This window comes from Nocardia sp. CA-084685 (assembly GCF_050955785.1).
In the GTDB taxonomy this organism is placed as follows: domain Bacteria; phylum Actinomycetota; class Actinomycetes; order Mycobacteriales; family Mycobacteriaceae; genus Nocardia.
The window spans coordinates 1,208,189-1,321,087 of record NZ_CP192094.1 but is presented as its reverse complement, the minus strand read 5'-3'; the positions used below and the strand labels follow the sequence as shown (position 1 = coordinate 1,321,087).

The window sequence follows — 112,899 nt, the reverse complement described above, 5'->3', positions numbered from 1 at the left end:
GGTGATCGCGGCTGCTGCCGCCACCACGGTCCGGCTGCCGAATCGGTCGGCGAGCGGGCCCGCGATGCGCATGCCGACAATGCCCGCACCGGCCAGCATGAGGATGAACATGCCGAGCGTAGAATGCGCGATACCGGTGCGGTCGGTAATGGCCGGGATGTGCACCACCCACATGGCCAGTAGGAAACCGTTCAACGCGAACACCACGAATACCGCGGCGCGTGCTATCCGGGTCTGCGGATCGATCGTCGTGGTCGCCACCAATTCGACGGTACCGCGTCCGAGGCGATCGCGTGGCCGCGCGGGGAGCCGGTCCGGGACATCGTCGGCCGAGGGTCCGGCTCCGCGGATCTCGCCATTGAGATCGGCTTCCGCGCGGTGGTCCTGACTCTTACAACCACCTATTCGCTCGGGTTGTTCCAAATCCCGGTCGCCGCCGTCTCGTCGGCGTAATCCCGGAAGTCTTTGGGATCTCGGCCCAGAGCCCGCTGCACGCCGTCCGCGGTCTTGGAGTTCCTGCCGTCCAGTACCGTGCCGAACAGGTAGTCGAGCAGGCTGACCACATCGGCGGGAAGCTGGTACTCGGTCAGTGTCGCAACGAAATCCGTGCGGGAGATCGGAATGAACGCGACGTCGCGTCCGGTCGCCGAGGCGATCTCCGCGACGGCCTCGGCGAAGGTCAGCGACCTCGGCCCGGTCAGTTCGTAGAGCTCGCCGCTGTGCCCGTCCTCGGTCAACGCCGCCACCGCGACATCGGCGATATCGTCGGCGTGCACGAACGGTTCCGGCACATCGCCATTGGGCAGCGCCACCTCGCCCGCGAGCACATACTCCAGGAATGCGCCTTCACTGAAGTTCTGCGCGAAGAAGCTGCAGCGCACGATGGTCCAATCCAGGCCCGAGCCCTGCACGAGCTGCTCACACGCCACGGCCTCCGGTTCACCGCGACCGGACAGCAGCACGAGTTTGCGCACACCGTTGACCTTGGCCGCATTGGTGAACGCCCGGATGACCTCGGGCGCACCCGGCACCGCCAGATCCGGCTGGAAGGCGATGTACACCGCGTCCACGCCGAACAGCGCCGGTGTCCAGGTGCTGCGGTCGGCCCAGTCGAAGGGGAGCTCGGCCGCGCGGGAACCGATCCGAACCAGATGACCGGCCTGTCGGAGCCGGGTCGCAACGCGGCTGCCGGTCTTGCCCGTACCGCCGGTGACGAGGATAAGACGCTGGTGGGAGGTGCTGTTTGTCATGGTTCCAGTACATCGGCGCGGACTGCGACGAAACATAGTTCAGCGACTCGTGATCATGCGTCAGCGTCTACTGTTGGTGGGGTGGATGCGCTCGCCAGCCTGCTCGAAGGTCCACGCGCCCGAGGTGCGTTCGTCATGTGTTCCCTGCTCGATCCGCCGTGGTCGCTGCGCATTCAGGACCGGGCGCCGTTGACGGTGGTATCGATGATCCGCGGCACGGCCTGGATCATGACCGATGCGGCGGGCAGCAAGCCGCGGCAAGTGAACGCGGGCGATGTCGCGATCTTCCGCGGACCCGACCCGTATACGGTCGCCGACGATCCGGCCACCGCACCGCAGATCTTCATCGATCCGGGCAATGTCACCAAGACCGCTGATGGTGAAATCCTCTGTGAGACATTGAGTCTCGGCGTGCGTCAATGGGGTACCGATGCGAACGGCGCCACCCTGATGGTGACCGGAACCTATGAGTCCGCGGGTGCGGCGAGTCAGCGGTTGTTGCGTGCCCTGCCGCCCGTGATCATCTTGCAGCGTGGCGATTTCGACACCCGACTGCTCGACATCCTGGTCGACGAGGCCACCAAGGACGAGCCCGCCCAGAGCGTGGTCCTGGACCGGCTGCTCGATATGGTGCTGATCGCGGCCCTGCGCGCCTGGTTCGCCCGCAATGATGCGCCCGCCTGGTACCACGCCTACAGCGATCCGCTGGTCGGCAAGGCGCTGCGGCTGCTGCAGCACAATCCGGCGCACGGCTGGACGGTCGCCAGCCTGGCGGAGGCGGTCGGAGTTTCGCGGGCCGCGCTGGCCCGCCGGTTCACCGATCTGGTCGGTGAACCGCCGATGGCGTTCCTCACCGAATGGCGCCTGGCCCTGGCCGCCGATCTGCTGCAGGAATCCGATGCCACCATCGAATCCATTGCCCGCCAAGTCGGCTACGGCAGCGCGTTCGCACTGAGCGCGGCATTCAAACGCCACTTCGGCGTGAGTCCGCGCGACCACCGGCAGGGCAGCACCCCGACTGAGCTATCGTCGGCCGGGTGACGCAGCAGTATCCGGTCCTCTGGCCGATGCCGACCCGCTGGGCCGATAACGACCACTACGGCCACGTGAACAACGTGACGTACTACTCGTACTTCGACACCGCGGTCAATGCCTGGCTCATGCACGCCACCGGTACGGATATCCGCGACCTGCCCGCCCTCGGCGTGGTCGCCCAAACCTCCTGCCAGTACCACGGCTCCCTGAGCTTCCCCGACCAACTCCAGGTAGGCCTGCGCATTTCCCGCCTCGGCCGCTCCAGCATCACCTACGACCTGGCCATCTTCCGCGAATCCGGCGACGCCCTGGAACTGGCCGCCACCGGCACCTTCGTCCACGTCTACGTGGACAACGAAACCCGCAAACCGGTAGAGATCCCGGAAGTAATCCGCACCGCCGCCAGCGCTTTGGTCACTGACTGAACGTGGCGGATGTTCTCAACGCGGAAGATTTTGTGGAACAACTTTTTCCACTGCAAATCAGCTTGAATAGGGAAGCCCGCCTACGCCTCGCAGCTAGACGGGCTTTCCTGGTGGGGCGCAGCAACTCGAGCACACCCCATAGCTGATCTACGGGCGATCGAATTCGCCATCGTTCACACCAGCGGTAAAGGCATCCACACGCCGGGGCTGAAAACCAACGCCGGACCGGTGGGGCTGGCCGAAGCGGGTGATCCGAACGAGCTGGTCGGTGTGAGTTGTATAGCCCGTGGGGCCGACTCGGTATTTGCGCAGGCTGTTCTCAACAGGGGCGGGCGCTTGGAGGTGGTGATCCCATCTCGGAACTATCGCGAGCGGAAGGTGAAACCGGATCACGCAGCATTATTCGATGAGTTGCTGCGCCGCGCCGGTGCCGTGCGTGTGATGGACTTCGATGACGCCGGTGCCGACGCCTACGAAGCGGCGAACGAGGCTGTGCTCGGGTCGTGCGATCAGCTGATCGCGGTGTGGGATGGCCGGGATGGTGAACGAAGTGGAACCGGCAGCGTGGTCGCGTTGGCACAACAGCGCGGGGTACCTGTGGAAATTGTGTGGCCGGACGGATCCGCCAGGGACCACTGAGAAGCTGGGTCAGTACGTCGAGGTGATTGCACGATAGCTGCCCGCGCAAGAATCCACCCGGAACGGGAACCGTCGAACACCAAGGGCGCGAGCACGAACGCTCAGAATGCGAACTACAAGGCCGACACTCGAGCCAGGAGACACAAAAAGCCCTCGGCATGTGCCGAGGGCTTTCGTGCTTACGTACTTACAGTGCCTTGAGTTCTTCGGTGACCGCACCGACCGACTTCTTGGCGTCGCCGAAGAGCATGCTGGTGTGGTCGGCGTAGAACAGCGGGTTATCGATTCCGGCGAAACCACTGTTCATGGAACGCTTGAGCACGATCACGCTCTTGGCCTGGTCGACATTCAAGACAGGCATGCCGTAGATCGGGGACGAGGAGTCCTCACGCGCGGCGGGGTTGGTGACGTCGTTGGCGCCGATCACCAGAGCCACATCGGTGCGGGAGAATTCGCCGTTGATGTCGTCCATTTCCTTGAGCGCGTCATAGGACACTTCGGCTTCGGCGAGCAGCACGTTCATGTGGCCGGGCATACGACCGGCGACGGGGTGGATGGCGTATTTGACCTCGACACCCTTGGCCTCCAACAACGACGCCATTTCCTTGACCGCGTGCTGGGCCTGGGCCACGGCCATACCGTAGCCGGGGACCACGATGACCTGGTTGGCGTACGCCATCTGGATCGCGGCATCCGCGGCCGAGGTGGCCTTGGCCTGCTTCTGCTCACCACCCGAGGCGCCGGGAGCGGTTCCGCCGCCACCGAAGCCACCGGCGACGATGGCAGGGATGGACCGGTTCATGGCCTTGGCCATCAGGTTGGTCAGGATGGTTCCGGACGCGCCGACGATCATGCCCGCCACGATCATCGCGGTGTTGTTCAGCGCCAAACCCGCCGCGGCAGCCGAGAGACCGGTGAGCGCGTTCAACAACGAGATGACGACCGGCATGTCCGCGCCGCCGATGGGCAGCACCACCGCCAGCCCGAGGACACCGGCGAGCACGAGTACCGCGATCATCCAGTACTGTGGCACACCATCATTCGTGGCGCCGATACCGATCACCACGGCGGCGGCGATCGCACCCAACAGCAGCAACAGATTCAACGGCTGCTGCAACTTCCCCAGACCGATCGGACGCCCGGGCAGGATTTCCTGCAGCTTGCCGAAGGCGATCAGCGATCCCCAGAACGACACCGAACCGATGATCGCCGCGAACAGCGAGCCGATCACGATGTGCACGGTGGGTTCTTCATCGAAATGCGAAAAACCCTGGGAATTGATGAATTCCGACCACGCGATCAACGCGACCGTGCCACCACCGACACCATTGAACGCGGCCACCAGCTGGGGCATCGCGGTCATCTTCGTGAACTTGGCAGGCGGCACACCCAACACCACACCGACGACCAAACCGGCGACGATCAGGATCCAGTTCGAGGTGTGGCGGATCGAAATCATGGTCGCCACAACCGCGATCACCATGCCCGCCGCGGCGATCAGGTTTCCGCGCACCGCGGTCTTCGGGCCGGTCAACCCCATCAGACCGTAGATGAACATGCCGAAGGCGACGATGTAGAGCCCGTTGACCAGATAGGTCACATTGTCGAAGGTATGCATCACGCAGCTCCCTCTGACCGCTCCGCGGAGGCAGCCTTCACCGGTGCGGCCTTCTTACCCTTGAACATCCCCAGCATCCGGTCGGTGACAACGAAACCGCCGATGACGTTCAGCGTTCCGAACACGACCGCGACGAACAGAATGATCTGAGTCAGGATCGAAGGATCCTGCACGTTCCCGAGGGTGACCAGCGCACCCAGCACGACGATGCCGTGAATGGCGTTGGTACCCGACATCAACGGCGTGTGCAGAGTATTGGGAACCTTGGAGATGACGGCGAACCCGACGAACCCGGACAACACCAGGATCGCGATATTGGCTAGCAGTTCGGTGTACATCAGTTCTCCACCTTCGCCTCGGTCGTTTCCGCCGCCTCGGCCTCGGTCGCCTCGGCGGGCGCGTCCGGCTCACGAGTGACGCAGGAGTCCGCGAGCACCTGATCGGAGAAGTCGGGCGCGAGTTTCCCGTCGACCAACATCAACTCCAGCAGTGCCGCGATATTCTTCGAGTACAGCTCCGAGGCATGCTCGGGCATGGTCGCGGGCAGGTTCAACGGCGAGGCGATCGTCACCTGATGCTTGACCACAGTCTGCCCCGGCTCGGTCAGCTCGCAGTTGCCACCGGTCTCACCGGCCAGATCCACGATCACACTGCCGGGCTTCATACCCTCGACCGCCGCGGCGGTCACCAGGCGCGGCGCGGGACGACCCGGCACCAACGCGGTGGTGATCACCACGTCGAAGCCCTTGATCGCATCCTCCAACGCCTGCTGCTGCTTGGCTTTCTCCTCGTCGGTGAGTTCGCGGGCGTAACCACCCTCACCAGCGGCATCGATACCGAGATCGAGCCACTGCGCACCCACCGAACGCACCTGATCGGCGACTTCGGGACGCACGTCGTAGCCTGTGGTCCGTCCACCCAGACGCTTCGCCGTCGCCAAAGCCTGCAGACCCGCGACACCCACACCGAGCACCAGCACGGTCGCGGGCTTCACCGTGCCCGCGGCGGTGGTCAGCATCGGGAAGAACCGCGTCGACTCCGACGCGGCCAGCAGCACGGCCTTGTACCCCGAAACATTGGCCTGCGACGACAAGGCGTCCATCACCTGAGCTCGCGAAATACGCGGAATCGCCTCCACGGCGAAGGCCTGTACCCCGGCCGCCTTCAGCGCCGGAATCTGGTTCTCGGCATTGCGCGGGGCGAGAAAGCCGATCAGGGTCTGCCCGCTGGTCAGCTTGGCCACCTCGGCGTCACTGGGCGGCGCGACCTTCACGACCACATCGGCCGACCACGGATCACCGATGGTCGCGCCCGCGTCCACGTATGCCGCGTCCGGAATGAGCGCGCCGAGCCCGGCGCCCGCTTCGACCACCACCTCGACACCCTGCTTCAGCAGGCTCGGGATGATCTTGGGCACGAGTGCGACGCGTCGCTCGCCCGCGTTCGATTCGCGAACGACTCCGACACGCGCTCCGCGCGGCGACTGGTCGCCTACGCTCTGCGTTGTCTCCACTTGTCAGACTTCCTTCTCTGGCTCAGCTTCAAGCAACCGGTCACGGCCGGACGATGTTACTCGGGAGTAAGTTCGTCCAAATCCTCGCAACTGTACCCGGCTCGCTGATCTTTTCGAGCGACCCGGCACGCAATCGCTAGCGGCGAGCGTAGCTGAGATGGCAGTCACAAGTTGCGGCCGGATTCCGCCGTTATGTCGGATTCGCGACCACCACCAAGGTTCGAATCCTGGTCGGTGCGGCGCAATACCTTCCCATAGTGACGTGCGTCATGCCCGACTATGTTCCCGGTGAGTGGTAAGCCGTAGGGTCGGCGGTGTGAACGACTGTGTCTTCTGCCGCATCGCGGCGGGACAGGCCCCGGCGACCAAGGTCTACGAGGACGACACGCTGTGCGCGTTCCTGGACATTCGCCCGATCGCGCGCGGCCACACCTTGGTCATTCCGAAGCGACACGCATCCGAGTTGACGGATCTGGACGCCGACTCGGTCGCGCACCTCTTCCGCGCCGGACACCGGCTCGCGCTGGCGATCAGGCGCAGCGAACTGGCCGCCGACGGTGCGAATCTCGTCCTCAATGACGGCACCGCGGCCTTCCAGACCGTCCCGCACGTCCACCTGCACGTGGTGCCGCGTCGGCACGGCGACAAACTGAGTTTCGCCGCCGGACTGTTGCTGCGGCGCCCACACGATCCCGAATCGACCGCGGCCGCCATCCGCGCCGGAATATCAGCATTGGCCAACGACGACAAGACCAGCGCCGAGGAGCAGGAATGACCGACTCGACCCAGGACCGGACGGAGCTGACCGGCCTGCTGTCCGAGCAATGGGAGACGATCGCGACCCTGGTCGCCGATCTCGACGAAGAGCGTTGGCGCACACCGTCTCCACTGCCGGGCTGGTCGCTGTTCGATGTGGTCGCACACATCGTCGGCACCGAATCCTGGCTGCTCGGCGAACGCCCGCCCGCGCACGATCCGATCCGGCCCAAAACCGACGTGACCACACTGCCGCATGTGCGCAACGAATCCGGTGTGCTCAACGAGATCTGGGTCGACCGGCTGCGGCCGCTGTCGGGTAGGCGACTGCTCGAGCTGTACCGCGACGTCACCGACCGCAGGCGCGAGGCGCTCGCGTCTTTCGGTGATACGGAATGGCAGGCCGAGACCGTTTCACCGATCGGCAAGGTCAGCTACGGCCGGTTCATGCGAGTGCGGCTGTTCGACTGCTGGATGCACGAACTCGATATCGCCGATGGGCTCGGCATTTCCGTCGACGAGGGCGGGCCGCGCGCCGAGCGAGCCTTCGGCGAACTCACCGCCACCATCGGGCGGGCGGTGGCGAAAGGGGCACAGGCACCGGACGGATCGCGCATCACCTTCGAGCTGACCGGTCCGTTGCCGAAGACACTGCACGTCGCGGTGGACGGTCGCGCCAATATCGTCGAGGAATTGGACGCACCCGCCACCGTGGTCGTTCGAATGGGGTCCGGCCTGTTCGCCCGGCTGCGCGGCGGACGCACAACCGCGGATACGCACGAAGGCGAATACACCATCTCCGGCGATGCCGAACTCGGCAACCGACTGGTGCGCAGCCTGGCCTTCACCATCTGAGCCGCGATGCGACTTTTCCTGTCCAGCTACCGATTCGGCGCACACTACGACCGGCTCGCCGCGCTCGTCGGCGAGCCGGGCCGAGTCGCGGTGATTCCCAACGCATGTGATGCCTGGCCCGCGGCATGGGCGGGCGCGGTCACCAGCGATGTGACGCCGCTGCGCAAGCTCGGCTACTCCCCCGACGTCCTCGATCTGCGCGAATTCGTCGGTCGCGCAGCGGAATTGGAAGACGCACTGACCGAATACCCGCTTGTGTGGGTGCGCGGCGGCAATACCTTTGTCCTGCGCGCCCAATTCGCTCGCAGCGGAGCCGATTTCGTACTGCCGAAGCTGCTTGCCGCCGACGCACTCGTGTATGCCGGGTACAGCGCGGGGGCATGTCTGCTGACCCCGGATCTGCACGGCCTGGAATCCATGGATGACCCTGCCGAGGTCGGACCCGCATGCGGTATCGGACCACGGTGGGACGGACTGGGTTTGGTGGACCATCGCATCGTGCCGCATCTGGATTCCGCGACCGATCCGGATGGTGAATCCGCGCTACTCGCCGCTCGCTACAGGTCCGAGGGCGTCGCGCACTGGGCGCTCACCGACGACGATGTCGTCGTGGTCGACGGCGATGATATCGAGATCCTGCGATAGGCCGCGGAACACCACCCAGCGCATCGCGCTGTACATGTAGACCGCCTCGCACGCCCCCGCCAGCAGTCGCGACAGATGGTATTCCAAACCCAGTGCGGTCAGTCCGCTGCCGACGCCGAGTATGAAGCCGAGGTAGTTGATCACGACAACCACCACATACACCACCGCCTGCCTGCCGACCGGCGCGTGCGAGTGGAAGTTGAAGGTGCGATTGAGCACGAAACTGAGCCCGAACGCGCAGATATAGGCCACCGTCACCGACAGCCATACCGGCACTCGCAGCCAGCCGTGCAGCACCGTGAGCAGCCCCAGATCGACGCCGAAGGTGAAACCGTTGATCAGCGCGAAGCCGAGAAACGTCGGGGCGACAAGGCGATTCAGCCCGAGGGGCAACCGCGCGACGACGGCCTCGCACCAGCGGGAGAAGCCCGCCACCAGGGCCTCGGTGCTCGTCACGTCACCAGCATGCCAGCAGCAGGTGTCCACCAGGTGATCGTCCAGGAAACACGATCGGGTGGAAACCGATCCCGATCAGCCGATCCGGGTGAACTCTGAACGGCTGTCCAGGACCGACCAGGCGACGAGACAGCGACGGCGGGTGACGTCGTCGACTTCGTCGAGGAGGGCTTCGAGCAGGAGTCGCGGATCACGCTGCCACTGCTCGGACAGGGTGGCGATGGCGGTCTTGCCGAACATGCCGGAGCGATCCAGTGCCGTCACCCATTCGGCGATTTCGCCCGCGTGGATACGGCGCAAGGAATCCGGATCGATACCCCCGTCGACGAATTCGTAGGAGAACACGGCAGCGACCAAATCACGGTAATCCGACGACTCGACCTGCATGAGACCTCCTCGGCGCGCCTGCGCGCCTCTTGGAATCGGACGGCGCCCCGAATGGGCGCCTTGTCCGGAATTCTTATCGGCCGACGGGCCCGGCACCACTGGACCGACCCACATCCCGCCGGCCTCGGTGTTGTAGCAAACCCCCAGGGATAACCGGACGCGCGGCTGTTACAGTCGGGCACTCACCCTGGCTCGCACCCGCCGTATAGCGTGAGCTGTGTGGACCTGCATGACCTGATCTCCCGCCTGCCCGACGGCGCGGTACTCACCGATCCCGACCTTTTGGCGGCCTATCGGCAGGACTGGGCACGCGATCCGAACGCCGGCACACCGCTGGCCGTGGTCCGCGCCACCGGTACCGATGATGTCGCGGCGACGTTGCGGTGGGCGCACGAACACCGGGTCGCGGTGGTGCCGCGTGGGGCCGGATCCGGACTGTCCGGCGGGTCGACGGCCGTCGACGGCGGCATCGTGCTCAGCACCGAACGCATGCGCGCGATCACCGTCGACCCGATCACCCGCACCGCGGTTGTCCAGCCCGGCCTGCTCAATGCGGAGGTCAAACGCGCGGTCGCCGAGCACGGCCTGTGGTACCCCCCGGACCCGTCCTCCTTCGAAATATGCTCGATCGGCGGCAATGCGGCCACCAATGCGGGCGGCCTGTGCTGTGTGAAATACGGCGTGACCACCGACTACGTGCTCGGCATGGAAGTGGTGCTCGCCGACAGCACGGTGGTGCGGCTCGGCGGCCCACGGTTGAAGGATTCGGCGGGCCTGTCGCTGACCAAGATGTTCGTCGGCAGCGAGGGCACGCTCGGGGTGATCACCGAACTCACCCTGCGGCTGCTGCCCGCACAACCGCCGCAATCCACCGTGGTCGCGACCTTCCCGACGCTGACCGCCGCGACCGAGGCCATCCTCGGTATCACCGGCACCCTTCGGCCCGCCATGCTCGAGTTCATGGATGCCGTCGCGATCAATGCGGTCGAGGACGAGATGCGGATGGGTCTGGATCGCGAGGCCGCCGCGCTGCTGGTCGCTCGCTCGGACGCGCCGGGCGAATTCGCCAGGCACGAAGCCGAAGTCATGGTCGGCCTCTGCGAAAAGGCCGGTGCCACCGAGGTTTTCCATACCGAGGATCCGGAGGAAGGCGAAGCCTTCACCGCCGCACGGCGTTTCGCCATTCCGGCGGTAGAGAAGATCGGACCGCTGCTGCTCGAGGATGTCGGTGTTCCGCTGCCCCGCCTGGCCGATCTGGTCAACGGGATCGCCGCCATCGGGGCGCGCAACGAGGTGCTGGTTTCGGTGATCGCGCACGCCGGGGACGGCAATACCCATCCGCTCATCGTGCACGATCCGACCGATGCGGCAATGACCGAACGCGCGCACCGCGCCTTCGGCGAGATCATGGACCTGGCCATCCAGCTCGGCGGAACCATTACCGGGGAACATGGAGTCGGCCGGTTGAAGAAGGCGTGGCTACCCGATCAACTCGGTCCCGATGTGATGGCACTCACTCGCCGAATCAAGGATGCGCTCGACCCGCATGGCATTCTCAACCCAGGCGCGATTCTGTAAACGGAACATTCCCAGCCGCTGAGGAGTTTCACCCGATCATGACCACCAGGCTCGAACACAATATCGCCGATACTCGATTCGAGATCTATCTCGATGACACCCTCGCCGGATACGCCGACTACGCCGAACAAGACGATCCGAAAGTCCGCGACTTCCACCACACCATGACCTTCCCGGAGTTCCGCGGCCGCGGGGTGGCCGCCCAGGTGGTCGAATACGCGCTGCAGGATTCACGCGCCCATGGCTTCGCCATCATCCCGACCTGCTGGTACGTCGAGCAGTACATCGCGCAGCACCGCGAATACGCGGATCTGGTCGCTCAACGCAGGTAGTCCGCCAGGACCGTATCCGGACAGGGTGGATGCAGAACAGTCCCGAGCCGGTGCCAGTCGGACGAAGAGGCAGGACAGTACGCAAGGCCGGATCGACGCCTGGCTGGTCGCCCACGATAATGCGTTGCGCCAGGACGGCGGGCGTCGGTTCACCGAATTAGTGCCAAAGATAATGGGGGTACCGGGGCACAAAAAGACCGGGCGTTCACACCGCTCGGCGCAGCATAAACACCCGGTCGGTACGGGTTATCAGCCCCGCAGCAGCGCGCGCGACATGACGACGCGCTGGATCTGGTTGGTGCCCTCGTAGATCTGGGTGATCTTGGCATCACGCATCATTCGCTCCACCGGGAAGTCGGTGGTGTAGCCGGCGCCGCCGAAGAGCTGCACGGCGTTGGTGGTGACCTCCATGGCCACATCGGAGGCGAAGCACTTGGCGGCGGCGGAGATGAAGCCGAGGTTCTTCTCGCCGCGCTCGGCACGGGCCGCGGAGGTGTAGACCATGAGGCGGGCAGCCTCGATCTTCATCGCCATATCGGCGAGCATGAACTGGGTGTTCTGGAAGTCGGCGATCGCGGTGCGGAACTGCTTGCGGTCCTTGGTGTAGGCGATCGCGGCGTCCAGCGCACCCTGTGCGATGCCGACGGCCTGCGCGCCGATGGTCGGGCGGGTGTGGTCGAGGGTCTGCAGCGCGGTCTTGAAACCGGTGCCCGGCTCGCCGACGATGCGATCACCCGGCACCCGGCAGTTCTCGAAATACAGTTCCGCGGTGGGCGATCCCTTGATGCCGAGCTTGTGCTCGAGCGGGCCGACCACGAAGCCCTCGTCATCCTTGTGCACCAGGAAGGCGGAGATGCCGTTGGCGCCCTTCTCGGCATCGGTTACCGCCATGACGGTGTACCAGGAAGACTTGCCACCGTTGGTGATCCAGCACTTGGAGCCGTTGATGACCCAGTCGTCGCCGTCCCGCTTGGCGCGGGTACGCATGCTGGCGGCGTCGGAGCCCGCCTCACGCTCGGACAGCGCGTAGGAGGCCATCTCGCCATTGACGATATCCGGCAGCACCTTCTGCTTGAGCTCCTCGGAACCATTGAGGATCAGGCCCATGGTGCCGAGCTTGTTGACCGCCGGAATCAGCGAGGACGAACCGCAGACGCGGGCGACCTCTTCGATCACGATGCAGGTGGCGACCGAATCCGCGCCCTGGCCGCCGTAGGCCTCTGGCACGTGCACCGCGTTGAAGCCCGCGGCGTTCAGCGCGGTGAGCGCCTCCTCCGGGAAGCGGGAGTTGCCGTCGACGTCCTTGGCGAACGGAGCGATTTCCTTCTCCGCCAGCCCGCGGATGGCCGCACGCAGTTCGTCGTGGAAGTCCTCGAGCTGGAACAGATTGAAGTCCGGGTTCCCCGCCATGGGACACACTCCTGGGTTCGTCGGTCGTGATTATGCTGGATCGAGCTCCAACGGTCGGCACTCAGTGCCACACTCCGATCGAGTGTACGCTCAGGAATACTGGTTAAGTGCGGTTACATCATGGCACTGAGTGTCAGATACTGCATACTATGACTCCTGTCACAGGCTACCGAGCTGCCTGGTCACCAGATCCGCAACCTGCCGCGGCGGCATATCTCTCGGGAATACCGCGACCACCATCTCCGCCGAACCCGGACCGCGCCCGCGCGGAATCGCCGCCAACTCCTCGCGCAGATCCGCCGCGCCCGCGTCCGATTCACCGCGCACCATGCGGCGCAGCAGGTAGTTGTGGGTGGCCGTCACCGCGGCCGTGAACTGCACCCGCGCCAGATCCGGCTCCTCCGGCAGCCGCTCGCGCAGATAGTCGGTGAACAACCGCTCGTACCGGAAAACGGTCACGATCTCGCGCTCACGCAGTGCGGGCACCTTCCGAACCACCCGATACCGGCGCTCGGCGATTTCGCGCCACTGGGTGAACCGCTCGAATACCTGCACCACCGCGGCACATACCGCCTCCCACGGATCCGCCTGCGACGCCGCCAAGAACTGCGCCGCTTGCGCCAACTGCGACTCGTGATCGGCGAAGATCACATCCTCCTTCGACCGGAACTGCCGAAAGAACGTCCGCCGCGAAATCCCCGCCGCCTCCGCGATCTCATCCACGGTCGTCGCCTCATACCCCTGCTCGGCGAACAATCGCAGCGCCTGATCCACGACGGTCAGCCGAAACCTCGCCGCATCATCTCCACTACGCCCCCGAACGGTTTCCTCAATCGCCACCGCATCACCGTACTGAGCCCGGCCGATACGGGATCCGCATGGCTGGGGTTCGACGACCTGAACTCGACAGCCGACCATGGCATTTGCTCCGAGACGGGCAGATCGGTCGACCAAAGGAACGGCCGTGGCCGAGGTGCGCTGATCAGCCGAGCAGTTTGCTGCGGAGCGCGTCGTCTTTTTCCAAGACCATGGCTTCCAGGCTGGCCTGGAACCGCTCCATCCTGACGCGCAGGTCAGGGTCGGCGGTGGCGAGAATGCGTGCCGCGAGCAGGCCGGCATTGCGGGCCCCGCCGATGGAGACGGTGGCCACCGGGACGCCGGCGGGCATCTGGACGATGGACAGCAGGGAGTCCATGCCGTCGAGATATTTGAGCGGGACGGGAACGCCGATGACCGGGAGCGGGGTGGCGGAGGCGACCATGCCGGGCAGGTGGGCGGCACCGCCCGCGCCCGCGATGATGACCTTCAGACCACGATCCGCCGCCTCGCGGGCGTAGTCGAGCATGCGCCGCGGCGTGCGATGCGCCGAAACCACGCCGACCTCGAAGCGGATATCGAACTCCGCCAAGGCGATCGCGGCGGCCTCCATGGTCGGCCAGTCGGAGTCACTGCCCATGATCAGGCCAACTTGCGCGTTACTCACCGTGGGGATCCCATCCGTCGGTCCAAATCGCGTGCGACATCCAGTACGCCGCGCGCTCGGCCTGCTCGCGCACCACGGCGACATCGTCGCCGAGCACGTTGACATGCCCGATCTTGCGATCGGGGCGTTCGCCCTTGCCGTACAGGTGCACCTTGGCCTGCGGCAATCTGGCGAAAAGATGGTGCAGCCGCTCGTCCATCGACATGGTCGGCGCCTCGGGCGCGCCGAGAATATTCGCCATCACCGTGACCGGCGCCAGCGGACTGGTGTCGCCGAGCGGATAGTCGAGCACCGCGCGCAGATGCTGTTCGAACTGACCGGTGCGCGCGCCGTCCATGCCCCAGTGACCGGAGTTGTGCGGGCGCATGGCCAGTTCGTTGATCAGGATGGCGCCGTCGTTGGTTTCGAAGAGTTCGACGGCCATCGCACCGACCACACCGAGTTCCTTGGCGAGGTTCAGCGCCAGCGTCTCGGCCTGGGCGCCCAATTCGTCGCTCAGGTCCGGTGCGGGCGCGATCACCACGGCGCACTGGCCGTTGCGCTGCACCGTCTCTACTACCGGCCACGTCGCGGCCTGGCCGAACGGCGAACGCGCCACCATCGCCGACAGTTCACGCTTCAGATCCACCTTGGCCTCGGCGAGCAATTGCACACCGTGCTCGAGTTGGTCGGTCACGATGGCCTCGGCCTCGGCCGCCGACCCCGGCATCCAGACACCGCGCCCGTCATAACCGCCGCGCACCGCCTTCAGCACGATCCGCCAGTCGTGTTCGTCACCGAATCGCACCGCATCGGCCACCGAGGTGACGGGCACGAAGGCGGGCACCGGCAACCCGAGCTCGGACAGCTTGGTCCGCATGGCCAACTTGTCCTGCGCGAAAACCAGCGCGTGCGGCGGCGGCTGTACATTCACGCCCTCGGCGACCAGCGCCTCCAGATGTTCGGTCGGCACATGCTCGTGGTCGAAGGTGAGCGCGTGCGAGCCGACGGCGGCCTTACGCAATGCGGTCAGATCGGTGTGGCTGCCGAGTACGACCTCGGGACTCACCTGTGCGGCGGGGTCATCCGGATTCTCGGCCAGCACCCGCAGCCGCTGGCCGAGCGCGATCGCGGCTTGGTGCGTCATGCGTGCGAGCTGGCCACCACCGATCATGGTGACGGTGGGCATGGCGGCAGGATCGAATGAACGGCGGGTGCTCACGTCGTGCAATCTTGTCATGTCCGGGCGCCATGATCCCTACCGGTACACTCGGGCCTTGTGCCTTTCGTCGACGACGTGGTCAACGTCCTCCCCAAGCCCCTGCGGGAGATCGCCTACCGCCACCACGAACTGATCAAATTCGCCATCGTCGGCGCGACCACCTTCATCATCGACTCGGGCATCTTCTACGTGCTCAAGTGGACCGTGCTGGAGACCAAGCCGGTCACCGCGAAGATCATTTCCGGCGTGATCGCGGTCATCTGCTCCTACATCCTCAACCGCGAGTGGTCGTTCAAGAACCGCGGCGGGCGCGAGAAGCACCACGAGGCACTGCTGTTCTTCGGAGTCAGCGGCGTCGGCGTCGTGCTGAGCTTCATCCCGCTGTGGATCTCCAGCTACGTCTTCGACCTACGCCAGCCGAATGTGAGCTTCACCGTCGAGAACATCGCGGACTTCATCAGCGCGTTCATCATCGGCAACCTGCTGCAGATGGCGTTCCGCTTCTGGTCGATGCGCCGCTGGGTTTTCCCGGACGAAATCAGCGAACTCGTCGAGGAAATCGAGGAGATGCTCGAGGAAGAGCAGCTCGGCCACAGTTAGCGCGGTTCGGGGACCTGCGCGCCGTTGGACGTGCGTTGCGACGCACTCGATCCGAGGAACATCGCGAACAGCGCGGGACGGCGGCGCTGCAATTCCAGCCGTCCACCGTCGGCCTCGATGAGCGCACGGGCCAAGGCGAGTCCGACGCCGGTGGAACCACCTGCGGAAAAGCCGCGGTCGAAGATGTGCGGTGCGAGTTCGTCACGGACGCCGTCGCCCTCGTCGGCGACCTCGACCACCACCAGGGGTTCGCGATCGCTGACGGTGCGCACCGTGCGCACCGATACGGTGCAGGTGCCGCCGCCGTGCATCAGCGCATTGTCGACCAGCACCGCGAGGGCTTCGCGCAGCCGGGAACCGGTGATCGGGGCACGCAGCGATTCGTCGCCGATCAGCCGCAGGATCCGACCTGCCTCGGTGAACGGATGCGACCATTCCTCGACGACCCCGCGCAGCTCGTCCATTACTGGCACCGGATCGCGATCGGCGGCATCCTCGTCGCGGGAGGCCCGGACCAGATCATCGATCGCGTCGGTGAGTCGGTCGACCTGCGCCATCGCCTCCTCGGCCTCGTGCACCACGGCCGGATCGGAGTGCGCCGACAACTCGTCCAACCGCAATCGCACCGCGGTCAGGCGGCTGCGCAGTTGATGGGAAACGTCCGCGACCAGAGCGTGTTCGCGCTGCAGCCGCCCGGCGATCTCGACGGTCGCCGAATCGAGCACATCGGAAACCCGGTCCAGTTCGGAAATCCCATGCCGCCGCGGGTCCGGGCGAAAATCGCCCATGGCCAGTCGGGCGGCGCGGGCCGCCACATCACGCAGCGGATCGGCGACCCGGCGTGCGGTGATCATCGCCACCGACACCGCCGCGCCCAGTGAGGCGAGCACCGCGAAGGCCACCACCGCGACGGCCTGGATCTGGCGGGTATGCATCGGCCGCGACGGCACCTCCAGGCGCAAGGAACCCTCAGTGCCCATCGCCAGCGATTGCACCACCGGATCGTGCACCCGATCCGCGCCGATATCGAGCCGGGACGCATTGTCCTGCGGAGCCGGATAGATGATGGTCAGCTTGCCGTCCTTGGGGATCAGCGGCCGCACCGGACGGGTGTCGAGTTCGCCGAGCACCATCCCGTCGCCGTGCTCCTGGGCGATGATCTCCGTGGCGATGTGCTCGAGCCGATTCCCCAGATCGTTGCGGGTGATGTCCTCGACCCACAGCCATGCGGTGTAGATCAGCGGGACGCCGAGTACCACCGTGGTGATGGTCAGCACGGTGAGGATCGATCGCAGGATTCTGCGTCTCATATCAGTTGTGCCGCACCGTCAATCGGTGTTCAGCCGGAAGCCGACACCGCGCACGGTGACAATGCGGCGCTCGGCCATCGGGCCCTCGTCCCCGATCTTGCGGCGCAGCCAGGACATGTGCATATCCAGGGTCTTCGAACCGCGCAGCTCGGCATCGCCCCACACCTCGCGCAGGATCGTCTCGCGCGGCACCACCTGGCCCGCGCGATCGATCAGCACCTTGAGCAGCTCGTATTCCTTGTTGGCCAAACCCACTTCGACCCCGTTGACCAGCACCCGCCGCGCCGCGGGCTCCAGCCGGATGCCGCCGACCTCGACCGCCTCGTCCCCGATTCCGCTGCGCCGCAACAACGCTCGCACCCGGGCGAGCAACTCGGCCAACCGGAACGGTTTGCCGACATAGTCATCCGCGCCCGCGTCCAACCCGACGACGAAGTCCACCTCATCGGTGCGCGCGGTGAGCATCAGCACGGCCAGATCGGCGCCGCGGGCGCGCACCTGGCGACACACCTCTAGCCCGTCCATACCGGGCAGGCCGAGATCGAGGATGAGCAGATCGTGGTCACCCTCCAAAGCGCGTTGGAGCACCGCGGGCCCGAAGCGTTCCACGGTGACCGAATAGCCCTCCCGCCCGAGCGCGCGCGAGAGCGGTGCGGCGATGGCCTCATCGTCTTCGGCAAGCAGTACGGCGGTCATATGCGGTGGTCCCAGCGTGGATCGTCGGCTCTGGATTCCTCGAACACCTGCCGGTACAGCAGGGCGTGCACCTGCTGTACCTGCGGGATGTCGTCGTATTCGAGCGGTTCCTCGGAGGAGGATCCGATGATCAGGGTGCCGGTACCGAGCAACCGATCGAACAGGCCGTGCCGGAACTGCACACTGGAAATCCGGCTCATCGGGATATCGATGCCGGTGTGGGTGATCACGCCCTGCCGGATGAGCACCCTGCGGTCGGTCACGATGAAATGCGTCGTCTTCCAGCTGATAATCCGTGCGACACAACGCCATCCGATGATGCCGAGCCAGACGGCCAGCACCACGATCAGCAATACCGAACGGGTCGTGCCCTCGGTCCTGCGCCAGATCAGCCCCCCGGCGAATCCGGCCAGCGCGGTCGCGATGATCAGCGTCACGATCGGCCAGAACAGCATTTTCCAATGCGGATGACGATGGAGTATCAACTGCTCGTCCGGGGCGAGCACCTCCTCCGGATAACCCATGCCGGAACCCTACCGCGAGAACACGCCGGAAAGCGTGGACAGCGACGCGTGCCGTGCTGCACAATCGGCACCTTGCACCGTCGTGACCTCGAGATCCTCTCGAGCACCCTCGAGATTCCGCACAGCATCGCTGCATAGCCTCGATCCGACGGCAGCCGCACGACCCGGCTCTCGTTCGACCAGCTCTCGTTTTGTTCTGCTCAACGCTCTGCCTGCGAAAAGACAAGTCCGACTTGACAAGACGTCCAAAACGAACCGTGGAGGCGTGTATGACCAAGTATCTGACCCAGCTGCAGATCCTGACCGAACTCGAACCGGTGGCCGAACAGAATCTCGAGCGCCACCTATCGATGACCAAGGACTGGAACCCGCACGACTACGTCCCGTGGGATGAGGGTCGAAACTTCGCCGCGCTGGGTGGTCAGGACTGGGAGCCGGAACAGTCGAAGCTGAACGAGGTCGCCAAGGCGGCGATGATCACCAACCTGCTCACCGAGGACAATCTGCCCTCCTACCATCGACTGATCTCCGAGAACTTCTCCCAGGACGGTGCGTGGGGCACCTGGGTCGGGCGCTGGACGGCCGAGGAGAACCGACACGGCATCGTCCTGCGTGACTATCTCGTGGTGACCCGTGGCGTCGATCCGGTTGCGCTCGAACAGGCCCGGATGATCCATATGACCCGCGGCGTGCCCTCGCCCGAGGACTGGGGCGGGTTCCTGCCGAATGTCGCGTATGTGACCTTCCAGGAGCTGGCCACCCGGGTCAGCCACCGCAATACCGGCAAGGTCTGCAACGACCCCATCGCCGATCGCATGCTGCAGCGCGTCGCCGCCGACGAGAACCTGCACATGATTTTCTACCGCAACCTCTGCGGCGCGGGCCTGGATCTGGTACCCGACCAGGCCATAGCGGCGATTACCAAGATCCTCTCCGACTTCATCATGCCCGGCTACGGCATGCCCAATTTTCGGCGCAACGGCGCACTGATGGCCAAGCACGGCATCTACGATCTGCGCCAGCATTTCGAAGAGGTGGTGCAGCCCGTGCTGAAGAAGTGGAATGTCTTCGACCGCAACGACTTCGGACCACGCGGCGAACAGGCGCGCCAGCAGCTCGGCGAATACCTGGAGAAGCTGGAGAAGGACGTGCTCAAATTCGAGGAACAGCGCGACCGCCTGCTCGCCCGCGAGGCGGCGCGCGGCATCATGCAACCGGTCTGAGGGTCCGAATGTCGATGTCGCACAAAAGGTTGCGCTGAGTCCTCAGTAGTCGGCGCGCAGGTGGGTTACATCAGCGGCGGACACGACATGTCCACCGATGCGCAGCCGGCCCGCGGTATCGACATCGGTGGCGATGCCCTCGAGGGTCTGGCCGCCGGGTAGCTCGGCGCGCACAGGCGCGCCCAGGGTGGCGCAGCGGTCGCGGTAGACGTCGATCAGGTCGGCGGTGTCCCAACCGGCGTCGCGCCACGCGGTGAAGCGGCGCGCGAATTCGGTCAGCAGCGACCGCACGAGCTCGGTGCGGTCGGTGACCTTCGCACCCGCCAGCACGAGCGAAGTGGCATGCGGCACCGGCAATTCCGCATCGGTGAGACCGACGTTCAGGCCGACCCCGACGACAACGGCGGGCGCCCCACCACTGGAGGCGACTTCGGCCAGGATGCCCGCGACTTTGCGGCCATCGATCAGCACATCGTTGGGCCACTTCAGATTCGCGTCCACACCGGCGGTCCCGCGCAGTGCGTCCACCACGGCGACACCGGTGAGCAGCGGCAGCCAACCCATGGCGGCAGGCTCGATGCCGGGCAGCCGCACCAATACCGACATCGCTATCTGTGCGCGCGGCGGGCTGACCCAGCTCCGAGCGTGCCGACCGCGGCCCTGCTCTTGGGTTTCGGCGAGCAGTACCGCGCGATCGGCGTCGGGCTCCCCGGCTCGAGCGATCAGGTCCGCATTGGTGGACCCGGTCGACTCCACCACAGCGATGTGGGAGAAGAACGACAGTTCGGGCGACTCGGTGAGACTGCGCCGCAACTGCTCTGCATCCAACGGTGGCCTGTGCACACCGGCAGGCTATCCGACGAGGTCGTACTCGCGAATCGGTACCGCGACGGACACGCCGTCATCGGATGCCGCTTCGACCTCGCCCCACTCCTGCGGGTCCAGCACGGTCGGCTCGGTTTCCACCGTCTGCCAACTGGTCCACGAGGTCGCCGTGGCGTGCTCGGCGACTCTGCTGCTCCATTCCCACATGATTTGCTCCTCAGCTAGGTGTGCGTTGTCCTCCCATGCACCTCACTGCCCCCTTATCTCGAGCTGAAATGCGAACGTCCTCAGGGTATCTGGGCACCGCCGCGCCACTCCACCGATTTTCCGGTCCCAAGCACCGCATTCGGTTCGGCAATCAACCAGGAAGTTTGTCGCCATTCGCATGTTGGAACATGATCTAGCTGGGGTTTTCTACTGACCGGTAAGCGACACTCGGTTACCGAGAGGTACTGGCACTGGTTACACTCCGAAGCCATGACGAGTGTCCAGCACCAGCCCGCATCGGAATCGGCGGGCACCCCCGATATCCACACCACCGCTGGGAAGCTGGCTGATCTGCGGAATCGGCTGGAAGAGGCCAAGCATCCGATGGGTGAGGCCGCGGTCGACAAGGTGCACGCCAAGGGCAAGATGACCGCCCGCGAGCGCATCCTCGCACTGCTCGACGAGGGCTCCTTCGTGGAACTCGACGCGCTGGCCCGCCACCGTAGCGTGAACTTCGGCCTGGAGAACAACCGGCCGCTCGGCGACGGCGTGGTGACCGGCTACGGCACCATCGACGGCCGCGACGTCTGCATCTTCAGCCAGGACGTCACCGTCTTCGGCGGCAGCCTCGGCGAGGTCTACGGCGAGAAGATCGTCAAGGTGATGGATCTGGCGCTCAAGACCGGTCGGCCGCTGATCGGCATCAACGAGGGCGCGGGCGCGCGCATCCAGGAGGGCGTCGTCTCGCTCGGCCTCTACGGCGAGATCTTCCACCGCAATATCCAGGCCTCCGGTGTGATCCCGCAGATCTCGCTGATCATGGGTCCGGCCGCCGGTGGGCACGTCTACTCGCCCGCGCTGACCGACTTCGTCGTCATGGTCGACGGCAGCAGCCAGATGTTCGTCACCGGACCGGATGTCATCAAGACGGTCACCGGTGAGGACGTCACCATGGAGGACCTCGGCGGCGCGCACACCCACATGACCAAATCAGGTGTCGCGCACTACGTCGCCTCCGGCGAGCAGGACGCGCTGGACTACGTCAAGGATCTGCTGAGTTACCTGCCGAGCAACAACCGCGCCGAGGCCCCGCGCTTCCCGGCCACCGACCCGATCAACGGCGCCATCGAGGATTCACTCACCGACGAGGACCTCGAACTGGACACGATCATCCCGGATTCGCCGAACCAGCCCTATGACATGCACGAGGTCATCCGTCGGCTGCTCGATGACGACGAATTCCTCGAGGTGCAGGCCGAGCGCGCGATGAACATCATCGTCGGCTTCGGCCGGATCGACGGCCGCAGCGTCGGCATCGTCGCCAACCAGCCGACCCAGTTCGCGGGCTGCCTGGATATCGACGCCTCGGAGAAGGCCGCGCGCTTCGTGCGCACCTGCGATGCCTTCAATATCCCGATCATCACCCTGGTCGATGTTCCCGGCTTCCTGCCCGGCACCGGCCAGGAATACAACGGCATCATCCGGCGCGGCGCGAAGCTGCTCTACGCCTACGGTGAGGCGACTGTGGGCAAAATCACGATCATTACCCGCAAGGCCTACGGCGGCGCCTACGACGTCATGGGTTCCAAGCACATGGGCGCCGATGTGAACCTCGCGTGGCCGAGTGCCCAGATCGCGGTGATGGGTGCTTCCGGCGCCGTCGGCTTCGTCTACCGCAAACAGCTGCAAGAGGCCGCGAAGAGCGGAAATGATGTCGACGCGCTGCGCTTGGAGCTGCAGAACGAGTACGAGGACACCCTCGTGAACCCCTACGTGGCCGCCGAGCGCGGGTACGTCGACGCGGTCATTCCGCCCTCGCACACCCGCGGCCAGATCGTGTCGGCGCTGCGTCTGCTCGAGCGCAAGATGGTCTCGCTGCCGCCCAAGAAACACGGCAACATTCCACTGTGATCAAGCGATAACCTCCATGGACCGCGCACACTGGTTGCAGAGACGCAATGAGTCGATTCGAGGATGAGGGTCGCTTGGTCCATATGTCTTCGAGTCGGGCATAGGCTCGATCGCAAAAGAGAGAGGATCTGGCACCGTGACGACCGTGGCAGATGATGATGTGTTGACCGCCGTCGAACTGGATCTCACAGTCGACCCGATCGCGGATGCGGTCGAGGCGGACGCACCGACGGCAGCCCCGGCGCCCGCGTCGGCCGAGCAGCCGTTCATCCGAGTCATCAAGGGTGCGCCGTCCGACGAGGAACTGGCGGCGCTGGTATGCGTGCTGTCGGCGGCCGCGAACAGCGCCCCGAGTAGCGGACCGGTCGGTCCGGCCGACGCGTGGGGTCGCCCGACCCTGATGCACCGCGGCGCCTCGCCGTTCTCTCCATACGCTTTCCCGCACCTGTCACACCTGCGCGACTGATCGGATGACGAGACTGGTTCTCGCCTCCGCCTCGCCCGCCCGCCGCGCGGTATTGCGCTCGGCGGGCATCGAACCCGCCGTCCAGATCTCCGATGTCGACGAGGACGCCGTCGCCGCGGCACTGCCGCCCGGCACGGCGCCCGAGGTCGTCGTGGTCGAGCTCGCGCGGGCCAAGGCACGGTCGGTGGCCGCCACAATTCCGGATCTCGGCGCGGATTGCGTTGTGGTCGGCTGCGATTCGATGCTGCTCGTGGACGGCGAACTACAGGGCAAGCCGCATACGCCCGAGGTGGCGCGCGCCCGCTGGGCCGAAATGGCTGGGCGCAGTGCGGATCTCATTACCGGCCATTGCGTCTTGCGCATGCGAGACGGCGAAATCGTCGCCGAAGCCGTCGACTGCAGTCGCACCACGGTGCATTTCGCCAAGCCCGAGCGCGAGGAACTGGACGCCTATATCGCGACCGGCGAGCCGTTGCAGGTCGCGGGCGCGTTCACCCTCGATGGCATGGGCGGTTGGTTCGTCGATCGCATCGATGGCGATCCGTCCAGCGTTATCGGGATCGGTCTACCACTGCTGCGCCGACTGCTTGGCGACGTTGGGATCGGCATTGCGCAGCTGTGGCGCCACTCGCCCAGCTGAGGGCGGCGCGATCCGCGGCTCCACCCCGGCCTCCGCGCCGATCGGCACCGGTGTCGCCGCACGCTCCGGCTCCCGGCGGGCCGCCATCATCTCCAACCGGACCACGCAGAGTTCCGGCTCGACGAACGGTTGCAGCCGGACATTCACCTCACCGCGCACGCCGTTGCGATCGAGCACCTCTTTGATCAGGCCCAGGTGCACGCCGCACACCACCTCGGAGTGAGTGCGCGCGAGTTCGCGCAGTGGGCAGGCGGTGAGCCGGATCAGGACCTGCTCATCGGTTTCGGCGGCCGCGTCGCGCTCGGGTGCGAAACCGAGTTCGGACATCAGCGTCATCGTGACGTCCTTGGCGTCCTCCAGCGATTCGACGGCATGGTCGCCCGCGTCGAGTTTCGCACCCCAGGCGCGTCCGGCGGCGATGGCCGCCTCCGAGCGACGTCGCGGATCGGGACCGAGCTGGTCGGCTAGGACCTGGGCCAGTTCCTGATAGCCAACCGATCGCTGAACCGCGCTGTAGCCGATGCGCGGGCGCCCACGGCCGCGCGGCGGTTGTTGGAACTGGCGCACCAGCGATTCCCTGGTAAGCACATCCAGGTGGAACCGAACAGTGGTGACGTGCTGTCCGGTGATTCTGGCAAGTTCTTGGGCGTCGAGAGGTTCGCTGGCGCCACGTAGGATCGCGAGCAGTCGACGCCTCGGCCAAGAATCGGACATAGCTCACCCCTCCTCCCGGGAGACTTTATCGGATGAGGGTGCGATTTATTCGCCCATTCAGCCGATTTGTGATCTGAAACGAGTTTCACTAACGCCTCACACCTGACATCGGGGTGAGACCCGAGCCGCTATAACCACCCGTCTACCTCGCATGAAGGACCCAAACCGTGCCCGTTGCCCCGGATCCTCATCCTGCTTTCGGCTCGTACGCACATCCTCACCGACTAGTAACCACAGAGTGGCTATCGGCAAACATCGGCACGCCCGGGCTGAAGATCATCGAGTCCAACGAGGACATCCTGCTCTATGACATCGGTCACGTTCCCGGCGCCACCAAGGTCGATTGGCGGGGCGACCTCGATGATCCGGTTACGCGTGACTATATCGGCGGTGACCGGTTCACGGAGTTGATGCGGGCCAAGGGAATCGAGCGCGACGATACCGTGGTGATCTACGGGGATCGCGGCAACGCGCAGGCCGCGCACACATTCTGGGTCTTCACGCTGTTCGGACATCCGGATGTGCGACTACTCGACGGGGGACGGGATGCGTGGATCTCCGAGGTGCGCGACACCACCTTCGACCTGCCCTACCTGGTGCGCAGCGAATATCCGACGGTCCGGCGCGACGACGGTTCGGTGCGGGCGTTCCGCGAGGATGTGCTCGCCCATCTCGGTAAACCGCTGATCGATGTGCGCTCGCCCGAGGAGTACTCGGGTGAGCTGATCGGATCGCCGGGCAATCGCGATGGTGCGGCGTTGCGCGGCGGACATATCCCGACCGCGGTGAACATTCCGTGGACCGCGGCCTTCCACAGCGACGGCCGCTTCCGGTCCCGCGCCGAATTGGACGATATCTATGGTGCGCTGTCGGTCGCGGACGATCTGGTCGTCTACAGCCGCGTCGGGGAGCGGTCCAGCCACACCTGGTTCGTGCTGACCTATCTGCTCGGCTTCGAGAGCGTGCGCAATTACGACGGGTCCTGGACCGAATGGGGCAATTCGGTTCGCATGCCGATTGCCAAGGGGTATGAACCGGGTGACGCACCGATGGCCGGTACCCGCAAGGCGCGGACACGATAGCCGTGATCTGCGGCGCATCACAGCCGACACCCATTGTGATGTGCGACCTACTGCGGAGTAGGGCTATCCGAGTGCGGCGGTTGTTGGCAGACTGCCTACACTCCCCCGAGACGGAAGTATGTCGACCACGGGGCGACCAAGAAGATTGCTAACAGGAGGCTCAGTGCCCAGCCATGCCAGCGCGCGGATATCGAAGGTACTCGTAGCTAACCGAGGCGAGATCGCCGTTCGCGTGATCCGGGCGGCCAAGGATGCCGGTATCGGCAGTGTCGCGGTGTACGCGGAGCCGGATGCCGATGCCCCCTTCGTGAAACTCGCCGACGAGGCGTTCGCCCTCGGCGGGCAGACCTCGGCCGAGTCGTACCTCGTCTTCGACAAGATCCTCGACGCTGCGGCCAAGTCCGGCGCCGACGCCATCCACCCCGGCTACGGATTCCTCTCCGAGAATGCCGATTTCGCCCAGGCTGTCATCGACGCCGGGCTGATCTGGATCGGCCCCTCCCCGCAATCCATCCGAGACCTCGGTGACAAGGTCACCGCGCGTCACATCGCCGAGCGCGCGAAGGCGCCGATGGCGGCGGGCACCAAGGATCCGGTCAAGAACGCGGCCGAGGTGGTCGAGTTCGCCAAGGAGTACGGCGTGCCCGTCGCGATCAAGGCCGCCTTCGGTGGTGGCGGTCGCGGTATGAAGGTCGCGCACTCCATCGAGGAGATCCCGGAGCTGTTCGACTCCGCCGTGCGTGAGGCCACCGCCGCATTCGGTCGCGGGGAATGCTTCGTTGAGCAGTACCTGGACAAGGCCCGCCACGTCGAGGCGCAGGTCATCGCCGACAAGCACGGCAATGTCGTGGTCGCGGGCACCCGCGACTGCTCGCTGCAGCGCCGCTTCCAGAAGCTGGTCGAGGAGGCGCCCGCGCCGTTCCTGACCGATGATCAGCGCGCGCGTATCCACGCTTCGGCCAAGGCCATCTGCAAGGAGGCCGGTTACTACGGTGCGGGCACCGTGGAGTACCTGGTGCAGGGCGACACCGTGTCCTTCCTCGAGGTGAACACTCGCCTGCAGGTCGAGCACCCGGTCACCGAGGAGACCGCCGGAATCGACCTGGTGCGCCAGCAGTTCCGCATCGCCGAGGGCCACGAGCTGGCGATCAAAGAGGATCCGACGCCGCGCGGACACGCCTTCGAGTTCCGGATCAACGGTGAGGACGCCGGCCGCGGCTTCCTGCCAGCACCGGGTCCGGTTTCGGTGTACGAGGAGCCCAGTGGCCCCGGTGTGCGCGTCGATTCCGGTGTGGTGCAGGGCAGCGTGATCGGCGGTCAGTTCGATTCGATGCTGGCCAAGCTGATCGTCACCGGCGAGAACCGGACCCAGGCGCTGGAGCGGGCCCGGCGCGCGCTTGCCGAATTCCATGTCGAGGGGCTGGCGACGGTCATTCCGTTCCACCGCGCGATCGTCGAGGATCCGGCGTTCATCGGCGACGGCGAGAAGTTCGACGTCTACACAAAGTGGATCGAGACCGACTGGGTCAACAACATCGAGCCGTACACCCCGGCCGGTGCCGCCGCTGACGAGGACGAGGATCAGCCACGGCAGAAGGTCGTCGTCGAGGTCGGTGGGCGTCGAGTCGAGGTGTCGCTGCCGGGCAACTTCACCGTCGGCACCGGTGCCGCCGGTGCTGGCAGCAATGGCGCCGGGGTGATCCGCAAGAAGCCCAAGCCGCGCACGCGTGGCGGTGCCGGTGGCGGTGCGGCCTCCGGTGACGCGGTCACCGCACCGATGCAGGGCACCGTCGTCAAGGTCGCGGTCGAAGAGGGCCAGTCGGTCGAGGCGGGCGATCTGATCGTGGTGCTCGAGGCCATGAAGATGGAGAACCCGGTCAACGCGCACAAGGCCGGTGTGGTCACCGGACTGTCCGTGGAGGCGGGCGCGGCCATCACCCAGGGCACCGTGCTGGCAGAAATCAAGTAAGTAAACAGCTGGCGAAGACCATTTCGGAGCGGGCGCTGGACACCGACGTCCGCGCCCGCTCTGTCGTATCGTGGTCCGGTGACCAGCTCTGCCGTCGTGCCCACCGTCGCGGAGGTCATCCGCGGCCGCCGTGAATCAGCCAGCCGCGCCGACGGATATCGCCTCGCCCTGGTCATCGAGGGTGGCGGCAGTCGCGGTGTCTACTCCAGCGGGATGGTGCAGGCGCTAGAGGAACTCGGGCTCGCCTCGATCTTCGATGCCGTGTACGGCACGTCGGCAGGTGCGATCAACGGTGCGTGGTTCCTGTGCGGGCGGGCGCTGTCGGGCATGCGGTCCTGGACCGATCCGGTGATCATGCGACGCGCGGTCGATCCGGCCCGGCTGCTGCGTGGACGGCCAGCCTTCGATCTGGACTACCTGGTGAACCAGGTGTACGACGGCATCGAGCCGATGGATTTTCCGGCGATTCTGGCCAATACCACCACCTTTCATCCGATCGGTACCGATACCCGAACCGGGCGCGCGGTCGATCTGCGCCGCCACATCGTCGACAAGCCCACGCTGATGACCGCGCTGCGGGCCTCAGCGGGGCTGCCGATTCTCGCGGGTCCGCCGGTGCCCCTGGGCGGTGCCGAATATCTCGACGGCGGGTTATCCGAAACGGTGCCGATCCGCACCGCGGTGCGCGACGGTGCGACGCACGCCTTGGTGCTGCGAACCCGACGCACCGATGAAAAACGCCCGCCCGCGCCACGATTGCACCAGTTCGTCGGGGGCAGCTATCTGCGCGTCCGGGCACCAGGGGCGTACCGCGCCTGGCTGCAGCGGCCGCATCAGCAGGTCATCGAGGACCGCTTCCTGGCAGGCCTGGCAGGCGCGGCTCTGCAGATCCACCCACCCCTCGGCGCCCCGGATGTGGACAGCGCCGCGCGCGATACCGCGCTGCTCGCCGAGGCGTTGACGATCGGGCGGCAAGCCGTGCACGCGTCCTTGGCGGCTTCAGTTCAGCTCGACGGTGGCGCCGTTGGAGAGCATGAAGTCGTGTAGTTCGAGTCGACTCGGACTGGCCTCCCGCGTGACATCGAAGACCAGTTGGGTGGTGGCCGATTGGCCGGGCTGGAGTTCGAACGAATAGCCGTAGCGGCGCTGGGTGGTCTGCCACATGGTCGCGATCGCATTGTGGTCGACTTGGCGGCCCTGGGTGTCCACAAGACGTTGGCCGACGGGCAGGAACCACTTCGCCTCGTCGGAAATATTGCGGACCTCGACTGTGACCACGGAATAGGAACCGCTCGCATTCTGCAAGCCGATCCGCGGGACACCGGAATCCACCGAGGTGACCACGAATTCGAATTTGCCATCGCGCACCGGGCTGTTCAGCCCAGCAGATACCGGCGCTGGCGGCTCGGCCGATTGCGCGGTATCGCCATCGCGCACCGCGACCGACGGATCGGCCGTGCGCGTGCCGCCGCCACTGCCGGTATTGCCGAATGCGATCAGCGCTGCACAGCCCGCCGCCAGCATGAACGGGGTCAGGAATATGACGACGAGTGCGCCGATAAGCCTGGACAGGAAGGACTTACGGTGCCGACGTTGGACTCCGCGCGGGGGCGATGCGATCCATGGGCGGCGTTGTGAGACCGTCCAGCGGGGGGCGACCGGAGCCCGCCATGGTGCTCGCTTGCGTTGTGGCGCAACTCGTTTCACGGGGCGGACGAGCGATGCCTGCTGGACCGCAGGTCGATTCGGCGACCAGGGTGAATGCTGTTGCGGTGCGGCATATCCCGCTGGTGGTGGCGCTAATCGCGTTGCCACGAGTGTGGGTGTGGGGCCGGGCTCGGGTAGAACCTTGGTGGGATCGAGCGGCTTCGACGACTTGACCAGTGGCGCTGGCGATTCTCCCGAGGGGGGCTCTGACTGTATCGGCGTGCGTGGTTCTACTCGTGTTGGCGGCACATCCGCTACCAGCCGTCGCGGCGGCGGTAACGGCGCATGCGGCTCCTGTGCATCCGGGAGCAGCGGCTTCGACGAAGCCGACTGCGACATGTCGGAGTGCGGTACATCCTGGAGCGGCGGCTGAGCTGATGAAGTGGGCGACTTCGGGGTAGCGGGTGTGGGCGAGGGCGGCGATGATTGCGGTGCGGCGTGTGGGAGGCGCGCGAATGCGGTGGCCGCGTATGCGGCGGCGGCGAATTCGCGGGCGGTGGGGTAGCGCTGGGTCTGGTCTTTGGCCATGCCGCGTGCGATTACTGCGTCCAGTTCCTGTGGGACCGCGGGGTTCACGGTTGATACGCGTGGCGGGTCGGTCATCAGGTGGCCGTGCATCTGGCGGGCCGGGTCGGTGTCGCCGTAAGGGCGGCGACCGGTCAGGCATTCGTAGAGGACGCAGGCCAGGGAGTAGACGTCGGAGCGGGCGTCGACGGTGCCGTTGAAGCGTTCCGGCGCCATATAGGCCCAACTGCCGATGGCCATGCCGGTGGCAGTAACGGCCGTCTGGCCCAAGCTCTGTGCGATACCGAAATCGATGAGATATGCGTGCCCACCAGTGCCGACCAGGATGTTCGACGGTTTGACGTCACGGTGGATCAGCCCGGCTCGATGCGCCGCGTCCAGACCCGATGCTGCCTGCGTCACGAAGTCGACGGCCGCGGTGGGGGTCAAAGTACCGACTCTGGTCAGCATTTCGGCCAGGTCGATGCCATCGATGTAGTCCATATCGATGTACAGCCGGCCGTCGAGCTCCCCGAACCCGTGAATCGGCACGATGTGCGGATGGCGCAGACTCGAGCCGAGCCGAGCCTCCCGCTGGAACCGCTTTCGATAATCCAAATCGGCGGCCACATGCTCCGCCAACACCTTGAGCGCGACCGTGCGCCCGGTTTCACTGTCATGCGCCAGCCATACCGCCCCCATACCGCCCCGCCCGAGCAAACGGTCGAGCCGGTACTTCCCGAACTGTTCCCCCATGACTGACCTCCATCGCTGGGACGAGGCAGGTGGCCGCGCCATTGCGGAGTGGGGCGGCAACCCGATCGAAACCGCATCGCCCGAACCTATCCCGACCCTAGCCCCGCCACCCGCTATCGAACAGTGTGAGCTCCCCTACGTATTCCTACTCAACCTGTGGCATCCGACTGCTCCATATGCTGAGGCGACGCTCACTTGCCCGGCTTGGCGCGGCCGCCACCATGTCCGGGCTTGTCCTTGTTCGGCTTATCGTTGCCCGAGTCGCCGCTGGCGGAGTTGTTCACATGCGGGTTTCCATTGCCGACGACCGTAGGTTCGGACTGCTGCCCGTCGGGTATCCCGCCGAAGCGCTCTGTGGGAACCCAATTCGCGATACCGGCACCCACCGTTCGACATGCGAGCGGTGTGCCGTCCACAGCAGTGGCAATACCGTCGACATTCGGATTGCACAGCTGCCCAGCCCTCGGAATCACCACATTCGGCGACGCCTGCTGCGCCGATTCGGTCGGCGCGAGCGATCCGGGAAGAGTCGGCCTACTCCGGGCCGATGACGGTGCCGCAGAATTCGTTTCACCCCCCGGCCGCCCCAACCACAACCCCAACCCGATCACACCCACCAACGCCGCAATAGCAACAGCCGCATACCCCGCCCCCACTCCGCGCGCCCCCCACAACTCATCATCTCGCCCCGGCTCCCCCAGACCCCCGCCAACCCAGGTCGCCGCACTCGAAGTCCCGACCTCCCGCGTCCGCTCAGCCGCACCACCCTGCATCGACTGGCCCCCCTTCCGGCCGCCCCGCATCGAAGCACGCACAGCACCGCCATCACGCATTCCCCCATCAGCAGCCTCCCCGCCCCGCATCCCCCCGCCCACACCCCCGGCGACCCACGTCACCTCAGGCACGAACCCCGCACCTTGCTCCCCTGCACTCACTGCCCCACCGACCCGCGCCGACACGCGCGCGGCCCCTGCGTCCCCGATCCCGGCACATTGGACGCCACCGGCCAAGGTCTGTTCCGGCGCAAGCCGAGCCGCCCACGTATGCGTGCCTTCAGAGCCACCAGGCATCGCCTCACCCGCGTCCCCGAGATCCCGCCCGCGCTCACCTTGGTGCTCAGCGACCCACACCCGCTCGCCCCCAGACCCACTGACCCACATCGGCTCCCACGCAGCCGCGACACCCTCGGTCCCCGCTACTTCAGCCCCACTGGCCCCCATCGGCTCTGGCGCAGGTCGACTTCCCTGCATTTCCGCGCCCGTGGACGGGCCGCCCCACATCGTCGCACGCGCAGAACCCACATTTCGCCTCTGCTCACCAGCGGACTCCAAGGCCCACATCGGCGCAGCCGCAGACCCGGCCACCTGCATCCGCTCCGCTTCGTTGGCACGCATCTGCTCGCCCTCGACCCCAAACGTGCACATCGGCGCACCCGCAGAGTCGGCGACCTGCATCCGCTCCGCTGGGCTGGGTCGCGTCGGCCCGCCCGCGGAATCGGTGGCGAATCCTGCGGCACCTACACCGAGCGACTCTGCCGGGCGCGATGGCTCGAGTGCGCCATAGTTCGTCGGCTCGGTTGCTGCGGCGATCTCGACGGTCGAAGCCTCGCGGCCGGTGACTGCGGTATAGGCGGTGGCGGCGAATTCGCCTGCGCTGGAATAGCGTTGGTTGGGGTCCTTGGCCATGGCGCGGGTGATGACGGTGTCGAGGGATGCGGGGACGGCGGGGTTCAGGGTGGCGGCGCTCGGTGGGACGGTCAGTAGGTGGGCGCGCAGTTGCTGTGGCGAGTCGACATTGCCGAAAGGTCTTTGGCCGGTGAGGCATTCGTACAGGACACAGCCCAGCGAGTATTGGTCCGCGCGCGCGTCGGCGATGCCGTCGAAGCGTTCCGGCGCCATATACGCCAGGGTGCCGACCACATTGCCGTGGGCCGTGATCGCGGGTTGGTCGATGCGATGTGCGATGCCGAAGTCGATCAGATGGACGAACCCGGTCGGGCCCACCATGATGTTGGACGGTTTGACGTCACGGTGCACCAGGCCGACCCGGTGCATGGCATCGAGCGCCATCGCGGTCTGCGCGATGATCGCCACGGCACGTGCTGGATCCAGCGGCCCGGATTCCCGCAGCAAGGCGCTGACATCGGTGCCCTCGATGAACTCCATATCGATATAGAGGCGGCCGTCGAGTTCGCCGAAGTCGTGGATCGGAACGCGGTGCGGTCCGGGGGCCTGGGCCGCTAGCCGGGCCTCCCTGGTGAACCGCAGTCGGCAGGTCGGATCGGCGGCGTGCGAGCAGGCCAACACCTTCAGAGCGACGGTACGGTCGGCGACGGTGTCCCGCGCCAGCCAGACCTGCCCGGTCCCACCACTGCCGAGCAACCGATCGAGGCGGTAGTGGCCGAACCACGTTTTGCCCATGTCGAACCTCCTACTACCTTCCGTTCGTCTTTTAGCTACCCCAAATCCATACCGCCATCACAGAATCCGCGAATCAGATCCGGCCGCAGGGCGATCATGACGCAACTAGCCCGCTCAGCGTCGTGGAATTCGATCAGCTTGGGGCCGATGCGGCAGCACGAGAACATTCAGTGAAAGCCGCTAGCCTTGCTGCTATGAGTGACCTGCCCGAGATTCGCATCGGTACCGCGGAGCGTGAGCAAGCGATGCGGCGCCTGTCCGATCATTTCGCCGCCGGGCGGCTCAGCGTGGCGGAGTTCGATGAGCGCAGTGCCGTGGTCGCGGCCGCGGTAACCCGCGGCGACGTGGACAAAGTCTTCCTAGACCTGCCCGAACCGGCCCCGATCGCCGCAGTGCCCGCCAAGCGCGACTCCGGGTTCCTCGACGAGTGGCCGGAGCGGGTGATGGCGGTGATCCCGATCCTTGCCGTCATCCTCTTCTTCGTCACCGGCAGCTGGCTCTGGTTCCTGGCCATTCCGCTCTCGGGTGCACTGCTTTTCGGCGGTCGGCACGAGCACCAACGTCGCCATCCACGCGACCGTCGTCGCCGCAGGGAGCTCGAGGACTGATGGAACCCGTCGAAATCAATGCGGGCACCTGGTATCTGCGGGCGCTGCGCGCCGACGATCGCCTCGATGACCGCCCCGCCCTCGCCGCCGGCGGTATCACCGATCCGAACTACATCACCCGCCGCACCGAGCAGTGGGATGACGAATCCCACTTCTCCTGGGCCGTCTGCGAACCCACCACCGCTGAACTGGTCGCCGAGATCGTCGTGACGCCCGGCCCTGACAACACTGCCGAACTCACCGGCTGGGCTCGCCCCGGTTACGAGCCCGCCCTCGAAACCGGCACCACCGCGGTCCGTCGCTTCGTGGAAGGCGGTCTCGGGCTCCGACTCCCCTGAGCCGGAAGCCAACTCAGCGCATCACACCCGTGTGTCCTGTGCAGTAACGACCCGGCTGCGGCCAGATGGTGAGTCCATGCGCCCCACGCCCAACCGGTATCCGCGCCAACAGGTTCCAGTTCTCGATATCGATCGCGTACACCTCCCCGTGGTGTCGCCCCGATACCCAGAAAACCCGCCCGTCCGCGGACAGATTGCCCATGTCCGGACTGCCACCGCCCGGGATGAACCACTTGTGCACCAACTTGTTCGCGGCGAAATCCCAGACGGAGATGCTGCCCTCGTACCGGTTGGTGATGAGCATCTGTTTGGAGTCGCGGGTGACGTACAGACCGCGGCCGCTGATCGGACACCGCCGGACTCAACTCCCGGTTCGCGGCGTAGACGTCGGTCGGCGACAACGGCGGCGGCATACCGGGTAGCAGATTCTCCGGATGCGGCGGTGCCGCGCTGGTCGGGGCGGCGACGGTGGTGGGTGGCGCCGTCGTCACCCCCACCGATCCGGCCTCGCTCGGGGCGCACCCCGCGACCGTTACGAGAACGGTCAACGAGGCGAGCAAGGGTGCGCAGCTTCGTCGATTGCGCTGTCGGTTCACGCGCTGCACCGTGCCAGGAGGTGGTGAAGACGAGATGACATGTATGCGAAGCCTAGGCGCTGGCACCGAGATTCCACCGCAATCCCCACCCGGGCGTTACCGATTGCGCGAACCATCCGGAGATACCTACTCGGACAGCCGAATTTCCGATTGCGGGCGAATAACTATCCGGCGTCGCTGAGTACCCGTTCGAGTGCGTCGACCGCGGCATCGAGTTCCGCCTCGGTAACGGTGAGCGGCGGCCGGAACCGAATGCCGCGCTCACCGGTGCCGAGGATCAGCACATGCTCGCGTTCGCGCAGCGCGGTCAGCACCTCGTCCCGCAGTTCGGCCGAGGCCAGCGTGATGGCGCACATCAGCCCGCGGCCGCGGGGTTCGGTGATCCTCGGATGGTCTGCCGCGAGCTGCTCGAGTCGCCGCAGCAGATGCGCGCCGAGCGGCCGTGACCGCTCGATTAGGTCATCGCGCTCGAACACCTCGAGGACGCGCCGGGTCCGCACCATATCGGTGAGATTGCCGCCCCAGGTGGAATTGAGCCGAGAGCTGACCACGAAAACGTTATCGGGCACCTCGTCCACGCGCCCGCCCGCCATGATGCCGCAGACCTGGGTCTTCTTGCCGAACACGACGATATCGGGTTCGAGCCCGAGTTGTTGGTAGGCCCAAGTGGTTCCGGTCATGCCGACGCCGGTCTGTACCTCGTCGAGGATGAACAGTGCATCGTTGTCGTGACAGAGCCGCCGCACGGCCTGCAGGAATTCCGGGCGCATATGCCGGTCGCCGCCCTCGCCCTGGATCGGTTCGGCGATGAAACATGCTATGTCGTGCGGATTTTCGGCGAAGGCGCGCTGCGCCTGGTCGAGGGCGTGTGCTTCGGCGGCGGCGATGTCGACGCCGTTGGCCAGGAACGGCGCGTCGATGCGCGGCCAATCGAATTTGGGGAAGCGTGCTGTCTTCACCGGATCGGTGTTGGTCAGCGACATGGTATAGCCGGTGCGGCCGTGGAAGGCTCCGGTCAGGTGTAGCACCTTGGTGCCGAGTTCGGCTGCGCGCCCGTGGGATTCGTTATGTCTGCTCTTCCAGTCGAACGCGACCTTGAGCGCGTTCTCCACCGCGAGTCCGCCGCCGTCGATGAAAAACAGGTGCGGCAGGCGGGGATCGCCCAGCACCCGCACGAAAGTGTCGACGAAGCGGGCCATTTCGACGGTGTAGATATCGGAGTTGCTCGGCTTGTTGAGCGCAGCGACGCTCAGTTCCGCCCGGAAGTCCTCGTCCTCGGCCAGGGCGGGATGGTTCATGCCGAGGGCATTGGAGGCGAAGAAGCCGAACATATCGAGGTAGGTGCTGCCGTCGCGTTCATCGACGATCAGGCAGCCACGGGATTTCCGTAGATCCAGCACCAAGTCGAATCCGTCGGCGAGGATGTGCGCCGACAGGATCTCGTGTACCCGGGAGGCGGGGGTGACCGGTGCAGTGCCACTCCCCGCGCGGGTGCGCTCCAGTTCGATGGTCACATCAGTAGGGTACGAAAATCTTTACGAAAATTCTACGAAATAACGGACTAATTACGGCCGTAGGCTACCTGTCGTAGAATGTCTGCAAGATGATGGTGCTTCGGGTTCGCACGTTGGCGGTCGCCCTGATCTCCTGCAGCAACTGCTCGAGGTGCCGAGGAGAGGCCACCCGCACCAGCAACACGTAACTCTCGTCGCCGGCCACCGAGTGGCATGCCTCGATACCCGGGATATGTTGCAGCACGGCAGGCGCGTCATCGGGTTGCGAAGGGTCGAGAGGAGTGATGGCGACGAATGCCGACAACAGTTGCCCGAGCGCCTCGGGATCGACATGTGCGGTGTAGCCACGGATCACCCCGCGCGCCTCTAGTCTGCGGACCCGCGATTGCACAGCCGAGACCGATAAGCTCGCCTTTTCGGCCAGATTCGACAAGGTGGCGCGACCATCGGCCATCAGTTCACGAATCAGCAGGCGATCGATGTCATCGAGTACGGGTCTTGCCGGTGTATCCGCCATCAGCGAAGGCTAACTCAGCGGAGGCGACTCGTGGCGAAAACTTTTGCTCGTTAACTCACCGTACCCATCCGATATTGTTCCCCGACCCAAAGCTAAAGCGGAGCAACCGATGACAGACATGCTCGAAGATCATCTGACCAAAGACCTGGCTGCCCGGGCGGCGGGACTACTACACACACTCGGTGCGCAGACACCGGTCGCTGGCGAACTGTCAGCGCGGACGCCGATCACCGGTGGCACGCTGATGACGCTGCCCGCCGATTCCCTCGACGACGCGGATGCGGCAATCGGGAGGGCGGCGGCGGCCTTCCGCGGCTGGCGCACCGTTCCCGCGCCGGTGCGGGCGGGGGTGGTGCGGCGACTGGCCGAACTGCTCACCGTGCACAAGGTCGAACTCGGCGAACTGGTCACCCTCGAGGCAGGAAAGATCGGCGCCGAGGCCCTCGGCGAGGTACAGGAAATGATCGATATCTGCGAGTTCGCGATCGGGCTGTCGCGCCAGCTCTACGGCAAGACCATGCCCTCGGAGCGGCCAGGACATCGGCTGATGGAGACCTGGCATCCGCTCGGCGTGATCGGGGTGATCTCGGCGTTCAACTTCCCGGTCGCGGTGTGGGCGTGGAATACCGCGGTCGCGCTGGTCTGCGGTGACACAGTGGTGTGGAAGCCGTCGGAGACGACACCCCTGACGGCGCTGGCTTGCCATACGCTGCTGCGCCGCGCGGCGGCCGATGTCGGCGCGGATCCCGAAGTGCACCAGTTGATTCAAGGTGGTGCGGAGGTAGGGTCGCGGCTGGTCGACGACGAGCGGGTAGCCCTGGTGAGCGCGACCGGGTCGGTGCGGATGGGCCGGAAGGTAGCGCCGCGGGTGGCCGCCCGGTTCGGGCGTTGCTTGCTGGAGTTGGGTGGAAATAACGGCGCCATCGTCACGCCAACAGCGGATTTGGAGTTGGCGGCGCGCGGAATCGTCTTCGCGGCAGCGGGGACGGCCGGGCAGCGCTGTACCACCTTGCGTCGGTTGATCGTGCACGCCGATGTCGTCGGACCGCTGCTGGATCGCGTTGCCAGCGCCTATCGCCAACTGCGCGTCGGTAATCCGCTCGACGAGGGTGTGCTCGTCGGCCCGCTGATCAACGCCCACGCCTACGAAGGAATGCGTGCGGCGATCGATCGTGCGCTCGGCGATGGCGGCGAATTGATTTGCGGCGGTGAGCGAGTCGACGGGTTCGGGGACAACGCCTTCTATGTGCGTCCGGCGATCGTGCGCATGCCCGCCCAGACCGCCGTGGTCCGCGAGGAAACCTTCGCACCGATCCTCTACGTGCTGACCTACCATAACTTCGACGCCGCCATCGAACTTCACAACGGTGTGCCGCAAGGCCTTTCCTCTGCCGTCTTCACCGCCGACCAGCGCGAAGCCGAACGCTTCCTCGCCGCCGACGGCTCCGACTGCGGTATCGCCAATGTCAATATCGGCACCTCCGGTGCGGAAATCGGCGGCGCGTTCGGCGGCGAGAAGCACACCGGCGGCGGGCGGGAATCCGGGTCGGACTCGTGGAAGGCATACATGCGTCGGGCGACCAACACCGTGAACTACTCCGATCAGCTGCCACTGGCCCAAGGAATCCAATTCGGTTGAGCCCGTTCCCGTAGCGGGTTTCGGGGAGTGCCGGCCGGAATACCCGAGACATCGGTTCGCCCCCTTGTCAGCCCGGAACCGACTTCAGCGCCATGCGGCAATCACATTGCACTACAGCCATTTCGAGGATGTGGGTTACTGTCCTGCGGACCCGTGCGCTGGCGATCCAGCTGCTCGGGCGGTCATGTCGTACTCCGGAATCGAGGCAAGCGAATGAACCACAAGCTCTGGTTGCTCGGACGGTCTGTCACGGTCGGCGCTCACATTCTCGGTGAGAAGCTATTTCGGCCGAAAGCCCGTGACCTCGAGGACGTCCCGGTGTCCGGTGAGACGCTGACCCCGCAGTGGCTGACCGCCGTCCTGTGCCGCGATGTCCCCGACGCCGAGGTGCTGTCGTTCGAAACCTTGAACGGCAGCCGCGGAACATCCACTCGTGTCGCGATTCGCATCGAGTACAACGAGGCGGGCAAGCAGGCGAGCTTGCCGACGGATCTCTTCGCGAAGACCACGACGGCCTTCTCGCAACGCATCCTGCTCGGTGGTGGGCAGATGATCGACGGCGAAACCCGGTTCTTCCGGGATTTTCGCCCCCGGGCCGACATCGAGGCTCCCTTCGGCTACTGGGGCGCGGCCGATTCGGCGTCCTGGCGATCGATCGCCCTGATGGAAGACATCGTCTCGACCCGTGGTGCGCAGTTCATCGAGCCGACCGCCCCGATCGCCCGTGACCAGATCGAAGACCTGGTGCGCAATCTCGCCAGGCTCCACCGCACCTTCTGGAACCACCCGTCGATCACGGACCTCAAGACCACTACCGAGGCACTCCGGGCATACCTTGCCGCCATCGACATGAAAAAACGTTGCGAGGTCGGTCTGCGCCGGGCCGCGGAGGTGGTACCCGAGGTTCTGCACGGCCAGAGCGAACGACTGTGGGCCGGTGTCGAGCGGGCGATCGACAAGGCTACGAACGAGCTGCCCCAGACCTTGCTGCACGGTGACCCGCACATCGGACAGACATACCGAACCGACACGGGACGAATGGGATTCGTCGACTGGCAGGTCGTGATGCGAGGAGGCTGGGCGCACGACTTCGCCTATACCGTCAACTCGGGATGCGAGCCCGAGGACCGGCGTGCCTGGGACCGGGAACTGTTGGCAGCCTACCTGGACGAACTCGGAACCCTCGGCGGCCAGGCACCATCCTTCGATGACGCATGGCTGGCCTACCGGCAGCAGTCCATGTTCGCTTACGCGGCTTGGGCGTTCACCATCGGCAGGGCGGCCTATCAACCCCAGATGCAGCCTGTGGAGACCTGCTTGACGCTCTTGAAACGCATCACCACCGCCATCGACGATCACGATTCGCTGGACGTCCTCGGCGTCTGACACCAAGTTGCCTCCACCCGATCACGTGGCGTCGCGGCCGGGCGCAGGACCGGCCGCGTACCGTACCGAAACGCTCACTGCGGAGGCCATTTTCGTGCGCGTTGATGATTGCCGTCCACTGGCGCTATACCATCGACCGGCTCCACCGCAGACCCGGTAATTCGCCGCAGTGCGGCGTCTGGGCGCGGGAGCAGTAGTTCAGCAGTCAAGTAGTGCATACGAATCCGTTTGGAGTTTGCCCTTGAGTTCGCCGCAATCCCAGGCTCCGGCACAGTCGTGCCCAGTCGTCCATGGCTCGCCAACCGATTCCGACGGCTCGGGGGTGCCCATGTACTCCCCCGAGTTCGCGGCAGATCCACATCGCGCCTACCATGAAATGCGCAGGCGCTACGGGTCTTTGGTGCCGGTCGAGCTGGCACCTGGCGTACCGGCCACCTTGGTGATCGGCTACGGCACCGCGGTGCGGATCCTCAATGATCCCGAACACTTCCCTGCCGACCCACGGGCCTGGCAGCAGAACATTCCCGCGGACTGCCCGATTCTTCCGCTCCTGGAGTGGCGACCCATGGCCAGTCGCAGCACCGGGGCCGACTTCACCCGCTACCGAGGGGCGATCACCGCCAGCATCGACGAGATCGACCTGTACGCCCTGCACGCTGTCGTGGAGCGGCTCGCAATCCCGCTGATCAACTCCTTCTGCGAGGACGGGTCCGCCGACCTGATCCGCCAGTACGTGTTCCCGCTGGTGTTCGAAGTGGTGAACTACCTGCTCGGCTGCCCGTCCGAGATCGGTGGACAGGTCGCCGCCGGTACGGCCGCGCTGCTCGAGGGTGTCGACGCCGAGAAGGGCAATCAAATGCTCGGGGAGGCGCTGATGAGCCTCGTGGCACTCAAACGCGCCGAGCCCCAACGCGATATCACCTCGGTGCTGCTCCAGCACCCCGCCCAGCTGGACGACGTCGAGGCCTCGCACCACGTATCACAGGTCTACGGCACCGGGATCGAATTCGAGCTGAACCTGATCGCGAACACCTTGCTGCTGATCCTCACCGACGAGCGCTTCGGCGAAAGCTTTCTCGGCGGCAATCTGTCCTCCCGCGATGCCCTCGACGAGGTCTTGTTCAACGACCCGCCACTGGCGAACCTACTGATCACCTACCCCCGCCACCCGATCCTCATCGACGACGTGTGGCTGCCCGCACACCAGCCCGTCGTCATCAGCATGGCCGCCTGCAACAACGACCCCGCAATCCGCACCGGTGACCTGACCGGCAACCGCTCCCACCTTGCCTGGGGCCTTGGTCCACACGCCTGCCCGGCACGTCCGCTGGCCTACCTGATCGCGCAGGAGGCCATCGACCAACTTCTCGACGCACTGCCGGAGATCGAACTCGACCTGCCGAATCAGACACCCAACTGGCGACCGGGGCCCTTCCACAGGGCACTGACCGAATTGCCGGTCACCTTCCCACCCACCGCCCCACTGAAATACCTGGGACAGGCCCCTCGCTAGCATCCGCCAACGGCGGCGGGGCGCAATCCGAATTCAGTAGGGAGGTCTGCCAGACCGATGGAGCGTGACTATCAGACCTCCTGACACCGCGGCGCCGACTCTGTAAGTACCGCACCTGGGCTTCAGGTAGGTACCGCACCCGGGCTTTCGGGGTAAGTACCGCACCCGAGCTTTCAGCCGTACAAGAGATCCCGGCAGTCGGTAGCCCGCTGGTGGCGCGCCACGGCTCTTCGGCTGCCATGCAAGCGGTGCCGGCAGTCGGTAACACGCTGGTGGCGCGCCACGGCTCCTTCGTCGAGCGTGGGCGGGGTCACAGTTCGCCTCGCACACTGCATAGTTCATGCCCAGCGAGCGATGCGTAGATTGAGCAGTCTGCTCAATGCGTCGTGCATCGGTTGTGCGTTCAGCCCTTCAAGTAGAGGATGGCGGCAAGAAATGCTCAACGAAGCGAAGCGCCCGATCGGCGCGTCGCGGATGGGTGGACTACATGACCGAGCTCGCGGACCGCGAACTGATCCCAGCCCCCTATGACCTCGCCGACCGCTACCGCGTCGGCGCCGGCACCGTTGTCCTCACCGGCGTCCAGGCGATCGCTCGACAGTTGGTCGAGCAGCATGTTCGTGATCTGCGCGCCGGACGCCGGGTCGGCACCTTCGTCTCCGGATATCAGGGCAGCCCACTCGGCGGCGTCGACAAGATGCTCAGCGGAATGCCGAATGTTCTGGCCGAGCACGATATTTCGTTTGTCCCCGGTTTGAACGAAGAACTTGCGGCGACTTCGGTATGGGGCAGCCAGGCGGATCTGCCCGCGGGCGCGGCGACCCATGACGGCGTTGTCGGAGTCTGGTACGGCAAGGGCCCAGGTCTCGACCGCGCGACGGATGCGCTGCGGCACGCCAATATGTACGGCGCGAATGCCCGTGGCGGCGTGCTGTTGCTGGTCGGCGACGATCCGGCCGCCAAGTCTTCGACCGTGCCAGCGGTGAGTGAGCGGTCGTTGGCCGCGATGGGTATTCCGGTGCTGTTTCCGCGCAACGCCCGCGAGATCATCACCATGGGTCTGCACGGTGTCGCACTCTCGCGCGCATCGGGATGTCTGGTCGCTCTGAAAATCGTCGCCGATGTGGCTGACGGCGCATGGACAGTCGATGGCACGGTCGGCGATATCGACATCACGGTCCCCGAGATCGACTGGGAGGGAACGCCCTTCACCTATCTGCAACGACCCATGGCCGCGCCGACGGACAGTGTGCTCGCCGAGGCCGACCTGTACGGGCCGCGCTGGAAGATGGTGCAGGCCTATAGCGCACTCAATGAACTCGATGTCATCGAGGTGAATCCGGCGCGCGCCAGCGTCGGAATCGCCGCCACCGGAATCACATTCGACGCGATGCGCCAGGCACTGATCGATCTCGGCGTCGACGATGACGCACTGCATCGCGCCGGAGTCCGACTGCTGCGCATCGGCATGCCGTATCCCATTGCACCCGAACGAGTCCAGCAGTTCGCCGATGGCTTGGAGCGGATTGTGGTCGTCGAGGACAAGACCGCGTTCATAGAAACGCAGATCCGCGAAATCCTGTACGGCACCGCCGATGCGCCGGAGATCATCGGCAAGCGCGATACCGGGAACCGGCCGCTGTTCGCTCAGGACGGCGAACTCACCTCGGGTCGGATCGTGGCACCGCTGCGTCGCGCGCTGCAGGGACGGCTGGAGATGAAACGTCCCTTGCCGCAACCACTGTCGCTTTCGGTTCTGCCTGCGAAGCGGGCCGCGTACTTCTGCAGCGGCTGCCCGCACAACCGGTCCACCGCCGTGCCGGAAGGGTCGATTGCCGGTGGCGGCATCGGCTGCCACACCATGGTGACAATGTCCGGTCGCGACGACAGCAAGGTGACCGGGCTGACCCAGATGGGCGGTGAGGGAGCGCAGTGGATCGGACAGGCCCCGTTCACCTCGGTGCCGCATCTGTTCCAGAACATCGGTGATGGAACGTATTTCCACTCCGGACAACTCGCGGTGCAGGCATGTATCGCCGCGGGCGTGAACATCACCTACAAGCTGCTCTACAACGATGTCGTGGCGATGACCGGCGCGCAGGACGCCGAGGGCGCGCTCGCGGTGCCCATGCTGACCCACAAACTCACCACCGAGGGCGTGCGCCAGATCATCATCTGCGCAGATGAACCCAAGAAGTACCGCAAGCGCGACCTCGCCGCCGGAACCCTGCTCTGGCACCGGGATCGGCTCGACGAAGCCCAGCGCACCCTGCGCGAAATTCCCGGCGTGACCGTGCTCATCTACGACCAGCACTGCGCCGCCGACGCACGCCGCCAGCGCAAGCGCGGCACGCTGCCGGTTCGGCAGACCCGGGTAGTCATCAACGAGGCGGTCTGCGAGGGGTGCGGCGACTGCGGCGTCAAGAGCAACTGCCTTTCGGTGCAGCCGGTCGATACCGAATTCGGCCGCAAGACCCGTATCGATCAGACCTCCTGTAATACCGACTACAGCTGCATGGACGGCGATTGCCCCTCGTTCGTAACGGTCGAACTTCCCGCGAAAGCCGAGAAGCGCAAGACAACTCGACGCCCCGAGCCACCGGTATTGGCCGACCTGCCGAACGACGCACCGGCGACAACCCAGAATGTGTTCCTCGCCGGTATCGGCGGGACTGGAATCGTGACGGTCAACCAGGTGCTTGCGACCGCGGCGTTGCGCGCCGGGTACGAGGTGGCGAGTCTGGACCAGATCGGCCTGAGTCAGAAGGCCGGACCGGTCGTATCGCACCTGCGCTTCGTGAGTGGCGAATTGGAACCGGCGAACCGCCTGACCCCGGGTTCGGCCGACTGCATCGTCGCGTTCGACCTGCTCGCCGCTACCGATAACAAGAATCTGGTCTACGGGTCGAAGCAGTCCACCTTGTCCGTCGCCTCGACCAGCAAGACCCCGACCGGTGAAATGGTCTACGACAAGTCCGTCGCATATCCCACAGAGCGCGAACTGCTTTCCCGGCTCGAGCAGGTGTCGCGATCGGTGCGATCGTTCGACGCACTGGCCGCGGCCGAGGTGCTGTTCGGCAATACCGCGGCCGCCAACTTCCTGCTCGTCGGCGCCGCCTACCAGATCGGTGGACTGCGCATACCCGCGTCGGCGATCGAAGAGGCGATCGAGATCAACGGTGTTGCGGTGCAGGCCAATATCGCTGCCTTCCGTTGGGGGCGGGTGGCGATAGCGCGACCGGATGAATTCGCCGCCGGCACCACACGCAAGACGCACAAGCGCACCGAGATCGCCATTCCGGCAGATCTTTTCGACGGTGTCACCGCGACAGGTGAGACGAGGCGACTGCTCGAACTGCGTGCCGCCGAGCTGATCGGCTTCCAGGGCGTGCGGGCGGCCCGCGACTATGTCCATACCGTGCAACGCATTTGGGATGCCGAGCGAAACGTCACCGACCGCACCGAGTTCAGCGAGCAGGTGGCCCGTGGCCTCTACAAGTTCACCGCGTACAAGGACGAATACGAGGTCGCCCGCCGCCTGACCGACCCGGCCTTCCTCGACCAGGTCAGCGAGCAACTCCCCGACGGCGCCAACCTGACCTATCGCCTGCACCCGCCGATCCTGCGCGCCATGGGACGCAAGAAGAAGATCGGCCTCGGCCCCAGCAGTCACTTCGCCCTGCGTGTCCTCGCCAAGGGAAAGCGGCTGCGCGGCACCAAATTCGACCCCTTCGGCTACGCCCATGTCCGCCGCGTCGAACGAACGCTGCTCGCCCACTACACGGAAATGGTGACCACCCTGGCCGCTGACCTCGACCCAGCAGACTACGACCGCGCCGCCCGAGCCGCAGCACTCCCAGACATGGTCCGCGGTTACGAGGACGTCAAACTTGCCAACGTCGAGCTCTACCGAAACAGCCTGCACGACCTCGGCATCGAGCCCCCGCACCTCTAGCAGCCGCGGATCGGTGCACCCCGTCTCCGCACCCGACGCCCCGCATACTGGGGGCCTGGTTGCGAGACGGGGTGCTCGGCTCGAGTCGAAGGCACCCGCGACGTCCAGGTAGTGGCCCCGACGCACGCGGCACCATGCACGCCCGCTGTGCTCGCAGTCGGTGTACTCAGCAGCCAGCGCTGCGCGACGAGAAATCGGTTCAGGAATCCCCACCCCTCGATACTCGCCACTGATCCGGAGTTCGACCATCCCCGATTACCGAATTGGGGATAACTGCCAGGCTGTGGATAACTTCGGCTATTCGGTGATCGAACGGACCTGTTGTTCGTACTTCGCGCGGGTTTCGGTGTCGGCGGGGTGGAGGGCGCGGTTGCCGTCGAGTAGTCGGCGAACAAGGCGGACCGCGCGTTCGGGAGCGGCGGCAAGGGCTATGTCGACAGGGCCCAGGTAGTTCGGAACGGCTACTTCGGCCTTACGGGTTTCGCAGGTTTGCAGGATGGCGGCGGCCACGTCTTCGGGGTCCACGGTGGGCATGCCCTTGCCGAGGGCGAGGCCGGAGGAGAGACGGGTGCGAACTGCCGACGGCAGCACGCAGCTGACGCTGACGCCGTGCGGTGCGAACTCCAAACGCGTTGCGGCGGACAGCCCTACGGCGGCGAATTTGCTGGCGTTGTAGACGGCCAGACCCGCGACCGGTATCTTGCCCGCGAGCGAGGCGACATTGACGACGTGGCCGCGGCGGCGCTCGATCATGCCGGGCACCACGGCGCGCATGCCATGGATGAGACCCCAGACGTTGATATCTATGGTGGTGCGGCCGACCGCGTCGGGCTCGTCGAGGAACGCCCCCGCTGGCATGACACCCGCATTGTTGACCAGTACATCCACCGCACCGAAGTCCGCGACGAGTGTGTCCCACTGGTCGCGGATACGAACGTCGAGCTCATAGGCGCGCGCGCCGATCGCGGCAGCGGCGAATTCGGCTGCGACAGTGTCGACATCGGCGATGGCGATTTCAGCGCCCTTCGCCGCGAACAGTTGCGCGGTCGACTGTCCGATGCCACGGCCCGCACCGGTGATCAGTACCCGCGCGCCCTTCAGGTCGATACCCGGATAACCGTGACCGAGAATATTCATGCGAAAGCTCCTTGTTCCAGCGCCCGCCGAGTGCTGCGCAGACTGTGTTCGAAGGTTTCGAGGCGGCGACGGCCGTCCATGAAATTCGGGCCCATTACCGCGAGATCGGCTGCGGTGGCGCCGATCACGAGGACGCGCGTACCTGCCGCACGCAACACGGCGACCTCGGCCGCTAGCTGAGTACTCATGCGATTGCGCAGCTGCCGCTCCAGAAAATGACCGGGACCGGACGCCGGGACGTCTTCGACGGAGGCCATGGGCGCGAGCACCAGTACCTCGTCGAGTTGTTGTGCGGCAAGGAGATCCACCGATGCGGTCGATCCGGCACCACCGTCGATGAAGCGGCGTCCGGCAATAGAAACGGGCGGGAACCAGCCCGGGACCGCCCACGACGCACGCAGCGCCGCACCCAGGTGCGCCGCTGGCGCATCGGGCGAGCCGAACGGAACCCGCTCTCCCGTCGCGTAATCCATGCCGACCAGCCAGGTCGCGGGATGAGGTACCCAGGATCGGCCGGGATTCAGGCGATCGGCCAGATGCTGCAGCCGACTCGCATCCCCACCGCCGATCGGCAGCAGACCGCTGCCCGCGGTGAGCAACCGCTGTCCGGTCGCGGGCGCACGCAGACTCAATGCCAACTCACCCAGCCGCGGCCGGGGCAGCGGCGGGAACCGTCCGGGCTCGGCTCGCATATGCGCAGACAGAATCGGATTCGTCGAGGTACCGCGCTGCATCGCGACGAGTTCGTCCACGCCGATACCGCTGCCGAGCAGGGTTACCGTCTCGGCGCCCGCCGACGTACCGAGCAGCACATCGGCCTCGCGCGGATCCCAATCCAGCACCTCGCGGGTGGCGGCCAGCGCGGCGACGATCCAGGCGAACCCGAGCGTGCCACCGCAGCCCACGGCCAGGGCGCGCCGGTTTTTGTTACCCATGGTTCCAAACACTAGCAGGATTCAAATACCTACGGTATCTGAAATCCATCGGTACGTAGAATCGGCGGCATGGCACGTCTGACCCGGCCCGAAAGCCAGGCCCGCACCAGGGCCGATCTGATCGCGACCGCCCGCGATCTCTTCCTGGCCGAGGGCTATGCGAAAACCAGCCTGGAACGGGTAGCCGAGGAGGCGGGCTACTCGAAGGGCGCGGTTTACTCGAACTTCCGGACCAAGAAGGAGCTGTGTCTGGAGGTGCTTGGCCTGATCCACTCGACGAAGTTCGGCGAGGTCGCCGATCTGATCGCGGCGGGCGAGACGCTCGACGATCAGCTGGCGCGATTCCACGATTGGGCCGAACACACCATCGGCGATGTCGGCTGGACCATGCTCGAATTCGAATTCGCCACGGTCGCCCGCGACGATCCGGAACTGCAGGCGGCGCTGGTCTCGAGCCTCGCCATGATGCGCGGCGCCGTCGCGGCGCAGGTGCAGACGCTTTCGGACACAATCGGAATCCCACTGCCGATGCCCGCCGAGGATGCCGCGACCGCGATCCTGAGCATGGGTATCGGGCTCGGCATGCAGCGAGCCGTCGATCCGTCGATTCCGGTCCGGCTGATCACCGATGCGGTGCGGCTGCTCGTGACTATGGGCGAGGGGCCGCTGCGCGCGATGAGCCCGGATCTCACGCCATGAAGTGCAATGTCCATTCGCCGCGGTAGTGCAGCCGGGTGACGCTGCCCGGCGGAATGTCGATCCGCCAGAAGGATTTCGGCGGCGCGTCCAGGGTCACCAGCAGCGCCGCGCGGATCACGGCCGGATGGGTGACCGCGATGGTGGACATGCCCTCGGAAGCGATTTCGGCCATCCAGTACCTGGTCCGCTCGACCACATCGGTTACCGATTCGCCACCGTGACCACGAAACTGCGGGTCGGTCAGCCAGGCATATAGCTCATCCTGCGGCACCGACATCAGTTCGCCGCCGCGCCACGCGCCAGCGTCGAGATCGCGCAGCCTGGTGTCTTCCTCACCTGGAAGCCCCATGAGCGCAGCGGTTTCCACGGTCCGGCGTTCGGGTCCGGTGAGTACCCGCGCCGCGGTCAGGCGGCCACACGCCGCGATTGCTCGGCGCCCCGCCTCCGTCAGCGATTCGTCTACTGGAAAACGTGCCTTTCGCATCGCCTCGGTCATGCCATGGCTGACCAGGTCGAGTCTGAGCACCTTTTGCACGGTTGGAAGCGTACGGGGCGACGCTGGCGGCCGTACTTCGATTGCCACCCCTTCGCTCGGCCCTGGAATCATTTACCGGACTCGAGGTAATCCGGGTGACGCTGCTGATTGTCGGTGCCCGGGTGCACACTGATGCCATGGCCCAGTTCTCCACCGCGACCCAAGAGTGGTTCGACGGCGCTTTTCCCGCGCCGACATCCGCTCAGCTGGGTGCATGGAAGGCCATTGCCGCAGGTGAGCACACATTGGTCGTCGCGCCGACCGGTTCGGGTAAGACGCTGTCGGCCTTTCTGTGGGCCATTGATCAACTCGCGACTCGGCCCGAGCCCGCGGGCAAGGTTGGCACCTCGGTGCTGTATGTGTCACCGCTCAAGGCATTGGCGGTGGACGTCGAACGGAATTTGCGCGCCCCGCTTGTCGGAGTCACCCAGACCGCCAAGCGGCTCGGCCTGGACCCGCCGACGATCACCGTCGGTGTTCGTTCCGGCGATACCAGTGCGGCGGACCGGCGATCGATGCAGCGCACGCCACCCGACATTCTGATCACCACGCCCGAATCGCTGTTCCTGATGCTCACCTCGGCGGCCAGAGAGACGCTGAGCAATGTCGGCACAGTGATCGTGGACGAGGTGCACGCCATCGCGGGCGGTAAACGCGGTGCGCATCTGGCGCTGTCGCTGGCCCGGTTGGATCTGCTCACCGAGCGGCCCGCGCAGCGGATCGGCCTCTCGGCGACGGTACGCCCGCCCGAGGAGGTCGGGCGGTTCCTGGTTGGCAATGCCGCGATCACCATCGTTTCGCCGCCCGCCCCCAAGACCTTCGATCTGTCGGTGCGCGTACCGATCGCGGATATGACCGAACCGGGCGATTCCGATCAGCCCGGATCGATCTGGCCGCATGTGGACGAGGCGATCGTGGATCTGGTGCTGGACCACCGGTCTTCGATCGTCTTCGCGAATTCGCGCAGGTTGGCCGAGCGGCTGACCGCGCGGCTCAATGAGGCCTATGCGGCGCGGCTGGGCGAGTCCGTCGAGAACGCGTCTGATACGCCCAGCGCGGGGCCCTCCGTGGGTACGCGAGCTGCCTCCTCCGGGCCTTACGCGCGCGACGGACACAAGCCACCCGCGCAACTCGGTGCACCCACCCAAGTGAGCCACGGCGCCGATCCGCTGCTGGCCCGGGCGCACCACGGGTCGGTGAGCAAAGAACAGCGGGCGCTGATCGAAGACGATCTCAAGAGCGGACGGCTGCGCTGCGTGGTGGCTACCAGCAGTCTCGAACTGGGAATCGATATGGGCGCGGTCGATTTGGTGGTGCAGGTGGAGGCACCGCCCTCGGTGGCCAGTGGGCTGCAGCGGGTCGGGCGGGCCGGGCACCAGGTCGGAGAGATTTCCCGCGGAGTGCTCTTCCCCAAGCATCGCACCGATGTCATCCACTGCGCGGTCGCCGCACAGCGGATGACGGCTGGGCAGATCGAGGCACTGCAAGTTCCCGCGCACCCCTTGGATATCCTGGCCCAGCAGACCGTCGCGGCCTGCGCGCTCGAACCCATCGATGTCGACGCCTGGTTCGAAACCGTGCGCGGCACCGGTAATTACGCCTCGCTGCCCAGGTCGGCGTACGAATCGGTACTCGATCTGCTCGCCGGTCGATATCCGTCGGACGAGTTCGCCGAATTGCGGCCCAGGCTCGTATGGGACCGCGACGCGGGCACCCTCACCGGTCGGCCCGGCGCACAACGACTGGCCGTAACCTCGGGTGGCGCGATCCCCGACCGAGGCCTGTTCGCGGTGTACATGGTCGGTGAAAAGGCCTCTCGGGTGGGCGAACTCGATGAGGAAATGGTCTACGAGTCGCGGGTCGGCGATGTATTCGCCCTCGGCGCGACCAGTTGGCGCATCGAGGAGATCACGTTCGACCGGGTGCTGGTCACGCCCGCGTTCGGGCAGCCGGGGCGGTTGCCGTTCTGGCATGGTGACGGACTCGGGCGGCCGGCCGAACTCGGTGCCGCACTCGGCGAATTCATTCGCAAGGCCGGTGCGCACTCGTCGAAGGATTCGGACGACCCCAAGAAGAACTCACCGGCGGATCCGGCAGTCGCGGCACTCCTACGTGATGCGGGCCTCGACGAGAATGCCACCGCGAATCTGGTCACCCTGCTCGATGAACAACGCACTGCCACCGGGCAGTTGCCCACCGACAAGACCATGATCGTCGAACGCTTCCGCGACGAACTCGGCGATTGGCGACTGGTACTGCATTCGCCGTACGGCCTGCCGGTGCATGCGCCGTGGGCATTGGCGATCGGTGCGCGGCTGCGGGAGCGGTTCGGCGTGGACGTCGCGCCGAAGGCCTCCGATGACGGAATTGTGGTGCGACTGCCCGATACCACCGACGATCCGCCCGGAGCCGAACTGTTCGTATTCGAGCCCGATGAGATCGACGATATCGTCACCGAGCAGGTCGGCGGATCGGCGCTGTTCGCATCGCGATTCCGGGAATGCGCGGCGCGGGCGCTGCTGCTGCCCCGACGCGATCCGGGTAAGCGTGCGCCGCTGTGGCAGCAGCGGCAGCGGTCGGCGCAATTACTCGATGTGGCACGGAAGTTTCCCGAGTTTCCGATCCTGTTGGAGACGGTGCGCGAATGTCTGCGCGACGTTTACGATCTGCCGTCGCTGCGGGATCTACTAGGACGGGTGGCGCGGCGCCAAGTGCGGTTGGTCGAGGTGGAGACCGCGACGCCGTCGCCGTTCGCCAATTCGCTGCTGTTCGACTACATCGGGCAGTTCATGTACGACGGGGACAGTCCGCTGGCCGAACGTCGGGCAGCCGCGCTGTCGCTCGATTCTGGCCTGCTCGCCGAACTGCTCGGGCGAGTGGAACTGCGGGAGCTATTGGACGCCACCGTCATCGAGCAGACCGAGCGGGAATTGCAGCGGCTCACACCCGAACGACTGGCGCGGGATGCGGAGGGGCTGGCCGATCTATTGCGGCTACTCGGACCGCTTACCGCCGAGGAAGCCGAGCAGCGGTGCGTCGGCGTTCAACTCGACGATGCAGCGCCAACCGGCAGTCCGGCGGAATGGTTCGCCGCCTTGGTGAAATCGAAGCGCGCACTAGAGGTCACGTTCGCCGGACGGACCTGGTGTGTCGCGGTGGAGGATGCCGCGCGCCTGCGCGACGCGCTAGGCGTACCGCTGCCCATCGGCACCCCGGCCGCATTCATCGAACCGGTCGCCGACCCGCTCGGAGACCTGGTCGGGCGCTATGCCCGCACGCACGGACCGTTCACCACCGAGGCCGTGGCCGCCCGCTTCGGACTCGGCACCGCGGTCGCCGCGACGGCACTGCATCGACTGGTCGCGGAAAAGCGTGTGGTAGAGGGCGAATTCACGCCCGCGGCCAGCGGTTCGGAATGGTGTGACAGCCAGGTGTTGCGCCGATTGCGCCGCCGATCGCTCGCGGCCGCCCGGCACGAGGTCGAACCGGTCGCGATCGCCGCCTTCGGCCGATTCCTGCCGTCCTGGCAACACATCGGCACCGGTGAGCTGCGCGGAGTCGACGGTGTCGCGGCGGTGGTGGAACAGCTTGCTGGAGTGCCGATTCCCGCTTCCGCATGGGAATCGCTGGTATTGCCCGCGCGGGTGCGCGATTACTCCCCGGCGATGTTGGACGAGTTGATGGCCACCGGTGAGGTCATTTGGTCCGGGCACGGCGCCATCACCGCCAAGGACGGCTGGATTGCGCTGCACCTGGCCGATCAGGCGCCGTTCACGCTGACGCCCGCCGACGAGATCGAGCTGTCCGAGGTGCATCTGCGCCTACTCGATGCGTTGGGCGCATCGATCGCACCATGGACTCCCATCGATGCCGATACGGAGGAACCGCCCACAGGACCCGACCAGGTCGTCTCGCTGGATGATGATGCCGGGCACGATGTTTCGGCGACCCGAGGTGTCTCGGCCAACCGCTCAGCACCCCGCGGCGGTTCGCCGATGCGACTCCCCCCGGTCTTGCACGGTGGCGGCGCGTACTTCTTCCGTCAGCTTTCCGATGCCACCGGACTCCTCGACGACACTCGCGTCGCGAGCGCCCTGTGGGAGCTCGTGTGGGCAGGCGTGGTCTCCGGTGACACCTTCGCCCCGGTCCGCGCCCTGCTCTCGGGCACGGCACGGACCACAACCGCCCATCGCACACCCCGGCGCGCGCCACGCGGACGGGCCTACCTCCCACGACCGAGTATGCCAACCAGATCCGGACCGCCCGCCGTCGCAGGCCGCTGGTCCCTGCTGCCGGAGCGAGTAGCCGACAACACCTTGCGCGCCCACGCAACGGCGGACACCCTGCTGGAGCGGTATGGCGTGCTGACCCGCGGCTCAGTGCAGAACGAGGGCGTGCCCGGCGGATTCGCACTCATGTATCGCGTGCTCACCGAATTCGAGGATCGCGGCCGTTGCCGCCGCGGCTATTTCATCGACTCGCTGGGCGGCGCACAGTTCTCCACCACCGATGTGGTGGACCGACTGCGCTCCTTCGACACCGAACGCGCCCGCCCCGGCACCGGCGGACAACGCCGGAGCACCGCATTCGCCTTGGCGGCAAGCGATCCCGCAAACCCCTATGGCGCGGCACTGCCTTGGCCGAAGGGACCATCCGAGGGCGCAGGCCACCGTCCCGGACGCAAGGCCGGTGCGATCGTCGTGCTCGTCGACGGCGAACTCACACTGTATCTGGAGCGCGGCGGCAAAACCCTGCTCACCTTCACCGAGGATCCGAACGTCCGCCAAGCCGCGGCCACCGCCCTGGCCGATCTGGTGCGCGACCGCCGCGTCGACTCACTGGTCATCGATCGAGTCGACGGAGAAACCGTGCACGGCAATACCTTCGCCGGTTTCCTCACCGAGGCCGGATTCTCCGCGACCCCACGCGGTCTCCGACTCCGCAGCAAGCCGTGAAGCATCGACTCGGTCCATACTCGCGCCATGCCTGAAGGCGACACCGTATTCCTCACCGCGGCCAGGCTGCGGCTCGCGCTGGGGGGAAAGACGCTGATCCGCAGCGATTTCCGGGTGCCGCGCTATGCGACGGTCGATTTGGTCGGGCAGCGGGTCGAGGGGGTCGCCAGCTATGGCAAGCATCTGTTCGTCCGCACCGACGAGGTCAGTGTCCACACGCATTTGAAAATGGAGGGCGAATGGCGGACCTACTGCGCCGGTGAACGGTGGACGCGACCGCCCGTGACCGCCCGGCTGGTGCTCGGCACCGATGACACCGAGGCGGTGGGGTTTTCGCTCGGCACTGTCGAGGTGCTGCGACGTGCGGACGAGCACACCGCCACCGACCATCTCGGGCCGGACCTGCTCGGCGCGAACTGGGATGTGACCGAGGCGGTGCGACGGCTGGCACGGCATCCGGCCCAACCGATCGGACTCGCCCTACTCGACCAGCGCAATCTGGCCGGTATCGGCAATATCTTCCGCAGCGAAATCTGCTTTCTGCGCCGCGTCCATCCGGCCACACCGGTCGGCGATGTCCCCGACCTGCTCGCCCTCGTGCACGAGGCCCATCGCGTACTCACCAAGGCCGCCACCGAACCACCGTGGCGGCCACTGGCCTATGGCCGCGCCCGCCGCCCCTGCCAGCGCTGCGGCACCCGCATGGTCGTCCATCTACTCGGCGAGACCGAACTCACACCCGGCCGAGCGGCCCGAAACCCGCAGTCCGATCGCATCACCCAGCGCGAACGCGGCATCTACTTCTGCCCGCGCTGCCAACCCGAACCCGTCTGATCCACACCGAAGGTAACTCCCCGAGTCCGCCAACCATCTGGATATCCCTCAACTAACTAGACCGGTCGTCATAATTCGCGTACCGTGAAGACGTGGCACCTCGCACCGACTCCCGCCAACGCTTCATCGACGCCGCGGCCGACCTCTTCCATACCCAGGGCTATCACGCCACCGGACTGAACCAACTCGTCAGCGCGGGCGGCGCACCCAAGGGCTCGCTCTACTTCCACTTCCCAGGCGGGAAGGAACAACTCGCCGCCGAAGCTCTTGCCCAATCGAGCAGGCAACTGCGCGACCAACTCGACGCGATCCTCGCCGATGACGGCGATATCGCCACCGTCTTCGACGTCCTCACCGCGCTGCTCGTCGAGTCCGATTTCGAACGCGGCTGCCCGATCGCGACCATCGCACTCGACGCGGGCCGCGAGAGCGAAACGATCAGGCAGGCCTGCGTCACCGGTTTCGAATCCTGGCGCGAGTCGATCGAAACGTACCTGCGAGACAAGGGAATCGACCAAGAGCGCGCCACCGAGCTGTCGACCGTCGCCCTCGCCACGATCGAGGGCGCCCTCATGCTCGCCAAGACCACACGCGATGTCGCGCCGCTGCGCGCGGTCGCCGCCCATCTGCGTACCACCTTCGAACGGGAGCTTTCCTGATGCGCGTGCACCACCTCAATTGCGGCACCATGCGCCCATTCGGCGGCCGACTCATCGACGGCACCGGCAGCATTTTCCGCCGCGCCGAAATGGTCTGCCACTGCCTGCTTCTCGAACTCGACTCCGGACTCGTCCTGGTGGAGACCGGCGTCGGCGAGCAGGCGGTGCATCGGCCCGAGGAATGGCTCGGCCGCCGCTTCCTCCGCCTCACCAATCCGGTGCTCGATCTCGCACAGACCGCGGTCCGCCAGATCGAGGCACTGGGCTACCGACGCGAGGACGTCCGCGACATCGTGCTGACCCATCTCGATCTCGACCATGCGGGCGGACTCGCTGACTTCCCGCACGCACGCGTGCACGTATACGCCGAGGAACTGCGCGCCCTCCAGGGCGGACATACGCGTGAAGAGCGCTTGCGCTACAAGGACCCCCAATTCCGACACGGTCCCCAGTGGGAGTCGTACGCGGATACCGGTGACAGCTGGTTCGGCTTCGACGCGGTGCGCGAATTGACCGGCCTGCCACCGGAAATCCTGATCATCCCGCTCGCCGGACATACCCGCGGTCATGCGGGCGTGGCCGTCGATACCGGAAACGGCTGGCTGCTGTCCGCGGGCGACTCCTACTTCCACCCCGGCGTTCTCGACCCGGTTCGTCCGCGGCAACCGCTGGGAACAGCCATATTCGAGAAGAATATGCAGACACTTCCGGCCGCCCGCATCGAGAATCAGCGACGGCTGCGCGAGCTGGTGCGCGACCACGGCGACCAGGTCACCGTGTTCTCCGCGCACAGCTCGATCGAATTCCATGCCATGGAGCAGGTCGGCGTTTAACCCAAACCCTTGACACCCCAAGCACTCACAGTTAACTTGCGAAATGTAAGTTAATATAGGGAGTGCATCGTGAACGATCCGCGGCGGTACGTGGTCATCGGGGGCGGACTGGCCGGGCTCGCGTCCGCGGTCTGGTTGGCCGAGGCGGGTAAGCAGGTGACGCTGCTGGAACGCCGCGGCCGACTCGGCGGCCGGACCCATGCGATGAAAGTCGATGCGGCCCACGATCTTCCCGATAACGGCCAGCATGTGATCGCCAGCGGTTACGACCACCTGTTCCGTTATCTGACCAGCGTCGACACCCGCGACCACATCGCCTTTCCGCAGGGCGGCACGCTGCGCTGGCCGGGCGGACGCAGCACCTCCATAGTGACCAAGGGCTGGGGCGCTTGGCGCACCCTGTTCGGCGCACATCCCGACGCGAGCCTGCTCGATCGGCTGCGCGCCGCTCGCGCCACGGTGCGCCTGGGCTGGCAGAGCCTGCGCCAGCCCGCCGATCTCGCTGACCTAAGCACCGAACAGTGGTTCAACCGGGTCGGTATGCCGGCTCCCGCGCGAGAAGCGTTGTGGGACTGGCTCGCTCTAGGTCTCGCGGCCGAACCCGTGCAGCAGGAATCAGCCAAGATTCTCGCCGATTTGTTGGCCACCGGCATCCGGCTCGGGATCAAACACCGCCGAGCGGTCACCATCGGATACCCGACCACCGACCTCGATACGCTCTATATCACCGGAGCCCACAGGGTTTTCGAGAAATACGGTGTCGAGGTCCGCCATCGCGCGGTAGCTCGCCGCATCAATATCGACAACGGCGCGGTGACCGGGGTGACGCTCGCGGACGGCTCGGTCGTTGCGGCCGATGCCGTCGTCTGCGCGGTACCGAATTCGAATATCGGCGGACTGCTCGACGATTTGCCCGAACATGCCGAAATCTACTCCGCCGCCGACAAATTGGGTGCTACACCGATCGTCAGCACCAACCTGTACCTGGACCGCCCGCTCGGCACCGAGGCCGAATTCGAGGCGCTGATCGGCGGTGCAGGCGTTATCGATGAGGTCTTCGACCGACAGCGGATGACCGGACGCAGCACCGACCAGACCTGGCTGTACTGCCTGACCACCAGCGGCGCGTACGAGCAGATCCACAAGACCAACGAGCAGATCATCGACGAACAAATGCGGCTGCTGCGTCGCTACTACCCGGCCGCCGAGAACGCGAAAATCGTTCAAGGACATGTCGTTCGGATGCCGAAAGCGACCTTCTCACAGGTGGTCGGCACGCACGGGCTGCGCCCGGAGCAGCGCACCTCGGTGCCGACGCTGGTACTGGCCGGTGACTGGACCGCGACGGACTGGTCGGCCACCATGGAGAGCGCGGTGCAGAGCGCTGCCAAGGCGGTGGACCTGCTACTTGCGCTACCGTCATTGCCGTGACCACGGAGCGCTCGACGTCTGAGCAGCCCACTGCCAAGCCCTGTCCCACACCCAAGCGCCGCATGTCCGCGGCCGACCGGCGCGAACAGCTACTCGATGTGGCGCGCGACATCGTCGCCGTCGACGGCTTCGGCGCGGTGAGTATCGACCGGGTAGCACGCGAAGGCGAGGTCGCACGCGCATTGGTGTATCAGCAATTCACCGATCTGTCCGGACTGATGACCGCACTGGTGGATCGCGAATCGGCCACCGCACTGGCCGGTATCGGCACTCTCGACTGGTCCGACACCGATGACGACGCGGATCGGATCGGCCGCGGCATTCTCGCCTATCTGCATGCCGCCCCGACCAGTTGGCGGATCATCCTCAGCCCACCGGACGGTGGACCGCCGGATCTGCGCGACCGGCTCGAACTCGGCCGGGCCTATGCGCGGGCGATCGGCGCGCGGCATCTGTCGCGCCATGCCGGAGTCACCGTCGATCCGGATGGCGCGACCGAGCGAATCATGCTCGCGGCGTTGGAGGAACTGGCCCGGCTGCATCTGGCCGATCCGCAGCGGTATCCGGATGAATTGGTACTGCGCTACATTCGGTCGCTCATGGCATGGGCCACCCATGTCGAAACCCCGAAAAAGGAGCACTGAACAGCCGTTTCGGTGTCATCACAGCCTCAGCTGTCCAACGGGACAGGTTCCAGGATCTGCGGGCGCGGTTCGGGGGCCGCGATACGAAGGGCATCGGCGGATGGGTCGTCGGGCTGGGTCTGCGAGCGAATCTCCGCATCGACACGGGCCTGGTAAGTGCTCACCTCCCGGTCGATTTCGTCGTCGTCCCAGCCGAGTATCGGAGCGACCAGACGGGCGACCTGTTCGGCGCAATTCGCGCCGCGGTGCGAGTATTCGATGGAAATCCTGGTCCGGCGCGCCAGAATATCGTCCAGATGCAGCGCGCCCTCCGCTGCGGCCGCATAGACCGCCTCCACCTGCAGATAGGACGGCGCATCCATAATCGGTTGCAGCAGTTCGGGTTTACCGTCGGCCATGGCCACGACCTCGTCGATGAGCGAACCATAGCGATCGAGCAGATGCTTGACCCGGTACGGATGCACACCATAGGCCTCGGCTAGGTGCACCGTCTGATTGATCAGCGCGAAGTAGCCGTCGGCACCGAGCAGTGGAACCTTCTCGGTGATGGACGGCGAAACACGCGCCGGAATATCCTGTGCCGCTTCGTCGACCGCGTCATAGGCCATCACCCGGTAGGTGGTGTACTTGCCGCCCGCGATGCCGACAAGCCCCGGCGCGACCCGGGCGACGGCATGTTCGCGCGACAGTTTGGACGTCGAATCGCTTTCTCCCGCAAGCAACGGCCGCAGACCGGCATAGACACCGTCGATATCCGCAGGGGTGAGCGGGGTGACCAGCACCTGGTTGACCCGGTCCAACAGATATTCGATATCGGCCTTGGTCGCCGCCGGATGGGCGAGATCCAGATTCCACTCGGTATCGGTGGTGCCGATGATCCAGTGCGCGCCCCACGGGATGACGAATAGCACCGAGGTCGCGGTACGCAGGATGATCGCGGCATCGCTGACAATGCGGTCGCGCGGCACCACGATGTGCACTCCCTTGGACGCACGCACATGGAAGCGGCCGCGATTGTGTGAGAGTGCTTGGATCTCATCGGTCCACACACCGGTCGCATTGATCACCACATGCCCGCGGATCTCCCCGGTGCGGCCGTCCTCGCTGTCGCGCACCTTCACCCCGACGACCCGATCCGCCTCGCGCAGAAAGCCGACGACCTGGGTGGAGGTGCGGATAACCGCGCCGTAGTGCGCGGCGGTGCGGGCGACGGTCATGGTGTGGCGGGCATCGTCGACGACCGTGTCGTAGTAGCTGACGCCGCCGATCAGCGCGTCGGGGCGCAAACCCGGCGCGAGCCGAAGTGCGCCGTGCCGGGTTAGATGATGTTGGCCGGGAACGGATTTCGCGCCGCCCATGGTGTCGTAGAGCATCAGTCCGGCGGCCACATACGGACGTTCCCAGCCGCGGCGGGTAAGCGGGTAGAGGAATCGCAGCGGCTTCACCAGATGCGGTGCGAGCCGAGCGAGTGCGAGTTCGCGTTCCCGCAGCGCCTCGCGCACCAGCCCGAATTCCAGTTGTTCCAGATAGCGCAGCCCGCCGTGGAACATCTTCGAGGAGCGGCTGGACGTGCCTGAGGCGAGATCGCGCGCCTCGACCAGCGCGACCTTCAGACCGCGCGTGGCCGCGTCGAGCGCGATACCCGAGCCGACCACGCCGCCACCCACGACGACCACGTCGAAATGATCCTTACCGAAGCGCTCCCACGCCGTCGCGCGCTGCTCGGGGCCGAGGAACTGCGATTCCGGTTTCTTGATCATGCTCGACTCCTCCAGCCGACCCCGGCGTCGGGGTTCAGACGACGTTTGTGGTCCTTCGGGCACACGATCGAGCTGCTCAGTCGGGGGGCGATGTTCTGTTGTACAGGCTAAAGGAATCGGCGACGATCCCGTATCGGGACCGTAGCCGTGTCGCCCACGGCCGATAATCCGCGCTACTCGCCGGTAACGAACCCAACACTAGTCCGGCACCGTGCTGGTCGCGAGGTGATGTGCGGCGCACTCCGCTGTTTTCCCCGCGGGCCACGCCGGTTTTAGTAGCCTGCACGAATGCGTCGCTATGTGGCCGCCATTGATCAGGGCACGACCTCGAGTCGGTGCATCATCTTCGACCGGCGGGGCCGCGTCGTCGGTGTCGCACAACGCGAGCACGAGCAGATCTTCCCGCGGCCGGGCTGGGTGGAGCACGATCCGGAAACCATTTGGCGCGATACCGAATTCGTGCTCGGCGAGGCGCTGCGGAGTACGGGGATCTCCGCCGAGCAGATCAACGCGGTCGGTGTCACCAATCAGCGCGAGACGACGGTGGTGTGGGATCGGGCCAGCGGCAAGCCGATTCATAACGCGATCGTCTGGCAGGACACCCGCACCGACCGCCTGGTCACCGAACTGGGCGGCGAATTCGGCGCGACGCGCTACCAGGACCGCACCGGCCTCCCGCTGTCCACTTACTTCGCCGGTCCGAAACTGCGCTGGATCCTGGACAATGTCGAGGGCGCGCGAGCCAGGGCCGAGTCCGGCGAACTGTGTTTCGGAACCGTCGACAGCTGGGTGCTGTGGAAGCTGACCGGTCAGCACATCACCGACGTGACCAATGCGTCGCGCACCATGCTGATGGATCTGCGTACGCTGCAATGGGATCCACGAATCTGCGCCGAGTTCGGGGTACCGCAATCGATGCTGCCCGAGATCCGCAGCTCATCGGAGATCTACGCGGAGATCGGCTCCGGTCCATTGGCGGGCATACCCGTCGCGGGCATTCTCGGCGACCAGCAGGCGGCCACCTTCGGCCAGGCCTGCCTGTCTCCCGGCGAGGCCAAGAACACCTACGGGACCGGCAATTTCATGCTGCTCAATACCGGAACCACACCGGTCTTCAGCAAGCATGGACTGCTCACCACCGTCTGCTACCGACTCGGCGGCGAGGCGGCGGTCTACGCCCTAGAGGGCTCCATCGCGGTGACCGGCTCACTGGTGCAATGGTTCCGGGACAATCTCGGCATCATTTCCGCCGCCGATGAGATCGAGCCGCTGGCACGCAGTGTCGAGGACAATGGCGGCGCCTATATCGTTCCCGCGTTCTCCGGCCTCTTCGCACCGCGCTGGCGACCTGATGCCCGCGGCGTCATCGCGGGCCTCACCCGCTTCGTCAACAAGGCGCATCTGGCGCGAGCGGTATTGGAGTCCACCGCATTCCAGACGCGTGAGGTCATGGATGCGATGCGCGCCGACGCCGAATCCCAGCAACTACGGCTGGAGCTGACCACGCTCAAGGTCGACGGCGGCATGGTCGGCAACGATCTGCTCATGCAGTTCCAGTCCGACATTCTCGATGTGCCGGTGGTCCGCCCGGTCGTCAACGAAACCACCGCACTGGGTGCGGCTTATGCGGCCGGACTCGCCGTCGGACTGTGGGAGAGCACCGATGACATCCGCGCCAATTGGGCCGCGGATAAGACCTGGCAGCCCGCGATGTCGGCGACGGACCGCGAAACCCACCTCGCCGCCTGGAACAAGGCCGTGGAGCGCACCTACAACTGGGTCGACTCCCCCGCCTAGCCGGCTGACCGAATCAGTTGTTGTGTGGAGTGGCTCTCCACTGCTCGGCAGCTCTTGCCATCCGGTCGACCGCAGCTTCCAGTGTCGGCGGGTCGAACGTGGTGAAGCACATGCGCATCGAGTGGCTGTGGTCGGTATCGACGGCGAAGGCCGAACCGGGGACGAATGCCACGCCGTGCGCCAGGGCTCGGGGCAGCAGTTCATCGGTATCGGTGCCGTCGGTGAAATCGGCCCATACGAACATGCCGCCGGCGGCATCGGTGCAGGTGACGCGGTCACCGAAGCGGGTGCGCACGGCGTGCACGAGTGCCTTGGCCCGATCACCGTAGGCGGTGCGGACGGTGTCGACGTGGCCGGTCAGCCAGCTTTCGTCGGTGAGCAGGTCGGCGGCGATCTGGTGGGTCAGCGCCGAACCGCACAGATCAGCGCCCTGTTTCAGCAATTCGACCGCGCGACAGATCCGCTGCTGCGCGACCATCCAGCCGACCCGCAGCGCGGGCGCGAGGATCTTCGAGGCACTGGAAAGCCGAATCACGTTGCGGGAGTATGTCGCCACGGGATCGGGCGAGGGCCGGTCGAACCAGAGTTCACCGTACGGATCGTCCTCGATCACCCAGAAACCGTGGGCATCGGCGAGTTCGGCCAGCTCACGACGACGCGGCGGACTCATGGTGACGCCACCCGGATTGTGGAAATTGCTCACCGTGTGCACGATCGCGGGACGTTCACCGCGGCCGAGCAGTTCCTTCAACACGTCCAGCCGCATGCCCTCGGAATCCAGAGGCACCGCCACAATTCGCGCCCCAGCTGCCCGGAACACTTGCAGCGCACCGACATACGCCGGATCCTCGACGACAACCAGCGCGCCCGGATCCAGCAGCACCTCGGCGAGCAGCGAAAGTGCCTGCTGCGAACCATGAGTCACGAAGATCTCGTCGAGCCCCACCGCACGGCCCAGCTTCACCGATTCCCGCTGCCGCAGCACATCGCGCAGCGGAACCCACCCGGCCGACTCGGTGTACTGCAACACCGCCGAACCACGCAGCGCCGCATCGGTCGCTGCCGCGAGCCGTTCCCTCGGCATCAACTCCGCATCCGGCAAACCACCCGCGAGGCTGATCACCTCGTCGCGCGCCGTCAGTTTCAGTAGGTCACGAATCGCCGAACTCTTCAATCCGCCCAGTTTGGCAGCGAGCGGTGGATTGGTCGGCGACATGGAAAACCTCCGAAAATCAGCAGCCCACGTACCCTATCATGGGATGAATTCCAGCTCCGGGTAACCATAGAGAGCTCAGATGCGCTCCCGGATGGCGAAGATCCCGGTCTTACCATCCCGGACCACCGTGATGATGGTCTGCCGGTAGACATTGGTCGTGCCGTCGGGGCGATGTTCGGTCAGATCCACCTCGAAGGTGTCCGCGGCCGACTCGGCAATCCGCAGGCAATGCGTGGTGCCGACCGGGATCTGTTCATTGATGGCCTGCTGGATGACCTCGGCCGTCGACACATTCTCGGCATCCGGCGCGACGAATCTGCGCGCCCGCTCACCATTGCGGTCGACGTAGAACTCGTACTGGAAGCCGAGGATCGCACCCGGGCCGCTCGAGGTGTCGCCCTGCCCGTTGCCGCGGGTCACCTTGCCGTCTTTACTCGCGGGGCAACTCAGCGCGGCGGAGGTGCTCGGCGGTGCCGGCGGCGCCGCCTTCGGACTGCCGTTATCGTCGCGCCTGACCGCCACGAAAGTTACCACCAGCGCGAGCACCACCACGATCGCGGCCAGCACACCGAGCGCGATCCACCGGCCGCGCGAACTGTGCCGAGTCGGGGTCGCGGTGATGGTGTCGGAGATCAGCTTCGGCGCGAGACGCTTGGCGATCGGATCGTCGGCCCAGGACAGGCCGGGCGGCTCGGACGGCGGCTTCGGCACCCCTCCGGATTCGGTGGGGCTGTTCCACCAGGTGTCGTGCTGGCCCGGGGCAGGCGCCGTATGCCGGACGGTGGCCTCGTTGGGGTCCGGTTCGACCGGCGGTTCCGGTCGCCGGGGCGGCGGTGGCGGCGCATCGCCGAACACCGTCGTATCCGGCGCGCGGTACTGCGGGGGCGGCGGCGGCACCGTCGGCGGTTCGTCGGCCGGCCGCCAGATCAGCTCGGGATGATCGGTGGCAGGCTCGGGCACCGACCATTGCGGTCGAGCCTGCCCACCCGTCGGCGGACCGAATTCGCCTACCGGCGGGCCGAATTCGGAGACCGGCGGGCCGAAATCATCCAACGGGGGTCCGAATTCCGACTCGGAGCGGTCGGATTCGTTGTCCCTGCCATCACCCTCGGAGCCCACACCAAATCCTTTCCCCAGGACACACGTGTGGGGCGGTCGAGAACGACCGCCCCACCCGTCGAATCAGCTCGTGTCAGTACTGGAGTGACCCACCCCACTGGGTGGTGACCCCGGCGACGTTGACCGTTTGCGGAGCCAGTTCGCCTGGCGGCACCGGAAGTTTAACTTGTGCGGCGGCCTCGAGGGCAGCCGCGCCGCCCGGCTGTTCCCGAATCCAGTGCTCGACAGCCGCCTTGGCCAGGTTGACCTGGGTGGTGTCGATGACAACCTCGGTCTTGTTGTCAGCCAGACCCTCACCACCGGTGTAGGAGGTGACCTTGACGCTGTTGGCGGTGATGTATTCGACCGACACACCGGCCTCGCCCTGACCGGTCGGCGTGCGGTAACCGATGGTGCCGACGTAGCCCGAGGCATTGTTGAAGTGGTGGGTATTGGCCACGTAGCCGGGCGCCAGCGAACCACCGTCGATATTGGCGCCGATCTCCTGGTGCGGACCATCCATCTCGACGACCGGCGCGGCCGGCGCCTGCTGGAAGCGCGGAGCCTCCCAGCGCGGCTGCTGCACCAGTGTGTCGGACTGTGGCTGCTGCGGGGTCCGGGCGTTCGGACCGCTAGGGGTGTTCGCACCCGGTGCGGTGGTTCCGGGCTGCGCGGGCTTCGGAGCCTCCGCGCCGGGCGCGGTCTCCGGCACCACGGCGGGGATGTCGGGTCCGGCCTGACCCGGAACCGGCAGCGGCGCGACGCGCGGAGTGGTGACACCCGGCTGGGTCGGCGTCGAAAGCTTCGGATCCCTCGGCTGATTCGGCATGACCTGGTTCGGATCCGGCGTGGTGACCCCCGGCTGGCTCGGCGTCGGCGACGGCTTGGCCTCCGGCTTACCCGGATCCGGCTTGGTGGTCTCCGGCTGGCCCTGATCCGTGGGCGTGGTGCTGCCCGGATCGGCGGGCGCGGCGGGCGCTGGGGTGGTCGGTGTACTCGGCTGATCCGGAACTGCCCCCGCCGGCGCCGCGAAGAGCGTGGCCACGGCCGCCGCGGTGGCGAGTGGCAGCGATGTGCTCGCCATCGCCCGCTGCGCCCGACTCGGCTTACGATGTTTCACTTTTCGCAATCCCTTCCCGTGTGCGACCGGGTGGGTCGCACGCAGTTATCCCTGGTGAGACGCTTGGTCCACGAACGAGGACCGGCGAACGACCAAGCGGCCGTTCGCCGTTCCCGCTGGAAAGGATCGATCCCCCCACACAGAACCCTCGCGATCGCCCGCCGATCGCATCTCTGCGGGAAGTGAACCACATGCGCGGCTGCCTGGCAACGCGATGAAAATCCCCACAAGACAGTAAGTCTCGGGGCGGTGGGATTCGGCGGCGATTAATCCAGGTCGTCGTGACGCATCAGCAGGCGAGCGGCCTCGGTGACCGAGCCGGTGAGCGACGGGTACACCGAGAAAGTCTGGGCGAGATCGTTGACGGTCAGATTGTTCTGAACCGCGAGCGCGATCGGCAAGATGAGCTCCGAGGCGATCGGGGCGACGACCACACCACCGATGACCACACCGGTCGCGGGCCGACAGAAGATTTTGACAAAACCCCTGCGCAGACCCGACATCTTGGCGCGCGGATTGGTGTTCAACGGCAGCATCACCGTGCGCGCGGGCACCTCGCCGTTATCGATGGCGGTCTGACTCACGCCGACGGTCGCGATCTCCGGACGGGTGAATACGGCCGAGGCGACCGTCTTGAGCCGGATCGGGCTGACGCCCTCACCCAGCGCGTGATACATCGCGATGCGGCCCTGCATGGCCGCCACCGAGGCCAGCGGCAGCAGGCCGGTGCAGTCGCCCGCGGCGTAAATGCCGGGTACCGAGGTGCGCGACACCCGGTCCACCCGCAGATAGCCGCCGCGGTCGAGTTCGATCCCGACCCGCTCCAGACCGAGTTCGTTGGTATTAGGGATCGAGCCGACGGTCATCAGCGCATGCGTACCCGTGACGGTGCGGCCGTCGGACAGCTTGACCACGATGCCATCGGCGGTGCGCTCCACCGCATCGGCGCGGGCGTGCTTGACCAGTTCGACACCGCGTTCGGCGAGTGCGTCCTCGAGTACGAGCGCGGCATCGGCGTCCTCGCCCGGCAGCACCCGGTCACGGCTGGAGACCAACTTCACCCGCACACCCATTTCGGTATATGCGGAGACGAATTCGGCACCGGTCACACCGGAGCCGACCACGACCAGGGTCACCGGAAGTTCCTCCAGGTCGTAGAGCTGACGCCAGTTCAGGATGCGCTCGCCGTCGGGCTCGGCGCCGGGCAACACGCGCGGGCTCGCACCAGTGGCGATCAACACTACTTCGGCTTCGATGGCTTCCTCGGTGCCATCGGCCAGCAGCGCGCGGACGCGGTGCGCGGCCAGACCGGCAGCCGGATCGCTGAGCTGTCCATGTCCCGTCAACACCGTCACACCCGCGGCCTGCACCTTGGAGCGGATATCGGAGGACTGAGCCAGCGCGAGCGCCTTGACGCGCGCGTTCACCTCGCCCAGTTCGATCTGGGCCTGGCTCGGATCGAGGGTAATGCCCAGGTCACGGGCGCGACGCAGATCGGTGCGCACGCCGGTCGAGGCGATGAAGGTCTTCGATGGCACACAGTCCCACAGGACGCACGCCCCACCGATGCCGTCGCTATCGATCAGGGTGACCGTGGCCCCGTGTTGGGCCGCAACCAATGCCGCTTCGTAACCGGCCGGTCCGCCACCGATGATCGCTATGCGGGTCATGGATACCTCCGCTCGAGCTGTTCGACCGGGATCTCCGGTGCCGGTAAACAACGTTAGCTGGCGAACACACGGTCATCTCGCCGGGATAGAGACGATGCGCGCAGGTTATTGGATACCCTTGCGTCGTGCCGATCTACGCCGCTTACGGGTCCAACATGGACTCGTCCCAGATGCTCGAGCGCTGTCCGCACTCCCCCATGTACGGGACAGGCTGGTTGGAGGGCTGGCGCCTGACCTTCAGCGGCGACGACATCGGCTGGGAGGGCCCGCTGGCCACCGTCGTCGAGGACCCGGACTCGCGGGTGTTCGTCGTGCTCTACGACGTATCCCCGGAGGACGAGGAGCGCCTGGACCGCTGGGAGGGTTCCGACTTCGGCATCCACCGCAAGATCCGGCTGCGCGTGACCCCGACCGCGGGCAGCGGTTCCGAACCCATCCTGGCCTGGCTGTATGTCCTGGATGCCTACGAGGGCGGCCTACCCTCGGCGCGCTATATCGGCGTGATGGCGGATGCGGCCGAAAAGGCAGGCGCGCCGCCGGAATATGTCCACGCGCTGCGCACCCGCAACAGCAAGAACGTCGGACCCGGATTCTTCGGTAGCTGAGCAGACGCGGAAGCGGCCGAGGGTCGGCCGCTTCTTTGTCTTCGTCAGCTCGCGTTCAACACGATATTGCTGAGCACCCGGACACCCACGGCAAGTGCGCGCTCATCGAGATCGAAGGTCGGCTGGTGCAGATCCAGCTGTTCACCGTGCCCGGACCAAACGCCGAGGCGAGCCATCGCGCCCGGTACCTCCTCCTGGTACCAGGAGAAATCCTCACCACCGCCGGACTGCAAGGTGTCGGCGAGCGCGTCCGGGCCGAGCATGCGGATCGCGTCCTCGAACATCCTGGTCGAGTGCTCGTCATTGACCACCGGCGGCACACCACGGCGGTAGTTCAACTGGTAGCGCACCCCGGTCGGGGCGAGCAGGCCGTCCACGATCTCGCGCACCATCGGCTCCAGCAGCGACCAGGTCGCGTGATCGCCGGTGCGCACGGTGCCGGTGAGCATGCCGGTCTGCGGTATCGCATTGGGCGCCTTGCCCGCGCTGACCGCACCCCAGACCATGACCGTGCTGGTGCGCGGGTCGATGCGACGGCTGAGCAGACCGGGCAGGCCGGTGATCACGGTGCCGATGGCGTAGACCAAGTCGCTGGTCAGATGCGGACGCGAGGTGTGCCCGCCCGGCGAATCGAGGACCAATTCGATGGTGTCGGCGGCCGAGGTGATCGCACCGACCCGGATGCCGACCCGGCCGACCTCGAGACGCGGATCGCAGTGCAGTGCGAAGATCCGGTCGACGCCCTCCATCGCGCCGGCGGCGACCATATCGATCGCACCACCCGGCATCACCTCTTCGGCGGGCTGGAAGACGAATCGGACGCCGACCGGCAGTTCCTGATCGGCCAGCGCGAGCGCGGTGCCGAGCAGGATCGTGGTGTGCGCGTCGTGCCCGCAGGCATGCGAGACGCCGGGGACGGTGGAGGCGAAGCTGAGTCCGGTGAATTCCTGCAGTGGGAGTGCGTCCATATCGGCGCGCAGTCCGATGCGGGGTGCGTCCACCGGACCGATGTCACAGAGCACTCCGGTGCCGTTGGGCATCTTCTGCGGCGTCAATCCCGCCTTGGTCAGCCAGGCCGAGACGAACTCGGTGGTGGCGAATTCGGTGCGGGAGAGCTCCGGGTTCGCGTGGATATGCCGCCGCCACTGGATGAGATCGACCGTGTGCTCGGCCAGCCAGGAATCGACCGCATCCGGTCCGACTTCCGCGATATCCGAATGTGCGGCGCTCCCCTGGCCCCCCGTTGGCACGCGCGTCGCCGTCACAGAACGTCTCGCGTGCGCCGCGGAACGGCCGGAAATGCTCACCGAATGTCCTCCTGTCGTTGAACGAGCCGTCGCAACAACCTGTCCCTATGTACTTGATCGCGAGCTACGGCGATAGCGGTACGCGCGAGCGCGATCGCACCGTCGGTTACCGCACGATCGGCCGAAGCGTTGACACTCGCCGCGGCGAAGCCGGGCTGATGCGTCACCGCCCCACCGGCATCTATGCCGATGACCGGATGTATGCCCGGTATGACGTTGGTGACGTTGCCCATATCCGTACTCCCGAGCGGTCGCTGCGCCTCGAGTTCCGGTGCGATCGGCACCCGGCCCAAGTCGACGATCTGCTCGCGATAGGCAAACAGTAATCCGGCATCGGGCGTCAGCTCGGTATATGTCGGCGCAACCGTCCGGATTTCGTGTGTGCAGCCGGTCGCCAACGCACCCGCCTCGAAACAGGCCGACGCTCGTCGCATCAGATCGTCGAGGGATGCGGAGTCGACTGCGCGTAGGTAATACAGCAGTTCCGCACGTCCGGGAACGATGTTGGGGGCTACGCCACCGTCGCTGACTATACCGTGCAGTTGCTGTCCGGGTCGGAGATGTTGCCGCAGCAATCCGAGAGCAACCTGCGCCACGGTCACCGCATCGCCCGCATTGCGGCCCAATTCCGGCGCCGCACTGGCATGTGCCTCCTGGCCGCGGAAGACCACCGACAGATCCGCCAGCGCCAGCGAGCGCGCGTCGACGATATCGATCGGGCCCGGATGCACCATCATCGCCATCGCGACATCGTCGAAGACGCCACGCTCGAGCATCAGTACCTTGCCACCGCCGCTCTCCTCGGCGGGTGTGCCGAGGACGACGACGGTGATACCGAGGGCGTCGGCCACCTCGGCGAGGCCGAGTCCGGCGCCGACCGCGGACGCCGCGATGACGTTATGTCCGCAGGCGTGCCCGATCTCGGGCAGCGCATCGTATTCGGCGCAGATACCGACCGTGAGCTCGCCGGATCCGAAAGTCGCGCGGAACGCGGTCGGCAGGTCGGCGACCGGGGTCTCGATCGCGAAACCACGCTCGGCCAGCGGCGCGATGGTCTTGGCGACGCTGCGGGTTTCCTCGAACGCCAGCTCTGGTTCGGCGTGGATCGAATGCGAGAGCGCGATCAGTTCGGGCGCGGCGGCCAGGATCGTGGCATCCGCCGCCGCGGCCGGGTGCGCGTCGTGGTCCGTGCGTGATTCGGGGTGCCCGCTGCGCGGTGGTGGCATGGCACACAGTCTGGCACTGCGCAGACGATCGGGCGCACCCTGCGTCCAGGGGCGATGTCGCCGGATGGCGCAAGGGTTGCGCTCGAGTTGCGGTTATCCCGGGGCGAACGCCAGATTCTCCGGCGTGGTCGGCGTCGCGAGCCCAGCGAGTGCCTTGGCGTGCAGTGACCGCTTGATCACCGGCAGATTGGGCTTGCGATTTGCCGCGAGGGCGCCCGCACGCTCGATGGCGGACTTCAGCAAACTATCAGCATCCGCCTGGGCGTCGACAATTCCCGCAGCGATCGCCTCGTCTGCGGCGAAGCGGTGACCGGTGGTCATGGCCTGCACGCAGACCTGGTTGGCCAGGCGTTCGGTGAGCAGCGCGTTCATGCCCACGGTGAACGGCATGCCGAGATGCACCTCGGGCAGACACCAGAAACCGCGGTCGGCCCGCATCATCCGGAAATCGTGCGAGGTGGCGAGCATGGCACCCGCCCCGAAGGCGTGACCGTTGACGGCGGCCACGGTCGGCAGCGGAAAGGTCAGCAGTCGGGTGTAGAGGCTGTGCACGCGATCGAGGTAGGCGTGCATCTGATCCAGGTTGCCGAACAGCCAATCGGTGTCGAGTCCGTTGCTATAGAACTTCCCGCTCGCCGTAGTGACCAGCGCCGCCGGTCCCTCGGACGCCTCGACCTGGTCCAACAACCCGTGGAACGCATCGATCCAATCCGGATGGAAACGGTTCTCGCTGTCGGTCTGCCCCTCGTTCCCGAGGTAGACAACGAACACATCCCCTTCACGTTCCAGATACGGCATGCGTGCAGCGTAACGGGAAAAGGATGGAAAACCTACTCACGGGTAGCAAATTCTCGGCAGGCCAAATGCCGTCCCGTCGCGACCCGTTCGCGGCCCGTCTCGCGTCCGAGCCGTCGAAGCGCATGCGACGAAGTCGCGAGTCTCGACGGCTCGGACGCGAGACACCAGGGGGCCGCGAACACGCCGCGGCGAAGCCGCGGCCATTAAACAGAACCCGCGAACCCGCGGCGCCCGCGCCGCCAAAAACCCAGCTATCGTGACGGGCATGCTTGCCGAACAGGCCGCGAGGGCGATTGCCGAACGTACGGGAGTGGAGCGGCACCGGGTTGCGGTGGTGCTGGGATCGGGCTGGCAGGATGCGGCCGCGGAGATCGGCACGCCGTCGGCTTCGGTGCCGATGCCGGAGCTGCCGGGATTCGGGAGGCCAACTGCGCAGGGGCATGTCGGGATGGTGCATTCGATTGCCGTAGACAACACACCCGTGCTGCTGCTGATGGGGCGTCAGCATCTGTACGAGGGCTACCAGCCGGGCGATGTCGTGCATCCGGTGAGTGCGGCGATCGCGGCGGGCGTGGAAACGGTGGTGCTCACCAATGCGGCGGGCGGGATTCGGGATGGGCTGCGCGTCGGCGAGCCGGTGTTGATCAGCGACCATCTCAATCTCACCGGCCGCACGCCGCTGGCGGGTGCGACATTCGTCGATCTCGTGGACGCGTGGGATCCCGAATTGCGTGCGCTGGCACGAGAAATCGACCCGAGTCTGACCGAGGGTGTGTATGCGGGCCTGACCGGGCCGCAGTACGAAACCCCCGCCGAGATCCGGATGCTGCGTACCATCGGCGCGGATCTGGTGGGCATGTCGACGGTGCTCGAGGTGATCGCGGCCCGTGCGCTCGGTGCCCGAGTGCTCGGTATTTCCCTGGTCACCAACCTTGCCGCGGGCGTCACGGGTGCGCACCTCTCGCACGCCGAGGTGCTCGCCGAAGGTCATGCGGCCGCACCCCGTCTCGGCAAACTGCTGCGCGGCGTACTGGAACGGCTCTAGATGCTGCGCTTCGGCACCGCCGGGCTCCGCGGGCCGCTGCGAGACGGACCCGACGGCATGAACCTGGATACGGTGAGCCGGGCAACCGCCGGACTCGTGGACTGGTTGCGTGGTCGCTGTCTCGGCGGCGGCACGGTGGTCGTCGGGCGCGACGCCAGGCACGGCTCCGCCGAATTCGGCATCGTGACCGCGGAAATCTTTGCCGCCGCGGGCTTTCCGGTCGTGCTGCTGCCACGCCCGCTGCCCACTCCGATCGTCGCCTATGCGGTGCGTGAGCTGGGAGCCGTTGCGGGAGTCCAGATCACGGCATCGCACAATCCGGCGACCGACAACGGCTACAAGGTGTACCTGGACGGCGGTTCGCAACTGATCGCACCGGCCGACACCGAGATCGAGCGCTGCATCGAGGACGTCACCGAGCCGATCGCCCGAACGCCCGTCACACCGGCCGCCGATGACCTGGTGCGCCGCTATATCGATCGGGTGGCTCGGCTGCCCGAGTTGATCGGCGGTCCCGGCGAGCGCTCCGATATCCGGATCGCGTTGACACCGCTGCATGGGGTCGGCGGCGATACCGCCGTGGCTGCCCTCACCGCGGCGGGATTCGGCCGTGTGCACGTCGTCGGTGCGCAATTCGCGCCCGATGCCGACTTCCCCACCGTCGCCTTCCCGAATCCGGAAGAGCCCGGCGCCACTGATCTTCTGCTGGACACCGCCACCAGGATCGGCGCGGATCTCGCCATCGCGCTCGACCCGGACGCCGATCGCTGCGCCATCGGAATTCCGGACGGCGACGGCGGCTGGCGCATGCTGCGCGGCGACGAAACCGGTGTGCTGCTCGGCGATTATGTGCTGCGGACCGCTGCGCCGGATGCACTGGTAGCGACCACCGTCGTGTCGTCGCGATTGCTCTCGAAACTCGCCGCCGCCCGGGGGGCGCGATACGCGGAAACGTTGACGGGCTTCAAGTGGCTGGCCCGCGCGGGCGATGGTCTGGTCTACGCCTACGAAGAGGCCATCGGCCACTGCGTGGACCCGGCCGCGGTTCGCGACAAGGACGGTATCTCCGCGGCGGTGCTGGCTGCCGATCTAGTCGCCCGTCTGAAGGCCGAAGGCCGCACCCTCGCCGACGAACTCGACGACTACGCGGTCGAATTCGGCCTGCACGCCACCGACCAGGTCTCGCTGCGCCTACCCGATCCGGCAGCAGCCGCACAACTCGTGAACCGCCTGCGCAGGGCACCACCCGACGAAATCGCGGGCGAGCAGGTCGAATACACCGACCTGCTCCAGGTGCGCGGCCGAATGCGCACCGACGCATTGATTTTCGAGGGCGGCCGTTCCCGGATCGTGGTCCGCCCATCCGGCACCGAACCGAAGCTCAAGTGCTACTTGGAAGTCGTCGAGCCGGTCGCCGACTTTGGAGTTCTGGCTGCGGCGAGAACCGCCGCCGGACAACGCCTCGCCGAACTGCGTACCTTCTGTCGAGGGCTCTGAGCCAGGCCATTCATCCGGACTCGGTCGCCGAGCGAACCACCGCGGGATCTCGAAACAGGCCACTCGGCCTGTCAGAAGCCACCGACATATTCGACGCGAAAGTGACTCAGCGGGGGCCGAATTGGCGGTCGCCTGCGTCGCCCAGGCCGGGGACGATGTAGGCATCGGAGTTGAGGCCCGTGTCGACGACGGCGGTGACCAGGCGCACGGGTAGGCCCGAATCGGCGAGAGCGGCAATGCCTTCGGGGGCGGCTACGACACACACCGCGGTGATGTCGGTGGCCCCTCGAGCGGCAAGCAACGTCAGGGTGTGGCGCATCGAACCGCCCGTGGCCAGCATCGGGTCGAGCACGAAGACCGGCATTTCGGACAGGTCGGCGGGCAGCGATTCCATGTACGGCACCGGCTGATGGGTGGTTTCGTCGCGTGCGATGCCGACGAAACCGACCCTGGCGTCCGGAATGAGTTCGGCGGCCGCGTCGACCATGCCGAGTCCGGCGCGCAGCACCGGAACCAACAGCGGCGGCTGCGCCAATCGCGTTCCCTCGGTGTCGGATACCGGTGTGGTGATCGGGAAGTGGACCACCGGCGCGTCACGTAGCGCCTCGTAGATCAGGATTCCGGTGAGATCGCGCAATGCCGCGCGGAAGGCCGGATTGGCCGTTCCCGCATCGCGCATCGTGGTCAGCAGGGCGGCGGCGAGCGGATGGTCCACGGTGTGCGTGCGCATGAGGGAACGATAAGGTCGAAAACGAGTTCGGCGGCGTACCTCCACCCGAATTTTTTTCGAACGGCTGGAACCGATCGGCAAGGCAGCGCGTCGAACTAGGTGGATGACGTACTCTGCCTGGGAACAAACAGATGGGGGAAGCACTATGCGAAAGATGTCGGCCGACACCGAAGGCATCACCGCCTATGGCGCGACGGCCGCGGCCATGTCAGGTGATCTCGCCGCCGCAGGGGTGAGCGCCGCGGCCGCCGATCCCACACTTCTCGGCCCGATCATGGGCCTTATCGGCGGCGATTTCATGGCCGCCTACGGCGCGGCGCACGCCGGACACGTTGCTTCGATCGGTCAGTTGTCGGCGGTGCTCGCGAGCATGGGCGGTGCGGCAACATCTTCTGCCGTCGTCCTCGAGGAAACCGACCTGAACAATGCCGCTGGGCTGAACGCCACCGGACTGGACGGATGACGCCGTGATCGATGTCAGCGCCCTGGTCCAGCCACTGCTCGACCTCCTTTCCAGCTTCGGCACCGGTGTCCTGCCAACTGGCGGACCCGCCGACGCACTGACCTCCACCTCGACCGCCGTCGACCAGGTGCACGCGGTCGGGCGCAACAGCGTCAACCAGGTGAACAACGCATGGGACGGTGCGGCGGCCGATGCCGTCACCGCGAAGGCGCTGCGGGTGCAGACCTCGGCCGCCACCATTTCCGATCGCGGCAACGATATGGCCACCGTCGTGAATCAGGCTGCGGCCCAAGTCGAAACGGGCCAGAAGGAACTGAACGGGATCGTCCAGTCATTCGTGAACCAGGCCACCGGTCTCGGTCCGGCGCTGGCCACACCGGAGGGGCTGACGGTGCTCGTCGGCTCCGCGATCGACCACATCGGTCAAGGCCTGAATGTGGTCGGCCGGGTACGCAACGAACTCGATACCCAGACCGCGTCGATGAACGAGCTGACTCCCCCGCCGTCGACGCCGTCGCTGTCCAATGTCGCCAGCACGGTCGGCACCGCTACCCAGGGTGCCTCGCAATTGTCATCGACCGTGAGCACTGTCGCGAGTGGCGCGGGCGGCATGCTCAGCAGCCTGATGAGCACCGCGAGCAAAGCCAGCACCACGTCCGCGAGTACGGCATCGAGTTCCAAACCGAGTACGAGCACCACGACCGGGACCGGGCAGTCGTCGGCCTCCGGGAAGGGCGTGAAGATCACCCTGCCCGACGGAAGCGTCGTGGAGGCCCCGAACGAAAAGGCTGCGACGGCGGTCAAGGCGGCCATCGGCGCGGTCGGCACGCCCTACGTGTGGGGTGGCAACACGCCCGGCTCCGGACTGGACTGCAGCGGTCTCACTAAGTACGCCTACGGCGAGGCCGGTGTCGATCTGCCCCGCCTGGCTCAGGAGCAGGGCAATGGCCATACGCAGGTGTCACCGGGTGATCTGATGCCGGGCGATCTGGCCGTGTGGGATGGCCACGTCGCGATGGTGATCGGCAACGGACAGTTCGTCGAGGCCGGTAATCCGGTCCAGATCAGCTCGGTTCGAACCGACAACATGGGCATGAACTTCCATGGCTTCTACCGGCCGACCTCGTAAATGAGCGGAGCGAACGAATAATGTCCCAGCCCCAGACCCCACCGATACCCAATGTCACGGTGGCGGCGAGCACCAACCGATCGGGCACCATCTCGGTCCGTGCCACCGACCAGGGCATGCCGATCGAGATCAAGTTCGAGCGCAGCGAATACCGTTACGGCGCACAGACTCTGGCCGACGAGATCCTGCGATTGACCAAGCGTTCCACTGTCGCCGCCCGAGCCCGCCGCCGCGAGCTGCTCGCCGAGGCGGGCATGCCCGCCGACATCTTGGACAAGCTCGGCCTGCCGACGCGCCAGGCCGCGGTGGACGAACTGGACCGCATCGATGACGCGGACACCGGACCGACTAGCTGGATGAGGCCGGTATGACTGAGCGGAGCGAACGAATCATGAACGCAGGTGCCTCAGCGGTCATGCCGGAGCCGAGCGCCAGCGAGGCGCAGGTATGAGCGCTGAAATGGACGCGCTGGTCGCCAACGCGACGGCGAAACTGGAAGCGCTCGAGGCCGCGCTGTACGGCCTTAAGCAGGTGCACGGCCGGTTCCGGACCGAGGACGGCATGGTCAGCGTCGAGGTGAACAGCGACGGCGCGCTGGTCGCGCTGAGCCTGTCGGAGTCGGTCACCTCGCTGCCGCCTGCCGAGGTCGGTCAGCTGATCATATGGGCCTGTCGCCAAGCCGCGGAGGACGCCGGCACGCAGCGATCGAAGGTCGTTGCGACACTGAACGAGTCGTTCGCGGTCGGGCCGGAGGGCGCCCCGGGAAGCGTTGGGGGCGGGCCGGATAGTCACTGACTCGGAAGGTCGATAGGCTTCCGCACATGGCTTCTGGAGACATCGTCCCGATCGAGCTCGGCCTGACCGACGGCGATCTCGTCACCCTGTGGGCACCGCGCTGGCGCGACGGTGATGACGAGTGGGAGGCGTTCCTCGGACATGAGGACTCCCTCTACGGTTTCGAGACCGTCGCGGAGCTGGCCGCATTCATCCGGACCAACTCCGATAACGATCTCGTGGACCATCCGGCGTGGAAGGTCGTGGCCGGGCTGTCGGCGGTCGAATTGGAGCCGGAGGAGAATTTCACCTTCGATCTGGTCGGGGTACCGGAGCTGGTCGCGAGCGATCCAGATGTGGATACCATCGCCGAGCTCGACGACACGCTCAGCATGGTGCGCAATATCGGTGAGGTGTGCGAGCTGGAGACGGTGACCAAGTTCTTCGGCTCCCATCCGGTGGTCGGCGCGCTGGCCAGCGGCGTGAGCGCCTTCGTCGGGCGCGACGGCGAGGAGCTGTGGGATCAGATCGGCGCCGCCATCGCCAAGGGCTGGGACGACGTGCTCGACGCCATCGACTCCGTGGTGCAGACCCCCGAGGTCGATGCCGAGGCGGTCGCGGTCGCGGAGGCCGAACTGCTCGCCGCGGAGGAAAACGTCGTCGACGCCGATGACGCGGCCGACAGCGAGGAGGACGAGGAGTTCGAATCCGTCGACCTCGATGCGGACGACGAGGAGGAGGAAGAAGAAGAAGAGGGGGAGGAGGAGTCGTTCTGGCATGAGGTCGGCATCGACCCGGTCAAGATCGTCACCTCCGACGGCACCTACTTCACACTGCGCTGCTACCTCGACGACGAGCCGATCTTCCTCGGCAAGGACGGCTCCATCACCGTGTTCGGCTCCGAGCGCGCGCTGGCCCGTTACCTGGCCGATGACCACGAGCATGAGCTGGCGCGGGTGAGCACCTACACCGATGTGCAGACCGCCGCCGTCGACGGTTCGCTCGAGGTCGAGGTCACCGACGAGAACGTCTACGTGCTGCCCGGTCTCGCCGACGATCTGGCCGAGGGCCCGCAGGCGGTCGATGTCGAACAGCTCGATCTTGCGGTCGAATTGTTCACCGACGCAGCCGATTACGCCGACGACGATACGGTTGAACAGGCGCTGGCGCAGTCCACTCCGCTCGGCTGGTACGTCTCGTACCTGCTGAACCCGGACCCGACCCGCCTGGCCCCGAACCCTCCGTTCACCGCGGAAGCCCAGAGCTGGCGGGATCTGGAGCGCAACTTCGAGTCCCGGCTCACGCAGGAGAAATAACTACCCGAGTAGTACGGCGTAACCCGGCTTGATGATGTCGTCGATGATGCGCAGACGTTCGGGGAACGGGATGAACGCGGACTTCATCGCGTTGATGGTGAAGCGTTCGAGGTCGCTCCAGCCGTAGCCGAAGGTGTCGACCAGCTTGAGCATCTCCTGGCTCATGCTGGTATCGCTCATCAAACGGTTATCGGTATTGACGGTGACGCGGAAGCGCAGCCGCGCCAGTAGGTCGAACGGATGCTTGTCGAGTGAGGGAACCGCGCCGGTCTGCACATTCGACGACGGACAGAGCTCGAGCGGAATTCGGGCATCGCGCACATAGTTCGCGACCAGGCCGAGCTGCGCGTCCTCGATCGCGCCGGTAACGGTGATGTCATCGGTGATCCGCACACCGTGGCCGAGCCGATCGCAGCCACAAAATGCCAGCGCCTCGTGGATGGACGGCAGTCCGAACGCCTCACCCGCGTGAATGGTGAAGTGCGCGCTATTGGCTCGCATGTATTCGAAGGCGTCCAGGTGGCGGCTGGGCGGGAACCCCGCCTCCGCGCCCGCGATATCGAATCCGCCGACGCCACGATCGCGCCACCGCACGGCGAGTTCGGCGATCTCGCGCGAACGCGCCGCATGCCGCATGGCGGTGAGCAGGCAGGTCACCACGATAGGGTGACCGTCCTCGGCCGCGGCCGCCGCACCTTCGCGGAATCCGGCGAGGGTGTGCTCGACCACCTCGTCCAGGGTGAGGCCGCGCTCCAGATGCTGTTCGGGAGCGAAGCGCACCTCGGCATAGACCACGCTGTCGGCGGCGAGGTCTTCGGCACATTCCCGAGCCACGCGGCGCAGGCCCTCGGGGGTCTGCATTACCGCGACAGTGTGCGCGAAGGTTTCCAGATAGAGCTCAAGCGAGCCGCTGTCGGCCGCATCGCGGAACCATGCCGCCAGCTCGGTCTCATTGTCGGCGGGTAGGTCTTCGTAACCGCAATCGGCGGCGAGCTCCAAAACCGTCGCGGGCCGCAGACCACCGTCGAGATGATCGTGCAACAACGCCTTGGGAGCTTGGCGGATCGAGGCAAGGGTCAAAGGCATCGGTCCTGTCATGACCACACGTTAGCCGCACCGACCCCTTCATGCGGCTGTGATTGCGCTCTCCGCCACCCCCCGCCCGAGACATAATCCGCAATGTCGCTGCTCGAGTAGCCGATGGCCACCCATGAGTACCGGAAAGCCGCTTTAACCAGCCAAGAATTAACGTAGCGGTCGGTTTCCCGCCCACTTGCCGCAAACCTCATGCCCGCCTCCGGTGCGATCGATTCGTACTCGCACAGACCGACTGATCCGGCGGCCCAGGACCGCCGGGCAATCGGACTTCCCGACGGTTAGCGAGGCGAGCGGGTCACCGCGGCGGGGCGCTGTGATGTCAGGGGCCGATGCGGTCCACGACGCTAAGCGAGGCGAGCGGGTCACCGCGGCGGGCGCTGTGATGTCAGGGGCCGATGCGGTCCACGACGCTAAGCGAGGCGAGCAGGTCACCGCGGCGGCACGCTGTGATGTCAGGGGCCGATGCGGTCCACGACGCTAAGCGAGGCGAGCGGGTCACCGCGGCGGGGCGCTGTGATGTCAGGGGGCGATGCGGTCCAGGACCAGGGCGGCTGGCGGGGGTGCCGTGGTTCCGATGGTGAAGGAGTTTTCGAGGGCGGCGAGAGCGCCGGGGAAGGCTTGCGGCGTGTCGGTGTGCAAGGTCAGCAGGGGCTGGCGTGTGGTTACGGAATCGCCTGGTTTGGCGTGCAGTTCGATGCCCGCACCGAATTGGACTGGATCGCCCTGGCGAGCTCGACCGGCGCCGAGACGCCAGGCGGCGACGCCGATGGCCATGGCATCGAGTCCGGTAAGGACACCGTCTTGTTCGGCGCGCACGATTTCGGTGTGCTTCGCGCGCGGCAGGGGCGCGTCCGGATCGCCGCCTTGGGCCTTGATCATGGCGCGCCAATGGTCCATTGCGCGACCATCAGCGAGGACGTCGGCCGGGTCGATATCGAGTCCGGCCTGGGCCACCATCTCGCGGGCGAGGGTGAGCGTCAGCTCGACGACGTCGGCGGGGCCGCCGCCCGCGAGCACCTCCACCGATTCGGCGACCTCGAGCGCATTGCCCGCGGTGCGTCCGAGCGGCGTGTCCATCGCGGTCAGCAATGCGACCGTCCGTACCCCCGCGTCCGCGCCGAGTTCGACCATGGCCGTTGCCAATTCGCGTGCACCGTCCAGGGTTTTGAGGAAAGCACCCGCGCCGACCTTCACATCGAGGACGAGCGCGGCGGTCCCTTCGGCGATCTTCTTGCTCATGATCGAGCTGGCGATCAACGGTATGGATTCAACGGTCCCGGTGACATCGCGCAGCGCATACAGCCGCTTATCGGCGGGCGCGAGATCGGCGCCCGCCGCGCACACCACCGCGCCGATGCCCGGATCGGACAGAATCTCCCGCATGCGCGCCACCGACACATCGGCCTGCCATCCCGGTATCGCCTCCAGCTTGTCCAACGTCCCGCCGGTATGCCCCAACCCGCGCCCGGAAAGCTGCGGCACGGCGGCCCCGCACGCCGCGACCAACGGCGCCAGCGGCAACGTGATCTTGTCCCCCACCCCGCCGGTCGAATGCTTGTCCACGGTCGGCCGTGGCAGATCGGTGAAGTCCATCCGCCGCCCCGACGCGATCATGGCATTCGTCCACCGCGCGGTCTCCCGCCGCGTCATCCCGCGCCACACGATCGCCATCGCCAACGCCGCCATCTGCTCGTCGGCCACCGCGCCCTTGGTGAACCCATCCACGACCCAATCGATCTGCGCATCCGACAGCTCCCCACCGTCGCGCTTGGCCGTAATGATCGAAACCGCGTCCACTGCCATCACACCGGCAAGTCTGGCACGGGACACGCTCGTCCCCTGGAACTTGCCGGTGCCCTCCGATAGCCTCCGCGCATCATCGAGTAGACGTCGGGGGTGCAATGACGCGCGCACACCTGGACCGCCGCGTAGCGGATCTCGAGTTCAGTGTCCGCGAGGTCGAAACGGGAGCACCTCGGGATCACCTAGGTCGACACACCAGAGATCAGCATGCCGACGGAAGTCGAAATCGACGCGTCGTTCGGAGATTGCTGAGGACGGCCTAACACTGCCCGGCATCGAGATCGTCAGGTCCGAAGGCGTCGGGGAGCAGGGTTCGTAGCGGCACGGGTCCGGCCTTGTGATCCACAAGTAGATCGGCTCCGCCGTGTTCGTAGAGGAGCTGGCGGCAACGCCCACAGGGCATCAGGATTTCGCCCCGGGAATCGGTAACGGAGATAGCCAGCAAACGGCCTCCACCACCCGCGAATAAGTTACCGATGAGTACGCATTCGGCACAAAGGCCCAATCCATATGAGACATTTTCCACATTGCAGCCGCTCACAATTCGGCCGTCGGAACTGAGAGCCGCCGCGCCGACCGGAAACCGCGAGTACGGCGCATAGGCATTGCGCATAACTTGGATTGCTTTGTCGCGCAGGGATTTCCAGTCGATATCCGCCATCGGGAACCCCTTCCGGAGCTAGCCGCACTTGCCCGCGCAGGGGCCGCAGCGCAACCCATTACGCATCAAGAAAGGTAAACCTAACTCGCTCGACTGTAGCGCAACGCACGGCACGCCGAATTAGTTCCGCGATTGCGAGGGGATTAGAGTCCAGATCAGATCGGTTCAGGTTCCCGGCGGCGGGCCCACGCGCGAGCTATTGAAGCAGCAAAGCGCAGCCACCTGGGCATATACATCCACGTCGCCTGCCTCGGACTTGCAACCGGGTCCATCAACGACGTTGGAGGCACCGCACTCTATGACCACGACAGAAGCTCCGGCACAGCCGAAGCGGAAGACGCTGTACCGAGGCGACCCCGGAATGTGGTCCTGGGCGCTCCACCGGATTACCGGTGTCACCATCTTCTTCTTCCTCTTCGCGCACGTCTTGGACACCGCACTGGTACGGGTCAGCCCCGACACCTACGACCACGCCATCGAGACCTACAAGAACCCGATCGTCGCCCTGATGGAGATGGGTCTCGTCGTCTGCGTGCTGTTCCACGCGCTCAATGGCGTACGCGTGATCCTGGTCGACTTCTGGGCCAAGGGCCCGAAGTACCAGAAGACGATGCTGTGGGTGATTCTGGCCGTCTGGTTCCTGCTGGTGGTTCCGGCCGTCGGCCGCCAGTTCTTCTACCTGTTCACGGAGCACTGACATGAGCGAGCGAATCATCAGCACAGCCGCCAGTGCGGTCACGCCGGAGCCGAGCGCCAGCGAGGTGGAGGCATGAACGCACCTGTCATCGGTAAGAGTTACGACCGACCCGCGAGCCTGGATCTGCCTCGCTCGCCGCGCGCCCGCTCCAACAACAACTTCGAGAAGTACGCGTGGCTGTTCATGCGCTTCTCCGGCCTGCTGCTGATCGTGTTGGTCCTGGGCCACATGACGATCATGCTGCTGCTCGACGGCGGCGTGAAGCGCTTGAACTTCGCCTTCGTTGCCGGGCGCTGGTCCAGCCCGTTCTGGCAGTTCTGGGATCTGACCATGCTCTGGCTTGCCCAGTTGCACGGCGGCAACGGCCTGCGCACCGTGATCGCGGACTACTCGCGCAAGGACTCGACCCGGTTCTGGCTGAACACCTTGCTGGCCATCTCGATGATCCTGATCGTGGGCGTTGGCACCTACGTCATCTTCACCTTCGACCCCAACATCAGTTAGGAACAGGCGAACTCCGATGAGTGAGCGCAGCGAACGAATCATCGACACAGCGTGTTTCACACATGCCGGAGCCAGCGAGGTGCAGGCATGAGTGAATCCCGGATTCAGGAGCACCGCTACGACGTCGTCATTGTCGGTGCCGGTGGCGCCGGTATGCGCGCGGCGATCGAGGCCGGGCCCCGAGCCCGCACCGCCGTCCTGACCAAGCTCTACCCGACCCGCAGTCACACCGGCGCGGCGCAGGGCGGCATGTGTGCCGCACTGGCCAATGTCGAAGAAGACAACTGGGAATGGCACACCTTCGACACCGTCAAGGGTGGCGACTACCTGGTCGACCAGGATGCCGCGGAGATCATGGCCAAGGAGGCCATCGACGCGGTGATGGACCTGGAGAAGATGGGTCTGCCGTTCAACCGCACGCCCGAGGGCAAGATCGACCAGCGCCGCTTCGGTGGTCACACCCGCGATCACGGGAAGGCCCCGGTCCGGCGCGCGTGCTATGCCGCCGACCGCACCGGCCACATGATCCTGCAGACGCTCTACCAGAACTGCGTCAAGCACGATGTGGAGTTCTTCAACGAGTTCTATGTGCTCGACCTGGTCATGTCCGAGACCGAGCGTGGTCCGGTCGCGACGGGTGTGGTCGCCTATGAGCTCGCCACCGGCGAACTGCATGTCTTCCACGCGAAGTCGATCATCTTCGCCACCGGCGGTTCCGGCCGGATGTACAAGACCACCTCGAACGCGCACACGCTGACCGGTGACGGTATGGCGATCGTGTTCCGCAAGGGTCTGCCGCTGGAGGACATGGAGTTCCACCAGTTCCACCCGACAGGCCTTGCCGGTCTTGGCATTCTGATCTCCGAGGCCGTCCGCGGTGAGGGCGGCATCCTGCGCAACGCCAGCGGTGAGCGCTTCATGGAGCGCTACGCCCCCACCATCAAGGACCTCGCACCACGCGATATCGTCGCCCGCTCGATGGTGCTCGAGGTGCTCGAGGGCCGCGGCGCCGGACCGAACAAGGACTACGTCTACATCGACGTGACCCACCTCGGCGAGGACGTGCTCGAGGAAAAGCTGCCCGACATCACCGAATTCGCACGCACCTACCTGGGTGTGGACCCGGTGAAGGAACTGGTGCCGGTCATGCCGACCTGTCACTACGTGATGGGTGGCATCCCGACCCGGATTCGCGGCGAGGTGCTGCGCAACAACACCGATGTGGTGCCCGGCCTGTACGCCGCGGGTGAATGCGCGTGCGTTTCGGTGCACGGCTCCAACCGTCTCGGCACCAACTCGCTGCTCGACATCAACGTCTTCGGCCGCCGCTCCGGCATCGCCGCCGCGGAGTACGCCCAGCGCACCGAGTTCGTCGAGATGCCGGAGAATCCGGCGAAAATGGTGCAGGACTGGCTGGCCATGCTGCTGTCGGAGCACGGCAACGAGCGCGTCGCCGATATCCGCACCGAACTGCAATACACGATGGATATGAACGCCGCGGTGTTCCGCACCGAGGACACCCTCAAGCAGGCGCTCACCGATATCCACGCGCTCAAGGAGCGCTACACCCGAATCACGGTGCAGGACAAGGGCAAGCGCTACAACAGCGACCTGCTCGAGGCCGTCGAGCTCGGCTTCCTGCTGGAGCTGGCCGAGGTCACCGTGGTCGGCGCGCTCAACCGCAAGGAATCGCGCGGCGGTCACGCCCGCGAGGACTACCCGGATCGCGATGACGTGAACTTCATGCGGCACACGATGGCTTACAAGGAGGGTGCGGAGCTCATCTCCGATATCCGCCTCGACTTCAAGCCGGTGGTGCAGACCCGCTACGAGCCGATGGAGCGTAAGTACTGATGACTGCCGCACTCGACACACCCCCGCAAAAGGCCGCACCGGTGCCCGAGGGTTCGGTCATGGTCGACGTCAAGATCGCCCGGTTCAACCCGGAGGACGACAAGGGTGCGCACTGGGAGACCTTCCAGGTACCGGTGCTCCCGACCGACCGCTTCCTGAACGTGCTCATCTACATCAAGTCCTACCTGGACGGCACGCTCACCTTCCGCCGCTCCTGCGCGCACGGCGTCTGTGGTTCGGATGCCATGCGAATCAACGGCGTGAACCGGCTGGCCTGCAAGGTGCTGATGAAGGACATGCTGCCCAAGAGCGGCAAGACCCTCACCATCACCGTCGAGCCGATCCGCGGCCTGCCCGTGGAGAAGGACCTCGTGGTCAACATGGAGCCGTTCTTCGACGCGTTCCGTGCCGTGAAGCCCTACCTGATCACCTCGGGTAACGAGCCCACCCGCGAGCGCATCCAGAGCCAGGCCGACCGCGCCCGGTTCGACGACACCACCAAGTGCATCCTGTGCGCCTGCTGCACCACCTCCTGCCCCGTGTACTGGAGCGACGGCAGCTACTTCGGCCCGGCCGCGATCGTGAACGCACACCGCTTCATCTTCGACAGCCGTGACGAAGGCGCCCGCGAACGCCTCGACATCCTCAACGATGTCGAAGGCGTCTGGCGCTGCCGCACCACCTTCAACTGCACCGATGCCTGCCCCCGCGGCATCGAGGTCACCAAGGCCATCCAGGAAGTCAAGCGCGCACTGCTGTTCGCCCGCTGAGTCGAGGCACGCGAAGGCCGCCCGCATCAAAAGATGCGGGCGGCCTTCGTCGTCTGCGCAATAGGATCCCCCGCTGCGGAGCTTTTCCCATTTCATTCCCATTCAGGGACATTTCGGTAGCCCTCGTCGTCTAGGCAATAAACGGCGGTACGGATGCGTTCCAGGGGGCATGAGTGAACCGAAAGTAGAGGTAATCAGCGTTCCCGCGCGCAACGCGTACGAAATCCGACTCGATGGCACGCCCGTCGGCGAAGAGCTGTATTTCGATGATGGTGCGCACCGTGTCTTCTATGCGACCGAGGTCGATCCGGCGTTCGGCGGAAGAGGATTGGGCAGCATCCTGATCCACGACGCGCTGGCGGACACGGTAGCGAGCGGCCGCCGGATCGTACCGGTGTGCCCGTTCGTGGTGCGGTGGGTCACCAGGAACAACGACTTCGCTACCAGCGTCGACGAACCGACACCCGCATTGCTGCAGCGCATTCCGGCACTGCCCCGCTGATCGCATCACGCACCCGACCGCTGCAACGGTGCGGCGCTCGCCCACCCCTCCCCTGCGATCACCACGTGGTCGAGGAAACGCAGGCCGACGATGCGAGCGGATTCGATGAGCAGACTGGTCGCGCGACGGTCGTCGAAGCTGGGGACCGGGTCGCCGGAGGGATGATTGTGCACCACCGCGAAGGCGCGACCGTCGTGACGCAGCACGGTATTGAGTATTTCGCGGACCGGGACGGCGACCTGATCGATCGCACCTTCGGCCACGAATACCTTGTGCCGCAATCGATTCTGCGCATCGCACACCAGCACCAGCAGTCGTTCGACACGGGCACCGGCGAACAGCGGCAGCGCCACCCGAACGACATCGGCGGCGGCGTCCAGGCGCGGGGCGCTTTCCGGACTGCTGCGGGCCCTGGTCGCGAGGTGAAAGGCGGCGATGATGGCCGCGGCCTTGGCCTCCCCGACGCCCGCTCGCCGCGATAATTCCTCCGGCCGCGCGGCCGCCAAACCGGCGATGCCGCCGTGCTCGGCAATCAGTTCGGCGGCCATGTCCAGTGCGCTTTCGCCCCGGCGTCCCTGGCGCAGCAGCACGGCGAGCAATTCGCTGTCACTGAGCGCGTGCGGGCCGAGCGTGAGCAGCCGTTCCCGTGGACGTTGGCCGAATGGCAGTTTGGCGATGGGTACCGACATCATCCCCCCTCGAATGCGGTGCGATCTTGCGCATCATGCCAGCCCCCACCGACATTGAAGATGGGAAGGCTTCCACCGTCGCATCCTTCCCAACGACTGTCGCTTTGCTGGGTTGACAGGTCGGACGCGGTCGACACCGCTTCGGATGCGATACCGACCACGGTCTGCGCACCGTGACCGGATCGGGCAAGAGGACTGTCCTATCGGCACTGATCCGGCCAGGGCGTCCGAGCGCATGGACGAATTTGCCATAGCCGCTGGCCGAGCACCCTGCCACCACGAATGACGGTCGCGGCCTTGGCTATTCGGATGCCATGAACGGCATCGAATGCGTCGACGAACCGGTCCTGAAGTACCTGATCGAGCTGACCTCACCGCAGGAAGGGCTGCGCTGCCCGATGCGGTGACCCCGATCAGCCGTCGGCAACCGCGATCTCGGGTCCGGGCAGAGCACACAGCACACTGGCAGCCAACCGCTCCAGATGGTGAAGTTGCCGCTCGTGCACAACGATTCGGCGCAGCGCCTCGTTGATGGTGGCGTTGCTCGTCGATGTGCCCATGATGGCGGCCGCGGCGGCGAGCAGTTGCTGGTCGAGATCGATCCGCACGGATTTCATGCGCCCTCCTTCGTACATTCGCCATATTGCTTTATCCGACCCGCTGATGTCTGGCAAATCGGGCACAACACCGGTATCGGTACTTGACTAACTACCCTACGGGGGTATAGTTCTCCGCATGGAGCACGAGCACGGAACGCCCATCGAACACCACGAACATGCCGGACACACAGCACATTCCGCGCATGCGGCAGCCGCCGGGCATACTGGGCACGCAAACCCCGAGCATCACGTTCCGGCGTCCTGGCGGATGGCCGCCCAGGCCACCCTGCACTGCCTCACCGGCTGCGCGATCGGCGAAATCCTCGGCATGGTGATCGGCACCGCGCTCGGCTGGAACAACACCGCGACCATGGTGCTGGCAATCGTGCTTGCCTTCTTCTTCGGCTACGCACTGACCATGCGTGGGGTCCTGAAGGCGGGTCTGCCGCTGGCGGCAGCGATCACTACGGCGCTGGCCGCTGATACGGTCTCGATCACGGTCATGGAGATCGTCGACAATGCCGTCATCCTCGCGGTGCCCGGTGCCATGGACGCACATCTGGATACAGTCATGTTCTGGGCGACTCTGGCTTTCTCTCTGGTCGTCGCCTTCATCCTCACCACACCGATCAACAAGTGGATGATCGGACGCGGCAAGGGCCATGCGGTGGTGCACGAATTGCACGGCCACCACTGAACACTTTCGCCACCGCCATGACCGGTCTACTGCCGGTAACAACGCGAACAAGCCCGACCAGCTAGGCAGTTTGACAAGCTGGGCGGGCTTTTGTTGTCGCCACCGCCCGGCGGTGCTTGCATCGACGTATGTTCACCGAAGCTCAGCTGTACTCGCCGGTGACTCGGTCCGGCGATGGCGATGTCATGGTGCACCTGAGCGACGAGCACCCCGGCGTGCACGATCCCGAATACCGCGCCCGCCGCAATGCGATCGCGGCGCTCGCGCTGGATTACACACCGGATAAAGCGTTGCCGCATATCGACTACACCGATGAGGAACAGCAGGTGTGGCGCATCGTGTCGGCCGAACTCGCACGCAAACACCAGAAGTACGCCGCCGCCGAAGTGCTCGCGGCCGCCGCCCGGCTCGATTTGCCGAGCGATCACATTCCGCAGCTCGACGAGGTCTCCGCCGCGCTGACCCCGCTGACCGGATTCCGCTACGTACCCGCCGCGGGTCTGGTGCCGCTGCGCGAGTTCTTCGGCTCCTTCGCCGACCGGACCTTCCACTCCACCCAGTACATCCGGCACCATTCGGCCCCGCTGTACACCCCGGAGCCCGATGCCATCCACGAGATCATCGGGCACGCCAATCAGATAGCCAGTCCGCGTTTCGCCGCCATCTACGAAGCGGTCGGCGCCGCCGTCACCCGGCTGACCACCGAGACGGCGCTGAAGTTCCTCGCCGATGTGTTCTGGTTCTCCATGGAATTCGGCGCGGTTCGCGAGAACGGCGAAATTCGTTGCTACGGAGCCGGACTACTGTCCTCTTACGGCGAGATCGAGGAGTTCCAGCACGCCGAGCTGCGACCGCTGGATGTGGCGAGGATGGGCACCGCCGTCTACGACATCACGCACTACCAACCGATTCTGTATTGCGCACAGTCGATTTCGGAAATCGAGGATGTGATCGGCGGATTTTTCAGCACCATGGACGACGATTCGCCGCACCGCGCATTGCACACGTCGACCAGAATGTGACACATCATCGTTTAAAACTCGAAAGTTGCTGGAGGACACTGTAGTTCGCCGGATTCACACCTGTCGCGACAATCCACCAACCGGCTGTTAGCCTGCCTCGCGTCCGATCTCTTCGAAGGGGCGCGAGCCGAGATGACTGTTGATACAACCGATTCCACAGCCGAGACGACGCCGCTGTGGCTACAGGGCCGGGACGCGGTGGTCGCCGCGACGCCGGCCGAGCATTGGCGCAACGGCGCGCCCGACTACCACCTGACCAACGAAACCGTGCCGCGCGAGCGCACCACCGAGCATGCGGCGGGCTCACTCGAAGCCATCGTCGAGGATCTGGTGCGAGTCTTCGAAATGGAGGTCTCACACAAGAAGGACCCAGCGACCTGGGTGTCGCTGGTAGCCGAGCACTACCGTGGCCGAGTCAACGGCGGAGCGTGGCAGGACGCCGAGGAATTCGCACGGATCGGCAGCTACAACATCCTGATCGGCGATAACCCGTACTACGAGGTCGAGCGAGAGACCTTCGAGTCCTCGCATGAGATCTTCCATACCGCCTTCCCGAAGGGCTTCTTCTGGGAGGTGCTCGAGGTGCTGGCCGGACCGCCCGCGGTCACCTTCCGCTGGCGGCACTGGGGTCGCTACGACGGCGAATACAAGGGCCACCAGCCCACCAGCGCATTGATCGAGATGTTCGGCGTGACGATCGCCAGGGTCAGCGACGACCTGCGCATTCTCGAACTCGAGCATTTCTACGACAACAACAAGTTGCTCGGCCCATTGGCACACGGGTGCCCGGTTACCAAGTCCGCCTAGGACTTTCCGCCGCTCGGCAGCACTACTGCTTGCCGAGCGGTAACCCCGCCTCCAGGAAATCCATTGCGCGATTGAGGTTCTCGGCATTGAGCGGCGAGAGCTTCGCGATGCCGAGCGCGATCCCAGCCATGGCACCGGCGGTCACGCGTATCTCGAAATCGTCCATATCCCGACCCATATGCTCGGCGAGCAGAGTCGCCAACAGGTCGATGCCGCGCTGCAGTTCCAAACCGATGGCCGCGCGCAGTTCCGGCACGTGATAGAGCAGCGCCTGACGCTCCTGCTCGAATGCCAGCTCGGCGGCGGGCAGGTTCCCGAACACCTGTGCCGTCGCATTGCGGAACGCGGTCAACGGTGGGATGTCGTGTGGTTGGGCCCGTATCGCGTCGATCATCAGCGGATCGAGATCGTCGGCGAGCACCAACTGTTCCTTGGTCGGAAAATAGCGGAAGAAGGTGCTGGGTGAGACCTCGGCCGCCGCGGCGATCTGCTCGATGGTGGTCTCGCTGTAGCCCTGCTCGCGGAACAGCCGGAACGCTTCTTCACGAATCGTCCGGCGGGTCCGTTCCTTCTTCCGCTCGCGCAGGCTCTGCGCGGCCGTCCCGTCCGCGGGCAACTCAACCGACATATGTCGATTCTGGCCCATCAACCGGCACCCGCGCGTCCGGTATCGCCTCCGGGCGTTGTGGTGCGCCCGTCGACCGCCGTGGCAGCACCCGCAGTGCGAGCGGTACCGCCACCGCGCAGATGGCCGCACATACCCACAGCATCGCGCTCATCCCGCCGACGAACGCCGACTGCACCTGCTCCAGCATGGCGGCATTGCCGGTCGAGTTCGCGACTGCCACACCGGAATTCACGCTATCGCGAATAGGATCGACATTCAGCGCACCGAGATCGTCGCGGTACACGGTAGCCAGCACGGTGCCCAGCAGCGCCACCGCGATCGTGCCCGCCGCCTGACGCAGTGCCTGCACCAGTGCCGAGCCGACGCCCGCGCGGGCCACCTCGAGATTGTCCAACGCGACCGCCATACCGACCGGCAGTCCGAGGCCCATGCCCGCACCGGTCAACCCGACCCACAGGGCCACGAACCAGTACGAAGTCCCCAGATCGGTCAGCCCGCCCAAGCCCATGCCGACTGCCAGTACCGTCAGGCCGAGCGCCACCATGAGCGCCGGTCCCAGTTTCGGCTGCAACCGATCCCCCAGCCGCGATCCGACCAGCAGTCCGGCGATCATCGGCAGCAGCCGCACTCCGCTGCCGAGCGCATCGACGCCGAGGACCGCCTGGAAGTACTGCGGCACGGTGAAGAACAGGCCGAACAGACCGAAGGTGATAATCACGGTGAACGCCGCGCCCCAGCGGAAACCCGGGCTGCCGAACAGACCCAGATCGACCAGCGGGAAGCTCGCACGCCGCTGCCACACGATGAATACCGCGACGATCGCGACGCCGCCGAGCAACGCACCCCAACCGAGCCCGTTGCCCCATCCCTTATCACCGAGCCGGATGAATCCGTAAGTGACGCCGACCATACCGAGGATCGACAGCGCGATGCCCGGCAAATCCATCGGCCGCTGATCTGGGTTCCGCGATTCCGGCACCAGGGCCGCGACGGCCGCCGCGCCCAGCACCACCATCGGAACATTGATCAGGAATACCGAACCCCACCAGAAGTTATCGATCAGCCAACCGCCGAGGATCGGACCGAGCGGCAGTCCCAGTGCGGTCGAGGTGACCCAGATGTTCATGGCCTTGGCCCGCTGCGCCGAATCCGGGAACAGTACTGGCAGCACCGCCATCGACAGCGGCATCATGACCGCCGCCGCGACGCCGAGTACCACGCGGGCCGCGATGAGTTGACCGGCGGTGGTGGCGAAGGCACAGGCCAGCGAGGCCGCACCGAACAGCACCAGCGCGCCGAGCAGCAGCTTTTTGCGGCCGTAACGGTCGCCGAGCGCGCCGGCGGGCAGCATCACGGCCGCGAGCGCCAATGTGTATGCGGAACTGAACCACTGCAGCGCGCCAGTATTCGCATTCAGGTCGACAGCGAGCGTGGACAGCGCGACGGTCAGCACGGTCATATCCAGGCCGATGGTCAGCATCGCCAAGGCCAGCGCCCCCAGCGCCAGCCAGCGGCGAGTCGAGTCTGTCTTCATAGCCCCTCCAGAAAATGATAGTTACTACTTTTTGATAGTAACTCTCATTTAATAGTTCCTGTCAATACTCGATCCATCCGCGCCTCTTAGCCGCCCACAACGCGGCCGGTCAGTAGGCTCGCAGCCGATGAGCACCCGGGATCTTCGCCTCCTCGTCGCACTCTGCCTCGGCTCCGCACTGGCCGTAACAGCCGTGATGTGGGGCCCTGCCGCGACCGTTTCACAGGCAACGCCGACGACCGCGACGACGACGCCGTTCAGCACGCCGAATACCGACAGCTGCCCGCAGAAGACCAAGCCGCCCAATCCGATCGACGAATCCGAGGTCCCTGAACCCGGACAGCCGACGCCGACCGCGCTGGCCGTGCCGATTCCGCCGGTCGGCGGCTCACGTCTGGGTGAATGCGGCGTCGTCATCCCGCGCGGCGCACCGGCGGTACCCCAGGACATTTCGGCCACCGCCTGGCAGGTATCGGATCTCGATACCGGTGAGGTACTCGCCGCCAAGGACCCGCACGGTCGCTACCGGCCCGCAAGCACAATCAAGGTGCTGCTCGCGACCGTCGCGCTGCGCAGCCTCGATCTGAACAAGACCGTCACCGGGACGCAGGAGGATGCGAATGCCGACGGCACCCGGGTCGGCATCGGTCCCGGTGGCCGCTACACCAACCGACAGCTCATGCAGGCGCTGATCATGGCGTCGGGCAACGATGCCGCACACGCCATCGCCGCCCAACTCGGCGGCGACGCCGGTGCCGTGCAGAAGATGAACGAACTGGCAAAATCGTTGTACGCCTTGGATACTCGCACCGCCAGCCCGTCCGGTCTGGACGGTCCCGGCATGAGCAGCTCGGCCTACGACCTGTCGGTGCTGTTCCGCGAGGCCATGACCATTCCCCTGTTCGCCGAATTCATCCACACCGAGCAAGTCGACTTTCCCGGCTACCCCAAGGACCCGAAGAACCCTGATGACAAAGATCATCCGGGCTTCCCCATCGCCAACGACAACCACCTGCTCTACGACTACGACGGTGCGCTCGGCGGCAAGACCGGTTACACCGATGACGCCAGACAGACCTTCGTCGCCGCCGCCCAGCGCGACGGCCGCCGACTCGTCGTGACGCTGCTGAAAGCCGATGTGCTGCCGCTGCGTCCGTGGGAACAGGCCGCGCGCCTGCTCGACTACGGTTTCGCCCTGCCGAAGGGATCCACCGTCGGCAAGCTTCCCGAAACCAAGTCCGCATCGACGAAAAGCGCTGCGGGACTTGCCTTTCCACCACCGAAAGACACCGACCACGAGGCACAGTCTGTCGATGAACCCGACAACCACACGGGCCCCCGTGCGCTATCGCTGGTAGGCGGCGTCATCCTGGTCCTCGCACTGCTGCTCGGAGCTCGTCGCGTGAGCCGCCACCGATAGACCGAAGTTCCAAAAGCCGTTGCGGCAGAGGTATTTCAAGATCCTACCTGTCGAACGACTTTCCACCGCCAACGGCCTTCTGCCGCGACAGTTCTCCGCCAGTTCACCCCGCTGCGCTGCGGGTGGTGGGCCTCGTCCGGAACCTGGGCCGGATGCTCTTCGTGAAGTATTCTTACGGCGATTCACTAGGGGGTGACCGCGATGGCAGGGCGGACTGGCGACTCGGCGGTTGGTGGGTCGGCACGCGAGGTGGTAGGGCTCTGCGCCGAAATCCACGGCTTCCACGCTCTACTGCCGACGGCCGCTACCCCAACTGCCCCGAGAAGTACACCCTGGCACCGGAATCCGGCCAGGGTACTCACCTCCCTACCGCCAGGTCGAGTTCTCGCACCGATCGGCCAAGTAGACGCGCGCCCGACATGCCGCCTCAGCCGGAAACGAACGGGATTGCGTCGGCACGCGCGGTTATCGCCACATCAACAGAAAGTCAAAGAATGACCTACGAATTCAAGGTCGCCCCAGACGATATCGATAAGGCGGCAGACCAGCTGGCGGAAATCGCGGTGGGAAGCGCGAAGGCGGTCGAGTATGCCAAGAAGCATCTCGACCTGGAAAGCAATGCCGGTTTGGCCCTGAAACCTCTCATCGGCGTACTTCAAGAAGCCTGTGACGAACTGGCGGTGAATTACACACGGCTGGGCTCCAAGACAAGCGAATCCGCCACGGAGTTGAAGAACGCCGCGAACATGTACCGAACGGTCGACAAAGCACGGGCCGAAGCGCTCGACAAGACCTACCCGACAAAGGCCAGCAAATGACCGACACTACTACCGCCTCCGATCCGACCGCGAAGCTCGTCGAACCGCAGGTAGAGGCCTGGTTGTCGACCGGAGGAACTCTGGTCGACTTCGTCCTCGGAAACGCGTACAGCGTTACCTACTACTTGAACGTCATCGTCTCGTTGACCGGATGGAACCCGATCGAAGATGTACAGAAGTATTTTGGAGGAGATTGGCAAGAGCTGCTCGAGTCCGCTAAAGCGGTAGAGAATCTGGCCGCATATAACACCGCCTACGGTGACGCGATCGACGCAGCGATGAAAAATGTCGAATCATCGTGGCAGGGCAACGCGGCCACCAGCGCGGCCGATTACTTCTCCAAACTGACGACGGCCCTCGACGGGCAGGTCGAGCCACTGACACAGATCGCCAACGCGACCGCCGCGTTCGCGTGGGCTTCGTTCGGCATCGCGCAGACCGTCCAAGCGGGAATACTGGAACTCGGCGACCGTGCGGTTCAGTGGGTTCTGACGCAAGCCGCCGCAGCTGCTGCAGCAGCGACCGGCGTCGGCGCCTCCGCCGCAGCCGCACTCGAGGTCGTCTGCAATGCCATCCTCCTCGCGATGACACTCAATGTTGTGAAACAAATCAAGAACCTTGGAGCCTTGCTGGCTGCCGCACAAGCAGCGCTCGGCACGATCACGGCGTTCATCGGGACCGCGATGGAATTCCAGATCCCCAGTCTCGGCGGAACCTACGACCATCCCGGGGTGAACTGATGAATCGCGAGGAACCGATGCTGGATCTCGCCGGCGGCGATGTCGGCATGTCACGTCACCTTGCGAAGGCTCTGAACATCATTGTCGGCAGCCCGGGCCTCGCCCCGGATCTGAAGGCGCAAATGCAGGAGATCCTGCAAGGGAAGGGCACCATCCGCGATCTCGTGCACAGCGAGTCGTTCGCGCGTCTCGGCGACGCGGTCATCCCCAAGGCGCTAGAGGATTTCGCGGCGACATCGCCCGAGGAAATCCAGCGAAAGGCCGAACTGGGAAACGCGATCCTCGAAAGCTACCGGAACCAGGATCCCGAAACTTCGCCCCCCGCAGAGCCATCCCCGAGTTCGTCGCCCGAGCAATCGCCGACCAGTGCTCCCCAGGGAACACCGTCGACGGCGGCCTCCGAGGTCGGAAGCAGCGGTAACCGCCCTGCGAGCCATGTGATTCCAGGAACTCGGAAGCCCAACCGCGATCGGATCGTCACACCCGACGACCTGGACGACGACGATCTGTACTTTCAGGACCGCAACCAACGCGGATGGCTCGAGTGAGGCTACCTCGCCTGGCCGGTGACTATTACCGCCCCAACAGCGGTGACGGCTTCGAGGCGACCCCACTACCACCGAATCCACCGGTGTATCAGCGGCCGTACACGCACGAGGACGACGTGACGATCCGGCTGCGTCGGTGTCAGGCCCCTTTGCCGAATACCGGTTCGCTCTGGCGGAAAACGCCCCGGCGGCTACGCGTCGAACCACTCGAACTGGAAATTGCGCAATCTCTGCCCGATTTGTGTCCCGGGCACGGTCTTCCGGCGGTGTCGCGAAACCACGTGCGGGCCAGCTTCTACGACACGGAGCTACATCCTCGGTTTCATCGCACAGCCAGAGAACGAGACCTCGGCAAGAACTTGTTCACCGGAGGCGTGGTGCCGGTCGCACCTGTTTCGACGATCCTCGTCGGCGAGTGGCCCGTCTGTGACCGATGCGTCCGTACGTCCGGGCGATACCGCTGGGCCGCCCGCTCGCTGCTATGGCTGATGGTCGCCAATCTCGTCGCTGTGGTGATAGTCAGTGTGGCGCATGTCGATCCCCTGCTCATCCCGCTGGTACTCGCACTCTTCCCGGGTTCGATTCCGCTGGGGCTGGTGGTGGTCATCCACCTGTTCGGCAAGAGTGCCCAGCGGGTGACGTACCGCCCCATCTGTGACGAAAGGTTCGCCTTCGTCCAAGCTCACCCCCGCTTCCGGGCAGCGATAGAACAAGATCCGCGCTATAGTCCTTCGCTCGACAAAGAGCCTGGCACGCAATAAGAATCGGTCGTCTCGGCCATCCGGGACGGCCGAGACGGACATCGCGCAGACCCGCAGATGCACCCTCGGCATTTGCCACCGCTTCGCTCGAGCGGAGACCCCGCGCCGAGCCATCCCGATATCAGCGTCGCTGTTCCCCGTCGACCGGCCCCGGCAGACTGCCTAGATCGAGCGTCGGCTTCTGCGCAGACGTGCGAAAAGTCTCGAACTGACGGCCTTGCTCGAGCTGCCCAGATTCTTTGGCAACCAGCATCTGGCAATCGAACCCGGAAGCGACCGTCGGCGCTGGAGCGGCGGATCAGGGGCGCGGTTGTGCCAGGCGGGTGATTTCGCGGCGGATTGCGGACTGGTCGCAGGGGGCGATGTGGAATTCGTTGTATTGGTGGCGGTAGTGGTAGCGGCCGTCGCCTTCGATGTCGAACCAGTTCAGGTATTCAGGTGGGGCGGGGTGGGAATCACGTAGGCCGCGAAGGATTTCCACGGTTCCGGAACCGGAGCGCGGGGCGCGCAGCAGGCGGTAGATGCGGTCGGACGCTGTCTCTTTGAGGCCGGTCCAGGATTCGAGGTCGTCGACCAGGCGTTGGGCATCTTCGGCCACGGCCGGATGACGTCCCGGCGGCACGTCGCCGAGCACTGCCGTGAATACGGCGGCCGCGATCGCGGCGGTGCCGACCTCGAGCACTACATTGCCGCCGAAATCGGGGGTGGGGCCCGGCCGTTGCACCAGGGTGACGCCGATGTCGGCGTCGATCGCGCCGAACGCGCGCAGCGGGCGTCGCCGAGTTCCGGTCAGCGTCAATGCGATTCGCGGATCGGCGGCCACACGCAAGGCCGCCGAGAGGTCCGGGTTGGCGTGCAGCGGCATGCGGCGGTCCAATTCGCGGGTGAGCTGGTCGAATTCGTCTTCCCAGCGCACCGAGGCGATCAGGCGCAACGGAAAGGGGTAGCGATCCGACCCCGTCTCGCGCCAGATGTGCATGAACTCATCGGGCGTGAACTCGAATTTCACCCGTGCTCACCGCTCGGGTGGGCCGCGGGCACCTCGGACCCGATCGCCTGGGGAACCGCGGGATCGTCCGGGCCGACCAGTTCTTCGTACTGGCCGATCAGGTAGTCGGGGACCTTGCGGCTCGACTCGTCCTCCCCCGATTTGCGTCCCGCACCGGGCGAGGACATGCCCGACATACCGTTGCGGCCGCTGCTGGCGGCGCTGGTCGCCGCGGTGGAAACCATTGCCGCGCCGGAGTTTCCGGTCGTCGGCACGCCGGTGACACTGCGCCCTGGACTCGGTGTGGTGCTGCTGCCGGGTCCGGATGTGCCACCCGGTCCAGAAGTACCGAAGCTGCCCGGCTGTCCGGAGGTCGTCTGGGTGGTAGTTGTCGCGGCGGGCGAGGTGGCGGTAGTGCTCGCGGCTGTCGTCGGAGACTGCGTCTGTTGTCCGGTAGTGGAATTCGAGTCGAGGGCCGTGGGGTTCACCGTGCCCTGATCGCTCCCCGGTGTGCCCGATCCGTTCGACTCGCCGTTGCCACCGCCAGTGTTCCCAGTGCCCGATCCGGTGGTGCCGCCATCGCCGCCCCCGTTACTTACGCCCGGCCCGCTAACGCCGTTGCCTCCGCCTGGCGACGTGACCGGCACGAATGTTGGGACACCGGACCCGGCGGGACCGTAGGACGGTTTGTAATTGTTGTTCATGGTGTCGATCGCCGTGCGATGCAGCGCCTCGATACCGCGCTGATAGGCGACTTCCTCGCTGTCACCGGCCCCGACCAGTCCCGCGCCGACCGCGGAAATGATGACCTGTGCCGGATCCAGCGTGGTCGCCGAACCCCTGCTCCCCTCCGCCGCGGATGGCGGCGGCACCGTCATCTTCACCACCTCGGCGGCTGACGCCACACCCTTTATCCGGTGCCCACAAGCATTGATCACCTGCTCGACATCGCTGGCCTGCCGATAAAACGTCTGCGCCGCAGCGAGAGCCGCATCGGCCATGGTCCCCTCGATGCCCGAGGCCAATGCCTTCTGAATCGCGAGATTCGCGCCGAACAGTCCACCGCTCAGCGCGGTGGCGATGCTGATCCAGGTATCGGCCTGATGATGCATGATGCCCGGACTCATCTGCTGCGCGTGAGTGTAGATCTCCTCATGCGTGATGCCCTCGAACTGCTCCATCCGAGTGATGTACGCCGGATCCTGGCCATCGGCAGAGAGTTTCGTCTCGTACTGCTGCGCCCCCTGCTGCTGACCGCGCGCAAGCGTGCTCGGCTGAGTGGTGTCGGGCTTGCGGCTCGAATCGAATGCGCCGAGTGCTGAGGGAACATTATTGATGTCGAGAGGGCCGGTCATGGTTAGTTGTCCTTGCCGATCTCCGGTTCGATGGTGGAGGCGATGTCGGTTATGCCGTCGCAGGGGTTGAGGGTTTGGGGGGCGCGGGTTGTCAGATCGACTGCTATCTGTACGAACCCCGCCTTTGTACGCAGATCGACCTGACAGCCGCGATGGGCGTCGGGATCGTGGACGAGGAGAGCTTCGCGGCCGTTCACGGTGATCGGCTCGCTGTAGGAGCCGACCTTCTTCAGGTCTTCTTCCCAGGTTGCGTTTCCGGAGAGCAAACTCAGGTCACGCAGTTGAGAAGAGAAGTGGCAGACAAGGAAGCTGTACTCGGCGATGAGATCTTTGCCGCGCTCGCGCGTGGTCCCGCCGAATCCGGCCTTTTGGATGGTCTCGTCACTGATCCATGTGCACGGGTCGAAGACGATCTTTGGACGTCCGGTGCTGGCGGTGTACTTGTTGTCCTGCGACGGGGGCTGAAGCTTCGGGTTGGTCAGGGTCGGCCTAGCCGACTGAGTTGCAGTGGATGACGTGGCCTGATCTGAACCGGCCGGGTGCGGCGGGTTGTCGCTGCCGGATGAACAGCTCGTCGCGACCGGCGCGATCACTGTCGCCAGTAGGGCCAGCAAGATATTCCGGATTCGCCTCATGACGACTATGCCTCCGAGGTGACTGTGGCGATCGACTGCGCGTACATGGTGTCGGCTTCCTCCACAAGTTGTCCGGCTCGTAGGTAGGCCGCAGCCATCTTGAACGCCGCTTCCCTCATCCCTTCGAGCGCTTCCGTCATCTTCTTTGCCTTGCCGGAAAACCCGTTTTGCAGCTCCTGAGCGGACTCGAATCCACCAAAGCCTTCCATCCGGTGCAAATCCCGCGAAGCCTTGATCTGTGGTTCCAGTGTGGTCTCGACCAGCCTGGTATAGACCTCAGCGCACCGACGTGCAGCGTCGGCCTCCATCCGGAATGTTCCACCAGTGGCTTGCTGATACAGCGCATTTGCGGCCGATTGCCCCACTTCCATCGGCGATCCCTCCCTCGCTGTTTCGTCCGCTTACTGTACTGGACGCGTGAAACGGTCAATCGGTTCCGTTGGGACGCAAAACGTTCTCGATTGGTTTCGATCCTGCGGGTTCAGCGCACGCCTGCCGCTTTCAGCGCGGACACTCGCATCGAGAAGCGTGCGGTGCCGGTCTCGTGGCGGGTCGAGTGAACCCGCCGGACACAAATATGCCGACGCTGATCTGGTCCGCGAAAGCCGTGGTGGATGCAATTCTTCCTGGGGTTATGCTCCGATCGCATGATCATTCGCGATGCCGCCTCCGCGTGGGATGGCGGTGTGCTCTGCTGTGGCGAACAGTGAAACCTGATGGGAGGCGGGACATGTCGGAGGACGGATCGACGCTGGCACGGCGGCAACTGGGGAAGTATCTGCGGGATGGCCGACAAGGGTGCGGCCTCACGCTGCATCAGGCGGCCGAGCTGATCGAGCGCAGTGGCAGCACATTACAGCGGATCGAAAAGGGCACAGTGGCGCATCTGCGCGATGTGGACCTCGACGCGCTGTGCAAAATCTACAGCTTCGATGCGGACCAGACTGCGGCGATGAAAGGACTTGCGGCACAGGGCAATGAGCTCAGTTGGTGGTTCGAGTACGGCGACGTGATGCCGAAGAACTTCGACTTCTTCGTCGGGCTGGAGGCTTCGGCGCAGCGGCTGACGACCTATGAGTCCGAACTCGTGCCGGGGTTGTTGCAGACACCGGCGTACGCCAGTGTGCTCATCCGATCCGGCTATCCGGATGATGATGCCGAGGAGCACGCACGCCGAGTGCAGTTGCGGATGCGGCGGCAGTCGAGAATCACTCGCAAGCACAACCCGGCGGCACTCAACGTCATCCTGCGAGAGTCGGTCCTCCGGGGGATGGTCGGCGGGCCGAAGGTGATGGCGACCCAACTGAGGCACCTTGCCGACATGAGCACCCGCTCCAACGTAAGGTTGCAAATCCTCCCGTTCCGTGCGGGATTCCCATTGGGGGTCGCGGTCGGTCCGTTCGTCATCCTCGAGTTCGGCACGGATAGGCATGGCCAGCCGATCGAGCCGCCAGTGGTCTACACAGAGAATTTCACGGGGGACTTGTATCTTGCGAAACCAACCACTCTCCGGCGATACCATGAGGCGTACGAGAGCCTCCGGCGAAGCGCGATGGATCCCATCGATAGCCGTGCTCTACTCACGCGAATGGCAAAGGAGTACGCGTGAACTTTGATCTGACCACTGCCGACTGGTTCAAGAGCAGCCGCAGCGGTGCCAATGCGAACTGTGTCGAAATCGCCTTCCTCCCGAACAACCATGTCGGCGTTCGCGATTCGAAGAACCCCTCCGGCCCCGCACTCATGTTCACCTCGGCCGAGTGGTCAGCCTTCACCGCCGCGACAACTCGTGGAGAGTTCGACCGCTGACCTCAGAGGGGCACCACATGGCGAACCACTCGGACGCGAAGTGGTTCAAAAGCAGCCGCAGCGGAGGCAACGCGAACTGCGTCGAGGTCGCCTTCCTCCCGAACAACCATGTCGGCGTTCGCGATTCGAAGTACCCCTCCGGCCCAGCACTGATGTTCACCGCAGCCGAATGGTCGGCCTTCACCGCCGCGACGACTCGTGGAGAGTTCGACCGCTGACCTCAGAGGGGCACCACATGACGAACTAATCGGACCCGAAGTGGTTCAAGAGCAGCCGCAGCGGTGCCCACTCGAACTGCGTCGAGGTCGCTTCCCTCCCGAACAACCGTGTCGGCGTTCAGGATTCGAAGACCCCTCCGGGCCCGCACTCGTATTCACCCCAGCCGAATGGTCAGCCTTCACCGCCGCGACAAACCGTGGCGAATTCGACCGCTGACAGTCCCACTTTCGCATTTGGAGTACGCGTGAACCTCGATCTGCCCAGCTCCGACTGGTTCAAGAGCAGCCGGAGCGGCGGCAGCTCGAACTGAGTCGAAGTCGCCTTCCTCCCGAATAAGCATGTCGGCGTTTGTGATTCGAAGACCACATCGAGCCCAGCACTCGTGTTCACCCCGGCTGAGTGGTCAGCCTTCACCGCCGCAACGACTCGTGGAGAGTTTGACCGCTAACGGCCCCAGGCGGACTCAGCTGTAGGGTCTCAGAACTCGTGAGGAATCTCAGAATGCATGGCGGTGACATGGCGGATCCGTCATGTTTTGAGATTCGGCTCCCTTTTGTCGGTTGGTTGGCGGATGATCTTCGCCAGTTGCTCTCCACGGCAAGCGGATTCGAGTTGGCAAGCGTGATGGTGTCAAAGCACTCTGGTCTCGAGGGTCGGTTACTGTCGATGCTGTGCAGGTCAGGTTCCGACACGTTGCCGACGATGTCGAGGAGGTCGGCGCGCTTGCAGCGGTGAGTGCCGAAGCATTGAGCCAAGCGGCGCCGCGGTGGCGATTCCGCTGGTATCACGGTCAGAAGCACTACTCGGGCACGTATCGATCGGCTACCGAGTCCGCCATGTCATCTCCGAGTCGCGGCTGACCGGGATGTCGTGCAAGGTGCATCCCCGCGGCCGGGTCCAATTACGACGAGGCGACCGCCGCAGTCTTTTGGAGGAGAGTCATGTCCTTTCCTAGGCTTCCCCAGCCGGAGTCGGGTGAAGTGTTGTTGGTCTGCACGTGCTACGAGGACGGCACGGCACTGTGGGGCGGGCTGTTTGGCGAGATCGCGGGCCGCCGGGAAGGCGATGTGCTCGTCGTCGGGGGCAGCGGGGTTCGGCTGCGACCGATCGAGGACCGCGGATGGGACTTCATGCACGGCGGAAACGTCCCGGCGCTTGTCGTGGACGGTGGCCCGGTGCCGCCGGTCGCCGTCTTGGCAGACATTCCGGTGGTGTACGGCGGGGACGGGCCGTTGCTGGTGGACCTGGCGGCGATCCCCGGGCGCGGTGTCCGGGTTCCGTCGGCCCGGCTCGGCGAGATCCTGGCCGATCTGCTGGGCGGCGCACTCACATTCGACCACCTGGTGCGCAACATGGACGTGTGCGGCATGTACGAGGGGGAGGGCGGGCGCCCGGCCTTCCCCGCGCCGACGGCACCGCCGCGCCGGTCCTTCCCGGCACTGCCCTCCACCGCTGGCGTACTGCTGGTCCGTACCTTCTTCGACGACGAGGAGGGCTGGCACGCCCTGCTCGACGAGTTGGGCGGGGCCGACGAGGATGGCTGGGTCGGCGCAGACCTGGACCTGGACGAGATCGACGGGGAGCACTATCCGCTGACGGCGTTGGTCGTCGACGACCGAGCTTTCGGGGGTCTGCTGCCGGGTCAGGTCCCGGCGCTGGTCCCGCCGCCTGAGAAGCGCACCGAGGAGCACACCACGCTGGTTGTTCTCGCCGATGCCAGGACCTTTACCGAGCCCGGCCGACCGCTGACCGCTGTCGACCTGTACGACACCCCAGGGCAGCCCGCCGTCCTTCCCTGCCGCATGGTCGGATCGCTTGCGGACAACCTGGAGATCGGCAACATGGACTTTTGCGAGTTCGTCGCCGTGGAGGATACGGACCCGTGGTGGGAGGGCTCCTGAAAGGGCACGCGATGCTGCCCTACTGCCGTGAGCATCGGACAGCAGGGGCGCCATCACCGTCGCGCGCGCAACGCTGGCGCCGATGAGTCTCGGAAACAGCCATTCACAAGAACCCATATGGTCTCGGATAGAGGAATTGAAGACGTCCGGCATATTCTGAGAAATGGGGTCCACGGGAGCCACCACCCACGCGACAAGGCCCACACCACCACCCGGGACCCCGGTCTGCGACGCACACAACTCCACTGTCAGCGACCGCGTTCAGCGGTTACGCAGAACCGTGAGGGCCAGCACCACAAGCCACCCGCACAGAAATATGTGGCTACCACGCCCATCGAGAAGCCGGGCGCACTATGCCGGAATGCGTCATCGTGCCCGTCCAGATATGAGGTCGGAGCCCAGTCGGCGACCTGATACGTTTGCGGAAACCTGCGGTGTCGGCGCGGGCACGAATTGTGGTTGGGGGCGAAATGAGCGAGGACACTGAAGAGTTGGCCGCGCGGATCAAGCGGATCAATGAGGCGACTGAGCGGGTGCGGGGCCGTGCCCAGTCTGCGGACGGCACCGTGTACATCGAAACCGATGCCCGCGGGGCGATTACGGATCTGCGGCTCGCGCCCCATGCTGTGGAGCATGGAATGAGCCGACTGGCCATGCTCATCGTCGATCGGCATCGGGCGGCGTATACGAATGCTGAAGCCGAGGCTCAGCAGGTGTTCACGGAGGTGTCGCAGGAGTACCCGCTCGTGGACAGCGGATCCGGCGACACTCGGGACGAACAACTTTCGATCCGGAACTCGGAGCCGTCCGCGCCGCCAACGTATGTCCCAACGCATCTCCGCGGCGACAACGGCACTGGCCGCGGTTCGTACGGCGACCACGATTACGTCATCTGAGGTTGGGGATGTTCGAGATCGATCCTGTGCGAGTTCGTGAACTCGCCAACAATGTGCGCGGACACTCGACCATCATTGCGGGCAAGGCACCAGTGGCCGTCCCCGGTCGCGATGAGGCCCGAGCCGGAGCGAGGGAATCGCTGGCACTGACGCGGGCCGAGGAGACGCTGAAAGCTCTCGATGGAGTCCTGAAGTTCCATGCTGGACGGTTCAGTGGGATTGGGGATCTCGCGGAGAAAGCGGCGAACGAATTCGAGGAATTGGACCGGCAACGCGCCGTGAAACTCGATCAAGCAGGGCCGCGATGAGTGAATCGGAACCGCTGACGATCTCACAGGTACTGGCGTGGAATCTCAACCCAGCCGACGCCCTGGCCGTAGCCCTGAGCCGTGCTGCCGAGGAAATCGAAGCGGAAATCGAAGCCGCGGCCAGCGCGCTCGCCGGCTCGTACGAGTACTTCAACAGCGAGTCCGGCGAATCCGCTCGCCAGCGGGCCCAGGACGATCGCAAAGATGCGCTCACCACCGTCGATATCTACCAGGAACTTTCAGGAGTCATCGCGTCCACGACAGCGGTGTTCGAGGGCATGATCCTCCTGATTCGCGCGGCGATCAAGGAGATAGAAGACTCCGAATGGGACCTTTTCTACACCGATGACGGGGAGGTGAAGTCGAGGAAGTCCAATTGGGAGTGGATGAGGAAGTACTGGTGGTCGCCGGGGACTGCTATCGCGTACAAGGAGCTCGAGGAGGCCAGGCTCGCTGGCGGGCTGCGCGTCGCCTTGAACCGAATTCAGGAAGCGGATCTAATGGCAGAGGGGACGATTCAAGGTGCGCTGGAGAAGGTCCCGATTTCGGCCCGGCAGGCCCTCATCGCCGTACCCACCGATCCCGAGCTGGCGAAGATTCTCACCGACTATCAAACCGACGCCACCAAGGAAACCGTCGTGTGGCCGAGCGGCTGGCTCCTCGATATCGTCCGTGGCTGGGACCCGACCTTCAAAGCTGGGGCGATGCCGCGTGAAGAAGCCACCGCACTGGAAAACCTAATCGGTCAGCACGGGCTCCTCGGCCTCAAGGAGTTCTATGACATCAAGACCGAGGCGGAGCAGGCCGCGAAGGACCAATTCCCTGGATTCGATGTGGTGACGCAAGAACGAGTGCTTTCCGATGGTCATGGTGATGCATTCCGGCATGCATATTGGAATGCGCGAATGACCCAGGAATTCGGTGAAGATTGGACTCAAACCTATACGACGGCCCACGAAAAGACCGGCGGGAATCCACCGGCGCGTGAGGCAATGGATTTGTACAACAATAGGCTAGGACGCGAAATCGCCATCGATAATCCTGGCGCAAGTCCGGAACATTTGCGGACCAAGATTTCGGAAGCCATTCAGGATGGACATGCGGTCGTGCTCAAAACGCCGGAAGGGCAATCTCAACCACAGATAATCTGGAGTAATCAGGTGGAGGTCGCCAAAACTGATATCCAATCCGGGGTGGGGCTCCCGCTGCCGGGGAAGCGATGAGGGCTGATATGAAGATCCGATACTTTGCCCTCGTTGCGGTCGCGGTGTCCATGATGAGCGCGTGTGGGGTACCGCCATCCGCCGAGGAAGTATGTGGCTCGGATATTTTCGACTTCGGCAGTCGGCTCGAGCCATTGGGATCTGGACCACGTCTCAAGGAGGAGATCGGTAAGGCGGCTGTCGCCAAAGCCGCGACTACCCTCGGCGATATCGCTCGCGATGCCGGATGGTCCAACAACTGGGATCGGATGATCGTGGTCGTCGCGGATGCGGAGATCGACGATCTGAACAAGGCGGCACAGATCGACAGGCCCAAACCCTGTTGGCGGGGACTCCCGTACCACGTGAACTCTGATGGCCCATCGGATGCCTACTTTCTCTTCCTCTCGAATGGAAGACGCATGCAAGCGGTGGAATGGACTACCGATGCCATGCCTCCGCTGAGACTGCACCGTCATCCATCACTCACACCGCTATCCGCGCTGGTGGTGGACGAGGACGGCGAACTCGCACCCGCCGGTTGACATCGCCAATTTTGCGATAAGCACCCGCTGCACCGCAGATAACTTGAACCAACCAGGTGAAGATCGGCGAGGCCGTGAACTCGGCAGCCTTCAACAACCAGCCGGACAGCCTGCTTGCCGGGCGCCCCTGTGGCAGAAAATGACTGCCACCCAAATGAGCTAGCTCAGTTAGGAATTCATGCGGAGTAATCTGCCGCCCTGTATGCGTCTACCCTCTGTACTCGGGCTGGCGGCAATCCTGCTCCTGCTCGTCGGCTGCGAGCTGTCGTCGTCCGACGAAAAAGTCATCGTCGAACAGGAGAGTCCAGCTCTGGCGGATGCATTCGAACGTGTTCGGAACTCTCACGGCACAGCTCGACTCGGGGACCTCATTACCGAATCCGGGATTCCGGTGGGTTCGTGGGACCGGATGTACAGCTTTTCGTCCGCCACCAAGGAAAGTATCAACGATCGTCTCGGGACGAAGGGATTGGACTGGTGGGGTCTCCCTTTCGCCTCCGACTCTCTCATACAAGTATTCGTCAATAATGGCAAAGTCGTGTACGCATACAGTGACCGCAACCCACGGTACGCGGCTTATAGGGGCGCAACACCAGAGTCCGAGGTGAAAGCCGTGGAGCGAACGGCAGCGGGGACAACGGAAAGCGACACCTACTGGAGCATCGAAATCGAAGAGTTCCCAAAATAGGGTAGGCGCAATGCTATCCAGCCTTACTATTCCAACAGCGGCCTGGCGTTTGTTGAGATTCCCCCGAAGCGATGAGGACGGGAATGAAGATCCAATACGTTGCCCTTGCTGCGGCGGTTGTGTCCATGATGAGTGCGTGCGGGATACCGCCATCCGCAGAGGAAGTACGTGGCTCGAACAACCTTTTCACCTTCGATATCCGGAATGAGCCATTGGGATCTGGTTCACGCCTGAAGACGGAGACCAGCAAGGCGGCCGCCGCCAAAGCTCCGACCACCCTCGGCGATATCGCTCGCGATGCCGGATGGTCTGACAACTCTGTGGGTGGTAGGAGCTGATACGACTGTCGTTGCGGCCGAGGGATTTACCAGCGCCCCCGCGAAGACGGCGGCGGTAGCACGCGCGGCGTTCCCGATCAATACGCTGCCGATGCGGCTGCGGGATCGTCTCGTGAGGAGTTCGCCAACGAGCCATTCACCTGATGCTCCTGCGCACGGTTTCTCACGCCGCGCACGAATTCGCGGGGCAAAACCGTGCGCGGCGCGCGAATTGGTGCGCGGGAACCGAGACGGGTTCAGCGGCGGCGCAGGCCCGAAAGCACCAGCGCCGCAAGGGCACCCACGCCGAAGTAGGCCGCGCCGGTGCCCATCGAGAGACCGGCCGGGCGCATGCGGGGCTTGATTACGGCGGGGGCGGGTGGGGGGATTTCGGCTTCGATCTCGTTTTCCGATGCCGTTGCGGCCCAGGCGGTTGCGAATAGGATGATGCGATAGGTGGTGTAGCTGAACACCATCAGGCCGATGATCGATCCGAATACCGCGCCTGCGGGGCTGTGCAGCACCATCTGCAGGTAGAACGACGCGACGTATTTGAAGAGCTCGAAGACCACTGCGGCGATCGCCGCGGCTCGGGCGGCACTTCGCAGGGTGACCGGCTCGCGGGGCAGGCGTGCGATGATCCAGACGAACACCGCCCACGATGCGAGGAAGCCGAGCAGTATCGAAATGAGGACCAGGATCAGCCGCGCACCGGGCAACTCCGACAGGCGGAACGTGCTCAGCAGTCGCGCGCCGAGGGTGCTCGATGCCAGCGTGGACAGGCCGATCGAGACCACGAAGGCCAGGGCGAGACCGATCAGCGCGCCGAGGTCGGAGAGTTTGTTGAGGAACCAATTGCCTTCCGGGGTCTTCTGTTCCCACTGTTCGGTCAGTGCCGCCCGCAGATTCGCCATCCAGCCGAGTCCGGTGTAGACACCGACGAGCAGACCGAGCGTACCGACCGTGCCGCGCGATCGGACCGCCTGATCGATCAGATCATTGAGCTGGCCGCCAAGCGAACCCGGAATGTTCTCGATGATCTTGTTCCGCACTTCGGTGAGCATTTCCGGGTCGCCCGACAGCACGGAGCCCGCGATCGCGAAGGCGACCATCAACATCGGAAACAGCGACAGCACTGTGAAATACGTGATCCCGGCCGCGTAGTAATTACCGCGCTGCCGTTGATAGTTTCCGCCCGCGCGGATGAGGTGATCCAGCCATGGCCGCGACTGAATCCGACGTTCGAGCGCCGCCTTGATGTTGTCGATCACCTGCATCTGTCACGCCCCTTCAACAGAGACCGCGCGGTGCTGGTCGACGAGCGGTCGCTAGCGGTATTCCCCAGCTAACGAGCCAAAAACCCCACCCGGTCGTAAACCTGTGCCAGAGTGTTGCCGGCAATCTCGCGCGCCCGCTCGGCGCCTGCGTCGAGGATGCGGTCGAGTTCGCCCTGATCCGCCAAGTACTCTTCCACCTTCGCCTGTAGCGGGGTGACAAATTCGACCAGCGCGTCGGCGACGTCGGACTTCAGATCGCCGTACCCCTTACCGTCATAGTCGCGTTCCAGCGTGACGATCGGGGTGCCGCTCAGCGAACTCAGGATCACCAGCAGGTTGCTCACACCCGCCTTGGCTTCCGGGTCGTAGCGGATTTCGCGCTCGGTATCGGTGACCGCGGAGCGAATCTTCTTGGCGGTGATCTTCGGATCGTCGAGCAGGTTGATCAGACCGGCGTCGGTGGAAGCCGACTTGCTCATCTTCGAGGTTGGATCCTGCAGGTCGTAGATCTTCGCGGTGCCCTTGACGATATGCGCCTCCGGCACCACGAAGGTCTTCTTGAACCGAGTATTGAAGCGCTGGGCCAGGTTTCGGGTCAGCTCCAGATGCTGGCGCTGATCCTCGCCGACCGGCACCTGATGCGCACGGTAGAGCAGGATGTCCGCGGCCATCAGGACCGGATAGGTGAACAGTCCGACGCTGGCGTTCTCCGCGCCCTGTTTGACCGACTTGTCCTTGAACTGGGTCATCCGGCTGGCCTCGCCGAATCCGGTGATGCAGCTGAGCACCCAGGTCAGCTGGGCATGCTCGGGCACCTGGCTCTGCACGAACAGGGTGGAGCGCTTGGGGTCGATGCCGAGCGCGAGCAGCTGCGCGGCCGCGGCCTTGGTGCGCCGGCGCAGTTCCTTCGGATCCTGCGACACGGTGATCGCGTGCATATCCGGGATAAAGTAGAGCGCGTCGTAGTCGTCCTGCATGGTCACCCAGTACTGCAGCGCCCCAAGGTAGTTGCCGAGATGGAAGGATGCGCTGGTGGGCTGGATCCCGGACAGCACCCGCTGTTTGCGTTCAGCGGCCGGGTTCGTCTGAGCAGGACTGGACATATCCCGATCTTCGCATGGCTGTCACGCGGAATTTCGCGGGTCCCTCCGTGGTTACGCTCCGCTACCGCCTCCGGGCCCGTCGCTCACGCCGCGGTATTCGATCGGCGGCGTTCGCGGCTCCCTCCGTGGTTACGCTCCGCTACCGCCTCCGGGCCCGTCGCTCACGCCGCGGTCACGCGGAATTTCGCGCCGCCCAGTTGCGTGGGTCGACACCGGGCATACTCGGGCGGCCGGTGCTGTGCAGTTCGCGTTCCCGCTTGGACAGCAGCTTGTAGACCGGCGCGCTCGGACCGGCCAGCGTCGCGCGCAGCACCGGCGGAACCAGCGGCGGTGCGATATGCGCGGTGCGCACGCCCTGCGCGAGCGCGCGGTAGGCGAGTTGCTCGGGCAGCCCCCAGCGCATCCCGTACATATCGCGGATCCGCGGCGGCAGACTGCCCTGCACCAGCAGGTAGAACGCGTCGACGACCTGGCGGATCGGCCCGCGCTGCCGATAGGGCACACGCTGACCGGCCAGATACGAACCAACCAACCGGGCCTCATCGGTGAGGAACAGCTCGTCCGAGGCGAGGTAGTCGTCGAAGGATTTGCGGAACAGCGGGTAGCTGCTGGGCGCGGCCTCGCGCGGCATGCCGAACAGCTCGCCCCAGCGGAGGTAGTCCTGGTACAGCCCCTCGCGTTCGCCGTCGGTGAGCGGGCGGACCAGCAGATCGTGCATCACTTCGGCCGAGTCGAAGGCGAAGGCCATGGTCATGTACATCAGATGCGGGTCGAATGCGGAGTAGCCGGTGCCCGCCGGATGGTGCGGGCCCGCTTCCTCGGGCAGTTCACCGACGACCTTCGCATGCTTTTTGGCAGTGAAGGCGAGCGCGCGATCCGCCTCGTCCTTGCTGCCGAGGAAGACGGCTTCGAAAAGCTTGCCGGTCAACGCGAGTCGCGTGTACGGAGTCATCCGATGCTCGGTGTTCTCGGCGGTTCCGACGTACAGCAACGGATTGACCGCGCCGATCACCAGGGCACGCTGACCGTAGGTGAGGCCAACCGCGCGTTTGCTCATGACGCGTCGGGCCATCGAATGATCGGCGAAGTAGCCGGGCTCGGACATCGCTGCCTCCTCGTTGAGCGCGTGCCGTGGGGCATAGTGCCCCGTCATCTCGGGTGTCGGGATGCACAGCATCTGACAACAGAATCCACCAGATTTCGAAATCTGGCAACACTGTCTGCCAGATTGCGGTCATGCTCCGCTATCATGAACCGGTCGAGCGAAACCGCAGCCGTGCCAGAATCGCCACATGACTGCATCGCGAAGCGATTCCGTGAGGGGCGGTGCTCGGGCGACGGGTGAGCCTGCATCGGGAAGCGATTCCGCGGGAGGTGGTGCTCGGGCGGCGGGCGGATCGGCATCGGGTAGCGATTCGACGGGGCGTGGCGGCCGGACGAATAAGTCGGCATCGGCCAGCGACCCAGCGACCAGCAGCGACCGCAGGACGACATCGCCCGGCGATTCCACAAAGGATGGCGGCCAGACGACAGGTGGCCCGACGAAACGTGCCTACGGCGGCGTCTCCGCCGACGAACGCCGCGCCCAGCGACGCACGACACTGCTCGATGCCGCACTGGAGATCATCGGCACCCAGGGCATCGCCAAGCTCACCGTTTCCGGGCTGTGCGCACAGGCTGGACTCAATGAGCGCTACTACTACGAAAGCTTCGACAGCCGCGATGCGGTGCTGGCCGCGCTCATCGATCGGATCGCGGAGGAACTGGCCGGGGCGATCATCGGTGCGCTGCAGACCGCACCGGCCGATACCCGAGCCAAGGCGCATGCCGCGATCTCGGCAGGGATTCACCTGCTCACCGACGATCCGCGCAAGGCGCACGTCGCACTGGTCGCGGGCATGGCGACGCCGGAACTGCGCGCCCGCACGAACCAAACGGTGCGGGTATTCGCCCGCATCGTCGCCGCCGAGGGCATCGACTTCTACGGCATCACCGACCCGAATCCCGATCCCACCATCGACTTTCGCGCCACCTACCTGGTCGGCGGCCTGGTCCAGACCCTCACCGCCTGGCTACAGAACGACCTCCCGCTCACCCGCCAAGAACTGATCGATCACACCACCGACGTCTTCGTACTCCTCGCCGAGGACCTCGCCAGCCGCCTCACCTGAGCCAGACCGGCATCGACGGTAGTCGAATGGTCGTTCCCAGCGAGACCGACAGCCACCATTCGACTGTGCCCGGCGCTACGGGCTCAGGCGGACGATCTCCGGGTCGGACGGTTCGCCTTGGAGCACGACCCGGAAGGCCAGGCCCTTGGTGGACCAGTATTCGGCGGCCTCGCGCATGGCTTCGATGAACCATGCGCGTTCTTCCAATTCATCGATCAGTAGCTCGGCCGAATCGCGGATCACGGCAACATATCCGGCGGCGGGGCCGACGAAATCGTCTAGATCGCGCAGACATTCGTCGAAGGCGTCCTTATTCGCGCCGAAGTAATACGGGAACTGGAACGCGGGCGCGAATTCGTCGAAAACGCCTGCGGTGGTGCGCATTTTGGGCCCCCGCAGTTCGCGTACCGCGTAGTCGACGGGTGCGTCGTAGCGCACGCCGCTGAGCGTCGGCGCGTCGACGGGAAGGGCACCCACCACGGCGGACGGCGCCGAGGCCGCGGCGCCGGTGGACCGCCGGGCCTCGGGGCGGGCAAGGAACTGCGATAACGGAACTGTCATCAGCGCATCCTCGTGAAGGTTTCGTAGTGGTCACCGGTGTACCAGGCCGAACCGTCACTGCCGGTGACGATGCGTTCGGCGTCGCGGGAACGGTTGGGCTGCTTGGGGTTCACATCCCATTCCTGGTAGGTGATGGCTTTACCCGCCGAATCCTTGGCCGGCAGGGTGCCGCCACGATTCATCCAGCGGTCACCACCCTTGGTGCCGGACGCGTTGGCTGAATCCGGCCAGCGCCCCGCGTCGATTTCGGTCAGGGTCGCGTAGGCGCGATCCGGAACGCCGGGGGCGCGAACTGTGGATGTGGTGGTGACATCCGGGCCGCGCGCCGGAACCGCCACGCTGGCGCTGCGCGTGGTGGAGGTCACCGAGGCCGCGCTCGGCTTGCTGTCGCCGCCACGCGAGGCGAGCAGTGCGATCACCAAGGCCAGCAGGGCCACACCTAACGCGGCGAAGGCGCGAACCCGCTTCGATGAAATATTCATGCGATCCCGATCTCCAGCACTGCCATACCGCGAACTTTATCGGTACTGCACCGTGACGGGCGCGTGGTCGGACCAGCGCTCGGCGTAGGTGGCGGCGCGTTCGACCACCGCCTGCTTCGCCCGGCCCGCCACCTCGCCGCGGGCCAGGTGGTAGTCGATGCGCCAGCCCGCGTCGTTGTCGTAGGCACGGCCGCGGTAGGACCACCAGCTGTACGGGCCCGCGACGCCGGGATGCAGGTTGCGCACCACGTCCACATATCCGGCGGCGAGCATGCCGTCGATCCAGGCCCGCTCCTGCGGCAGGAAGCCGGAATTCTTCAGGTTGCCCTTCCAGTTCTTGATATCGAGTTCGGTATGCGCGACATTCCAGTCGCCGCAGATCACGAAATCGCTGGTCTGGGCCCGCATATGGGTGCCGATCTCGTCGAGGAAGCGGTACTTCTCGTCCTGCATCGGCGTATCGGCCTCGCCGGTATGCACATACACGCTGGCCACGGTCAATTCATCGAATTCGGCCTCGACATAGCGTCCGGTACCGGCGAATTCAGCGCTGGAACGCCAGGTTCCGTCCTGCCAGCCGCCGAGTCCGATGCGCACGGCACGCGGTTCGCGCCGGGACAGAATGCCGACTCCGGCCCGCCCCTTCGCTCCCGGTTCCGCATGCGTCAGATACCAGCCCGCATCCAGGGCGGGCGCGAGCGCGGCGCGGGTCTGCTCATCGGTTGCCCGAGTCTCCTGCAGGCAGATGATGTCAGCTTCGGTGACCGCCAGCCACTCGAGCATCCCCTTGCCCGTCTTGCCCGTCGCCGCACGGACCCCGTTCACATTGATCGACGAGATGATATAAGGCACCAGAGGACCGTACAATGCTGGT

112 protein-coding genes and 2 pseudogenes (1 of these 114 running past the window's edge) are annotated in these 112,899 nt (G+C 65.4%); 63 read left to right on the top strand and 51 right to left on the bottom strand.

The genetic code is table 11. From position 1 onward, the window contains the following. On the bottom strand, nt 1-261 hold the 5' portion of the coding sequence (locus tag ACQP2U_RS05765; protein WP_433713723.1) for an MFS transporter. The gene continues 1,017 nt to the left of window position 1, outside the view; only the first 261 of its 1,278 coding nucleotides appear in the window; its start codon is at nt 259-261; its stop codon lies beyond the left edge, outside the window. Nucleotides 262-401: 140 nt separating this feature from the next. Further along, nucleotides 402-1,250, bottom strand: coding sequence for an NAD(P)H-binding protein (locus ACQP2U_RS05760; RefSeq protein WP_433713722.1), 849 nt, complete (start codon nt 1,248-1,250; stop codon nt 402-404). Nucleotides 1,251-1,331: 81 nt separating this feature from the next. Between ACQP2U_RS05760 and ACQP2U_RS05755 the strand changes: the two genes are divergently transcribed. The 3 genes from ACQP2U_RS05755 (at nt 1,332) to ACQP2U_RS05745 (ending at nt 3,349) form a co-directional block, all read left to right on the top strand. Continuing rightward, complete coding sequence (locus ACQP2U_RS05755; protein ID WP_433713721.1) at nt 1,332-2,291, top strand: AraC family transcriptional regulator; 960 nt, start codon at nt 1,332-1,334, stop codon at nt 2,289-2,291. A gap of 26 nt (nt 2,292-2,317) precedes the next feature. Next, nucleotides 2,318-2,710, top strand: a complete 393-nt coding sequence (locus ACQP2U_RS05750; protein ID WP_364355345.1) for an acyl-CoA thioesterase — start codon at nt 2,318-2,320, stop codon at nt 2,708-2,710. Between the two features lie 378 nt (nt 2,711-3,088). Beyond that, nucleotides 3,089-3,349: a hypothetical protein gene (locus ACQP2U_RS05745; protein WP_433713720.1), complete on the top strand. Its 261-nt coding sequence runs from the start codon at nt 3,089-3,091 to the stop codon at nt 3,347-3,349. A 187-nt stretch (nt 3,350-3,536) separates the two neighbouring features. Here ACQP2U_RS05745 and ACQP2U_RS05740 read toward each other — a convergent pair whose 3' ends face one another. The 3 genes from ACQP2U_RS05740 to ACQP2U_RS05730 are packed head-to-tail and all read right to left on the bottom strand — an operon-like array spanning nt 3,537 to nt 6,480. Next, on the bottom strand, nt 3,537-4,967 hold the full coding sequence (locus tag ACQP2U_RS05740) for an NAD(P)(+) transhydrogenase (Re/Si-specific) subunit beta (protein ID WP_433713719.1): 1,431 nt from the start codon (nt 4,965-4,967) through the stop codon (nt 3,537-3,539). Beyond that, nucleotides 4,967-5,305, bottom strand: coding sequence for an NAD(P) transhydrogenase subunit alpha (locus tag ACQP2U_RS05735; RefSeq protein WP_062982712.1), 339 nt, complete (start codon nt 5,303-5,305; stop codon nt 4,967-4,969). Before ACQP2U_RS05735 ends, ACQP2U_RS05740 begins: the two co-directional genes overlap by 1 nt. Further along, nucleotides 5,305-6,480 carry a Re/Si-specific NAD(P)(+) transhydrogenase subunit alpha gene (locus ACQP2U_RS05730; RefSeq protein WP_397031871.1) on the bottom strand — a complete coding sequence of 392 codons (1,176 nt, stop codon included), beginning with the start codon at nt 6,478-6,480 and terminating at the stop codon, nt 5,305-5,307. The genes ACQP2U_RS05735 and ACQP2U_RS05730 overlap by 1 nt, the downstream gene beginning before the upstream one ends. A 316-nt stretch (nt 6,481-6,796) precedes the next feature. Between ACQP2U_RS05730 and ACQP2U_RS05725 the strand changes: the two genes are divergently transcribed. Genes ACQP2U_RS05725 through ACQP2U_RS05715 form a run of 3 tightly spaced genes read left to right on the top strand, consistent with a single transcriptional unit; the run spans nt 6,797 to nt 8,736 of the window. Beyond that, nucleotides 6,797-7,255, top strand: coding sequence for an HIT family protein (locus tag ACQP2U_RS05725; protein ID WP_433713718.1), 459 nt, complete (start codon nt 6,797-6,799; stop codon nt 7,253-7,255). Continuing rightward, nucleotides 7,252-8,091, top strand: a complete 840-nt coding sequence (locus tag ACQP2U_RS05720; RefSeq protein ID WP_433713717.1) for a maleylpyruvate isomerase family mycothiol-dependent enzyme — start codon at nt 7,252-7,254, stop codon at nt 8,089-8,091. Before ACQP2U_RS05725 ends, ACQP2U_RS05720 begins: the two co-directional genes overlap by 4 nt. Nucleotides 8,092-8,097: 6 nt before the next feature. Further along, entirely contained in the window at nt 8,098-8,736 is a 639-nt protein-coding gene (locus ACQP2U_RS05715) for a Type 1 glutamine amidotransferase-like domain-containing protein (RefSeq protein ID WP_433713716.1), read from the top strand. Here ACQP2U_RS05715 and ACQP2U_RS05710 read toward each other — a convergent pair. Then, nucleotides 8,635-9,192, bottom strand: coding sequence for a GtrA family protein (locus ACQP2U_RS05710; protein WP_433713715.1), 558 nt, complete (start codon nt 9,190-9,192; stop codon nt 8,635-8,637). The genes ACQP2U_RS05715 and ACQP2U_RS05710 overlap by 102 nt on opposite strands. 75 nt (nt 9,193-9,267) lie before the next feature. Beyond that, nucleotides 9,268-9,579, bottom strand: a complete 312-nt coding sequence (locus ACQP2U_RS05705; protein WP_433713714.1) for a hypothetical protein — start codon at nt 9,577-9,579, stop codon at nt 9,268-9,270. A 219-nt stretch (nt 9,580-9,798) separates the two neighbouring features. Here ACQP2U_RS05705 and ACQP2U_RS05700 point away from each other — a divergent pair, with 219 nt between their 5' ends. Next, the gene (locus tag ACQP2U_RS05700; protein WP_433713713.1) at nt 9,799-11,157 is read left to right on the top strand and encodes an FAD-binding oxidoreductase; all 1,359 of its coding nucleotides are present in this window, start codon (nt 9,799-9,801) and stop codon (nt 11,155-11,157) included. Nucleotides 11,158-11,195: 38 nt separating this feature from the next. Further along, a complete protein-coding gene (locus ACQP2U_RS05695) occupies nt 11,196-11,489 on the top strand; it encodes a GNAT family N-acetyltransferase (protein ID WP_433713712.1) in 294 nt (97 codons plus the stop codon). A gap of 249 nt (nt 11,490-11,738) precedes the next feature. Here the strand turns inward: ACQP2U_RS05695 and ACQP2U_RS05690 are convergent, their stop codons facing one another. The 4 genes from ACQP2U_RS05690 to ACQP2U_RS05675 form a co-directional block, all read right to left on the bottom strand. Then, nucleotides 11,739-12,899 carry an acyl-CoA dehydrogenase gene (locus tag ACQP2U_RS05690; RefSeq protein ID WP_397031857.1) on the bottom strand — a complete coding sequence of 387 codons (1,161 nt, stop codon included), beginning with the start codon at nt 12,897-12,899 and terminating at the stop codon, nt 11,739-11,741. A 159-nt stretch (nt 12,900-13,058) separates the two neighbouring features. Further along, the gene (locus ACQP2U_RS05685) at nt 13,059-13,739 is read right to left on the bottom strand and encodes a TetR family transcriptional regulator (protein ID WP_397031855.1); all 681 of its coding nucleotides are present in this window, start codon (nt 13,737-13,739) and stop codon (nt 13,059-13,061) included. A 142-nt stretch (nt 13,740-13,881) separates the two neighbouring features. Next, nucleotides 13,882-14,391, bottom strand: coding sequence for a 5-(carboxyamino)imidazole ribonucleotide mutase (gene purE / locus ACQP2U_RS05680; RefSeq protein WP_433716377.1), 510 nt, complete (start codon nt 14,389-14,391; stop codon nt 13,882-13,884). Next, nucleotides 14,375-15,550, bottom strand: coding sequence for a 5-(carboxyamino)imidazole ribonucleotide synthase (locus tag ACQP2U_RS05675; RefSeq protein WP_433716376.1), 1,176 nt, complete (start codon nt 15,548-15,550; stop codon nt 14,375-14,377). The genes purE and ACQP2U_RS05675 overlap by 17 nt, the downstream gene beginning before the upstream one ends. 90 nt (nt 15,551-15,640) lie before the next feature. Here ACQP2U_RS05675 and ACQP2U_RS05670 point away from each other — a divergent pair, with 90 nt between their 5' ends. Then, nucleotides 15,641-16,183 (top strand): GtrA family protein, encoded by a 543-nt coding sequence (locus tag ACQP2U_RS05670; protein WP_433713711.1) that lies wholly within the window; start codon nt 15,641-15,643, stop codon nt 16,181-16,183. Here the strand turns inward: ACQP2U_RS05670 and ACQP2U_RS05665 are convergent. Genes ACQP2U_RS05665 through ACQP2U_RS05655 form a run of 3 tightly spaced genes read right to left on the bottom strand, consistent with a single transcriptional unit; the run spans nt 16,180 to nt 18,713 of the window. Further along, a complete protein-coding gene (locus tag ACQP2U_RS05665; protein WP_433713710.1) occupies nt 16,180-17,493 on the bottom strand; it encodes a sensor histidine kinase in 1,314 nt (437 codons plus the stop codon). The genes ACQP2U_RS05670 and ACQP2U_RS05665 overlap by 4 nt on opposite strands. 18 nt (nt 17,494-17,511) lie before the next feature. After that, nucleotides 17,512-18,189 carry a response regulator transcription factor gene (locus ACQP2U_RS05660; RefSeq protein ID WP_397031849.1) on the bottom strand — a complete coding sequence of 226 codons (678 nt, stop codon included), beginning with the start codon at nt 18,187-18,189 and terminating at the stop codon, nt 17,512-17,514. Then, entirely contained in the window at nt 18,186-18,713 is a 528-nt protein-coding gene (locus ACQP2U_RS05655) for a PH domain-containing protein (protein WP_433713709.1), read from the bottom strand. The genes ACQP2U_RS05660 and ACQP2U_RS05655 overlap by 4 nt, the downstream gene beginning before the upstream one ends. A 269-nt stretch (nt 18,714-18,982) precedes the next feature. Between ACQP2U_RS05655 and ACQP2U_RS05650 the strand changes: the two genes are divergently transcribed. Then, on the top strand, nt 18,983-19,936 hold the full coding sequence (locus ACQP2U_RS05650) for an acyl-ACP desaturase (RefSeq protein ID WP_433713708.1): 954 nt from the start codon (nt 18,983-18,985) through the stop codon (nt 19,934-19,936). 42 nt (nt 19,937-19,978) lie between these two features. Here the strand turns inward: ACQP2U_RS05650 and ACQP2U_RS05645 are convergent, their stop codons facing one another. Together ACQP2U_RS05645 and ACQP2U_RS05640 are read right to left on the bottom strand one after the other, a co-directional pair. After that, a complete protein-coding gene (locus tag ACQP2U_RS05645) occupies nt 19,979-20,779 on the bottom strand; it encodes a biotin--[acetyl-CoA-carboxylase] ligase (RefSeq protein ID WP_433713707.1) in 801 nt (266 codons plus the stop codon). 9 nt (nt 20,780-20,788) lie between these two features. Next, nucleotides 20,789-20,968, bottom strand: coding sequence for a hypothetical protein (locus tag ACQP2U_RS05640; protein WP_433713706.1), 180 nt, complete (start codon nt 20,966-20,968; stop codon nt 20,789-20,791). 270 nt (nt 20,969-21,238) lie between these two features. On the opposite strand from ACQP2U_RS05640, the gene ACQP2U_RS05635 reads away from it, so the two are divergent. The 3 genes from ACQP2U_RS05635 to ACQP2U_RS05625 all read left to right on the top strand — a co-directional run bounded on the left by ACQP2U_RS05635 (nt 21,239) and on the right by ACQP2U_RS05625 (nt 23,985). Continuing rightward, a complete protein-coding gene (locus tag ACQP2U_RS05635; RefSeq protein WP_397031840.1) occupies nt 21,239-22,879 on the top strand; it encodes an acyl-CoA carboxylase subunit beta in 1,641 nt (546 codons plus the stop codon). 136 nt (nt 22,880-23,015) lie between these two features. Further along, entirely contained in the window at nt 23,016-23,345 is a 330-nt protein-coding gene (locus tag ACQP2U_RS05630; protein ID WP_433713705.1) for an acyl-CoA carboxylase subunit epsilon, read from the top strand. Between the two features lie 4 nt (nt 23,346-23,349). After that, a complete protein-coding gene (locus ACQP2U_RS05625) occupies nt 23,350-23,985 on the top strand; it encodes a Maf family protein (protein WP_433713704.1) in 636 nt (211 codons plus the stop codon). On the opposite strand, the gene ACQP2U_RS05620 is transcribed toward ACQP2U_RS05625, so the two are convergent. Beyond that, nucleotides 23,911-24,699 (bottom strand): helix-turn-helix transcriptional regulator, encoded by a 789-nt coding sequence (locus ACQP2U_RS05620; protein ID WP_397031834.1) that lies wholly within the window; start codon nt 24,697-24,699, stop codon nt 23,911-23,913. The genes ACQP2U_RS05625 and ACQP2U_RS05620 overlap by 75 nt on opposite strands. 167 nt (nt 24,700-24,866) lie before the next feature. Between ACQP2U_RS05620 and ACQP2U_RS05615 the strand changes: the two genes are divergently transcribed. The 3 genes from ACQP2U_RS05615 (at nt 24,867) to ACQP2U_RS05605 (ending at nt 28,797) form a co-directional block, all read left to right on the top strand. Beyond that, entirely contained in the window at nt 24,867-25,781 is a 915-nt protein-coding gene (locus tag ACQP2U_RS05615; RefSeq protein WP_433713703.1) for a sulfurtransferase, read from the top strand. Between the two features lie 163 nt (nt 25,782-25,944). Next, nucleotides 25,945-27,750 (top strand): acetyl/propionyl/methylcrotonyl-CoA carboxylase subunit alpha, encoded by a 1,806-nt coding sequence (locus ACQP2U_RS05610; RefSeq protein WP_433713702.1) that lies wholly within the window; start codon nt 25,945-25,947, stop codon nt 27,748-27,750. A gap of 78 nt (nt 27,751-27,828) precedes the next feature. Further along, complete coding sequence (locus tag ACQP2U_RS05605; protein ID WP_433713701.1) at nt 27,829-28,797, top strand: patatin-like phospholipase family protein; 969 nt, start codon at nt 27,829-27,831, stop codon at nt 28,795-28,797. Here ACQP2U_RS05605 and ACQP2U_RS05600 read toward each other — a convergent pair. Together ACQP2U_RS05600 and ACQP2U_RS05595 are read right to left on the bottom strand one after the other, a co-directional pair. Further along, the gene (locus tag ACQP2U_RS05600) at nt 28,750-30,717 is read right to left on the bottom strand and encodes a protein kinase domain-containing protein (protein WP_433713700.1); all 1,968 of its coding nucleotides are present in this window, start codon (nt 30,715-30,717) and stop codon (nt 28,750-28,752) included. The two genes, ACQP2U_RS05605 and ACQP2U_RS05600, sit on opposite strands and share 48 nt — an antisense overlap. 191 nt (nt 30,718-30,908) lie before the next feature. After that, nucleotides 30,909-33,137: a serine/threonine-protein kinase gene (locus ACQP2U_RS05595; RefSeq protein ID WP_433713699.1), complete on the bottom strand. Its 2,229-nt coding sequence runs from the start codon at nt 33,135-33,137 to the stop codon at nt 30,909-30,911. Nucleotides 33,138-33,331: 194 nt separating this feature from the next. Between ACQP2U_RS05595 and ACQP2U_RS05590 the strand changes: the two genes are divergently transcribed. Next, complete coding sequence (locus ACQP2U_RS05590) at nt 33,332-33,745, top strand: DUF1707 SHOCT-like domain-containing protein (RefSeq protein WP_433713698.1); 414 nt, start codon at nt 33,332-33,334, stop codon at nt 33,743-33,745. Beyond that, entirely contained in the window at nt 33,745-34,083 is a 339-nt protein-coding gene (locus ACQP2U_RS05585; RefSeq protein WP_433713697.1) for a hypothetical protein, read from the top strand. Before ACQP2U_RS05590 ends, ACQP2U_RS05585 begins: the two co-directional genes overlap by 1 nt. Nucleotides 34,084-34,096: 13 nt before the next feature. On the opposite strand, the gene ACQP2U_RS05580 is transcribed toward ACQP2U_RS05585, so the two are convergent. The 3 genes from ACQP2U_RS05580 to ACQP2U_RS05570 all read right to left on the bottom strand — a co-directional run bounded on the left by ACQP2U_RS05580 (nt 34,097) and on the right by ACQP2U_RS05570 (nt 36,710). Next, a complete protein-coding gene (locus tag ACQP2U_RS05580; protein WP_433716375.1) occupies nt 34,097-34,414 on the bottom strand; it encodes a YncE family protein in 318 nt (105 codons plus the stop codon). A gap of 429 nt (nt 34,415-34,843) precedes the next feature. Next, entirely contained in the window at nt 34,844-36,193 is a 1,350-nt protein-coding gene (lat, locus tag ACQP2U_RS05575) for an L-lysine 6-transaminase (protein ID WP_433713696.1), read from the bottom strand. Between the two features lie 64 nt (nt 36,194-36,257). After that, nucleotides 36,258-36,710, bottom strand: coding sequence for an Lrp/AsnC family transcriptional regulator (locus ACQP2U_RS05570; RefSeq protein ID WP_040686931.1), 453 nt, complete (start codon nt 36,708-36,710; stop codon nt 36,258-36,260). A 109-nt stretch (nt 36,711-36,819) separates the two neighbouring features. Between ACQP2U_RS05570 and amaB the strand changes: the two genes are divergently transcribed. From amaB to ACQP2U_RS05550, 4 genes are all read left to right on the top strand, one after another. Then, complete coding sequence (gene amaB, locus ACQP2U_RS05565; RefSeq protein WP_433713695.1) at nt 36,820-38,349, top strand: L-piperidine-6-carboxylate dehydrogenase; 1,530 nt, start codon at nt 36,820-36,822, stop codon at nt 38,347-38,349. A 213-nt stretch (nt 38,350-38,562) separates the two neighbouring features. Continuing rightward, nucleotides 38,563-39,735, top strand: coding sequence for an aminoglycoside phosphotransferase family protein (locus ACQP2U_RS05560; protein ID WP_433713694.1), 1,173 nt, complete (start codon nt 38,563-38,565; stop codon nt 39,733-39,735). Between the two features lie 376 nt (nt 39,736-40,111). Further along, entirely contained in the window at nt 40,112-41,248 is a 1,137-nt protein-coding gene (locus tag ACQP2U_RS05555; protein WP_433713693.1) for a cytochrome P450, read from the top strand. A gap of 487 nt (nt 41,249-41,735) precedes the next feature. Next, complete coding sequence (locus tag ACQP2U_RS05550) at nt 41,736-45,203, top strand: indolepyruvate ferredoxin oxidoreductase family protein (RefSeq protein WP_433713692.1); 3,468 nt, start codon at nt 41,736-41,738, stop codon at nt 45,201-45,203. A 297-nt stretch (nt 45,204-45,500) separates the two neighbouring features. Here the strand turns inward: ACQP2U_RS05550 and ACQP2U_RS05545 are convergent, their stop codons facing one another. Both ACQP2U_RS05545 and ACQP2U_RS05540 read right to left on the bottom strand, forming a co-directional pair. Then, nucleotides 45,501-46,340, bottom strand: coding sequence for an SDR family oxidoreductase (locus ACQP2U_RS05545; protein WP_433713691.1), 840 nt, complete (start codon nt 46,338-46,340; stop codon nt 45,501-45,503). After that, nucleotides 46,337-47,275, bottom strand: a complete 939-nt coding sequence (locus tag ACQP2U_RS05540) for a patatin-like phospholipase family protein (RefSeq protein ID WP_433713690.1) — start codon at nt 47,273-47,275, stop codon at nt 46,337-46,339. Before ACQP2U_RS05540 ends, ACQP2U_RS05545 begins: the two co-directional genes overlap by 4 nt. A 69-nt stretch (nt 47,276-47,344) precedes the next feature. On the opposite strand from ACQP2U_RS05540, the gene ACQP2U_RS05535 reads away from it, so the two are divergent. Further along, the gene (locus ACQP2U_RS05535) at nt 47,345-47,974 is read left to right on the top strand and encodes a TetR/AcrR family transcriptional regulator (RefSeq protein WP_433713689.1); all 630 of its coding nucleotides are present in this window, start codon (nt 47,345-47,347) and stop codon (nt 47,972-47,974) included. On the opposite strand, the gene ACQP2U_RS05530 is transcribed toward ACQP2U_RS05535, so the two are convergent. Then, the gene (locus ACQP2U_RS05530) at nt 47,964-48,509 is read right to left on the bottom strand and encodes a histidine phosphatase family protein (protein WP_433713688.1); all 546 of its coding nucleotides are present in this window, start codon (nt 48,507-48,509) and stop codon (nt 47,964-47,966) included. The genes ACQP2U_RS05535 and ACQP2U_RS05530 overlap by 11 nt on opposite strands. Nucleotides 48,510-48,646: 137 nt before the next feature. Between ACQP2U_RS05530 and ACQP2U_RS05525 the strand changes: the two genes are divergently transcribed. The 6 genes from ACQP2U_RS05525 (at nt 48,647) to ACQP2U_RS05500 (ending at nt 57,865) form a co-directional block, all read left to right on the top strand. Beyond that, nucleotides 48,647-53,464, top strand: a complete 4,818-nt coding sequence (locus ACQP2U_RS05525; protein ID WP_433716374.1) for an ATP-dependent helicase — start codon at nt 48,647-48,649, stop codon at nt 53,462-53,464. 27 nt (nt 53,465-53,491) lie between these two features. After that, nucleotides 53,492-54,298: a DNA-formamidopyrimidine glycosylase family protein gene (locus ACQP2U_RS05520; protein WP_433713687.1), complete on the top strand. Its 807-nt coding sequence runs from the start codon at nt 53,492-53,494 to the stop codon at nt 54,296-54,298. Between the two features lie 92 nt (nt 54,299-54,390). Beyond that, nucleotides 54,391-54,957: a TetR/AcrR family transcriptional regulator gene (locus ACQP2U_RS05515; RefSeq protein WP_433713686.1), complete on the top strand. Its 567-nt coding sequence runs from the start codon at nt 54,391-54,393 to the stop codon at nt 54,955-54,957. After that, a complete protein-coding gene (locus tag ACQP2U_RS05510; protein WP_433713685.1) occupies nt 54,957-55,790 on the top strand; it encodes an MBL fold metallo-hydrolase in 834 nt (277 codons plus the stop codon). Before ACQP2U_RS05515 ends, ACQP2U_RS05510 begins: the two co-directional genes overlap by 1 nt. A 66-nt stretch (nt 55,791-55,856) precedes the next feature. After that, nucleotides 55,857-57,221 carry a hydroxysqualene dehydroxylase gene (locus ACQP2U_RS05505; RefSeq protein ID WP_433716373.1) on the top strand — a complete coding sequence of 455 codons (1,365 nt, stop codon included), beginning with the start codon at nt 55,857-55,859 and terminating at the stop codon, nt 57,219-57,221. Between the two features lie 62 nt (nt 57,222-57,283). After that, on the top strand, nt 57,284-57,865 hold the full coding sequence (locus ACQP2U_RS05500; protein WP_397032001.1) for a TetR/AcrR family transcriptional regulator: 582 nt from the start codon (nt 57,284-57,286) through the stop codon (nt 57,863-57,865). A gap of 26 nt (nt 57,866-57,891) precedes the next feature. On the opposite strand, the gene ACQP2U_RS05495 is transcribed toward ACQP2U_RS05500, so the two are convergent. Next, entirely contained in the window at nt 57,892-59,625 is a 1,734-nt protein-coding gene (locus tag ACQP2U_RS05495; protein WP_433713684.1) for a glycerol-3-phosphate dehydrogenase/oxidase, read from the bottom strand. 288 nt (nt 59,626-59,913) lie between these two features. Here ACQP2U_RS05495 and glpK point away from each other — a divergent pair, with 288 nt between their 5' ends. After that, a complete protein-coding gene (gene glpK, locus ACQP2U_RS05490; RefSeq protein ID WP_433713683.1) occupies nt 59,914-61,422 on the top strand; it encodes a glycerol kinase GlpK in 1,509 nt (502 codons plus the stop codon). A gap of 13 nt (nt 61,423-61,435) precedes the next feature. Here the strand turns inward: glpK and ACQP2U_RS05485 are convergent, their stop codons facing one another. The 4 genes from ACQP2U_RS05485 to ACQP2U_RS05470 all read right to left on the bottom strand — a co-directional run bounded on the left by ACQP2U_RS05485 (nt 61,436) and on the right by ACQP2U_RS05470 (nt 66,526). Next, nucleotides 61,436-62,638, bottom strand: a complete 1,203-nt coding sequence (locus ACQP2U_RS05485; RefSeq protein WP_433713682.1) for a PLP-dependent aminotransferase family protein — start codon at nt 62,636-62,638, stop codon at nt 61,436-61,438. A 75-nt stretch (nt 62,639-62,713) separates the two neighbouring features. Then, nucleotides 62,714-63,757, bottom strand: a complete 1,044-nt coding sequence (locus ACQP2U_RS05480) for a hypothetical protein (protein ID WP_433713681.1) — start codon at nt 63,755-63,757, stop codon at nt 62,714-62,716. 73 nt (nt 63,758-63,830) lie between these two features. Continuing rightward, the gene (locus tag ACQP2U_RS05475) at nt 63,831-64,856 is read right to left on the bottom strand and encodes a hypothetical protein (protein WP_433713680.1); all 1,026 of its coding nucleotides are present in this window, start codon (nt 64,854-64,856) and stop codon (nt 63,831-63,833) included. Nucleotides 64,857-65,122: 266 nt separating this feature from the next. Further along, on the bottom strand, nt 65,123-66,526 hold the full coding sequence (locus ACQP2U_RS05470; protein WP_433713679.1) for an NAD(P)H-quinone dehydrogenase: 1,404 nt from the start codon (nt 66,524-66,526) through the stop codon (nt 65,123-65,125). 125 nt (nt 66,527-66,651) lie between these two features. On the opposite strand from ACQP2U_RS05470, the gene ACQP2U_RS05465 reads away from it, so the two are divergent. Further along, complete coding sequence (locus tag ACQP2U_RS05465; protein WP_397031784.1) at nt 66,652-67,131, top strand: gamma-glutamylcyclotransferase; 480 nt, start codon at nt 66,652-66,654, stop codon at nt 67,129-67,131. 44 nt (nt 67,132-67,175) lie between these two features. Here the strand turns inward: ACQP2U_RS05465 and ACQP2U_RS05460 are convergent, their stop codons facing one another. From ACQP2U_RS05460 to ACQP2U_RS05450, 3 genes are all read right to left on the bottom strand, one after another. Beyond that, a complete protein-coding gene (locus ACQP2U_RS05460; RefSeq protein ID WP_397032000.1) occupies nt 67,176-68,342 on the bottom strand; it encodes a M20 family metallopeptidase in 1,167 nt (388 codons plus the stop codon). A gap of 92 nt (nt 68,343-68,434) precedes the next feature. Further along, nucleotides 68,435-69,664, bottom strand: coding sequence for a M20 family metallopeptidase (locus ACQP2U_RS05455; protein WP_433713678.1), 1,230 nt, complete (start codon nt 69,662-69,664; stop codon nt 68,435-68,437). Between the two features lie 93 nt (nt 69,665-69,757). Then, nucleotides 69,758-70,462 (bottom strand): enoyl-CoA hydratase-related protein, encoded by a 705-nt coding sequence (locus tag ACQP2U_RS05450; protein WP_433713677.1) that lies wholly within the window; start codon nt 70,460-70,462, stop codon nt 69,758-69,760. A gap of 265 nt (nt 70,463-70,727) precedes the next feature. Here ACQP2U_RS05450 and ACQP2U_RS05445 point away from each other — a divergent pair, with 265 nt between their 5' ends. Next, entirely contained in the window at nt 70,728-71,507 is a 780-nt protein-coding gene (locus ACQP2U_RS05445) for a purine-nucleoside phosphorylase (RefSeq protein WP_433713676.1), read from the top strand. Continuing rightward, nucleotides 71,508-73,004 (top strand): phospho-sugar mutase, encoded by a 1,497-nt coding sequence (locus tag ACQP2U_RS05440; RefSeq protein ID WP_433713675.1) that lies wholly within the window; start codon nt 71,508-71,510, stop codon nt 73,002-73,004. Nucleotides 73,005-73,110: 106 nt separating this feature from the next. Here the strand turns inward: ACQP2U_RS05440 and upp are convergent, their stop codons facing one another. Continuing rightward, nucleotides 73,111-73,734 (bottom strand): uracil phosphoribosyltransferase, encoded by a 624-nt coding sequence (gene upp, locus ACQP2U_RS05435; protein ID WP_433713674.1) that lies wholly within the window; start codon nt 73,732-73,734, stop codon nt 73,111-73,113. 154 nt (nt 73,735-73,888) lie between these two features. On the opposite strand from upp, the gene ACQP2U_RS05430 reads away from it, so the two are divergent. The 5 genes from ACQP2U_RS05430 (at nt 73,889) to ACQP2U_RS05410 (ending at nt 77,416) form a co-directional block, all read left to right on the top strand. Continuing rightward, the gene (locus tag ACQP2U_RS05430) at nt 73,889-74,197 is read left to right on the top strand and encodes a hypothetical protein (RefSeq protein WP_433713673.1); all 309 of its coding nucleotides are present in this window, start codon (nt 73,889-73,891) and stop codon (nt 74,195-74,197) included. 4 nt (nt 74,198-74,201) lie between these two features. Further along, the gene (locus tag ACQP2U_RS05425; RefSeq protein ID WP_433713672.1) at nt 74,202-75,326 is read left to right on the top strand and encodes a C40 family peptidase; all 1,125 of its coding nucleotides are present in this window, start codon (nt 74,202-74,204) and stop codon (nt 75,324-75,326) included. A 20-nt stretch (nt 75,327-75,346) separates the two neighbouring features. After that, nucleotides 75,347-75,697, top strand: a complete 351-nt coding sequence (locus tag ACQP2U_RS05420; RefSeq protein ID WP_397031771.1) for a hypothetical protein — start codon at nt 75,347-75,349, stop codon at nt 75,695-75,697. 76 nt (nt 75,698-75,773) lie between these two features. Then, a complete protein-coding gene (locus ACQP2U_RS05415; RefSeq protein ID WP_433713671.1) occupies nt 75,774-76,121 on the top strand; it encodes a YbaB/EbfC family nucleoid-associated protein in 348 nt (115 codons plus the stop codon). A 26-nt stretch (nt 76,122-76,147) separates the two neighbouring features. Beyond that, nucleotides 76,148-77,416: a primosomal protein gene (locus tag ACQP2U_RS05410; RefSeq protein WP_433713670.1), complete on the top strand. Its 1,269-nt coding sequence runs from the start codon at nt 76,148-76,150 to the stop codon at nt 77,414-77,416. Here the strand turns inward: ACQP2U_RS05410 and ACQP2U_RS05405 are convergent, their stop codons facing one another. From ACQP2U_RS05405 to ACQP2U_RS05395, 3 genes are all read right to left on the bottom strand, one after another. Continuing rightward, on the bottom strand, nt 77,417-78,514 hold the full coding sequence (locus tag ACQP2U_RS05405) for an adenosine deaminase (RefSeq protein ID WP_433713669.1): 1,098 nt from the start codon (nt 78,512-78,514) through the stop codon (nt 77,417-77,419). A 519-nt stretch (nt 78,515-79,033) separates the two neighbouring features. Then, nucleotides 79,034-80,317: a thymidine phosphorylase gene (locus ACQP2U_RS05400; RefSeq protein WP_433716372.1), complete on the bottom strand. Its 1,284-nt coding sequence runs from the start codon at nt 80,315-80,317 to the stop codon at nt 79,034-79,036. Nucleotides 80,318-80,576: 259 nt separating this feature from the next. Next, nucleotides 80,577-80,978, bottom strand: a complete 402-nt coding sequence (locus ACQP2U_RS05395; protein WP_433713668.1) for a cytidine deaminase — start codon at nt 80,976-80,978, stop codon at nt 80,577-80,579. Nucleotides 80,979-81,276: 298 nt separating this feature from the next. Between ACQP2U_RS05395 and sdhC the strand changes: the two genes are divergently transcribed. The 5 genes from sdhC to ACQP2U_RS05370 all read left to right on the top strand — a co-directional run bounded on the left by sdhC (nt 81,277) and on the right by ACQP2U_RS05370 (nt 85,305). Beyond that, nucleotides 81,277-81,675, top strand: coding sequence for a succinate dehydrogenase, cytochrome b556 subunit (gene sdhC, locus ACQP2U_RS05390; RefSeq protein WP_433713667.1), 399 nt, complete (start codon nt 81,277-81,279; stop codon nt 81,673-81,675). 72 nt (nt 81,676-81,747) lie between these two features. Further along, nucleotides 81,748-82,179, top strand: coding sequence for a succinate dehydrogenase hydrophobic membrane anchor subunit (locus ACQP2U_RS05385; protein ID WP_397031760.1), 432 nt, complete (start codon nt 81,748-81,750; stop codon nt 82,177-82,179). An 87-nt stretch (nt 82,180-82,266) separates the two neighbouring features. Then, complete coding sequence (gene sdhA, locus ACQP2U_RS05380; RefSeq protein WP_397031758.1) at nt 82,267-84,033, top strand: succinate dehydrogenase flavoprotein subunit; 1,767 nt, start codon at nt 82,267-82,269, stop codon at nt 84,031-84,033. Next, nucleotides 84,033-84,803, top strand: a complete 771-nt coding sequence (locus ACQP2U_RS05375) for a succinate dehydrogenase iron-sulfur subunit (protein ID WP_433713666.1) — start codon at nt 84,033-84,035, stop codon at nt 84,801-84,803. The genes sdhA and ACQP2U_RS05375 overlap by 1 nt, the downstream gene beginning before the upstream one ends. A 169-nt stretch (nt 84,804-84,972) precedes the next feature. Continuing rightward, nucleotides 84,973-85,305 carry a GNAT family N-acetyltransferase gene (locus tag ACQP2U_RS05370; protein ID WP_433713665.1) on the top strand — a complete coding sequence of 111 codons (333 nt, stop codon included), beginning with the start codon at nt 84,973-84,975 and terminating at the stop codon, nt 85,303-85,305. A gap of 5 nt (nt 85,306-85,310) precedes the next feature. Here the strand turns inward: ACQP2U_RS05370 and ACQP2U_RS05365 are convergent, their stop codons facing one another. After that, nucleotides 85,311-85,997, bottom strand: coding sequence for a JAB domain-containing protein (locus ACQP2U_RS05365; RefSeq protein WP_433713664.1), 687 nt, complete (start codon nt 85,995-85,997; stop codon nt 85,311-85,313). A gap of 410 nt (nt 85,998-86,407) precedes the next feature. Next, nucleotides 86,408-86,611 carry a type II toxin-antitoxin system VapB family antitoxin gene (locus ACQP2U_RS05360; protein WP_433713663.1) on the bottom strand — a complete coding sequence of 68 codons (204 nt, stop codon included), beginning with the start codon at nt 86,609-86,611 and terminating at the stop codon, nt 86,408-86,410. Between the two features lie 118 nt (nt 86,612-86,729). Here ACQP2U_RS05360 and ACQP2U_RS05355 point away from each other — a divergent pair, with 118 nt between their 5' ends. The 3 genes from ACQP2U_RS05355 (at nt 86,730) to ACQP2U_RS05345 (ending at nt 89,119) form a co-directional block, all read left to right on the top strand. After that, on the top strand, nt 86,730-87,290 hold the full coding sequence (locus ACQP2U_RS05355; RefSeq protein ID WP_433713662.1) for a DUF4396 domain-containing protein: 561 nt from the start codon (nt 86,730-86,732) through the stop codon (nt 87,288-87,290). Between the two features lie 128 nt (nt 87,291-87,418). Next, nucleotides 87,419-88,312: a phenylalanine 4-monooxygenase gene (locus tag ACQP2U_RS05350; protein WP_433713661.1), complete on the top strand. Its 894-nt coding sequence runs from the start codon at nt 87,419-87,421 to the stop codon at nt 88,310-88,312. A gap of 132 nt (nt 88,313-88,444) precedes the next feature. Further along, entirely contained in the window at nt 88,445-89,119 is a 675-nt protein-coding gene (locus ACQP2U_RS05345; protein WP_433713660.1) for a SnoaL-like polyketide cyclase, read from the top strand. 22 nt (nt 89,120-89,141) lie between these two features. Here ACQP2U_RS05345 and ACQP2U_RS05340 read toward each other — a convergent pair whose 3' ends face one another. Beyond that, nucleotides 89,142-89,747 carry a TetR family transcriptional regulator gene (locus ACQP2U_RS05340; protein ID WP_433713659.1) on the bottom strand — a complete coding sequence of 202 codons (606 nt, stop codon included), beginning with the start codon at nt 89,745-89,747 and terminating at the stop codon, nt 89,142-89,144. Further along, nucleotides 89,737-91,281: an MFS transporter gene (locus ACQP2U_RS05335; protein WP_433713658.1), complete on the bottom strand. Its 1,545-nt coding sequence runs from the start codon at nt 91,279-91,281 to the stop codon at nt 89,737-89,739. Before ACQP2U_RS05335 ends, ACQP2U_RS05340 begins: the two co-directional genes overlap by 11 nt. A 127-nt stretch (nt 91,282-91,408) precedes the next feature. Here ACQP2U_RS05335 and ACQP2U_RS05330 point away from each other — a divergent pair, with 127 nt between their 5' ends. The 5 genes from ACQP2U_RS05330 to ACQP2U_RS05310 all read left to right on the top strand — a co-directional run bounded on the left by ACQP2U_RS05330 (nt 91,409) and on the right by ACQP2U_RS05310 (nt 95,568). Next, nucleotides 91,409-92,701 (top strand): D-alanyl-D-alanine carboxypeptidase family protein, encoded by a 1,293-nt coding sequence (locus ACQP2U_RS05330; protein ID WP_433713657.1) that lies wholly within the window; start codon nt 91,409-91,411, stop codon nt 92,699-92,701. 494 nt (nt 92,702-93,195) lie between these two features. Beyond that, a complete protein-coding gene (locus tag ACQP2U_RS05325) occupies nt 93,196-93,519 on the top strand; it encodes a type VII secretion target (protein ID WP_327095619.1) in 324 nt (107 codons plus the stop codon). A gap of 62 nt (nt 93,520-93,581) precedes the next feature. Next, the gene (locus ACQP2U_RS05320; RefSeq protein WP_397031734.1) at nt 93,582-94,259 is read left to right on the top strand and encodes a hypothetical protein; all 678 of its coding nucleotides are present in this window, start codon (nt 93,582-93,584) and stop codon (nt 94,257-94,259) included. Then, nucleotides 94,259-94,807, top strand: a complete 549-nt coding sequence (locus ACQP2U_RS05315; RefSeq protein WP_397031732.1) for a hypothetical protein — start codon at nt 94,259-94,261, stop codon at nt 94,805-94,807. The genes ACQP2U_RS05320 and ACQP2U_RS05315 overlap by 1 nt, the downstream gene beginning before the upstream one ends. After that, entirely contained in the window at nt 94,804-95,568 is a 765-nt protein-coding gene (locus ACQP2U_RS05310) for a hypothetical protein (protein ID WP_433713656.1), read from the top strand. The genes ACQP2U_RS05315 and ACQP2U_RS05310 overlap by 4 nt, the downstream gene beginning before the upstream one ends. Before the next feature lie 298 nt (nt 95,569-95,866). On the opposite strand, the gene ACQP2U_RS05305 is transcribed toward ACQP2U_RS05310, so the two are convergent. From ACQP2U_RS05305 to ACQP2U_RS05290, 4 genes are read right to left on the bottom strand one after another with little or no spacing between them, the layout of a single operon-like run. Then, nucleotides 95,867-96,577 carry an ESX secretion-associated protein EspG gene (locus ACQP2U_RS05305; protein WP_433713655.1) on the bottom strand — a complete coding sequence of 237 codons (711 nt, stop codon included), beginning with the start codon at nt 96,575-96,577 and terminating at the stop codon, nt 95,867-95,869. Continuing rightward, complete coding sequence (locus tag ACQP2U_RS05300) at nt 96,574-97,911, bottom strand: hypothetical protein (protein WP_433713654.1); 1,338 nt, start codon at nt 97,909-97,911, stop codon at nt 96,574-96,576. Before ACQP2U_RS05300 ends, ACQP2U_RS05305 begins: the two co-directional genes overlap by 4 nt. A gap of 2 nt (nt 97,912-97,913) precedes the next feature. After that, nucleotides 97,914-98,504, bottom strand: a complete 591-nt coding sequence (locus ACQP2U_RS05295) for a DUF3558 domain-containing protein (RefSeq protein WP_433713653.1) — start codon at nt 98,502-98,504, stop codon at nt 97,914-97,916. Between the two features lie 47 nt (nt 98,505-98,551). Further along, nucleotides 98,552-98,917, bottom strand: coding sequence for a hypothetical protein (locus tag ACQP2U_RS05290; protein WP_433713652.1), 366 nt, complete (start codon nt 98,915-98,917; stop codon nt 98,552-98,554). A gap of 206 nt (nt 98,918-99,123) precedes the next feature. Here ACQP2U_RS05290 and ACQP2U_RS05285 point away from each other — a divergent pair, with 206 nt between their 5' ends. From ACQP2U_RS05285 to ACQP2U_RS05235, 11 genes and pseudogenes are all read left to right on the top strand, one after another. Then, nucleotides 99,124-100,155, top strand: coding sequence for a helix-turn-helix domain-containing protein (locus ACQP2U_RS05285; RefSeq protein ID WP_433713651.1), 1,032 nt, complete (start codon nt 99,124-99,126; stop codon nt 100,153-100,155). Then, nucleotides 100,152-100,355 (top strand): DUF397 domain-containing protein, encoded by a 204-nt coding sequence (locus ACQP2U_RS05280; RefSeq protein ID WP_433713650.1) that lies wholly within the window; start codon nt 100,152-100,154, stop codon nt 100,353-100,355. The genes ACQP2U_RS05285 and ACQP2U_RS05280 overlap by 4 nt, the downstream gene beginning before the upstream one ends. 17 nt (nt 100,356-100,372) lie before the next feature. After that, the gene (locus ACQP2U_RS05275) at nt 100,373-100,573 is read left to right on the top strand and encodes a DUF397 domain-containing protein (protein ID WP_433713649.1); all 201 of its coding nucleotides are present in this window, start codon (nt 100,373-100,375) and stop codon (nt 100,571-100,573) included. A 50-nt stretch (nt 100,574-100,623) separates the two neighbouring features. Continuing rightward, nucleotides 100,624-100,790 (top strand): annotated as a pseudogene (locus ACQP2U_RS05270) (DUF397 domain-containing protein); the annotation flags it as partial. A 106-nt stretch (nt 100,791-100,896) separates the two neighbouring features. Continuing rightward, nucleotides 100,897-101,022: pseudogene (locus ACQP2U_RS05265) on the top strand (DUF397 domain-containing protein); the annotation flags it as partial. A 493-nt stretch (nt 101,023-101,515) separates the two neighbouring features. Further along, a complete protein-coding gene (locus tag ACQP2U_RS05260) occupies nt 101,516-102,475 on the top strand; it encodes a DUF6924 domain-containing protein (protein WP_433713648.1) in 960 nt (319 codons plus the stop codon). A gap of 470 nt (nt 102,476-102,945) precedes the next feature. Next, nucleotides 102,946-103,371, top strand: a complete 426-nt coding sequence (locus ACQP2U_RS05255) for a YbaB/EbfC family nucleoid-associated protein (protein WP_433713647.1) — start codon at nt 102,946-102,948, stop codon at nt 103,369-103,371. Nucleotides 103,372-103,379: 8 nt separating this feature from the next. Then, on the top strand, nt 103,380-103,679 hold the full coding sequence (locus ACQP2U_RS05250) for a hypothetical protein (protein WP_364346438.1): 300 nt from the start codon (nt 103,380-103,382) through the stop codon (nt 103,677-103,679). Then, entirely contained in the window at nt 103,676-104,902 is a 1,227-nt protein-coding gene (locus ACQP2U_RS05245) for a DUF6973 domain-containing protein (RefSeq protein WP_433713646.1), read from the top strand. Before ACQP2U_RS05250 ends, ACQP2U_RS05245 begins: the two co-directional genes overlap by 4 nt. Nucleotides 104,903-104,910: 8 nt before the next feature. Next, nucleotides 104,911-105,426: a hypothetical protein gene (locus tag ACQP2U_RS05240; RefSeq protein ID WP_433713645.1), complete on the top strand. Its 516-nt coding sequence runs from the start codon at nt 104,911-104,913 to the stop codon at nt 105,424-105,426. Nucleotides 105,427-105,604: 178 nt separating this feature from the next. Continuing rightward, nucleotides 105,605-106,114: a hypothetical protein gene (locus ACQP2U_RS05235; protein ID WP_433713644.1), complete on the top strand. Its 510-nt coding sequence runs from the start codon at nt 105,605-105,607 to the stop codon at nt 106,112-106,114. 574 nt (nt 106,115-106,688) lie between these two features. Here the strand turns inward: ACQP2U_RS05235 and yhjD are convergent. From yhjD to ACQP2U_RS05220, 3 genes are all read right to left on the bottom strand, one after another. Next, nucleotides 106,689-107,708: an inner membrane protein YhjD gene (gene yhjD / locus ACQP2U_RS05230; RefSeq protein WP_433713643.1), complete on the bottom strand. Its 1,020-nt coding sequence runs from the start codon at nt 107,706-107,708 to the stop codon at nt 106,689-106,691. A gap of 68 nt (nt 107,709-107,776) precedes the next feature. After that, entirely contained in the window at nt 107,777-108,811 is a 1,035-nt protein-coding gene (gene trpS / locus ACQP2U_RS05225; RefSeq protein ID WP_433713642.1) for a tryptophan--tRNA ligase, read from the bottom strand. Between the two features lie 172 nt (nt 108,812-108,983). Then, a complete protein-coding gene (locus tag ACQP2U_RS05220; RefSeq protein WP_433713641.1) occupies nt 108,984-109,916 on the bottom strand; it encodes an oxygenase MpaB family protein in 933 nt (310 codons plus the stop codon). A 187-nt stretch (nt 109,917-110,103) separates the two neighbouring features. Here ACQP2U_RS05220 and ACQP2U_RS05215 point away from each other — a divergent pair, with 187 nt between their 5' ends. Then, nucleotides 110,104-110,982, top strand: a complete 879-nt coding sequence (locus ACQP2U_RS05215) for a TetR/AcrR family transcriptional regulator (protein ID WP_433713640.1) — start codon at nt 110,104-110,106, stop codon at nt 110,980-110,982. Nucleotides 110,983-111,057: 75 nt separating this feature from the next. Here ACQP2U_RS05215 and ACQP2U_RS05210 read toward each other — a convergent pair whose 3' ends face one another. From ACQP2U_RS05210 to ACQP2U_RS05200, 3 genes are read right to left on the bottom strand one after another with little or no spacing between them, the layout of a single operon-like run. Beyond that, complete coding sequence (locus ACQP2U_RS05210) at nt 111,058-111,543, bottom strand: barstar family protein (protein ID WP_433713639.1); 486 nt, start codon at nt 111,541-111,543, stop codon at nt 111,058-111,060. Beyond that, complete coding sequence (locus ACQP2U_RS05205; RefSeq protein ID WP_397031701.1) at nt 111,543-112,025, bottom strand: ribonuclease domain-containing protein; 483 nt, start codon at nt 112,023-112,025, stop codon at nt 111,543-111,545. Before ACQP2U_RS05205 ends, ACQP2U_RS05210 begins: the two co-directional genes overlap by 1 nt. Before the next feature lie 36 nt (nt 112,026-112,061). Then, complete coding sequence (locus tag ACQP2U_RS05200; RefSeq protein ID WP_433713638.1) at nt 112,062-112,877, bottom strand: exodeoxyribonuclease III; 816 nt, start codon at nt 112,875-112,877, stop codon at nt 112,062-112,064. Nucleotides 112,878-112,899: the final 22 nt, after the last annotated feature.

What these genes read in the sequence shown, in the direction of transcription:
- ACQP2U_RS05350 (WP_433713661.1), top strand. Translation starts at nt 87,419, where the DNA reads ATGTTCACCGAAGCTCAGCTGTACTCGCCGGTGACTCGGTCCGGCGAT.
- ACQP2U_RS05370 (WP_433713665.1), top strand. Translation starts at nt 84,973, where the DNA reads ATGAGTGAACCGAAAGTAGAGGTAATCAGCGTTCCCGCGCGCAACGCG.
- ACQP2U_RS05715 (WP_433713716.1), top strand. Translation starts at nt 8,098, where the DNA reads ATGCGACTTTTCCTGTCCAGCTACCGATTCGGCGCACACTACGACCGG.
- yhjD (WP_433713643.1), bottom strand. Translation starts at nt 107,708, where the DNA reads ATGCAGGTGATCGACAACATCAAGGCGGCGCTCGAACGTCGGATTCAG.
- ACQP2U_RS05365 (WP_433713664.1), bottom strand. Translation starts at nt 85,997, where the DNA reads ATGATGTCGGTACCCATCGCCAAACTGCCATTCGGCCAACGTCCACGG.
- ACQP2U_RS05440 (WP_433713675.1), top strand. Translation starts at nt 71,508, where the DNA reads ATGCTGCGCTTCGGCACCGCCGGGCTCCGCGGGCCGCTGCGAGACGGA.
- ACQP2U_RS05655 (WP_433713709.1), bottom strand. Translation starts at nt 18,713, where the DNA reads ATGGGTTATCCGGAGGAGGTGCTCGCCCCGGACGAGCAGTTGATACTC.
- ACQP2U_RS05430 (WP_433713673.1), top strand. Translation starts at nt 73,889, where the DNA reads ATGTCGGCCGACACCGAAGGCATCACCGCCTATGGCGCGACGGCCGCG.
- ACQP2U_RS05595 (WP_433713699.1), bottom strand. Translation starts at nt 33,137, where the DNA reads ATGGGCAAAACGTGGTTCGGCCACTACCGCCTCGATCGGTTGCTCGGC.
- ACQP2U_RS05500 (WP_397032001.1), top strand. Translation starts at nt 57,284, where the DNA reads ATGTCCGCGGCCGACCGGCGCGAACAGCTACTCGATGTGGCGCGCGAC.
- ACQP2U_RS05375 (WP_433713666.1), top strand. Translation starts at nt 84,033, where the DNA reads ATGACTGCCGCACTCGACACACCCCCGCAAAAGGCCGCACCGGTGCCC.
- ACQP2U_RS05275 (WP_433713649.1), top strand. Translation starts at nt 100,373, where the DNA reads ATGGCGAACCACTCGGACGCGAAGTGGTTCAAAAGCAGCCGCAGCGGA.
- ACQP2U_RS05325 (WP_327095619.1), top strand. Translation starts at nt 93,196, where the DNA reads ATGACCTACGAATTCAAGGTCGCCCCAGACGATATCGATAAGGCGGCA.
- ACQP2U_RS05740 (WP_433713719.1), bottom strand. Translation starts at nt 4,967, where the DNA reads ATGCATACCTTCGACAATGTGACCTATCTGGTCAACGGGCTCTACATC.
- ACQP2U_RS05535 (WP_433713689.1), top strand. Translation starts at nt 47,345, where the DNA reads ATGGCACGTCTGACCCGGCCCGAAAGCCAGGCCCGCACCAGGGCCGAT.
- ACQP2U_RS05315 (WP_397031732.1), top strand. Translation starts at nt 94,259, where the DNA reads ATGAATCGCGAGGAACCGATGCTGGATCTCGCCGGCGGCGATGTCGGC.
- ACQP2U_RS05250 (WP_364346438.1), top strand. Translation starts at nt 103,380, where the DNA reads ATGTTCGAGATCGATCCTGTGCGAGTTCGTGAACTCGCCAACAATGTG.
- ACQP2U_RS05385 (WP_397031760.1), top strand. Translation starts at nt 81,748, where the DNA reads ATGAACGCACCTGTCATCGGTAAGAGTTACGACCGACCCGCGAGCCTG.
- ACQP2U_RS05560 (WP_433713694.1), top strand. Translation starts at nt 38,563, where the DNA reads ATGAACCACAAGCTCTGGTTGCTCGGACGGTCTGTCACGGTCGGCGCT.
- ACQP2U_RS05345 (WP_433713660.1), top strand. Translation starts at nt 88,445, where the DNA reads ATGACTGTTGATACAACCGATTCCACAGCCGAGACGACGCCGCTGTGG.
- ACQP2U_RS05470 (WP_433713679.1), bottom strand. Translation starts at nt 66,526, where the DNA reads ATGACCCGCATAGCGATCATCGGTGGCGGACCGGCCGGTTACGAAGCG.
- ACQP2U_RS05600 (WP_433713700.1), bottom strand. Translation starts at nt 30,717, where the DNA reads ATGGGGGAACAGTTCGGGAAGTACCGGCTCGACCGTTTGCTCGGGCGG.
- ACQP2U_RS05220 (WP_433713641.1), bottom strand. Translation starts at nt 109,916, where the DNA reads ATGTCCGAGCCCGGCTACTTCGCCGATCATTCGATGGCCCGACGCGTC.
- upp (WP_433713674.1), bottom strand. Translation starts at nt 73,734, where the DNA reads ATGCGCACGCACACCGTGGACCATCCGCTCGCCGCCGCCCTGCTGACC.
- ACQP2U_RS05555 (WP_433713693.1), top strand. Translation starts at nt 40,112, where the DNA reads ATGCGCAGGCGCTACGGGTCTTTGGTGCCGGTCGAGCTGGCACCTGGC.
- ACQP2U_RS05285 (WP_433713651.1), top strand. Translation starts at nt 99,124, where the DNA reads ATGCCGACGCTGATCTGGTCCGCGAAAGCCGTGGTGGATGCAATTCTT.
- ACQP2U_RS05355 (WP_433713662.1), top strand. Translation starts at nt 86,730, where the DNA reads ATGGAGCACGAGCACGGAACGCCCATCGAACACCACGAACATGCCGGA.
- ACQP2U_RS05290 (WP_433713652.1), bottom strand. Translation starts at nt 98,917, where the DNA reads ATGGAAGTGGGGCAATCGGCCGCAAATGCGCTGTATCAGCAAGCCACT.
- ACQP2U_RS05520 (WP_433713687.1), top strand. Translation starts at nt 53,492, where the DNA reads ATGCCTGAAGGCGACACCGTATTCCTCACCGCGGCCAGGCTGCGGCTC.
- ACQP2U_RS05735 (WP_062982712.1), bottom strand. Translation starts at nt 5,305, where the DNA reads ATGTACACCGAACTGCTAGCCAATATCGCGATCCTGGTGTTGTCCGGG.
- ACQP2U_RS05495 (WP_433713684.1), bottom strand. Translation starts at nt 59,625, where the DNA reads ATGATCAAGAAACCGGAATCGCAGTTCCTCGGCCCCGAGCAGCGCGCG.
- amaB (WP_433713695.1), top strand. Translation starts at nt 36,820, where the DNA reads ATGACAGACATGCTCGAAGATCATCTGACCAAAGACCTGGCTGCCCGG.
- ACQP2U_RS05335 (WP_433713658.1), bottom strand. Translation starts at nt 91,281, where the DNA reads ATGAAGACAGACTCGACTCGCCGCTGGCTGGCGCTGGGGGCGCTGGCC.
- ACQP2U_RS05760 (WP_433713722.1), bottom strand. Translation starts at nt 1,250, where the DNA reads ATGACAAACAGCACCTCCCACCAGCGTCTTATCCTCGTCACCGGCGGT.
- sdhA (WP_397031758.1), top strand. Translation starts at nt 82,267, where the DNA reads ATGAGTGAATCCCGGATTCAGGAGCACCGCTACGACGTCGTCATTGTC.
- ACQP2U_RS05410 (WP_433713670.1), top strand. Translation starts at nt 76,148, where the DNA reads ATGGCTTCTGGAGACATCGTCCCGATCGAGCTCGGCCTGACCGACGGC.
- ACQP2U_RS05640 (WP_433713706.1), bottom strand. Translation starts at nt 20,968, where the DNA reads ATGTGGGAATGGAGCAGCAGAGTCGCCGAGCACGCCACGGCGACCTCG.
- ACQP2U_RS05510 (WP_433713685.1), top strand. Translation starts at nt 54,957, where the DNA reads ATGCGCGTGCACCACCTCAATTGCGGCACCATGCGCCCATTCGGCGGC.
- ACQP2U_RS05585 (WP_433713697.1), top strand. Translation starts at nt 33,745, where the DNA reads ATGGAACCCGTCGAAATCAATGCGGGCACCTGGTATCTGCGGGCGCTG.
- ACQP2U_RS05240 (WP_433713645.1), top strand. Translation starts at nt 104,911, where the DNA reads ATGAAGATCCGATACTTTGCCCTCGTTGCGGTCGCGGTGTCCATGATG.
- trpS (WP_433713642.1), bottom strand. Translation starts at nt 108,811, where the DNA reads ATGTCCAGTCCTGCTCAGACGAACCCGGCCGCTGAACGCAAACAGCGG.
- ACQP2U_RS05210 (WP_433713639.1), bottom strand. Translation starts at nt 111,543, where the DNA reads ATGACAGTTCCGTTATCGCAGTTCCTTGCCCGCCCCGAGGCCCGGCGG.
- ACQP2U_RS05545 (WP_433713691.1), bottom strand. Translation starts at nt 46,340, where the DNA reads ATGAATATTCTCGGTCACGGTTATCCGGGTATCGACCTGAAGGGCGCG.
- ACQP2U_RS05330 (WP_433713657.1), top strand. Translation starts at nt 91,409, where the DNA reads ATGAGCACCCGGGATCTTCGCCTCCTCGTCGCACTCTGCCTCGGCTCC.
- ACQP2U_RS05540 (WP_433713690.1), bottom strand. Translation starts at nt 47,275, where the DNA reads ATGGGTAACAAAAACCGGCGCGCCCTGGCCGTGGGCTGCGGTGGCACG.
- ACQP2U_RS05360 (WP_433713663.1), bottom strand. Translation starts at nt 86,611, where the DNA reads ATGAAATCCGTGCGGATCGATCTCGACCAGCAACTGCTCGCCGCCGCG.
- ACQP2U_RS05705 (WP_433713714.1), bottom strand. Translation starts at nt 9,579, where the DNA reads ATGCAGGTCGAGTCGTCGGATTACCGTGATTTGGTCGCTGCCGTGTTC.
- ACQP2U_RS05485 (WP_433713682.1), bottom strand. Translation starts at nt 62,638, where the DNA reads ATGTCGCCGACCAATCCACCGCTCGCTGCCAAACTGGGCGGATTGAAG.
- ACQP2U_RS05260 (WP_433713648.1), top strand. Translation starts at nt 101,516, where the DNA reads ATGTCCTTTCCTAGGCTTCCCCAGCCGGAGTCGGGTGAAGTGTTGTTG.
- ACQP2U_RS05620 (WP_397031834.1), bottom strand. Translation starts at nt 24,699, where the DNA reads ATGTCCGATTCTTGGCCGAGGCGTCGACTGCTCGCGATCCTACGTGGC.
- ACQP2U_RS05300 (WP_433713654.1), bottom strand. Translation starts at nt 97,911, where the DNA reads ATGACCGGCCCTCTCGACATCAATAATGTTCCCTCAGCACTCGGCGCA.
- ACQP2U_RS05590 (WP_433713698.1), top strand. Translation starts at nt 33,332, where the DNA reads ATGAGTGACCTGCCCGAGATTCGCATCGGTACCGCGGAGCGTGAGCAA.
- ACQP2U_RS05450 (WP_433713677.1), bottom strand. Translation starts at nt 70,462, where the DNA reads ATGCCGTATCTGGAACGTGAAGGGGATGTGTTCGTTGTCTACCTCGGG.
- ACQP2U_RS05750 (WP_364355345.1), top strand. Translation starts at nt 2,318, where the DNA reads ATGCCGACCCGCTGGGCCGATAACGACCACTACGGCCACGTGAACAAC.
- ACQP2U_RS05720 (WP_433713717.1), top strand. Translation starts at nt 7,252, where the DNA reads ATGACCGACTCGACCCAGGACCGGACGGAGCTGACCGGCCTGCTGTCC.
- ACQP2U_RS05205 (WP_397031701.1), bottom strand. Translation starts at nt 112,025, where the DNA reads ATGAATATTTCATCGAAGCGGGTTCGCGCCTTCGCCGCGTTAGGTGTG.
- ACQP2U_RS05420 (WP_397031771.1), top strand. Translation starts at nt 75,347, where the DNA reads ATGTCCCAGCCCCAGACCCCACCGATACCCAATGTCACGGTGGCGGCG.
- ACQP2U_RS05255 (WP_433713647.1), top strand. Translation starts at nt 102,946, where the DNA reads ATGAGCGAGGACACTGAAGAGTTGGCCGCGCGGATCAAGCGGATCAAT.
- ACQP2U_RS05395 (WP_433713668.1), bottom strand. Translation starts at nt 80,978, where the DNA reads ATGGCGGATATCGACTGGAAATCCCTGCGCGACAAAGCAATCCAAGTT.
- ACQP2U_RS05525 (WP_433716374.1), top strand. Translation starts at nt 48,647, where the DNA reads ATGGCCCAGTTCTCCACCGCGACCCAAGAGTGGTTCGACGGCGCTTTT.
- ACQP2U_RS05690 (WP_397031857.1), bottom strand. Translation starts at nt 12,899, where the DNA reads ATGGCGGGGAACCCGGACTTCAATCTGTTCCAGCTCGAGGACTTCCAC.
- ACQP2U_RS05445 (WP_433713676.1), top strand. Translation starts at nt 70,728, where the DNA reads ATGCTTGCCGAACAGGCCGCGAGGGCGATTGCCGAACGTACGGGAGTG.
- sdhC (WP_433713667.1), top strand. Translation starts at nt 81,277, where the DNA reads ATGACCACGACAGAAGCTCCGGCACAGCCGAAGCGGAAGACGCTGTAC.
- ACQP2U_RS05570 (WP_040686931.1), bottom strand. Translation starts at nt 36,710, where the DNA reads ATGGCGGATACACCGGCAAGACCCGTACTCGATGACATCGATCGCCTG.
- ACQP2U_RS05340 (WP_433713659.1), bottom strand. Translation starts at nt 89,747, where the DNA reads ATGTCGGTTGAGTTGCCCGCGGACGGGACGGCCGCGCAGAGCCTGCGC.
- ACQP2U_RS05415 (WP_433713671.1), top strand. Translation starts at nt 75,774, where the DNA reads ATGAGCGCTGAAATGGACGCGCTGGTCGCCAACGCGACGGCGAAACTG.
- ACQP2U_RS05245 (WP_433713646.1), top strand. Translation starts at nt 103,676, where the DNA reads ATGAGTGAATCGGAACCGCTGACGATCTCACAGGTACTGGCGTGGAAT.
- ACQP2U_RS05660 (WP_397031849.1), bottom strand. Translation starts at nt 18,189, where the DNA reads ATGACCGCCGTACTGCTTGCCGAAGACGATGAGGCCATCGCCGCACCG.
- ACQP2U_RS05405 (WP_433713669.1), bottom strand. Translation starts at nt 78,514, where the DNA reads ATGACAGGACCGATGCCTTTGACCCTTGCCTCGATCCGCCAAGCTCCC.
- glpK (WP_433713683.1), top strand. Translation starts at nt 59,914, where the DNA reads ATGCGTCGCTATGTGGCCGCCATTGATCAGGGCACGACCTCGAGTCGG.
- ACQP2U_RS05635 (WP_397031840.1), top strand. Translation starts at nt 21,239, where the DNA reads ATGACGAGTGTCCAGCACCAGCCCGCATCGGAATCGGCGGGCACCCCC.
- ACQP2U_RS05215 (WP_433713640.1), top strand. Translation starts at nt 110,104, where the DNA reads ATGACTGCATCGCGAAGCGATTCCGTGAGGGGCGGTGCTCGGGCGACG.
- ACQP2U_RS05455 (WP_433713678.1), bottom strand. Translation starts at nt 69,664, where the DNA reads ATGCCACCACCGCGCAGCGGGCACCCCGAATCACGCACGGACCACGAC.
- ACQP2U_RS05235 (WP_433713644.1), top strand. Translation starts at nt 105,605, where the DNA reads ATGCGGAGTAATCTGCCGCCCTGTATGCGTCTACCCTCTGTACTCGGG.
- ACQP2U_RS05675 (WP_433716376.1), bottom strand. Translation starts at nt 15,550, where the DNA reads ATGCCCACCGTCACCATGATCGGTGGTGGCCAGCTCGCACGCATGACG.
- ACQP2U_RS05695 (WP_433713712.1), top strand. Translation starts at nt 11,196, where the DNA reads ATGACCACCAGGCTCGAACACAATATCGCCGATACTCGATTCGAGATC.
- ACQP2U_RS05625 (WP_433713704.1), top strand. Translation starts at nt 23,350, where the DNA reads ATGACGAGACTGGTTCTCGCCTCCGCCTCGCCCGCCCGCCGCGCGGTA.
- ACQP2U_RS05400 (WP_433716372.1), bottom strand. Translation starts at nt 80,317, where the DNA reads ATGGCAGTGGACGCGGTTTCGATCATTACGGCCAAGCGCGACGGTGGG.
- ACQP2U_RS05665 (WP_433713710.1), bottom strand. Translation starts at nt 17,493, where the DNA reads ATGAGACGCAGAATCCTGCGATCGATCCTCACCGTGCTGACCATCACC.
- ACQP2U_RS05650 (WP_433713708.1), top strand. Translation starts at nt 18,983, where the DNA reads ATGACCAAGTATCTGACCCAGCTGCAGATCCTGACCGAACTCGAACCG.
- ACQP2U_RS05550 (WP_433713692.1), top strand. Translation starts at nt 41,736, where the DNA reads ATGACCGAGCTCGCGGACCGCGAACTGATCCCAGCCCCCTATGACCTC.